We start from the raw sequence: 115,343 nt of genomic DNA, 5'->3' as shown, positions 1-115,343 counted from the left end.
CAGTTTTTTCTAAATCATGGAACAAATCTTTAGCTTCTTGAACGTCAACATCAGCATTTTCTGCTAATAACGCTTCAAGTACTGAGCTACGGATTTCTTTAATTTTCTCGTAACGAACAGCTTTTTCAGTAATTTGGTATGCTTCGTTAACTTGTGCTTCACTAAGTTCAGCAATTTTAGCTAATAATTCAGCATTTTTAACAGGAGCAACCCAATCCCATGAAGGAGTGTTAACTTCTGCTTTAAATTCTTTGATTGCTGAAACAGCTACTTGCATTTGCTCATGGCCATATACAACAGCACCAAGCATTACTTCTTCAGACAATACGTCAGCTTCAGATTCAACCATTAATACCGCTGAATCAGTACCTGATACAACTAGGTCTAATTGACTTGTTGGTAATTCAGATTGAAGCGGGTTAAGAATGTATTGACCGTCAGTATAACCAACGCGTGCTGCGCCAACAGGACCACTAAATGGAAGACCTGAAATAGCTAATGCTGCAGAAGTACCAATTAAAGAAATAATATCAGGTGCAATTTCAGGGTTAACTGAAACAACAGTGATAATAACTTGTACTTCGTTAGTGAAACCTTCTGGGAATAATGGACGAATTGGACGGTCAATTAGACGTGCAATAAGTGTTTCTTCTTCTGAAGGACGGCCTTCACGTTTAAAGAAACTTCCAGGAATTTTACCAGCAGCGTAAGCACGCTCTTGGTAGTTCACTGTTAATGGGAAGAAATCTTGTCCTGGTTTCGCTTCTTTTTTACCTACAACTGAAACAAGTACACAGGTATCGTCCATGCTTGCCATAACTGCAGCTGATGCTTGACGTGCAATTGCACCTGTTTCAAGTGTTACTGTATGTTTACCAAGTTGAAATTTTTTAGTAATTGGATTTAACATCTAATTAATTTCCTTAAATTTGTCTTTATTAATAATATTTACCAATCTGTACAATTATTTATTCACTGAGTATCTTGGTCAAAGCTACGAATAGCATGCCCAACTAAGTGGAACAAAAAATTATACAGTTTGGATTGGTTTGTGTTTGAAAAGATATACATACCGTTTTTAATTTATTCAAAAATCAGTAAATGTAAATTTTCACGGTCATTATACTAACTGAGCGTGTGAATGCTAGCTTCTAAGGGCAATTATTACTTTAAAGCACAAATTTATGCACCCTTTTAGTAACTATTCGTAAAAGTGTAAACCGCAGAAAACAAAAAAGGAGCCAATGGGCTCCTTTTAGTCGTTTAAGTTACAGTCGTTAGCAAATTGCTATTAACGACGTAGACCTAATTTACCGATTAACGCGCCGTAACGGTCAACGTTTTTACCTTTTAAGTAATCAAGTAATTTACGACGTTGTGCAACCATGCGTAATAAACCACGACGTGAATGGTGATCATGGATGTGCGCTTTAAAGTGACCTTGTAAGTGGTTGATTTGTGTAGTTAACAAAGCAACTTGAACTTCTGGAGAACCAGTATCACCTTCTGATTGAGCATATTCTGCAACGATTGCAGCTTTTTCTGTAGCATTTAAAGACATTATAAAATCCTTAGTGTGTTAACCCTACCCTCAATATTAATTGAGTTAAGAGTGATTGAAATACGCATCAAGCCAAACACTAATTTAGCCTTGATGACGAAAGAGCGCGTATTCTAGCAGCCAATAACTAAAAAGCAAGTGATTAGTTCAATCCAGAGCTTTATTAATTCACCTGCCCCCTAATAACCGTTCCAACTGAATTCTGGATCTTCAGTTACGATGGCGATATAACAATCTAACTCGCTAGTACTGTTCTAGAACAACGATACGTTTAGGTGCAACTAAACCATCATCATTGATAAAACCTACGCCAATAAATTCAGCGTCAGCATCATTTTCATCTTCGCCAAGGTACACTTGAACACTGCCTGCTTCAGGCTGGTTATAAGCTTGTACTGGGTTACCGTGACGTAGGAAATTGGCTGACATATCATCAACATAGACACAATGCATACCATCGACAGCACTATTCATAGGCAACAACAATGGGTCAAGAACATCCGAGGGCGTTATTTCATCCGCATTAGCTTGTTCAAGTAAGGCTTCAAGCTCAGGCAGTGTTATCATTTTTTCTACCGGATAATTACCTACAGCAGAACGTCTAAGGTGAGCCACATGAGCACCACAACCTAATAATTCCCCTAAATCATCAACGATAGTTCGGATATAAGTCCCTTTAGAAACATGAATATTTAGTTCAACTTCATCATGTTCAAAACGTAATAACTCAAGATTAAATACCGTGATATCACGTGCTTCGCGCGGTACTTCAATACCTTCTCTAGCATATTTATATAAAGGCTGACCTTGATGTTTTAGTGCAGAATACATAGACGGAACTTGTTTAGTTGTACCACGAAAACTGTCTAAAGCTTTCGCTAACTGCTCACTTGAAACGTCAACTGTTTTTTCACTGACAACTTCACCACCAGCATCACTTGTCGTAGTACGAATACCCAGCTTGGCGGTTACTTGATAGGTTTTATCTGTATCAAGTAAGTACTGTGAGAACTTAGTTCCCTCACCTAGACAAATTGGTAACATACCCGTTGCTAATGGGTCTAATGCACCCGTATGACCTGCTTTCTGGGCAAAGTAAATTCGCTTAACTGTTTGTAAAGCATGGTTTGATGACAGTCCATGGGGCTTATCTAATAACAAAACACCATTGACCTGACGGCCTTTTCTACGTTTTGCCATTACTTATTCGCCTTTCTCACTATCAACACTTGGTTCATCGTCAACCTGAGTATCATCAACTTCTGCGTCGCCATTTTTATCACTAGCGACAGCTTGGTCAACTAAGGCGCTCATGCGAACACCTTCACTCATTGAACTATCATAAACAAAGCGAAGATGCGGCATAATACGAGCACGTAGACGTTTACCTAACAATGAACGAATATAACCTTCAGCTTCAGCTAATACTTCTAACGAGGCTTTTATTTCATCTTGATTATCATTAAAAAAAGTAACAAATATTTTAGCGTAAGCTAAATCACGAGTAACTTCGACAGCTGAAACAGTCGTCATACTTAAACGAGGATCTTTAATTTCGCGCATTAAAATAGTCGCGATTTCTTTTTGGATTTGCTGACCAACACGGTCAGTACGGGCATATTCTCTAGCCATCGTATACTCCTATGAAACTGTTATTACTAACAGCTTTCAATTATCAATAATTAACACAAAAGGGGCATAAGCCCCTTTTGAAAAATAGTTTACTATTAGCTCGAAGCTAGTTGGTTCAAATATAAGGCGGAAGCACGAAGTTGACGCATGTCAATAAGTACTTCCAACGCAATAATTGTGCCTACTAGCAATGAGATACTAGTTATAACGAACGCTTAATTTCGATGGTTTCAAAGACTTCAATTTGATCACCAACACGTACATCATTGTAGTTCTTAACACCGATACCACACTCAGTACCGTTACGAACTTCTTGTACGTCATCTTTAAAGCGACGTAATGATTCAAGTTCACCTTCGTATATAACAACGTTTTCACGTAATACACGAATTGGAGCGCTACGTTTAATAACACCTTCAGTAACCATACAACCGGCAATAGCACCGATTTTAGGCGATTTAAACACGTCACGTACTTGTGCTAGACCAATGATTTCTTGCTTGAACTCTGGCGCTAACATGCCGCTCATCGCTTGCTTAACTTCTTCGATTAATGCGTAGATAACACTGTAGTAACGTAAATCGATGTTTTCTGATTCAATCACTTTACGCGCAGAAGCATCGGCACGAACGTTGAAACCAACAACAATAGCATTAGATGCAGCAGCTAATGTAGCATCTGTTTCAGTGATAGCACCTACGCCAGAACCGATGATTTTAACTTTAACTTCGTCAGTAGATAACTTAAGAAGTGAATCACTGATTGCTTCAAGTGAACCTTGAACATCTGACTTAATGACAACATTAACTTCTGAAATATCGCCTTCAGCCATACTAGCAAACATATTTTCAAGTTTAGCTTTCTGTTGACGAGCAAGTTTCACATCGCGGAATTTACCTTGACGGAACAAAGCAACTTCGCGCGCTTTCTTTTCATCTTTTACAACAGTCGCTTCATCACCTGAAATTGGAACACCACTTAATCCGATAATTTCAACTGGGATAGATGGACCTGCTGATTGAATAGTTTTGCCATTTTCATCGCGCATTGCACGAACACGGCCATATTCTAAACCACAAAGTACAATATCACCTTGCTTCAATGTACCTTCTTGTACCAATACAGTTGCTACTGGGCCACGGCCTTTATCTAATTTAGATTCAACCACAACACCATTTGCCATTTTATCTACAACAGCAGTTAGCTCTAATACTTCAGATTGTAACAATATAGAATCAAGTAATTCGTCAATACCTAGACCAGTCTTAGCTGATACATGACAGAATTGAACCTCACCGCCCCACTCTTCTGAAAGAACGCCGTGTTGTGATAATTCACTTTTAACACGATCTGGATCAGCAGACTCTTTATCCATTTTGTTAACGGCAATGATAATAGGCGCTTCAGAGGCTTGAGCATGTTGAATTGCTTCAATTGTCTGTGGCATAACACCATCATCTGCAGCAACAACAATCACTACGATATCTGTCGCTTTTGCACCACGAGAACGCATAGCAGTAAAGGCAGCATGACCTGGAGTATCCAAGAAAGTGATCATACCATGACCAGTTTCTACGTGATAAGCACCAATATGCTGAGTAATACCACCCGCTTCGCCGTCAGCTACTTTTGCTTCACGAATGTGATCAAGTAGTGATGTTTTACCATGATCAACATGACCCATAATAGTAACAACAGGTGCACGAGTAATCTCTTCACCAGTATCATTACGGTCAGCAAGTACTGCTTCTTCTAAAGCATTTTCTTTAACAAGTACAACTTCAAAACCCATATCTTCAGCAACAAGTGCTGCAGTTTCTTGGTCAATTACTTGGTTAATGGTTGCCATAGCACCCAATTTAAACATTGCTTTAACAACTTCAGCGCCTTTCTTAGACATTTTATTTGCTAATTCAGCAACAGAAATTGTTTCACCGATACGAATATCTTGTAATTTAGTTTCAACAGGTTTTGTAAAACCATGTTTTAAACTTTGTGGTGAAGACAAAGTTTTACCTTTACCACGGCCACTATTACGACCACGAGCATTACGATCTGGCGCTTTTTTCTTCTTACGTCGACGGCCACTTTCATCAGCAGAGTCACTTTTATCTTCCGCTTCTTGTGCGTAGACAGAAGACGTTAAATGTACAACTTCTTTTTCTTTTGCTTTACGTTCAGCTTCTTGTTCTTTCCAACGACCTTCATTTTCTTCAGCAAGCTTTTTAGCTGCTTCGGCCGCTGCTGCCGCTTCTGCTTCAACTTTCGCTAGCGTTTCTTTTTCTTGTGCTAAACGAAGTTTTTTAGCTTCTTCTGTCTCAGCTACCTTTTCTGGTGCTTGTTCAACATTTTTAGCTTTTTCTACAGCCGCAATTTTTGCTTTAGCTGCCGCTTCAATTTTAGCTTCAGCTTTACGCTCAGCTTCAACTTCAGCTTTAGCTGCTGCAACGCCTTTCTCATTTTCGGCTTCTTTCGCTGCTGCTTCTGCTTTCGCTTTGGCATCTGCTTCAGCTAAAATGGCTGCTTCAGCTTCAGCTTTCGCTGCTTCTTCAGCTAATTTTTCATCTTCAACTTCACTACGCTTCACGTAAGTACGTTTTTTGCGAACTTCAACATTAACCGACTTAGCTTTACTTCCGTGACCCATGGTCAAAGTAGACTTAGTTTTACGGTTTAAAGTGAGTTTGTTCGGTTTTGCTTCCGACTCATCACCATGTTGTTTTTTAAGGTGGCCTAATAAGGCTTCTTTTTCATCTTGCGAAATAGCATCGGTAGCCGATTTATTCACGCCTGAGTCAGCTAATTGAGTGACTAAGCGATCCACCGGTGTTCCGATTTCTTTGGCAAGTTCTGCTACAGTTATATCTGCCATCTATATTATTCTCCGGTGTTATTATTCTTCGTTAAACCAACAAATGTTACGCGCAGCCATGATTAGCTCACCCGCTTTGGTTTCATCTAATTCTTCAATATCGCTTATTTCATCGATACCCTGTTCAGCTAAGTCTTCGAGTGTGCGAACACCACGACTTGCTAAAACAAATGCTAAATGACGCTCTAAACCGTCAAGGTCAAGTAAGTCTTGAGCTGGCTCAGACCCCTCTAAAGTTTCTTCGCTAGCTAACGCTTGTGTCGTTAATGCTTCTTTAGCACGTTCACGAAGCGCTTCAATGATCTCTTCATCAAGACCATCAATATCTAGCATTTCAGCGGTAGGAACATAAGCAATCTCTTCTAATGAAGTGAAGCCTTCTTCTGCTAGTAATGTGGCAAAATCTTCATCAAGATCTAACTTATCAATAAACAAGTTTAATACTTTATCGTTTTCTGCCTGATGCTTCTCTTTCATGTCAGCAACAGTCATTACATTGAGTTCCCAACCAGTTAACTGGCTAGCTAAACGAATGTTTTGACCACTACGGCCAATCGCCATAGCTAAATTAGCTTCTTCAACGGCAATATCCATAGTGCCTTTGTCTTCATCAACAATAATTGAAGCGACTTCAGCAGGTGACATAGCGTTAATTACATATTGAGCAACGTTGTCATCATATAATACGATATCAACACGCTCTCCACCTAACTCGCCAGAAACAGCTTGTACACGTGAACCACGCATACCAACGCAAGCACCAACAGGGTCTATACGCTTATCATTACTTTTAACGGCAATTTTAGCGCGAGAACCAGGGTCACGAGCTGCGCCCTTAATTTCTAACATCTCTTCGCCAATTTCAGGCACTTCAACACGGAAAAGCTCAATGAGCATTTCAGGTTTAGTACGGCTTAAAAATAATTGCGCGCCACGTGCTTCTGGTTTGATTTCATACAACAAACCACGTACACGGTCACCCGGACGAAATGTTTCGCGTGGTAACATGTCATCACGGTAAATAACGGCTTCAGCATTATTACCTAAATCAACAATAACACTCTCACGACTTGCTTTTTTAACAACACCGGTAACAATCTCACCTAAGTGCTCTTGATAAGCTTCAGTCACTAAAGCACGTTCAGCTTCACGTATCTTTTGAACGATAACTTGTTTAGCTGTTTGCGTAGTTACACGGTCAAATTTAACTGACTCAATTTGATCTTCAGAATAATCGCCTACGTTCAATTCAGGAGCATCATATTGCGCTGCTGCTAAACCAATTTCTGCGTATGGGTTTTCCATCGGTTCGCCATCTTCAATGATCAACCAACGACGAAAAGTATCAAATTCACCACTTATACGGTCAATGCTGACACGTACAATGATGTCTCCTTCGTATTTTTTCTTGGTAGCTGTTTCTAAAGCAGTTTCCATTGCTTCAAAAATGCTTTCTCGTGGTAATGCTTTTTCATTAGAAACCGCATCAACAACCAGTAATATTTCCTTACTCATGCTACTTAGCCTTTAATTTATGTTAACTGTTTTTGATCTATTCAAGGTTTAAAACTTTGCGACAAGATTCGCTTTATCTATGTTGCTGATAGCTAATTCGTAATCGATGCTATCAACTTCTACTATTAAGGTATCGTTTTCAATGGCAACTAATGGCCCTTTGAACTTTCGACGACCATTTAAAGGCATCGAAATTTTTACATTAATAGTTTCACCAATGACTTCTTGAAAATGTGCTAATTCAAATAATGGTCGATCAACACCTGGTGATGAAACTTCTAAGCTGTATTCACTACTAATAGGATCTTCTACATCTAATATTGCACCAACTTGACGGCTTACTTCCGCACAATCGTCAACATTAATGCCATTTTCATGGTCAATAAACAAACGTAAAACTGAGTTGTTGCCTGCACTGATATATTCAATGCCATGCAAAGTTTTGCCAGTTTCTTCAACTGCAGGTCTTAATAAGTCAGTTAGTTTTTGCTCAAATTTAGCCAAGCGTTTTCTCCTGTTACTCTGCTCTCATGATAAATACATAAGCAGCATAGTATAAATTTTAGATATAAAAAAAGGGCACATAGCCCAACGAGATTTTTACTGTATTTGTCTATAATTACGTAATTTATCCGCGTAAAAAAACAAAAAAACCCCAAATCAGGGGCTTATTTCACTGTTTTCCCCCTAGATTAAACAAAAAACGATTTAATCTGGTTATTAATAGCTAAACTACTAATAATATTAATAAGAATATAAACAACATAAAACATGTTAATTTATTCAGTGACATCTTATTAAGCTCTATTGCGGCAAATTATATAGTGGCTCGACAACAAGCGCAAGAGGGATTAAGCATTATCCACTAGAAAAGTAGATTATTGTGCAAAATCTGTCTTATCAATATCGAGGAAATATTTGCTAAAATTAATTTATATTTTACAATATGTTAGTATTGCCCTTATAATGCAGCTATAAATATGACTATCATTTCATATAAAAAAATAGCACTGATTTCTACAGTATATCTATTACCCTCGATAGATTTCTAACGGAGCATTTAATTTCATTATGTATAAGTTTTCTAAGTTATTTATCAAAAATATATTGTTTGCGTTAGTTTTCATAGTCGCTTTAGGTGGCATTGCATTTTTCTTGCTTTCCACTTATGTGAATCAGCAAACGCTATCGCAACAAAAAACCATTCAAACTATTAGTCAACAATTTGTTGCCGATGATATTCCTGCACAAGAGATCGCTACTACGTTGTCGGCTGTTTTAAAGGCCAGTGACGATTACCAAACCTTAATTATTAAACGTGATTCTCTAATACTCGTTAATTATCAAAATAATTATATTCATCCTCTCGATTCTTTTTTAGCACAACGTAAAACAGTCTCGGTAAGTGAGCTTAATTTACAAGTTCAATACCAATTAGATTTTATCGGAATAATTAATTTTTTAACGCAACTGTTTATCGGTGTTATTGCGTTATCAATTATATTTGTTTTTATTTCAGCAAGATTGAATTATAAATTACAATTAACTATTTTTAGTGTGATCAGCAAGCAAATTGGTAATGAACTAGCAAAAATTAATAATGCCGATTTCATTACCAAGGAACAGGATAATCAACAACTACTTGAGATTCCTGCTTTAGAAGAAGGTATTGCCGAAATCAAGACAATGATGACAGAGCAATTTAATAATACAACCAATCTAGAAATAGAAGCCCATGTAGACAGCTTAACGGGCATTGAAAATCGAAATCGATTTGTCCAATTTTATGAAAACGAAATTGTAAATGACAGCCCGGTTAATTTTGGTGTTCTTCTAATTACTCGTTGCTCTGAGTTACAGACCATTAATCAAATCCACGGTTATAGCTCAGGTGACAATTATATTGTAAGAGTGGCCGAGATAATAAAAACGGCTTTGATTTCAAGACCTACGGGGAAGATTTTTCGTCTCAACAGTTCCGATTTTGCCACTATATTACCTAACGTGAAGCTAAAGCTAGCTGAAGACTATGCCAGTGAGTTAACAATTAAGTTTAATGACTATCAGCAAGTCAATGAATTAGATTCTGTAGCCTTCACAGGCTTAGTCTATTTTGATAAATCCAAGCCATTAGGTGAATTATTAGCGCTAGCCGATACCGGAGTCAGTGTTGCTCAAACACAAAAAGTAAATTCATGGTATTCGCAAAAAGATATTGATATTTTAAATGATAGCAGCGCAAACTATGGCAATCAAAACTGGCGACAAGAGATAGATAGTGTATTAGGTGCTGGTCGCATCAGCTTATTATTACAGCCAATCCAACCAAGTGGTCGTAATACTCGCGTTTATGGAGAAATATTAGCGCGTTTCCTTAACGCTAACAATAACATGTTACCTACAGCAACATTTATTGCTATGGCAGAAAAACTAGACAAGATAACCGATGTAGACCGACTTATCATAGACACGGCCATTAAAGAGATAACCAGCAAAAATATGCTCGACAGTAGCTATGGTATTAATATTAGTCCTCGGAGTATTAACAATGAGCACTTTATGATCTGGCTAGAGCGTAAGTTATTGCGCGAACCAAGTGCAGCCTCTCGATTAGTGTTTGAAATATCAGAACTAGGTCTTCAACAAAATATTAAAACGGCTAAACGCCTAGTTGACATGCTACACCGTGTAGGCTCAAGAGTGACTGTAGAGCGATTTGGTGTAGGCTTGACTTCATTTAAGTTCTTCAGAGATTTAACACCTGACTACATTAAAATGGATAGTTCTTATACTCGTGATATTGACGATGATAAGAACAATCAATACTTCTTACGCTTAATGGTAGATTTAGCTCACAGACTTGGCATTAGCGTATTAGCTGAAAGTGTCGAAAGCCAAGAAGAAAAGCACACATTAGAAAAACTCTTTATCGATGGTTGTCAGGGCTATTATGTTGGAAAACCTGCACAATTATAATTAGTCTTACCCCTTTGTATTGCTTGAAGCCGAATGTATCATAAGCATTCGGCTTTTTTACAGAAGTAACATTTGTTATTTCAAAGCAAAGAAAATGAATAAAAGCGTAATACCCTTACTGCCGGTGTGTTGTTATATAAACTAAAAACACGGATAATAGCGGCATAATTATCGTAAATAACCTAATGACCTTTAAAGTAAATGACTGATTATCTGTTACTTCTCGTTGGCACTGTACTCGTAAACAACTTTGTTTTAGTACAATTTCTTGGCCTATGCCCTTTTATGGGTGTTTCGTCACGTACTGAAACAGCTATAGGCATGTCATTCGCCACTGTTTTCGTCATGACTTTAGCCTCTCTACTGAGTTATTTAGTTACCACATATCTGCTTGTACCACTAAACCTTGAATACCTAACCACCATGAGTTTTATATTGGTGATAGCCGTCGTCGTACAATTTACTGAAATGGTTGTTCATAAAACCAGTGCTAGCCTTTATCGCTTATTAGGTATTTTCTTACCCTTGATCACCACAAACTGTGCGGTCTTGGGTGTTGCCTTGCTGAATTTAAGGTTACAACACGGCTTTTTTGAATCAATTATTTATGGCTTTGGTGCTGCGCTAGGTTTTTCATTGGTATTAATTATGTTTTCTGCCATGCGTGAAAAGTTAGCCAATGCCGATGTACCTGCACCTTTTAAAGGTACTGCTATTGCAATGATAACCGCAGGTTTAATGTCATTAGCATTCCTTGGTTTTACCGGTTTGGTGAAAATTTAACATGAACATCCTTATTGCCATCCTTGTTTTAGGTAGTATTGCTGCCGTTTTTGGTGCCCTATTAGGTTTTGCCTCCGTACGTTTTAAAGTTGATGCCGACCCCATAGTTGATCAGCTTGATGCACTACTTCCTCAAACTCAATGTGGCCAATGTGGCTACCCTGGTTGTAAGCCATACGCGCAAGCCGTTGCTGATGGTGAGGCTATTAATAAATGTGCACCTGGTGGTGAAGACACTATCAAGAAAATAGCAGACTTAATGGGCGTTGAAGTTCAACCTATTGATGATAGTCATGTTAGCGGTGATGCTCCAAAAAGTAACCGACCTAAAGTTGCTTTTGTTATTGAAGAAGATTGTATCGGTTGCACTAAGTGTATACAGGCTTGTCCGGTTGACGCCATTATAGGCGCAGCAAAACAAATGCATACCATTATCATAGATGAGTGTACCGGTTGTGACTTATGTGTTGCTCCCTGCCCTGTAGATTGTATTGAAATGCGTGAATTGCCAGATACTATTCATAATTGGCAATGGGATTTAACCAGTATTCCAGTAAAGCAACTGGATTAGGAGAATATGGTGGAATCAGTAATAGAGCGTATCACGCGTGGAAATTTTTGGGATTTTCATGGTGGTATTCATCCCCCTGAACAAAAGTTTCTAACGTCGAATAAGCCAATCAAGCATCTTGCTTTACCAAAACAGTTAATTATTCCACTGCAACAGCATATCGGCCGAGAAGGTGATTTACTCGTTAGCATCGGTGAACATGTACTAAAAGGGCAAGCGCTAACGTTAAGTACTAATCCTATGGTAGTGCCAATTCACGCACCTACCAGTGGGACAATCAGTGCAATCAAAATGTCGGTAATAGCTCACCCATCTGGCTTAAGTCAATTGTGCGTATTTCTTGACGTAGATGGCGAAGACACTTGGCGTAAAAGAAACGTTTGTGAAGATTTAGAACAGCTATCTAACCATGAAATAGTTAAAAAAATTGCTAATGCTGGTATTGCTGGCATGGGTGGTGCTGGTTTTCCTACCCATATAAAAGTAAGCAGCAAGCCCGATATTAAATTTCTTATCATTAACGGCGCAGAATGTGAGCCCTACATCACCGCTGATGATTTATTAATGATGGAACAAAGTAACGCCATTGTAGACGGCATAAAAATTCTTGATAGACTGTTGACCCCTACCGTTATTTTAATTGGCATAGAAGCCAACAAACCCAAGGCTATTAAAGCGCTACAAAAAGCCACCGCTGCTATTGAGAAAATCAAAGTTTGCATCGTGCCTACAAAGTACCCTACGGGTGGTGAAAAGCAACTGGTTCAAATTCTAACAGGTCAAGAGGTCAAATCAGGTCGACTGCCCATACATGATGGCATTGTGATGCAAAACATTGCTACGTGTTTTGCTATTAATGAAGCGGTTAGGCATGACACTCCCCTTATTCGTCGTGTTGTTACGGTAACTGGGCAAGCATTAAATAAACCGCAAAATGTTTGGGCATTACTTGGTACTCCAATTAATTTCTTGCTTGAGCAATGTAGTGTTGAAGGTATTGAGAATCAAAAGCAACCAGTGATCATGGGCGGTCCTATGATGGGCTTTAGTGTATCAAGTGAGCTTGTCCCTATTGTTAAAACCAGTAACTGTATTTTAGTACCCAGCAAAAAAGAAATGCCGAGTGCTTTTGAAAAGGAAAGTAACGAGGTTGAATGTATTCGTTGTGGTCAATGTAGCGATGTATGTCCAAGCCAATTACTTCCGCAAGAGTTGCAATGGAGCGCAAAAGCTAAAGATTATTCACAATTAGAGAAACTTAATTTACGTGATTGTATCGATTGTGGTGCCTGCGCCTATGTTTGTCCAAGTCAAATTCCTCTGGTGCATTACTATCGTATTGCTAAAGCTGAAATACGTGAGCAGCAACAATTAGACTTAAAAGCAGAAAAAGCTAAGATTCGTTTTGAAGCACGTAAATTACGCTTAGAAAAAGAAAAAGTAGCTCGACAAGAAAAACATAAAAAAGCAGCCGCTGCACGTAAAGCAGCTATGAACAAAGCAACACCAGAAGCCACCGGAGCTAAATCTGCGGTTGCTGCAGCACTAGCGCGTGTGAAAGCGAAGAAAGCCTCAAAAGATCAAAGCCAAGTAAGCACATCTAACTCACAAAAGGATTTGCCTGCAGATTCCGCTGATGATCAAAAATCTCAAGTCGCCGCTGCTATTGCCAGAGCTAAAGCTAAGAAGAAGCTTAAAGAAGAAGCCACTCAGAAACAGTCAGGTAGTGATAGTATTGTAGATAGTGCAGTAGAAGAAAAGCCTGCTTCAACTGAGCAAGTTGGCACTGATGATAAAAAATCAAAAATAGCTGCCGCTATTGCTAAGGCCAAGGCTAAGAAGCTCAATAAATCTGCTGATGCTTCTGACTCAGAAAAAATGACTGAAGATACTTCACCTGAAAAGACAGTAAGCACTGATGATAAAAAAACAAAAATAGCTGCCGCCATTGCTAAGGCCAAGGCAAAAAAACTCAGTAAAGCTGCTGAGGTTACTGACTTAGAAAAAGATACCAAAAATAGTCCACCTGAACAGACAGCAGGTTCGGATGATAAAAAAGCTAAAATAGCTGCCGCCATTGCTAAGGCAAAAAATAAAGCGATAGCAAAAGCTAACGTAGAGACTATTATCGAAAAGAAAGTAGAAGTTAACGAAACAAGCGTTCTTACTTCTACGGACAACTCAATAAAAACAGATAGTAAGCCCTCAAAGCCAGAAAAAATTGAACAAGAGAATACTGCTGAAAGTGAAAGTAAACCTGTTGCCGCAATCGATAAAAAAGCAAAAATTGCAGCTGCCATTGCTAAAGCTAAAGCGAAGAAAAAACTAAAAGAAGCCAGTACAGTTGAAGAAAATGACCAAGATGGTGTATAAGGCATGAGTAAAGACAAACAAACTCGAATTGAAATTTATCAGCGAAACAACCCGACGAGTCGACATAATTAATGGCATTTTGGATAGCAAGTTCACCACATAACCATAACCACACGAAAACACCTAACTTAATGCGTTTGGTGATATACGCGACCCTACCTGGCGTTTTAGCCCAGTGGTACTTTTTTGGTTGGGGAAATTTAATTCACATTGGCTTAGCTATGACAACCGCGATTATTTGTGAATTTACCGTACTGTCATTGCGTAAAAAGCCTATTTCCCATGAATTATTTGATGGTAGTGCACTCTTAACAGCTTTGTTACTCGGCATCTGTTTACCGGCATTAGCGCCGTGGTGGATCACCGTTATTGGAACAATGTTTGCTATTGTCATTGTTAAGCAGCTTTACGGCGGACTTGGCCATAACCCATTTAACCCTGCCATGGCTGGGTATGTCATGTTATTAGTATCTTTCCCTTTACAAATGACACTCTGGCAACCGCCACTTACATTAGTAGCTGTGGATCTAAACTTTACTAATACATTAACAACAATATTAACGGGGTTTACCGTTGAAGGTTATTCAGTAGAACAAGTACGCACCAGCATTGACGGTATTACGATGGCAACACCGCTTGATACGTTAAAAACTAACACAGGTCTAGGCTTAACTGTCCTTGAAAGCATTAAAAATCCGATTTTTGGTGAAAACCTTGCCCTAGGTTGGGAGTGGGTAAATGCTGGATTTCTGTTAGGTGGACTATTTCTTATTTCAAGAAAAGCTATTGCTTGGCAGACCCCGATAAGCTTTTTATTAAGCTTATTTATCTGCTCTTTTATCGGCTATAGCATCAGCCCAGACAGCAGCGCTTCTACTATGTTCCACTGGTTTTCTGGTGCAACCATGCTAGGTGCATTTTTTATTCTGACAGACCCTGTTACCGGTGCTACCAGTAATAAAGGACGTATCATTGTAGGTCTACTTGCTGGCTTATTGGTTTATTTAATCCGCACTTCAGGTGGTTATCCTGATGGTGTTGCTTTTGCTATTTTACTTTGTAATATGTCTGCCCCCTTGATAGATCAGTACACTCGTCCTCGCACCTATGGTCATTTGAAGGGAGATAAGTGATGTCTGATAAAACTGACTCGTCACAAGGGAAATCTGAGCCTGAAAGTTCAGAAAATAATAATGATAAAACTAGCGTAGATAATTCGGTAAAGTCACCACTGACTATTGCCATCTCTAAAAACACCAAAATTCTTGCGCTCTTTGCTATTGCTTGTACTTTAGCTGTTAGTTTAGTCAGTGAACTGACTAAAGATCGCATTAAAGTTCAGGAACAACAACAGCTATTAAGAACATTGCATAGCATTATTGAACCAAGTCGTTATGACAACGACATCGCCAATGATTGCATTATGATGAGTGCGCCTGAACTCGGCTCAAATAAAGTTAAAACCGCCTATATTGCGAGAAAAGCAGGACAAGTTGTTGCCGTTGCTATAACCAGTACCGCGCCACAAGGCTATAATGGTAATATTGATTTTATTATGGCTATTAACAATGACGGCTCAGTCAGTGGTGTTCGAGTGCTCAAGCACCAAGAAACCCCAGGTTTAGGTGATAAAATAGAAATTAGAAAAAGTGATTGGATCAAGAGCTTTACCGGCAAACGAATACTTTCAGAAGATGATAGTCGCTGGGCAGTTACTAAAGATAACGGCATGTTTGATCAATTTACTGGGGCGACCATTACGCCGCGTGCAGTAGTAAAAGGCGTTAAAAGCACGCTAAATTACTTTAACCAACACAAAGGCAGTTTAATACCTCGTCCAAATGCCTGTGGCGAAGCCTTATCAACAACTAAATCAATATCACCAATTAGCGAGGCTGCTAATGAGCAATGAAATAGCACCACCAAATAGTAATGACGCTGATATTACTGACAACACTGATGAGCAAGAAGCTGCGGCAGTACTTAAAGCTGAACGTAAGGCAGAGTATAAAGAACTAGCCATACAAGGTTTATGGAAGAACAACCCTGGCTTAGTGCAACTGCTTGGTTTATGTCCTCTACTGGCCGTAACATCAACCGTGACCAATGCATTAGGTCTTGGCCTTGCCACCATGTTAGTACTCATCTGTTCCAATATTACCGTGTCAGCAATACGTCACTGGGTACCTAAAGAAATTCGTATACCCATTTTTGTTTTGATTATTGCTGCCTTTGTAACTTGCGTACAATTGCTAATGAATGCCTTTACTTACGGCATCTATCAATCATTAGGGATATTTCTCCCGTTAATCGTGACTAACTGCGCCATTATTGGTCGAGCTGAAGCCTACGCATCAAAAAACCCAATCAAACAATCAGCCTTTGATGGGTTAATGATGGGATCAGGCTTTGCCATTATCTTAATTTTACTCGGTGTAATAAGAGAAATCCTTGGGCAAGGAACACTTTTTGATGGTGCAAATTTATTACTTGGCGACTGGGCTAGTGTCCTTCGAATTGAAGTAATGCAACTCGATAGTCAATTTTTATTAGCTATTTTACCCCCCGGCGCCTTTATCGCCATGGGGATTTTAATTGCACTTAAAAATGCTATTGATAGCCATATAAAATCCAAAAAAGTAGTTGATACTGAACAAGTAATAGAGAGAGTTCGAGTAAATTTTGACTCTTAATCTTAAACATTATTAAAGATTAATAACGATATATACGTTAACAATAAAATAACTCTAAAGTTTAAGCTTCGATATGGCTCACATATTAGACCTTATATCTAGAGCTTTGCATATAAGATAAAATAAAAGAGTCAGGCCATGAATAAAGAAAAACGCATAGAAATGTTAACTCGGCTGCGAGACGAGAATCCAGAGCCAACCACAGAACTAAACTTTTCTAGCCCGTTTGAATTGCTCATTGCCGTTCTACTCTCAGCCCAATCAACTGATGTTGGGGTTAATAAAGCGACTGCCAAACTTTACCCTGTTGCCAATACGCCTCAAGCCATTTTAGATCTTGGCCTCGATGGGTTAAAAAGCTACATAAAGACTATTGGTTTATTTAATACCAAGGCACAAAACACCATTAAAACGTGTCAAATGTTGGTCGATTTACATGGTGGTGAAGTACCAGAAAATAGAGCTGCACTAGAAGCACTGCCCGGCGTTGGACGTAAAACGGCTAATGTGGTTTTGAACACTGCTTTTGGCTGGCTAAAAGATAATGAAGGTAACTACTTTTTAGCGGTAGATACTCATATATACAGGCTTGCTAACCGAACTAAATATGCCCCAGGTAAAACCGTAGATCAGGTTGAAGCAAATATCATAAAACTAACACCAAAAAAAACAGAGTTTATGTTTAACTTACACCATTGGTTCATATTGCATGGACGTTACACCTGCACAGCCAAAAAACCAAAGTGTGGCTCTTGTATCATTGAAGATTTATGTGAGTTTAAAGATAAAGTCGGTGATTAATTTTACCTATTGGTTGCGTTAAAACCTAGCATCTAAAATTCAATAAAAAAGCGCCAACTCATGTTATAAGATTGGCGCGACAAGTCTCTTGGAATAATATTAATTCGATCTGTTTTATATAGACCATTTAGATTACAGGTATCATTTCTCTTCCCACTTTAGAGCCCCATAAAACTCTAATATTCTCTCTATCTTCATCACTTTCTTCTTGGGCTTCCTTATTTTTAAAAACTTCATCAACGACAGCTTCCCATTCTGCTTCTTTTCTATCAAAGGTTGCCCAGTTTGGATATTCCGTTAATAACATTAAATTCCAATCGTCGGGGTTGTTACGATTGAAGCTGATTGCTTTGTATGATGTTATCCAGCCCTTCTTCTTGAATTCTTCATAAATCGGGTAATAACCACTGTTAAGGTTTTTTAAGTAATCTTCAAGTTTACCGTCATTAACTTTTATATAGGAGACCTCCCAGACAGTCCCCAGAGTATAAGGTTTGTCTTCGGCATAAACGTTAAAGCTAATCATCACAATAATAATTGTTAAAAATATACTTTTCATTTTTATTTCCTCAAATTAAATTTCAAAAAGAAAACAAGGAAAACATACAACCCAAGACTTAATTTCTTTCATGAGGGGTTAATTATTGTACAAGAGTACTGATTACGCAAAAAAGTAGTCGCTTATTTAATGTTAAAGACAGATAAACGCTAATAAGCACGCTAGGTTGACGTAACCAATTCAAAAGCTTAAGGTCTGTTAAAAGCTCAATGTGGCGTTTGTATTACTGAATATTTATTAGTTTTACACATAAACTAGCGAATACAATGTATGAATAAACTCCAACCTGATCGCAATGTAGTTCAGCCTATTTTATCCCCCTTAACCATAAACAAAGAAAAAGAGAGCCTTATGAAGTTTTTACATACCATGGTACGTGTACGTGATTTGGACCAATCGCTTGATTTCTACATCAATAAACTTGGCTTAATTGAAACAAAACGTATTGAAGTACCTGCAGGTAAATTTACCTTGGTTTATTTAGCTACCGAGATTGGCGGCCCGGAAGTTGAGTTGACTTACAACTGGGGTTCTACTGAAGATTATACTGCAGGGCGTAGCTTCGGTCATTTAGCCTTTGAAGTTGATAACATTTATCAAACGTGTCAAACATTACAAGACGGCGGCATAACAATTAACAGACCGCCTCGCTGTGGTCACATGGCTTTTGTTAACTCACCTGATGGCATCTCGATAGAGTTATTACAAAAAGATGGTTCCCTAGAGCCACAAGAGCCATGGTTAAGTATGGAAAATAGCGGTAGCTGGTAAAGTTAGTTAACAATGCAGCACTTATGTATTAATAATACATAATGATTGAACGACTAATATTAACTAAAAAAGCCCTGTACCGATAAAATCAGTACAGGGCTTTCTCATTTTACTGCTTTGATTAGCGTTGTTTATTTTAACTTATCTCTTTCAACTCAACTTAATCACTAAAGCTACTATTATCACTATTGCTTTAAAGCTTCTTTTAACGCTGCTAAGCATAAGGTGACATTTTCATTGCGTGCAGCATAGCCCATTAAACCTATACGCCATGCTTTACCAGCAAAAGCACCTAAACCCGCGCCAATCTCTAGGTTATATTCATTCAGTAAAAAATTTCTTACTTTAGCGTCATCAATACCCTCTGGAATATAGACTGCATTTAACTGTGGTAATCGTTCATCTGCTGGCACAATAAAGTCTAAACCTAACTCAGCTAACCCTGTACTTAATTTATCGTGCATGGTTTTATGTCGAGCCCAGCTATTTTCTAGACCTTCATTTTGTAGCATTACTAACGATTCATGTAATGCATATAAAGAATTAACAGGAGCAGTATGATGATAACTGCGCTTTCCTTCTCCCGACCAATACCCCATAACAAGTGATTGATCAAGAAACCAACTTTGGACCGCTATGCCACGATTTTGAATCACCTCTGCAGCTCTATCACTAAAACTTACTGGTGATAAACCAGGGACACAAGATAAACATTTTTGACTGCCTGAATACACTGCATCAATTTGCCACTCATCAACACGTAACTCAACACCACCTAAAGACGTCACGGCATCAACAATAGTTAAACAATCATGATTTTTAGCGATAGCACACAATGTTTTGGCATCAGATAATGCTCCTGTAGACGTTTCAGCATGAACAAACGCAACAAAATTTGCTTGTGGGTTTTCTTTCAGTGAAGCCTCTAATGCTTGCGGGTCAACTGCTCTGCCCCATTCACCTTCAACAACCACTAATTTAGCACCAATACGATTAACATTTTCAATCATACGCATGCCAAATACACCATTAACACAAACAACTACGGTATCATCAGGGGTAATTAAATTTACAAAACAAGCTTCCATACCCGCAGAGCCAGGAGCCGATACGGCCATAGTAAACTTGTTTGTCGTTTGAAATGCATATTGAAGTAATTCTTTTACTTCATCCATCATGGCAACAAAACAAGGGTCAAGATGCCCAATGGTAGGTCTTGCTAAGGCAGATAAAACACGTGGGCTAACATCTGATGGACCCGGTCCCATCAAAGTGCGCTGTGGCGGAAAAAAAGATTGAATTGTCATGTGAGCCTCTTAAAGAATAAATGATTAAAAAGTATACCTATTACCATCACAGCGGCTTGAATTGTAATTACCCAAGCACTCAGAAACATGCATCTTGGTTGATAACGGCTATATAATTATTTCTGTGACTTTATCATGCTTTAAATCTCACCATAAGTAGAATTAATTAACATTATCCTAGTTATTCATTTGATAAATACTGCCTGTTTTACGTTCATCGTAAACCCAAACGGATTACTTTATCTTGGCAAGTTTTTGCAAGTTAGCTCCATACTGTTATGATACCGCCATTATTTATTACCTCAAAGCACACATGGCCCTTAAAGCAACTATATACAAAGCTAATATCGAACTCGCCGATATGGATCGTAATTATTACGACAGCTTGCAACTTACCCTTGCTCAACACCCTTCAGAAACACCACAACGATTAATGGTGCGTCTAATTGCCTACATCCTCAATGCCCACGAAGATTTACAGTTTGGTAAAGGCGTTAGTGATGAAACCGAGGCTGCCCTTTGGCAAATAAATTACAGTGATGAAATTAACCTGTGGATTGAACTTGGACAGCTAGATGAAAAGCGCCTTAAAAAAGCCTGTAACCAAGCAAAAGCAGTAAAATTATACTGTTATGGCAGCAGCGTAAATACCTGGTGGTCACAAGCTGAGCAAAACCTGAATAAATTTGAGCGTTTAGCCATAGAGCAGTTCGAGCCAAGTACCTGCGAAGCATTAGTAAAGCTTCTCAGCCGTAATATGGAATTTCAATGCAGCATTCAAGATGGTCAATTATGGTTAACTTCAGGTGAAGAAACCCTATTGATTGAAACAATAAAACTCAAGTAAGAGACGGCCCTTTATGACATTAACAACAACTAAAAATATGACTAACAAACGTTTAAAGCCAGTAGTCTTAGCTACTTCTATAACACTGCTGTCACTAGCCAGTTTATCATTAACCGGTTGTAGTAATATGCATTTAGGGTTTGATGAAAAAACGGAGGAAAGTGCCTCTGTCACTGTAGATGACACCATTACTTTAGAGCAAATTACTAAAGATGTTAGTTACTTAGCTAGTAATAATCTTCAAGGTAGAAATAACTTTACGCCTAATATCCGTCAAGCCGCCGACTTTATTGCTAAGCGTTTTAACGAAGTAGGTCTTACGCCAGCACCAAGCGATCTAAATTTTAAACAGCAATACTTAGTGCAGCGAATCACGCCAAATATGCTTACGGTTGAAATTAATGGCCAAGCCTTTGATAGCGAATCATTATCGATGGCCACAACAGCAACAGATTTTGATTGGAACAGTAACGTTGTAAAAAATAATCTTCCCGTAAATATTGTAATGGTTGGTGAAGACGACAACATGCGAAAATCACTAAGTGAGTTAAATAAACAAGGTGGTCAGCATCTGGTATTACTTCACCCAAAACATGAAGAGAGCTTTAAACGCTATCAAAGTTACTTTGCTCAAGGGTTAACTAAACTCGTTGATGAAAGCGCCACTGAGCAAGGTGGTGTTATCGTTATTGCGTTAACCGATATTAGTAAAGTGATACAATTTAACGTCAAAGGCAATGCCAAGGTTAGCACTAGCGCTTTAAGTAATGTCGTCGGTATTTTACCTGGTAAAAGCAAAGCTAACGAAATTGTACTTTACTCAGCTCATTATGATCACTTAGGCGTTAAACCTAGTATTGATGGCGCACCTAACAGTAATGCACAACAAAGTAGTGATATTTTTAATGGTGCCGATGATGATGCTTCTGGTGTGTCTGCCATTATCAATTTAGCGAATCACTTTGCTAAATTGGGCAATAACGAAAGAACCTTAATGTTTGCCGCGTTTAGCGCCGAAGAGATTGGAGGTTTTGGCTCAAAACACTTTTCTACAAACCTAGAACCAACGACAATAACAGCCATGATTAACATTGAAATGGTCGGTAAACCGGCTGTATTTGGAGATGGCACCGTTTGGATGACAGGTATGGATCGCTCAAACCTAGGTGAACAACTAAACCAAGCATTAGCACCACAAAACCTGAAAGTTTATGCTGACCCTTACCCTAAGCAAAACTTATTCTATCGTTCAGATAATGCAACATTAGCTAGGTTAGGAGTCCCTGCCCATAGCTTTAGTAGTACGCAGCTTGATAAAGACCAACATTATCATCAAGTCACAGATGATATTAATAGCTTGAATTTACCCTCAATGTTACAAGTGGTTAAAATGTTGGCAATAGCAACAACGCCTTTGGTTGATGGATCTATTACGCCATCACGTATTGACCCGAATAAAGTAAAACGTAGCGGACTTATTTACTAGGTACAGTTCTAGGTAAGTTTACTTACTAAATTCGATGATAATGATTGTCGCTATTCGCTTGACTCAACAAGCTATGCGGCAATCACTTCTAATGGGCAACGTAATAGAAATTCTAAACGGGTTTTCTTCTCAACTTGAAAACCATGACGCAAGTACAAACCCCGAGCTGGATTTTTCAATAAAACATTTAAGGTGATCGGTAAGCACAATTGTAACGCACGCTTTTTCACCACCGTAAGTACCTTACTGCCAATGCCCTTGCCCTGATACTTTGGCATAATTTGTATCTGTCTAATATGCAAACTTTTACCGGTATTATTAAGCGATAACACGCCCATTTTCACCAGCCCTATAGGTTTACGGTCTGCTAAAATAATATGGCTTTCATAAAAGTGCTCTTTTATTCGAACCAAATGTTGCTCATCCGTCATACGAATACCTGCCGCTAACAAATGTTGGGTCATCGTTTTTCTACGTAACTCCAACAAAAAATCTATGTCTTCATGCTTAACTTTTCTAAAGCCAACGGTAAATTTCATTTACGGGGTTTCCATGTACATAATGTTACTGCTAAGTTTACTTCTTTTGTTCGGTTGGCAACACCTGTTGGTCTTAATTTTATAGCATTCTGTCGAGCTTTCATTGAATTAGCCACATGCATTAAGGCACACTAATGATAATGCATATCATATAAGTGAGATAAGAATAGAATGACATTTAAAAAATCCCTGTTAGTTATCGCTGTTGCCACAGCTTTACTCAGTGCTTGTTCAGAAGACAAAGTTTCTCCTCAAAATAACGAACAAACAGCTGCCCCTGTTAAGGTAAACACAGTTAAAGCATCATCAGCCTCAGAACAGGCCAATGCGTTATTTGACACTATTTTTAAAGAAGGGGTTAACCGCGACCCCGTGAGACAAACCTCTTTAGGCATTAAAACAGATTACGATAAATGGAACGACCTTTCAGAATCAAACGCAGCAAATGAGTTAGCAATCGCTAAAGCAAACCTTGTACGAGTTCAAGCTATTGACGTTACCACGCTTGATATACAAACTAAAATAAGCCTAAACTTATTCATTCAAAATCTAGAAAACCAGATCGCAGATTATAAATGGCGCTTTCATAGTTACCCTGTTAATCAAATGCATGGCACCCATTCACAAATACCTGCTTTTTTAATTAACCAGCACTCAATCATTAACGTTAAAGAAGCACAAGATTATATCGCTCGTGTTCGTGGTGCTCAAAAATTGCTAGAGCAGCTTGTTGAACAGCTTAAATTGCGTGAAGCAAAAGGTATTATTGCCCCAAAATTTGTCTTCCCACATGTTATTAGAGACTCAAAAAACATTCTTGTTGGCGCCCCGTTTGATGACGAAGCTAACAGCACAATATTTGCCGATTTCACTCGAAAGATTAATAAACTAAACATTAGTGATGACGAGAAAGCAACCTTAATTACTGACGTAAAAATAGCATTAATTGATAACTTAAAACCAGGTTACGAACAACTAATTACTTACTTAGCAACGCTTGAGAAAAAAGCCGACACCCGTGACGGTGCTTGGAAATTTCCTGACGGTGAAGCCTTTTACAAGAATGCTTTAAAGCGCACTACCACAACTGACTTAACTTCAGAGCAAATTCATACTATTGGTTTAAGTGAAGTATCACGTATTCATAATGAAATGCGTGTGATTATGAAGCAAGTTGGCTTTGATGGCAGTCTGAACGAGTTTTTCGATTTCATGCGTACCGACCAGCAGTTTTACTATCCAGCTAGCGACGAAGGAAAACAGCGTTATATAGCAGAAGCAGTCGCTCTTATTGACGATATGCAAAGCCGCTTAGATAGCTTATTTTTAACCAAACCCAAAGCAGCGTTAAAAGTTAAAGCCGTTGAAGGGTTTAGAGAAAAATCTGCTGGTAAAGCGTTTTATGAACGCCCTGCTCCGGATGGATCCCGTCCAGGGATTTATTACGCCAATCTTTACGACATGGAAGCTATGCCGACTTATCAAATGGCTGCGTTAGCATATCATGAAGGTATTCCGGGCCATCATATGCAATTAGCAATCAAACAAGAATTAACAGGCATTCCAATGTTCCGTAAATTTGGTGGCTATACAGCTCATACAGAAGGCTGGGGACTTTATTCAGAAATGATCCCAAAAGAAATAGGTTTATACCAAGACCCTTATTCTGACTTTGGTCGTTTAGCCATGGAATTATGGCGAGCATGTCGCTTAGTGGTTGATACGGGTATTCACACTAAACAATGGACACGTGAACAAGGTATAGAGTACTACGCTACAAACACGCCTAATGCCCTATCTGATGCCGTTAAAATGGTCGAACGCCATGTAGTTATGCCATCACAAGCGACAGCTTACAAAATTGGTATGAATAAAATCATTGAATTACGTGAAAATGCTCGAGTTCAATTAGGTGATAAATTTGATATTCGTGAATTTCATGACGTAGTTTTAAAAAATGGTCCAGTACCGCTTAACGTCTTAACTGACCTAGTTAATGACTATATAAAAACTAAGAAAGCCTAGAGAATAAGAGCGTCAAACGCTCTGCATAATAATTAATAATCCGCACTTCAATTTGTACTTTGAAGTGCGGATTTTTTATTATCAAATAACCTATTTTAGAGTAAATTTGATAACGGACTTCGCACGCCGTTCGCCCCATATTATGAACAGAAGTATTTTCATCTCATAATAAACTGTTAGCTGTCATGCATATCGTGGTTCAAGGAGAGATAAATGGATTTATTTTTATCGTTAGGTCTGCCTATAATTATCATTGTTGGATTTATTCGGTTATTTAAGGTCAAGTGGCCCTTTGCACTATCAATTATTATTGGCTTATCCGCATTTTCTACTTTTATAGTTGACTTCACTTACTGTGAAATCCTAAAAACACAATGTGAGCCTGATGCTTTAAATATTGTAGGCTATTTTTTTCATTGGCTATTAGTATCTGCGATTGCATCAGTTTTAGATTTTTCATTCTATAAATTACTTACTAAAAAGTAGAGCATGTAGGGCGATAGCAATAACTTCAAACGGAAAAATACAGTTGACTGTTTTTACTCAGATTTTGTTCCACTTTGGTGGACAGTTATTTAATGCAATACGTAATTTTATCATTAATATCAATACTATTTTGTAGTGATTTACACGCGAACACTGGAGATATGACATTTGATTCACTCGTTGATAGATTTGAATTAGTGGCTAAACATGGAAAAACGTGTGCGCGTATACAACAAAAAAATAGTGTTGAGTGCAGAGAGTTTATGTCTTATTTAAAGGCTGACTTTAAAAAAGATTCAATAGAATTTAACAGTAAATTTAGCGAGTTCATTACATTGGATCTTGAAAAAGCATTACGTGGTTCTAATGCTATAGTCGAAATAAGCGATGTCTTTTTTTCAACCGCTATAAAAAATCATAACAATAAAATTAATTAGGACAAATAACAGTTGATTGTTTTTCCGAATATGAAAGCGTTATTTAGCAGGAAGGATCCTTAGGTATGAGTAAACAAAAAGCATTTTGGGCAGTATGGATATTTTTTGCATTATTTGAAATTACATTTTTCTATCTCATAGGGGAGCTGAAACAAGTTGATTTCGGTAAATCTATTATTTTAACTATTATTTCTTTACTCGCTGCATATCCAATATATCGCTGGGTAAAAAGTAATGATGAATTTCACTAAGCAACGACATGACAACTAAATAAACAAGGGTAAGTAACAATTGGCCGTGTTCTACTTCGTTTCACATTTTAGCAAACTATTATAAGCCCCTTAAATCAGGGTTAACCCTACTTGGAGATGTTTCAGTGTGTATTAATATTCGACTAGAAAAAACTCGCGATATTCAAAGTATTCATGCAATTACTATTGCTGCATTCCTTGATGCACCACATACAGACCACACGGAGCAATTTATTGTAGATGCATTGAGAGATTCCGGAGCGTTATCAGTTTCACTTATTGCTGAAGACTCATCTAAAATAATTGGCCATGTTGCTTTGTCGCCAGTTACTATCTCGGATGGTTCAAAAGATTGGTATGGTTTGGGACCAATTTCTGTTGTTCCAACTGACCAAAATAAGGGAATAGGCTCTAAGCTAATGCATGCAGCTCTTAGAGAATTGAATAATCTCAACGCTAATGGTTGTGTACTACTTGGTGATCCCAATTACTATCGTCGATTTGGTTTTGAGCCCATAGGTGGCTTAGTGCTCCCTGATGTTCCACCCGAATATTTTCAAGCAACATTACTTAAAGGTTCTTACCCGACAGGCGTTGTTACATATCATGAGTCCTTTTCAGCGCAGAGCTAACATGCTCATCGCACTGAAAAATACAGTTGGTTGTTTTTACTCTAATAGTGTACAAAATTTTAGCCTCTCAATAATGTGTCATTTTTAAGGATAGATTTGTGCTTAAATTCATCGTTATAATATTATTTTTATTATTGTGCTCTTGCTCATCTGTTCGTTTTGCTAATGATTCTGGGGCAGTCACAATCGAAAAAGAAAAACCGTTTTGCGACATTAAAAAGGTTGATCCTAATTGTAAAATTGAAAGGAAGATAAATTAATCGCTTTGGTGATTTATACATAATATGTAAAATGAACTAATACTAAAAATAGATATTCAAAGAGTATGAAAGAGCGTAAAAATTGCTAAGAATTAACGATGTAGTAAAGATATAACTAGAGCATTAAACGAAAAATCACAGTTAACTGTTGCTCATGCGTCAATCGTTTTAGTCAATAATGTTATTGAGCTAGATTAGGGTTTACAGAGTAATATAAATTTTTATGATAGGCATAGCATGATTAATAAACTTGATAATTTGAATGAAGAGGTTGCAAACCAAATTTTCACTGTATTTCAGAATTCTTATAAAATTGAAGCTCAACTTATAGGTACTCTCAATTTTCCTCCTCTATTGAGAAGTGCTAAAGATATAGAAAATTCAAAAACATTATTCTATGGCTTTAGTGAGAATGAATGTCTCGCTGCAGTTATAGAGATTGTTCTAGAAAACAAACAGTTAGATATTAATAGTTTAACTGTTGACCCTAATTATTTTAGGAAAGGTATCGCAAACAAATTAATAACCTATATTCTAGATAAATTTTATTTTTCAGAAGCCATTGTTGAAACGGCCGTTGTAAATACTCCAGCAATCAATTTATACAAGAAACATGGCTTCGTTGAATTCAAAAGATGGATTCCATCTCATGGCATTGAAAAACTAGCAATGTCAGTTAAAGCAACGTTATGAAAAACAATTCAAACGGGACAAAAAAAGTTCGCAGTTTACACCGTGATCTTATGCCACTTTAGTGGACAATTATTTGCCCTTTAGCGGGCATTCTATGAAATGGAGTTTCTATGAAAATTTTCGGTTTAGTTCTCGGTTTATTTATATCAGCCTGTACTTATTCTCCTGGAGGTAGCGGCGTTAATAGCCAAGACTGCTCTCAGGTTCAAAGAGAATGTGTTCGTGGCGTGTATAGTGAATGGTTCCAAAAAAATGGCGATTTAGCTTGTACTTGTTCTGGTACTTAATTTTCATATGACAAGATAATAAAACGGGACTGCCGGCTCTTAGTAGGACGTTAGTTTTAAAATAAAACAGTCGTTCAACTTTACACAAAGGAATTATTATCGGTGAGTCCTCTAAAAGTGGATGATTATTATAGGATATTAATACTTTCTATTAAGAATACTCTTTATTTTATAGTGCCATTAACGGTGTTAATGTTTTTTATTGAAATTGGATTTGAACTTAATGAAGGTGGTTCTATAACGTTATTTTTTACGCCAGAATTCATTATTAATTTTATATTCCATGAGTTAATGCTCAGTTTATATTTTGTTGTATTTCTATTAAATTTTGCATTTCATTTAATATTACTTAAGACTCGAAAATAGCAACATAACAAATAATTCAACCTGACGCGAAACAGGTTTCTTAGTATTGCATACTACACATTTGACCTGTTGTTTTTTATTCGGTTATCAAGGTATTAGCAATATGGCAGGCATCTGTCGTTAAATTGACGTAAACATGTCGTATACAAAAAAGGAATTTCTTAACAAGATATCGTTTCAATATATTCTTGAGAGAAAGTAAAATGGAAATGAAGATAAAGGCTGATAAAATTATACATGAGCGAAAAATAAGAGCTTGGAGTCAACAACATTTAGCTGATGCGAGTGCAGTTAGTTTGAGGACAATACAAAGAGTTGAAAATAACGGTTCGGGTTCTTTAGAAACAATAAAATCATTAGCATCTTGCTTTGAATTAGATGTAAGTAAGCTTTTTGAAACTGAAGTATCGCTAATTAAAAACCAATCGAACAAATCCCCTAACGAAACAACAAAAATAGTGGTCATTATTTCTTTCGTAGTAGCTATATTGAGTAGTGTTTTTTTCCTAACACCATCATCCATAGCCTCAGAAGTAATAATTAAATCACAAAAAATGCAAGTATCCGCTAATAAGGACTCTCAAGTTTACAGTAGTAATGTTGAAATATTTTTGCCGAACAAGGTGATTTTTGAAGTCTTAATTGATTCCAAATGGGAAACAAAAACACCGTCAATTGCTAGCGGGAGTGTCAAGATTTACTTAGAGCATTCAGTTGTTTTTATTGATAAGGCAATAATTACCAGAGTGGAAAGTGGAACGAAAATCACGACTGATTATGCGAAATTTACCAAATTATAATGACTTACTCCCTATAACGCTTTAAACGAAACCAAATACAATTGCTTGTTTTCGTTCTTTGCAAATCACAGCCAACGCTTACAATGCAATAATTTTATGGATAAACTAATGAATCTTAGCTTTAAAAATACCACCGTAACCCTAGGTTTATTCTTTATATTTATAGGCATTGTCTTTCTAACTGTAGAAAACACGTTTTATCAATACCTTGACGAAAATCTTGTTCTTCATGAAAGTTTATTTTTGCCTCTGGGTGTTTTAACAATAATTATAGGTACATTATTACTTGTTTATTCCGTCCTTAAAAAAATGTTCAAATCATTGAATAAAAGAAGTTAATTCACATAACCAGTAGTTCAACACAACAGGAAATTGTTGGCTACATTCTATTTCACTACACAGTTTTACTCACTCTATTATTTACCTCTTAGTAAAATGTTATTTGCCTTAAGTGCTCTGTGCACGCCTTATTGTTCCTATTCTGAAGCAGTTACGGGTACTGTTGATGCAATGAGTAGCGCATTCTGCTGGGAAATACCGTATTCTAAGGCTTAAGTCTTGAAGTTAAGTTAAGTTAAGTTAGGAGAATACTAGTGGCTAAGCAAAATTACTCTTTCGAAAAACGCCAGAAAGAAATAGCTAAAAAGAAAAAGAAAGAAGAGAAACGCTTGAAAAAAGCAGGTGTGGACAATGAACAACCGCAGGAATCTCAGCCTACTGAGGGTGCCGACAGCGCATAACCTGTTGTTCAACCGAGATAGAATACAGTTGGCTGCTTTAGATCCGTTTAATATTTAGCCAACTGTTATCACTACCTTAAATGGGCGTTACATATCCATGGAGCTTCGATTGTATAGAGCACTAATAATTATAGGCGTTTTTCTTCTTAGTAGCTGCTTAGGCATGCCTAAATTGGTCAAGCCAGTATCAGACTTTGAATTAAATAATTATTTGGGTAAATGGTATGAAATCGCTCGGCTTGACCATTCTTTTGAAAGAGGATTGAGTCAAGTTACCGCTGAATATAGCTTAAAAAATGATGGTGGTGTTTCAGTTCTCAACAGTGGGTTTTCCGCGTCGGATAATGAGTGGCAAGAAGCCGAAGGAAAGGCTTATTTTATCAATGAAAACACCGAGGGATATTTAAAAGTATCATTTTTTGGGCCCTTTTACGGCTCTTATGTTATTTTTGAGTTAGATCATGAACACTATCAATATGCTTTTATTTCAGGACCAAACTCTGATTATCTCTGGCTTTTATCAAGAACGCCTACTGTTGAAGCTGAGGTGCTTGATAAATTTATCACTATGTCAAAAGAACGTGGCTTTAAAGTAGAAGATATAATCTACGTAGAGCAGGACGACTAGTTAACAAGGCTATTTAGTTGGATTCGTAGCAGATTTCTCGGCTCCACTTTGTTTCACCATTTTATCAAACAATTAAATACCGCATACTGCGGCGTTGGTATGACTCCCCACGTCAAGTTAAATACACTGATCCTTGCTCATTAATATAAGAGCCTTTTCTATTCACTTTTAAAATAAGTGAGTTAACGCATAGAATGAAGCAAGTAATTTCGTCGGTTATCATGCTGATATTCGTGGGTTACTAACGATTAGTTAGCAGCGCCTACCTTACTCATTTCGTCGTGGCACCTGTCTTCAGTCTATCTTCGCGGTTCAATAGCCGTTAGGCTATTACCATCCTAACGCCGTCGGTGGTTGTGCCACACCCGATGCTTGATCCCATGCGCTAACTCGAAACTTTTTTTCACGCAGGCATTCTCGCCATGCGTAATTTTACATCGACAACGGGTAATACTATTTCTCTGGATATTGCCCAAATATAAGCAATCATTTCTCTAGCAATTGCTGTCACAACCACATTACGATGTTTACCTTTATGCATAAGGCGACTGTACCGTCGACATAACCTTAATTGTGCTTGCCATGCCATATCGATGATCTCTTTGCTTAATCCTTCTTGCCTTAGTTGCATTTCTTTTGAAATATTGGCGTTGTGTTTATACGAGTGTGCACCTTCGACCAGTAGTCGTCTTGCACGGCTGTTACCACATTTGGTAATAGCACCTAGTCGGCGTTTACCGCCACTTGAATGTTCACTTGGCACAAGACCAAGGTAACTCATTAGTTTTCTGGGATGATCGAATCGTGATAAATCACCCAGCTCTGCGATAACACCTGTTGCCACGAGTAACCTCACACCACGCATAGCTTGTATCGCTTTGACTACAGGATAATATCGCCAACTTTTTACTTGATGGGTTAATTCATTATCAAGCCTTTTTAGACGCTTTAATCGTTCGGTGATAGTTGAAACGGCTTCTTGTAAAACAATTTGCTGACAAGGATGAGGTAATACTAATTCAGCAAGCCAACGTAAATGTTGTAATGACCAGTTATCTTTCACTTTGCTGTTAATGTTGTTACGCAGCAATAAGGCTTTAAGTTGGTATTTAGCATCTTTCAAATCTTTCATGCCCGTCTCACGCGAGCGGGATAAATCTCGCACGGCTTCATCTTCTGGCTCAGGCACATAGATAGTAGTTAGATCTTCTGATTTAAGTAATTTAGCGAGTTTGAGCGCATCACGTTTATCGGTTTTAATACGCTCTCCTGTTTTTTTTGGAATAAGAGAAGGGGCAATAACATAACAGCAATGATGAAGGCTGGTCAGTAAACGGTAAATCCAATAGCCGCAAGGGCCTGCTTCGTAAACAAAATGAAGCGTAGCGTCGGGGTATTTTGATTGTAACTGTCGAGCGAGCTTTTTAAATGCGGCTTTATTACTGAGGATTTTACCTAAGTGAATTGATTTAGCGCCACGTTGGCCTTCAATGTAGGCAACTTCAGTAAATGTTTTGTGGGTATCTAAGCCAATGAAAAGTATGTTATGTTTTATCATGCTAGCCTCTGCTTTATATTGTTGACACATATATTATGGCTCTGGTTTGTAAAACTAACCCACGTTCAGAGGCTAGCACCTCGTGGGGAGTCATTGTGTCTATGTTTACATTAAATTATGGAGAATTATCATGACTAAACCAGTACGAGCATCTAACACGCCCTTTGCAGTAGAAGTTGAAGAAGGTAAAAAATATTCTTGGTGTTCTTGTGGTAAGAGTGAGAAACAACCATTTTGTGATGGTTCTCATAAAGGCTCTGAATTCTCGCCGGTAAGATTTACCGCAACAGAGTCTAAAAAATTATTTTTTTGTGGTTGTAAGCTCACGGCATCACAACCATTGTGTGATGGTAGTCATAAATAAACCTTACAAAAGATAAGTAAAAATACGTAGCTGTTGGTTACGTTCCACTTAGTTTACATTGTAGCCAACTATTATAAGCCCTCTCTTGGGCATTATATTTATCGAGGGAATTCTTATGATTTCGTGGCCATGCACACTAAAGTTAGATGGCGATGACGAGTTGATTTACTTGGGTTCTGAGCAAGATTTCATTTCTGAATGCCGTGAATTACTGCTTTGTGATGACGATTATGTTATTGACTCTTTTGGCAATAGCTATGTCATCGAATTAACGTCAGGCAAGTTAGAGTTAATCAAAACAAAGCGGATATTAGTTGCAAACGAAGTGACGAATTTAATACGCGCTCATGAGTTTAAAAAGGCTAGTCTTTGCCTCACTAAAATTCATTTTCTGACAGTCTCTGATGCGATTAAGTCATTGACCTATTAATAGTAAAAATAACAAATCACTTACGTAACGACAAACTAATAAACTAGCACAAAATACCGTTGGCTTTTTCCTTCGTCACTTACTCTAGCCAATTAAACTTTGTCCATAAGCTAGATCGCTACGCTTTATAAGTACAGGAGGCTTCATGAATTTTTATGATAACCCAGTAAATGTCAAACAGTACATTAAAATGTGTAACGGTTATGATGGAACTAATATCTATAAACTTCTGAGCAAGTCATTGCCAGTTGGCTCGACATTACTTGAGTTAGGCTCAGGTGGTGGGTTGGATATTGAGTATTTGAAGAGAGTCTATTCAATTACAGGATCTGATTTATCAGATGCCTTCTTGAACATTTGTAAAGAAAAACATCCTGAAGTACCTTTTTCAAAGCTCAATGCGAAAAACCTTGAATTGAATGAACTATATGATTGTATTTATTCAAATAAAGTACTTCATCATTTGACCAAAGAAGAACTAAAAGAGTCTCTTTTACAACAAACAAAATGTTTATCTACTAATGGTCTTATAGCCCATTCATTTTGGCTCGGCGACGAAGATGAAGAAATGAATGGTTTGTTATTTACTTACTATCATCGAGACGAACTAATCAGTATTATTTCAAAATCATATGACATACTTTCTACGCTGAGTTATCAAGAATTTAAAGAAGATGATTCGCTCTTTGTGGTGGCGAGAATCAAATAAGTCAAAGAGTACAGACTCATAACAACCACACTCAATTTAAAGGCAATGTCAGCTTCTATTAGACTAGATATAGAACTATAATTGTCAGGAACTGCACAAAAGAATCAGGTATTAATGAACAATAATAAAGAGATAGTCGACCGTCTGCGTGAGCGTATTCCGACATTTAAATGTACGCCCGGCTGTCACGATTGTTGCGGACCGGTAACAACGTCTTCAGAAGAAATGTCTCGCCTGCCAGTGAAAACTGACGCTGAACATGAAGCCGCATTAGATCAGTATAATTGCGTTCACTTGGGCCCTAATGGTTGTAAGGTTTATGATGAACGTCCGTTGATCTGTCGAGTGTTTGGCACAACACCGAATATGCCCTGCCCCAATGGTTGTCGACCAGAAGAGATGATTGACACTAAAATTGAGCGTCATATTCATCACTACATCAAGAACACACGACAAGTATTAGTGTAAGTGAACAATAAGGTATTTTGACTTTAGTAAATTGTGTCCTAGCTCAACAAGCCCATTAAACGGGTATTATGCTTCGAATCAAAAGGTGAAGAAGATGGATAAAGCACTTCAAACAATGATTAATAATATGCCTGAGAAAACAGGCAGGAAGTTAGACGAATGGCTTAAAATCTTGCATAAAAAAAACATCGAAAAACATTCAATGGCGGTGAGTTTTTTGAAAACTGAATTCGGATTAACACATGGGTTTGCCAACACAATAGTCACTTTATCAAAGGATAAAAATGAATCTTCTGAAGATTTATTAGTAAATCAGTATATTGGCAAAGAGTCACTGACACCAATTTATGAACTGCTGATTTCTACCATCGTAAAACTTGGTAGCGATGTTATAATTACACCCAAAAAAGGCAGTGTGAGTTTAATTAGAAAAAAACAATTTGCCTTAATAAAACCAGCAACCAAGACAAGAATAGACTTAGGCTTAAAACTAAAAGATGTCGATGTCCAAGGGCGTCTTGAAAATTCTGGCCCCTTTGGCACTATGTGCACTCATAGAATACAACTACAAACTATTGCTGATATTGATGCTGAAGTCATTAAATGGCTTTCGATGGCTTATGATAAATCTGTCTAGTTAACACATAACAGCTTGGTTAGTCGGTATAGATATCAGTGCATCAGGTAAACTCAGCTTCCACTTAGCTTCTCGAGAATTTTCCATCATTATGTCGGTATTCCAAAAGGAATATATGCAATATGCGTGAGACTTATTTAATTGAAATATAAAAACTTTAGGAATATTAATGAATATTGAAAAATCATTAGCCCTCATACCTGAACTCAAAGAACAAGTCGATCTGTTCAAAACAACGTTTACACAAGAAAATCACCTCTCTGAGGAGAATATAAAAATAGTCGCATGGGCAACAGCTATTGCTAGTCAATCTAAAGACCTAACAAATTTTATTAAATCTGAAGTTGGTGAGCTATCCGATTCAGATAAAAAGGTTGTTCTTAGTGCAAGTAGTCGAATGGCGGTGACAAACCCTTACTTCATGAGTAGAAATGCTCACCCATTGAAAGCAGGGGGAACTCTAGATTCACTCAAGATGAGACCCTTTCAAGATCTTAATATTGAAAACTCACAAGGTTACCATTATGCCTGTATCGCCATATCACTAATCAATAATGGTTTTGTCTGCTTCAACAGCCATATAAGCAGCCTTAAGGCTGATTCACAAAAAGATGCAGCAATTGATCAAGCGATGAGATTAGTAGCCTCTATTTGTGCGATAAAACAACTGCTCTTTAATGAACACATTTTTCAATAACCAATAGCAACTTATTTCACATAGAATAGAAAGTAAATCTATTAAACCGTTTTTAGTGTGACTATAAGTTATCTTAGCGCTTCACATTTTAGCTCACTATTACTTAGCCCCTTATTTGGGCATTATACACATCAGGAACTTTAATTATGGAATCCATTTTAGCCTTTTTAGTCTTGTTTTATTTGATTGCTTTTGCTTATGACAAAACAATTGATAATGAGATTAAAGGTAATCAAGCATTAGCGAATAAGTTAACCGAATTTAAATACTTTCATTCATTTCAATCACGTCCAAAAGCGCTATCTTGCGTGTTGAGTTTCAAATTTTTTGGTATCTCAACTGCGTTAAATATTGTTGGTAGTGTCTTTTCATTAATGATGTATTTCGGTTTAGTGGTTGGACTATATTTACTGGTTCAATAGATCTCAACAGTCAGTGTCAACTGCCCAAAAAAAACAATTATTACCTTGCCTAAAATCGGTGCTAATACAAGCTGAACTTTGCATTTTAGGTAACAGTGGTAGTTATAGTTTTGTATGGCTTTTATACCCAAACCACTTGAAGATGCGTGTTTCAGGACGCTTGAGCGATTCATGATCAAGGCGCCTCTTTTTATTAAGGGTTATTCGGGAGAATATGCTCCTGCATTCTCTAATAAGCTACATCCATGTAGCGTCCTTAAAAAAGGAGGCAGCGAAGAACATGGTTTGCTCATACGTCCCCGCAGGGCTGGTTTAGAAACGCTTTATGCTGCGTTATTGATTTCGACAATAGAATAACTATTCTCTTCAATCAATGACTTGCTTAAAGGCATTTCTAATTCCAGCTGAAACCTGCATCTTCAGGTAGTTTGGGTATATATAACTTTTAAATGAAAAAATGGGTAATCGATGAATTTTGATATTTCAGAACTAGGCGTTCAAGAAAAGTACCGCCTTTTAAATGGCGGTGTGACCCCAAGACCTATTGCTTGGATAAGTACGCGTTCAAAGGACGGGATTGATAACCTTGCACCCTACTCTTTTTTTACTGTGGCAAGCTGCAATCCTCCGGTACTTCTTTATACACAGGTGACTCAACGAAGCGGCATTGATAAAGACACTTTGCAAAATTTAAAAGAAACCAGTGAATGTGTGGTTAACATTGTTAATTCTCATTTATTGGAAAAAATGAATGCAACCAGTGCCGGCATTGCCATTGATGAAAGTGAGTTTGACTTAGCACAGGTTAAAAAAACCAGCAGCTGTAATGTCGGTGCTTTTTCGGTTGCTGAATCACCCATTCGATACGAATGTACTTTACGAGAAATTATTTCTGTTGGTGATTTACCTGCAGGAGGCACCATTGTACTTTTAGATGTGAAGTCTGTGTACGTAAGGGATGATCTCTACACTGATGAAGGCATTAACCAAGCGTTAATTGACTCAGTTGGTAAAATGGGTGGCGATGGTTACAGCCCTACTTCACACTATGTAACGCTTAATCGCCCATAGAAAAAATAATCAAATCATGTATTGGCGTTTTATTCGATAGTTTAGTTATTAAAATCATCTGTTTTTGTTAGCTGTCTTCGTATAGAATCCGCCCTATAATTTTTACTAAGTAAAAATTCTCCAAATCAGAGAAATACCAAACGGGGAAGTTCCAACAGTAACAGTTCATGAACGCCCCTTCTTATCCTTTTCTAAAATGACAAAAAAAATGACTGATAAAGTAATAGCAACTCACAATGGTAATTTTCATGCAGATGATGTTTTCAGTATCGCTGCACTTAAGAATATTTTTCCTTCTTTTAAGCTCATACGTACGCGTGATTTAGAGGTTATTGGTAAGGCAGATATTGTGATAGATGTAGGTGGTGAATATGATGCCGATGCTGGCCGTTTTGATCATCATCAACGAGGCGGTGCTGGCGAGCGCGAAAATGGTATTCCTTATTCCTCATTTGGTTTAATTTGGCAGAAATATGGCCTAGCAATATGCCAAGGTAACCAAGAAGTAGCTAATAGTGTGGATGCTGGTCTAGTATCAACGATTGATGCTATTGACTGTGGTCATGTTGAAGGTGTTGCTCAAGGTATCAGCCTTAGCCAAACTATTTCAATGTTTAACCCAACGTGGCAAGAAGATAGCCACTTTGATACTTGTTTTGATGAAGCCGTTGATTTTGCATCACGCGTATTAACACGATTCATAGCTTCTGCTAGTGGCGGCATTAATGCTAAAGACATTGTCGCTAAAGCTATTGATAATGCAGAAGACTCAAGAGTCATAGTGTTAGAAAAGTATACTCCGTGGAAAAGAACAGTTCATGCATTATCTGAAGAGGCGTTATATATGGTTTACCCATCACCTTCTGGCCAATGGCGAATTCAAACCGTACCTGTTGAACCTGGTTCATTCGAAGACAGAAAACCACTACCTAAACAATGGGCTGGTTTGTCTGATGATGCGCTTAAAGAAGTTACTGGCATTGATGACGCTATGTTTTGCCATAATGGTTTATTTATTGCGGGTGCAGAGTCATTTGAAAGCACAATGAAAATGGCATCTATCGCACTTCAAGCATAATAAAGGTGCTCCATAGTTGCTGAACCTTTGTTGCTATTTTTCTTCGTTTCACTCACTGAAACGAAGAAAATAGTAAATCTTCTATTTCAGATGAGCAGTACTTTTACTGACAGGATATTTTAGCAAAAATGTAATGGTTATAAGCCCTACGTCATACTATGTAGGGCTTAACAAGGCTTAAAGTAAACCTTAAAATAAATTAATAAAGTTCATGGTTTAACTGTTATAAATCTTTCCATTCTTTCAATTTTTTTGCTACTTCAACAACTTTTGGTACTTCTGGTACTTCTACAACTTCAGCGACTCCACCTAACTCTTCTAATAAGGCTTCGATTTCTGCTTTTAAATCTTTATCAGCAATTTTATTACTGTTGATTTTAGCATTCTTTAGATGTTCAATAGCGCTTGTTTTATCACCTAACTCTACTTGCAATGACGCAATGGCAAAAGCGATTGATGAGAGAAAATCTTTGGAATTAATCGCTTCAGCTTTTAGTAGTGCTTTGTCATAAATCGAAATAGCTAATTCAAGATCATCAGTAAAATCAGCAAGTGTTTCCCACTGCACCGGATGGTCTTTATCGGTACTTTCATTATCTTCACATACTTTTTTTAATTCAACGTAACATTCATCGAAGCGAATTTGATTTTTTCTATGAACCGCTTGCATTAAGTCTTTAGCTAACGAGTGCACGTGCTTGTATATTTTTGTATTCATGATTTACCTTACTTTATATTGTTCATAAAAATCTTACGGGGATTATAACGTAAAACTAATCAAGCTGTTTGATCAAAATATTGAATCACAACGTAAACTCGGTTAGTGTCATGAAATAGACATAATAAAACCTGCAGATAATGGATTATATAACCCGATAAAATTGAGAATTTAATGAACAATATAATTCTAGAGTCAGTTATTACTTGTCCTGAATGTGGTTTTAATAAAAAAGAAATCATGCTTACCAATGCGTGTCAGTATTTTTATAAATGCACTTCATGTCACATTATTATTAAACCTCTCCCCGGAGATTGTTGTGTTTATTGTTCATTTGGAACCATTAAATGCCCTCCAATTCAAGAAAAAAGGGCGTGTTGTAATTAATTCATATAAAATATCATTAAACAAATACAAAACAGTTGGCTACCTTCATTTAACATGTTTTTTAGCCGCCATTATTTTGCCTCTAATTGAGGTGTTATATTTTTCTGAGAGCCTATTATGAATTTAGATAAATCGACAAAACGTATAGCAAAGAGAGTTAAAAAGGGATTTCAGGGGTATCCTCAAATTTCACTCGCTTATTTTGGTGAATCAGTGAACTGCGCAACCCAAGTTGTTGTAGGTTTTATCCAAGAAGAAGGCGCATCGGCCCAAGAGCAAACATTTTCCAGTAAAGACGATGCAAGAAAAGACGAAACGATTCAAACAACCTTATTAAAAATTATTGAGCGAGCAGACGCAAAAACAGTGTTAGAAGTTGCAGGTGTTGCGCCTATTAAGTAGATATTTCGCTAATTAAGTTATAGCAAAATAGATGGTAACGGTGAAACTCGGGGCACTTATTATTGGTAACCCCCGCCTAGTGTTAATTTTAGCAAACAATTACTCATTCCCTTATTACAGATTTATATAGCCGTTTTACTTCAAGAGTAAAGTTCAGGAGCACAGAGAGTTAGATGAAAAGTTTACTTAAAAGTATTCAGTATGACATGTTAGATTTTATTGAGGGCGAAGATGAAGGTGACGCTGATTATACCTCAGAGGATGTGAAGCTTTGTATAACAGGCCTATTAGAATTCATGTCTTCTATGGCGTCTGAAGCACAGACCTTAGAAAGCTCAAAAGAACATGTTAAAACAGTAGTTCTGTCTCTAAACTCATTAAATCATCAATGTGGTGACTGTTTAATAGAAACAGATCAGCGTGAGGATATCTGTGAGTTCATTAAAAAAGTAATGTCTGCCGCAAATGTAGTGTTTTCAGGGGATATCACAGAAGAATGGAGAGAATGGTAAAAGAGTAATGTTTTAACTAATTATGGAGTGAATTGCTAACGCGGAAATTCTAACCGTGGCAGAATTCCGCATTACATTTGAGTTATACCACTCGTATTAACCGTATTCACTCCGGTTTTTCGCTACTGGGCTCACTCTTGCCCAGTGAAATAAGTACATAATAATAAGTTTTGTTATAGCGCTAACAGTAGCTAAAACGATTAACGGCCAACCTTGAGCAAGGCCCATTGTCATTGCAAAAGCAATGGTAGAAATATCCATCATTAAAATGAATTGGCTCATACGAATATCAATAGCTCCAGTTTTACCTGAACTAATGATTAATTTAATTTGGTGAGTGTATCCTTGGGCAAGTAACAAGGTAATGATCATAATAAGAATTGTCGACACTTGTTTACTGTGATCAGCAAAGCTCTCATTAAGAGCTAAACCTATTATTCCTAAAGTAAAACTCACACTCACCAATACTAGGCTGGTAACCGAGGCCTTAGACTTTCTGTCTTTCCACATTTCAACCAATATCAATATCACCAAAATTGAAGCAATCAGCCTTGGCCAAACAATATAATGATTAAATATATCAATACTATAACCATATACAAAGAATGAAAAATAAGCCAAAAAACTCATGGTGAATTGGTTTTGTGATAATACATCAGTCACCTTTTCCTTACCGTTTTCTTTTCTTAACCACAGTTTACTTAGCTGTAAATAGACACCGTATAAGCTCACAAAAATAAACAGCGTATTTATTGTACCAAAAATGTTATACCACATACTAATCTCCAGAATACAAATTGTCGACAATAATACATCAACATACTTTTTAATCAAGTTATTAATATAATATTACGTTAGATTGTCGACAATACAGCGCAGTTGGCATATGATGAGTAAAGTAGATGGTATAGCAATTATTTAGCTGGAATTGTTAACAAGTACACTTTTAAAGGACACGGAATGATCAAACCAAAAGTAGCAATTATTACCGGTGCTGGGCGAGGCATTGGCGCCGCAACAGCAAAGCTTTTTTCAAGTCACGGTTATGCCGTTTGTATTAACTACAAATCTGATGAAAACTCAGCGAATAAACTGGCTAAGTCAATTAGGGCTGAAGGAGGTCTCTGCATTACCGTACAAGCGGATGTGTCCTGTGAGAGTGATGTAGAGCGCTTATTTTCCACCGTAGACAAAGCGTTAGGCACAGTCACTGTTTTAGTAAATAATGCAGGCATTTTGAAAAAACAATCTCGATTAGAGGATATGACAGCTGAACGTATTAATTCGATACTAACCAATAATGTCACGAGCTATTTTTTGTGTTGTCGCGAAGCGGTTAAACGTATGTCAACTCGCCACGACGGTTTAGGTGGTGTTATTGTCAATGTATCTTCTGGCGCAGCTCGCTCTGGCTCACCCAACGAGTACATCGATTATGCTGCTTCAAAAGGAGCCATAGATACCTTAACTAAAGGTTTATCACTTGAGGTTGCTGCAGAAGGCATACGTGTAAACTGTGTACGCCCAGGACTAATTTATACCGATATGCATGCCGACGGCGGAGAGCCTGAGCGCATTGAGCGGTTAAAAGAAATTATTCCATTACAAAGAGGTGGACAGCCTGAAGAAGTGGCTGAGGCTATTTACTGGTTGGCGAGCGAGAAATCTTCTTTTTCTACCGGTAATTATTTAGACTTGGCTGGTGGTTTGTAAATTTAATTGAGCTACTACTATTCTTTAGTGGCTCATCTTGAATTTATCATGAACTCGACCTTGCAACTTAACCAGCAGTTAAGGGAGCAAGAATTTCATCGGGAATAGGTTGCAAGCGCTTTTGTTTATCCAAGCAAACCATTTCAATATCGCCAATCACCGCAGGTTTGCTCGCATTGGGACGCCATAACTCTTGTCGCCATAACGTTTTATACTTCCCTTCAAATTGGTAACTGGTACGTACGTCACAAATTTCAGCAAATTCAACACCATCTTGAAAAGTTAAGTTGGCTTTATATACGGCAAAACCTAAGCCTTTTTCTTGCCATAATGTTGCCAATTTATCACTATCAATCACATGTTCACGCGCACGTTCAAAATACTTGAGGAAATTAGGGTGATATACCACGCCAGAATGGTCGGTATCTTCATAATATATTTGTACGGGGTGATGGTAAATTTTACTCATTTTAATTCCATATGTTTTCTTCAAAGTAGCTCGAAAATAGCTAACGCCTCTTTAGCTACTGACTACTAATGATAGTTTAAGTTGTTTCATGCCTTCTTCTATTGATATCAGCGGTGTGTAGCCTAAATCTTTTTTGGCAGCACTTATATCAAAGTAATGACTAGTCGAAAGTTGTCTGGCAACAAAGCGTGTCATTACTGGCTCTTTTTTTATATTCAATATTTTATAAAACCACTCCAACGTCGCACCAACAATATACGCGACGGTACTGGGTACTCTTTTTGTTACGGGTGGTAAATCAACACAATCAAGAATGTTATTAAGCATGGCAGCCATAGTAATTGGCTGATCATTGCTAATAAAATAGGCCTTACCAATACAAGTCGCATTAGCTTTGTTTAACGCGACTGCCGCTAATATATGCGCATAAGCAGCATTATCAACAAAGATGGTATCGACGAGTTTATCTTCTTTTCCAACAAGTTTTAACTTGCCTGCTCGGGCACGTTCTAATACTCGAGGTACAAGATGGGGATCGTTTGGTCCCCAAATTAAGTGGGGACGTAACGCTACTGTTTTTAAGACATTCTTTTGATATGAGTTTTGATTGTCGCCTTGGAGAGTAGCTTGTGTAGTGCTTTGATTGCCACTTTTCTTCAAGTCTTGTGAGGCATTTAATACTAGTTGCTCTGCTAACGCTTTAGACTCACCATAAAAATTTAAAAAGTTATCAGCATAGGGCTGAGATTCATCAATACCAGCCTCATCAACACCAGCAAAAGTGACACTCGGGGTGCTGGTATAAACCAAGCGAGTAATGGCAAGTTCTTGACAGGCTTGGATAATATTCTTAGCACCTTGTACATTCGGTTTAAAGTAATCGTCTTTACTGCCCCAAACGCCTGCTTTGGCTGCTACATGAAATACCAAATCGCATGAATGCATTGTCTCTTTGAGAAGAGCAAAGTCAGTTATATCGCCTTGCACCATATTAACGCCCATTTGGCTAAGTTCAGGATAATGTCCCCGAGCAAAACCCGTCACTTTAATATTAGCTAAGCGCAGTAATCGACAGATAGCTGTACCCAAAAAACCGCCAGCTCCGGTAACAAATACATGGTTAGTTTGCCCTGCTAGCTCGCTAAGTGGTTGTTGCACAGCCTCGTTAAAACGGGAGGTAACATCGATGCTATTATCGCTATTACTTTTGCCTTTGGAATGACTAGTAGCGTTGTTTTGGGAATGTTCAATCATGGGGAGCTCTATTTATACGCTAAATTAGTTAAATTCATCTTGTGCCCACACGGCAAGCTTTTCACGAAATATTTTAGCATTATGACGAATATCCACCGGGAATTTTTCATGGATTAAAAAGTGTGATATCGCAGATGTTTGTTTATGAGCAAGTGCAGCTACTTTTAACGCAGAGAAGAGGATTGCCTCATTAAAATCTTTCTTGTTTTTAGCTTCATCCGTTAACTCAACACACAGTAACGGCACACTTTTATGGTTAATTTTCACCCCCACTAAAGCGGTGCGTTTTACTGAATGATGGGTATTAAATATTCGCTCACAAGGGATAGAAAATAAAACCTTTTTATCGGTCTCAACACGATGCGCTTTACGTCCACACATCCATAACGCCCCTGCATCATCAAGATAACCCAAATCCCCCATACGATGTCGTACTACATCACGCTTTGAACATGTAGCGTTAGGATCAGCATCAAGAATTTTCGCCTGCTCAGTTGCCGATGCCCGATTATAATATTGATGGCTAACCATATCGCCTTTAACGACGATCTCACCAATGGTATTGGCAGGCAAGACTAAGTCGTCATGCCATATTTCAATGGGCTTCTCAGTGATCTCGATAATACTAATTTCAACGCCATTTACGGCGGTACCGACACAAATACCGCCACCATTGTCGGTTATATGGCTCGTTGCAAGTAAATCTACGCTGGCTATTTTAGTCAGTGGTAGCGATTCGGTAGCACCATATGACGTTAACACAGGCACATTGTCGCTTAGTAGTTGGGTAAACCGCTCTATAGAGGTCAGGGTCGCTGGTGCGCCCGCAGAAATCACTCTTTTTAAGCTATTTAATTTAATAATAGGTTTATTAACTGACTCAGTGTCTGCTTTAGCAGCTGAAACATTGGTTGTTCCCGCCTGCCCTAATACTTCTATCAGTGCAGGATTAGCAAATAAGTTAGTGCATTGATATTTTTCAATGGCTGCAAAGATAAAAGCAGGGTTTGCCTTTATCGGTTTACTCGCATCCATATCAGGCACAATGGAGGCCATACCTAATGCTGGGCCAAATAATGAGAACAATGGAAAGGTTGCTAAATCACGCTCGCCTGGTTTGATGGCATAATCTTCTTTTAGCGCGGTAATTTGTGCTTCAAACATTTTATGGCTGTAGACCACGCCTTTAGGTGTACCCGTACTACCACTGGTAAAAAGAATAGCCGACATAGCATCATCGCTAAGTTTTACCATGTCAAATGAACTATTTTCTTTTGGTAAATCTTTGTTTTGTATTGGATAACGAGTGAGTAATTTGGTTAAACTCATGCCACCGATAAGGGAAGCGAATACATTTGCGCCAACGCCAGAATTAACATCAGTAACTGTTAATAGTTTTTTAACGCTAGCTTTCCCCCAGCCAAATAATACTCTGGCGATGTGGGCTTTCGGGATGCCAATAAAAGCATCAGGTGCAGATTCAACAAAACATTGTTTTAGGTTCTTAATGCCCATGCCTGGGTCAACTAAAATAGGAACAATACCTGCTTTAAATAACGCAAACGTTAAGGCAAAAAAATCAATACTTGGGGTCACCATCAACACCGCTTTCATGCCTGACTTTAGACCATAAGCATTTAACGCATACGCAATTTCATCACTGCGTTGGTGTAAAGAGACAAAATCAATTTCTTGATAAGTAAGCTTGCCTCGTTGGTTTTTTTGTACGGCAACAGCTAACGCGTTGGGCGTTGCTATTGCTGCATGTGCGAGATGGCGACATAAATTAGCTTGATTGGACTTATCCATGGTCTCTGTCATTTACACTTTACCTATTAAATAAGTCCTGTTAATTCTAAGCTAATTTGGTTTCGCTTGTTTTTAAGAAGTTCTCTATTAACGGAACCACTTCATCGCTGGCATCTTCTAGGATGTAATGACCACAATCATCAAAAGCATGTACTTGTGCATCTGGAAAACGGTGTTGCCATTCATCTAAAAAGTGTCTATCAAAAACGAAGTCTTTTAGGCCCCAACAAATTAGCATAGGTATTTTCTTAAACTGCGCTAAATTGTCGCTAATGTCAGAAACTAACTGATAATTCCTATCGCCTATTTTTAACGGAATATCTTGAATAAAGCGTAACGTTGAAATACGATTTGTCCATGAATTAAAAGGTGCTACGTAAGCTTCTCTTACTTCTTTAGACATTGGCTTTCGTTTTACACCAATATAGGAAGCAACACTTGAAAAGGCATTAAACCCTCTCACTAATGCAGCGCCCACAAAAGTATTTCGGCCTAACCACAAAGCAGGCGGCAGTTTTTTTGCTTTAGGTAAATGAAAAGCGCCAGTGTTTAAGATTACCAGACGTTTGATTCGTTCAGGGTGACGCGCAGCATAACCCATACCAATCATTCCGCCCCAATCATGTACCACTAGGGTAATATTTTCTTTTACATCTAAATGTTCAAGTAATGCTTCTAGGTCATCTATGCGATTCGCTAGGGTGTAATCATAACCGTCATCGTCGGGTTTATCAGACAAACCACAACCAATATGATCTGGCACAATACATTGATGACTCTTGCTTAATTGGCTGACTAAATTACGGTAATAAAAAGACCAACTTGGATTGCCATGAACCATAACAACCGGAGAGCCCTGCCCTTCATTAACATAATGGTATTGATGGCCATTACGATTAATAAAATTGCGGGTAAAGGGGAATAGTTTTGTTAACTTATTTTCTAACATACTTTTTGACATAGTATCTGACATAGTTACCACTTAAGCCCCAACATCATACAATTCAAGCCACTGCCTATTCCTAAAAAGCTGACATTATCACCTTTTTGCAAGAAGCCTTGATCATGAGCCATCGCTGCCGTTACCGGCAAAGAAACCGTACCCATATTGCCGAGTAGCTTAAACGTTGGAAATTCTTTTTCAGGGTTAATGCATAAAGCGGTCAACACTTGTTTTTGATTAGCTGCGCCCACTTGATGACAAATAACTTTATCAACTTGTCCTTCAACCCATTGACGTTGTTCTAAAAAATGTTCCCAAGTATCTTTTGCTAAAGAAACACCTTCTTTAAGTAAACTTACTGCGTCAGTGCGCATAAATTCACGGAAAAGTTGTGGACCCACTTCTTTTAAGCCCCATTGACATAAATTATTATGTTCGGGTGCTGATAAGTGACTTGCGCCTAATAATTGATGATTACGGTCAGTATCAAGGTTTAAACTACCATCGGTAAGTAACACCGCAACAGCACCTGAACCACCCGTTAGCGTTGCTAAAGAGCGAGCATAATTTTGCATTGTTGGATCGGCAAGCATGTCATCAATAGTTACATCAACAATATGGCGTGCTGATTCACACGAAACAACAAGACCCGCTTTAATTTGTCCAAGTTCAATGCGATTAGCAATATCTAAAATACCCGATAAAACGCCTAAACAGGCATTACTGATATCGTAAATTGCCGTGTCTTTTAACACACCAAGCTTAGCGGCTATTCGACAAGCAGTAGCCGGCTCATGTTGATCACGACATACACCAGTATAAACAACTGCGCCTATATCCGCTGCTGCTATGCCTGTTTCGTTCATAGCTTTTTGGGCCGCAACAATAGCGCCATCTGAAAGCATATGATCTGTCGGCCACCAACGACGTTCCTCGATTCCAGTTAACGCAGTGAGTTGCCCCTTTGGAATACGAAACTTTTGATATAACGGGGTCAAACGAGATTCAAGCTCTGCACTGGTTACCACTTCAGGGGCCAGTTCATAAGCTAAGCTATTAATAAAGACGCGGGAATATTTCATTTATGTGACTGTTGCTTATTATGTCTAGGTTATCTGTTGTAATACACTTTTAATTCCATCGATGTAATGAGGAAAGATGCGAACTAAGTAACCAATGTTAATTATTTATGACTCTGGGGCGCCATTTGAGCAAGAATATGCCAAGGATTCAACCAAAAACATGATTTATCGATAATCTACCCTAAATTAGGGTGAATTAACTCAAGTTATCGTAAGTTAACCATAGTTAGCCTATATCACAAATTAAAAAGGCCCTCATAATGAGAGCATATACTCGTTACCAATCAAGATGCATGTTTCAGAGTGCTTGGGCAATTTCAATACAAGGTGCGCCTTTGTAGTAATGGTTATTCCCTTACAAAAAGGTGCTACGCCGTAGTGATGCTGTTCAAGCGCTTCTTTGATGGGGCTAAAAGCGATTTAAGCGGTGCTATTCATTCGAACAAGGGATGTACCATTGTTCAAATGAAAACCTTGCTTAAAGTACTTTTATCTCCCACTGAAATCACGTACTTTGAATGGCAACGGGTATAAATAATTCAAGATAAGCATTGCTGCTTAGTTCGCGTTTTAATTTTCTTATAACTATTCTTTAGCTAAATATTCTGAGCGCATTAATCGAGATAAAACTACTAAAAATAGTGCGAACAAAGCGAAAAACGACAAACTACCACTGCTTGATTTTTCAGGGGGAACGTCAACTGCTATACCGCCAGGATCATCAATGACCCCGTTAGCAATGCCATCTGCATCATTTGCGCCACCATCTTCAATATATAACTTTAAACAGGTATCACCCACATTGAGGCCCGCTCGATAAAGCTCACTGTGCGGTGGCGGACAAACGCCATTAACTGCCGCACTGGTGGAAAGTACATTGTTACTATCTTCAGCAAAATCTGCCCATTGATTTTCTGAATTTACCTTACGATAAACAGAGTATTCAACGATAGCAGTAGACAAAGGCAACACAATGGCAACAGAGCGACCAAAAGGGGTAATATTGTGTATTTCAAAATCAAAATAACCTAAAGAGTTCTTTAAACTGTCTTCTTCAATCAACCCTGTAGCCAAGATTTCTTGTTGCGAAAGCGCTATACCATCAGACGTTTGTAACAGCGCAAACTTACCTAGCTTTAAGTGTAACCCAGGTTCAGTTTCAGCTAATTTTACTAAAGCCGCATTAATATGTAGTGGCTGTAAATAAGGGATGGTTGAATTATCCATGTAAGCAGGCAAACCGTCTGAGTCGTCATCACTAAAACCTTCAACCAAATCACTTAAGCCGTCTCTATCGCTATCTAGGCCACGTAATGTTTGTTGAGTCGCCAATAAAACTAAAGAAATCTGCTTAGTTTGTGACAACTCTTCAGTACCACTATTGGTACTATTACCGCTGTCAGTTACCGTGACGCTAAGATGAATCAGGCCCTTGTTTTCTTTCGGTAGGCTCAAACTTTCAACTGGAAAGACAAATTGTAATTTATCTGTTGAAAGCACAGCATTCAAGTAGTCGGGAATTTGCCAGTCAATTTGATGAGTATCTTGAACATTAGAGTCTTTAATACTCAAAACGACCGTCACTGCACCATCATTACTAGCAACGCTAGGTACTTGTATGCCTTTTTGCCAAATTGCTAGATTAATAGTTGGCGCAACATTACCTTCGGTAACTGTGATGATATGTTCAGCATGAACACCGGCATTTACGCCTTGTTCAAAGCTAAGAATGAGTTGTTCATCACCCTCTACTTGAAAATCATTATTCACATTGATATCGATAAAACCTGCAGTACCCTGTGCGATTACTATTTTGTTATCGGCAATATTGTAGTCCGCATTATCGACAGTACCTGTGATTGTCAGGGGTAATGTCACTGGATAAGCAGGTGCTTCACCGGATAACACAACTTCTACCCTAGCAATCCCACCTTCAGCAACAATTTGTGCAGAAGAAAAGTTCACTAACGGATGAACATTAAGTACTTGATTTGTTGTCGCACTATTACCTGCATTGTCAACAGCTCGCCATTTTATCGGGTATAAACCAGAGGTGATATTTTTAGCACCGGTTTCAAAGCCTAAGGCTGTTAAATTACAACAATTAATACCATCTTTTCCATCAGTAACTGAAACTTTGGTCATTTGAATTAACTTACTTAATTCCAATTTAGTAAACGTATGATCGGCATATATATGTACAGCCTGTGGCGGCGTAATAATAGGCGCATAGTCGTCTAGTAATGGATTATTTCCAGCTAAGGCTTCTGCTGCGTTGGTAACACCATCAGAGTCAGTATCGTATAGTCCATCTTCATCATTAAGCGGGTCAAAATTATGCAATAGTTCGAATTCATCACTCATACCATCGCCATCATCATCTAAATCAGCATTATTACCAATTGAATCACCATCGGTATCGATATGCTCAGTGGCATCTAGTGGTAGCTGATCTTCAAAATCTAAAAAGTCATCACCATCATCGTTGCTATCAAAAACATTACCTAAACCATCACCGTCGGTATCAGTACTTTCAACAGGGTTATTAGGAAATGCATCTTCAATATCTCTGACGCCATCATTGTCATCATCACTATCGCTGTTATCACCTAAGCCGTCATTATCAGCATCAAGCCATTCAGTTTTATCAAGAGGAAATAAATCAATACTATCTGAGCGTCCATCATCATCATCATCGGTATCGGCATTATTACCCGTACCATCTCGGTCAGTATCAAACCATTCTAGAGGGTTTAGAGGGAGGGCATCTATCGCATCAGTAAAACCATCGTTATCATCATCACTGTCAGCATTATCGCCAACGCCATCACCATCGTTATCATATTGCTCATTAGCATTTAGCGGGTAAGCATCACAAAGTAAACCATTTCCTGTGCAATCTAAAACGCCATCACCATCATCATCGGTGTCAGCATTGTTACCGATTGAATCACTATTGGTTGGGTGGCTAGCATCAGTATTTAAATATTCAGAGGCATCTAGAGGGAAATCATCTTCGTTATCAGAAATGCCATCATTATCATCATCACTATCAGCATTATTGCCAAGGCCATCCCCATCAGAATCTAACCACTCAGTAGGATCTAATGGAAAAGCATCTGTTGCATCAGGTAGGCCGCCGATATCAACATCCCCATCATCATCATCATCAGGCGTATCGCCACCTTCGTTAGGAAGACGATCACCATCGGTATCGGTTGTTGCTAACATTATAAATGGGAAAGCATCATTTCCGCTATAAACAGGATCTGAAAGGTCACTATAATTACCAGAAGAAAAATTCCCATTCGTCACCCCGTCACCATCAATATCTGGATCGCCTTTATCACCAATGCCATCGCCATCAAGATCTTTTTGTTCTGTATTATCTAAAGGAAATACATCATCTGTATCTAAAACACCATCACCGTCATCATCGAGATCAGCCGTATTACCTACGCCATTACCATCCGTATCAATATACTCTGAAGCCGTAAACGGAAAAAAATCATTACCAGTAAAAACTGTGTCTGATGGGTCATTGTAATTACCTGAGGTGAATGGGCCATTGGTTACGCCATCACCATCAATATCATTATCACTTTTATCCCCTAAACCATCTCCGTCAGTATCTTTTTGCTCGCTAGCAAGAAAAGGAAAAGCATCGTTGGTATTTAGTTCACCATCGCCATCAATATCAGGATCGCTATTATCTCCAATACCATCAGTATCTAAATCAAGATGTTCCGCGCTATCTAATGGAAAAATATCAATACTGTCTTGAACACCATCACCATCGTCATCATCATCGGCATTATTGCCTATGCCATCATTATCGGTATCTAGTATTTCTAATGGGTCAAGAGGCATGTCGTCAAGGGTATCTAATACGCCATCGTTATCATCATCGGTATCCTTATTATTACCTATCATGTCCCCATCGGTGTCATACCATTCACTATAATCATAACGGAAAACATCAAGAGTATTTACAATACCATCACCATCGATATCAGGGTCTTGTGCATTGCCAATTCCATCTGCATCTAAATCAGCATTAACATTAAAATCTAAAGGGAAAGCATCGCTGCCATCATTGACACCATCACCGTCATCATCTATATCAGCATTATTACCAATACCATCAAGGTCGGTATCTACAGTTTCGAGTGGATCTAAAGGGAATTGATCATAAACATCAAGTACGCCATCACCATCATCATCAGCATCAGCATTATTGCCTACGCCATCAAGATCAGAATCCAAGCTTTCTTGTAAATTAAGTGGAAATACATCAAGAAGATCTGGTACACCATCGTTATCATCATCGGTGTCAGTGTTGTTGCCTAGACCGTCGTTATCAGTATCAAGCCATTCACTAGGGTCTTTAGGTAAAGGGTCATAAAGGTTAATGGCTAAATCGCCATCATCATTGTTATCGTTACCGAAAGGTGAACTATCACCATTAAGTAAACCATCGCCATCAATATCGGGGTCACTATTATTACCTGTGCCATCAAGATCGGTGTCAATCCATTCAAGTGGATCGGTAGGGAATAAATCGACGGCATCATCATAGCCATCACCGTCTGTATCTACGGCAAAAGCACTGCTACTAATGACAAGGGTAAGTATGCTTAAAAATTTAAAGCACCATATTTTATACTTCAACACACGTTTCTCCACGGAGAGTATTATCTGGAATTAAAACCAGATATTTATGTCTTATAACTTCAGTAAAGTTATAAGACATAAAGGGATAGAATAAGTTTAACTGCAACAATCCGTTTACAGGTCTTCTTTATAACGGCCAATGTACATCTAACTTGAATAATTAAAGTGTTACTAACACGTAACGTTAGTAACCAACTTGGCGACCAAAGCGATAATTAAAGCCGATAAATACAGTGCTAATACTGCCAAAATCAGAATAGCTAGGATAATGTTTGAAACCTATATGCATAGCTGAGTTTTTGGTGAAGCTTTTTTGAAGGGAAATGGACATAACAGGATTGATATCCCCTTGCTCTGCAAAGTAAATATCATCTACATTAAGATCAGGATTAGGAATTAGTTTATTTTCGCTGAGGTTAATGGATGCGCCCAATTGAAATTCAAGCATAAGGCTACTGATAAATTTATCATAAGATTGAGGGTAATAACGATAACCTAAAGATAAGTCTACTGTTTGAATGGTGAAGTCAAAACCTGCTTTATCCCACTCTTTACTTATTTCATCCAAATCGCTAATCGCTACGTTTTCAAGGCGATTATAACTGACCTGCCAATTAAACGCTTTTTGATTAAAGAACTCATCACCTATTGAAAGGCTATACCCATAGCTTTTATCTTGATCAACTTTATGAAGTTGCACTGAGCTTTCTAATGCGTGGCTTTTACTTGCCAACATAACAATAAAAACACATAACACTTGAGCGATGTACGGAAGTTTGTTCGAGCTCACTATTTTACACTCCTGCCAACATTTTGTCGGTTTTTAGTCGGTATTAGCGGGACTACTAATAAATAGAGTTAAGCAATTATCACACCAAAATAAATGGATAATTATTTTGCAAATATGTTTATGCAGAATTGGTGTATATCAGAGAGAGTAAATTGGAGTTGGAATAGATAATGGCGATTAATTGACGAGTAATACCAATCAGATTAATTAATGGTTCAACTTCAGTGCAACATAAGCAACGAGGATAAATTTTCAAGATCAAGGCGATTGATTGGGTAATAGCTGGCTATTGGGATTGCAAACAACGATGTTATTGGAATGTGCATACTTAGCCTACACAAATAAACTCACTCTACTTGATGATGCCTTTTAGGCTTTCAAGTAGAGTGAGTTTATAAGAATTTAACGCCCTAGCGCTAATCCTTCTCGACGTGGATCAGCTCCGCCAACAAGCCCACTATTAGTGACTTCAATTGCATGTAAACCACTATTTAAGGCTCGAATTTTCACCGTATGTCCTCTCGCTTCAAGCGCAGGTTTTAGTTTAGCAACATCAGTATCTAACTCCAACGTAGTGACGTAATTTCGGTTGGTTACTTTGGGCAAATTAACAGCTTGTTGTACATTCAGTTGCCAATCGAGTACACCGATAATAGTTTGCGCTACATAATTAATAATACGACTACCCCCGGGCGCACCAAGTATCAAACGTAATGAATTATCTTCATTAAAAACCATCATCGGTGCCATGGAGCTACGGGGCCTTTTTAATGGTTCTACACGATTGGCTACCCATTTCCCATCACGCTTTGGCGCCAATGAAAAATCAGTTAATTGATTATTTAAAATAAAGCCTTGCACCATTAGAGCTGAGCCAAAACCATTTTCAATACTACTGGTCATTGATATGGCATTACCTTGTTTATCAACAACCACCAAATGAGTGGTTGATGGTCTTTCAATTGCGTTATCATTCGCTAACACTAAACTGTTTTGTGGATTGCCTGCGATTGCCTGACCCATATCTCTTTTTTCATCAATTAAAGCCGCACGTTTAGCGATGTAATCTTCAGCTAATAATCCTTTAACGGGTACGCTGACAAAATCACTATCGGCAATGTATTTATTTCTATCTGCAAAGGCTAATCGTGAACTTTGTGTTAATAGGTGTATCGCATGTAAAGAATTTGGCGGGTATTGGGCAAGTTCAAATGATTGTAGTTGCGCTAAAATCTGAATAACGCTGATACCGCCCGAGCTTGGCGGTGCCATGCCACATATCTTATATTGATGGTAAGGACCACAAACAGAAGCGCGTTCTATTGCTTGATAATTTTTCATATCATCCAGACTTAATAACCCAGGTGAAACAACTGAATTTTTCACCTTTGCAACTATTTTCTTGGCTATCCAACCTTGGTAGAACACCTCAACCCCTTCGTTAGCAATACTATGAAGCGCTTTAGCCAACTTGGGGTTTTTTAGGGTATCACCCGCTTTTATACCAATACCATTAGGTGAAAAATAGTTCTTAATCTCAGGTAAAATATGAATGCCTGGATTGAAATTCATACCTAGTAATTGTTCTAAACGCGGCGATACAATAAAGCCATTTTCAGCTAACTCAATCGCTGGCTGAAATAATGCTTTCCATGGCAACACACCAAATTGTTGATGTGCTTTATTAAGCGCCGCAAGTAATCCTGGGACACCAACAGACTTACCACCTACAACGGCATCAGACCACTTAAGTGGCTTGCCATTTTTATCTAAAAACAATTCACTTGTCGCGTTTTGTGGCGCAGTTTCTCTGCCATCAAAAGTCGTTAGTTTTTGGTTTTTATTGTGCCAATGCAGCATAAAGGTACCACCACCAAGACCCGAGGATTGCGGTTCAACTAAGCTAAGTACAAGTTGAGCGGCAATAGCCGCATCAACAGCACTACCGCCTTTATCAAGCATTGCTAATCCTGCTTTACTTGCATAAGGATTGGCAGCAACCACCATATATTGCTTAGCAAAAACAGCTTTCTTTTGATTAAAGCCCGTTGCAGCTTCGGGTTCACGGATTTCACGTTTCGCCAGCGCTGTCTGACTTATTAAAAGGTGAGTAACAACAAATGCAAGTGTAGAAAATCGTAATAAAAATGAATGATGAATCATCAAGTTTCCTTAAGGGCTTTGTTCGCAGGTCTAAAAGATAATTGGAATTGGTTAAATTGTTTAAATTTTTCAAGTAACGGTTGGTATTTACCTGCATGTTCGGGCGTAATCGGCTCAGCATCATAATCTTGCGCTGCTGAGTCATAAACCTGTTCTGTACTCTGCTCCAAAAGGGCTAAAGCATAACAGCTTGCTTCTAAACTAGATAAGGCATTTTTTTTCGCTACTTTTCGAATAAGGTATTGACCCGCATTAGCTAAATAATCGGGTAGGCATACTTGCGGTAATTGTTGTAATTTTGTTGATAGCATAAACATGCGATAGGCTTTTTTCCAGGTACCATCAAGAATAATTAAACCAAGAGGTTTGGCATCAAGTTTGGTTTTGAATTGAGTCGCGTCTTCTATATTTTCATTACTTTTATCGAGATGAGTCAATTGCGCGACAAAGTTTTGATTAAGAGTTTGTGCTTTTTCACCTGGATAAAGTAAAACGAGCTGATATTGCTCCATTAATTTTAAGAAGCAAGCTTCCTCATCAAAATTCTCACCGACGATAACTTGGCAAGATTGTAATGATTTTGCTAATAAGGCAACAGTGCCTTTTGTTTGTGATACTTCACTAGGATGTTGTAGTACAACGACATGAATATCATTCGGTATATCTGCGATAAAAGTACAGATACAAGCTTTTTGGGGCCGCTGACAACCAAGGCAAAGTGTTCTAGACATATAGGAGTAAAATAAAGCGCAATTAATAAAGCAGTCATTGTATACTTTATTAGTGATATATAAATACTTTATAAATCACTAACTGATAACTTTTAACGACTGACATTCAATGACTAGTATTTAAGCGCATGACATTAACATTTAAAAATCTTCCTCTAAAAAAACAACACAGCATGCTCGTTACGATCATCGCTATCCTCGCTATTCTCGCCTATTTTTTTAATGATGCGGTTAGTGAGCTTTTCGTTTATCAATATCAATTAATTAGCCAAGGTGAGTTATGGCGTACATTCACTGGACACTTTTTTCACACCAATGGGTTTCATCTATTATTAAATTTAGCCGCATTAGCCCTTCTGTGGGCATTGCATGGTCATTTTTATAATGTAAAAAGCTACAGTTTACTCTTTATCACATCAGCCTTGACCTGCAGTGCCGGTATGTATTTTTTCTCTCCTGAAATTCGTCAATATGTTGGTCTTTCAGGCGTTTTACACGGAATTTTCGTTTTTGGCGCCATCATGGACATTCGTCATAAAGATAAAACTGGTTACTTATTATTTGTCGGAGTATGGCTAAAAATAGCACATGAACAATTTTACGGAGCAAGCGAGCAAGTATCGTCGCTAATTGATGCCAATGTAGCAGTCGATGCACATTTATGGGGAGCTGTAGGTGGATTGCTCTTTAGCAGTTGTTATGTGTTGATGACTAAAAAGACAATTTCATCATATAATAATGAGCGCTAAAAATGGAAAAAAAGACTAAAGGTGTAAACCATTAGTCTTTTTTATGTATTAGGTAATACGCTTAGTACTAGTTTCTTTTAAAAACCATTCGGGTTTTCAGACTGCCAACGCCAAGTATCTTGGATCATGGCAGTTAAATCGAGCTTAGCTTGCCAATCTAATAGTTCATTTGCTAAAGAAGCATCAGCATACACAGTCGCTAAATCTCCAGCTCTGCGTGGCACTACTTGATAAGGAATATCTTGCTTACTGATGTCTTTAAAAGTATTAACTATCTCTAGTACCGACGTACCATTACCGGTACCTAAGTTAATTGCCTGACAACCTTTAACTGTGCCTTTAGCATGACCGAGACTTTCTAATGCTTTTACATGGCCTTGTGCTAAGTCAACCACATGAATATAGTCGCGTACACCGGTGCCATCTTGCGTATCATAATCATCGCCAAAAATTTGCAACTGCTCTAAGCGCCCTACTGCGACTTGTGCTACATAAGGTAATAAATTATTAGGAATGCCATTAGGGTTTTCGCCAATTAGTCCTGATTGGTGCGCGCCAATAGGATTAAAGTAACGTAAACAAGCAATGGACCAAGATGCATCACTTTTGGCTAAATCAAATAGAACATGTTCAACCATCAGCTTGGTTTGACCGTAAGGATTAGTTGCTGAAGTAGCCATGGTTTCGTTTAATGGTGATACGTTATTCCCATAAACAGTGGCTGAAGAACTAAAAACTAAATTCTTAACCTGATATTTTGCCATGACTCGCAATAACGTAATCGTACCTGAAACATTATTTTGATAATACGCTAATGGGATTTCATTCGACTCGCCAACCGCTTTTAATCCAGCAAAATGAATTACCGCTTCTATCTTATGTTCATTAAAAACCTGTTCTAGCGCGTTTTCATCACAAACATCCGCTTTAATAAAGGTGACGGTTTTATTCGTGATTTGTTTAATCCGTTCCAGTACTTTAGTTGACGAATTAGATAAATTATCAACAATAACAATCTCTTGTTCTTTGGTACTTTGCAATAATTCAACAACGGTGTGGCTACCAATATAACCAGTACCGCCTGTGATTAATAAACTCATATATCCTTACTCTTTTCGATTACTAACTGAAATCGTCTATTGAACTAGATCGTTAAAATAGACTAAAACAATTCAACGTGATACCAACTATTTTAGCGCTTAGTTTTTGACTTTGATACTAATTTCTATTTTTGTTAGTGGGCTCTACTGTTAATTTTTTATACTAGCCTCGATAATAGCTTTCAACGTGCTTTATAAATTCATCTACTCTACTCTTAGGTAAAGCATTAACGCCTGCCGCAGCTGCTCTACCACCGCCGGTTGGAAACTGAGCACAGATATCACCAGCGCCCTGTTTATTATTTAGCGGAGCGCGCAAACTTAAAGTATAACTTTGTTCCTTTTGACCTTCATTTTTCGATTGAAGATCAATGTCAATTGGATTAAGCGTGATAACAATATGCGCTTTATCTGGTGCTTGGTTTGCTAATTCATTACCAAAAACACCGCTTACTCTGCGAGACCAAGGTGCATCTTCGAGCACTATCGTTTTAACTACGTCACTATCACTCAAGACATCTGCAGCACACGCTTTCGCCATATCGGCTAAATATGCAGTCTTCAGCTGATTAAAAATAGAATCTTCTTGATTAATTAATACGAAAGGGTCGGGATATTCTAGTAATGCCTGATATAGCGCTGCAGGATGAAAGTGTAAGTCACTTAATTCCTGTCCATAGCCATTATAATTAATATATGTACCTAACTCATTAAGCTGATTCTGCTGATGTTTAGATAAACCAACTTTCTGTGCTAAATCGCTGGCACTAGCATGCATATTATCGCCAAAAGCTGCGGCAACTGCCCAATAGCTATATTGGCCCTTCAAAAAATCATTTACCAACAAACTAGTGCAAGTATTCGCATCGGTATTAAGTAATGTTATTAATTTATTCGATTTTGGAATGTCACCTGTTCTATGGTGGTCAATATAAAACACGTCAATTTGGCTATCGAGTAGCCCTTGTAACGCTTGATTATTCTTTTCCAAAGAAATATCTAACACGGTTACTGAAGTCGCTTTGGTGATATCAACTTGTTTAAGTAGGCTAATATCGCGCTTAACCCCTGTAATAAGCACTGATTCTTTAGGTGCGGCTAAGCGTAATTGTAGTAAAGCAATAATGCCGTCGGCATCGCCGTTAAATACATCATAATGCATAGTGGAAATATTCCTGACTTTTATAATTGATAGTTATACCAAGTCCATTAAGTTATTTCCCACTCAGCGAGAATTAAAAGGCTTAGAGGCAAGGCATTGATTGAAGAGAATGGTTGTTCCCTTGTCAAAATCAATAACACAGTATGTAAGCCTTTTAAACTCGCCCTAGGGAGCTTGTCAGAAAAGCAATAACTGCGAAAATTTGTTAGATATAGAATGACTATATCTGCACAAAATTTGATTGTTATAGCTCCTCTGACATAGCTCTGAGATGGGAATAAATTTAATGGAATTGGTATTAGTTGAACGTTAACTGGCTCTTAGCTTAGCGTCATTTCACTGATAAAGCCCTGCTCAATTAAATGACTTACAATTTGCTCTGCACATTGCTCAACAGATTGCTCTGCCGTTTTAACATGAATTTGCGGCGCAGTGGGTACATCATAAGTTGAGTCAATACCGGTAAAGTCTTTTATCTCACCTGCTCTTGCTTTTTTGTATAACCCTTTAGGATCACGCTGTTCACACACACTGATTGGGGTATCGATAAAGACTTCAATAAATTCGCCGTCTTCAAGCTTAGCTTTGGCTAACGCTCTATCACTAGCAAAAGGAGAAATAAAGGCCGTTGACACGATTAGGCCGGCATCAAGGAATAATTTAGCAACTTCTGAAATACGACGAATATTTTCAATTCGCGCTTCATCACTAAAACCTAAGTCACCATTAAGACCATGACGTACATTATCACCATCAAGTAAATAACTATGACAACCTAGCTTAAACAACAGCGCATCCACCGCATTGGCTACGGTAGATTTACCCGAGCCACTTAAACCGGTATACCAAAGTAACGCTGGTTTTTGCTGTTTTAGCGTAGCGCGTTGTTCTTTGCTGATTTGTTGGTTATGCCACACAGTATTTTCTGTTTTCATGTTTGTTGTTGTCATGCTAGATAAGCTCTTTATTGAAGTGTAATCAAGGTCACTAATTGGGTTACATAAATCAGATTATGCAAATTACTTAACGACCAAGTTAACAGGAAAATTAAAACGGATAAACAATGGGAATAACCAAAATTACCGTTGCGCTATAAATCAGTGAAATAGGTAAACCAAAACGGACAAAGTCCTTTAACTGGTAATTACCCGCGTTATACACCATCACATTGGTTTGGTAACCATAAGGACTGATAAAGCTGCCGCTTGCAGCAAAAGCAACCGCCATCACAAAAGGCGTAGGGTCTACGCCAAGGCCTAAGGCAATATTATAAGCAATAGGAAAGGCTAAGGCTGCCGCAGCGCTATTGGTGATCAGCTCAGTCATTATCAGCGTTAAAAGAAAGATACTAACAAAAGCGATATAGATACTTTGACCGTGTAAGAAACCTTCAATATTTTGCGCCAACATAACAGCAATGCCGGTATTTTCAATGGCTGAAGCCAATGTTAAGGCACCTAATACGATCATCCAAATTTCTAAAGGAAAGCGGCGTTTTATTTCATTAACTGATAGTGAATCACTGAAAATTAAAAATGCCAAATAGATAAATAAGCAGCTCAGTAAAGGCAGTGGCGTAAAAACGGACACTAAAATACTGGCGATAAAGCCCCAAACAGTGGTGTAATCACGCCAACCATTGAGCATATTCTCAGCCTGATGGCCTGATAAGATGTAAAAGTTTTTTGACAAGTTAGGTCTAGTGGCAAAGTCTTGCCCTACCGCTAACACCAGAAAATCTCCAGGCTGTAGTACGATATCGCCTAATTTTCCTGATAGTGCGCCACCTTCTCGGCGAACCGCCACAACAGCAGCATCAAAACGCGCACGAAACCCGGCTTTTTTTAAGGTTTTTCCTGCAATAGTTGAATCCGCTTTTACCAGCACTTCCGTTAAATTATCACGTAATAAATCATCTTGCTCTGCATACAAATTCAAACCATCAAACTGTTGTAATGTTAGCACTTTGGAGATATCACCACTAAAAATAAGCTTATCTTGTGCTTGGAGGCATTCTTCAGGGCAAACTGGTGAAATTAATCTACCTTGACGTACTATTTCAACAAGAAATAAAGAGTTCAAATTTCTCAAGCCATTTTCTTCAATACTTTTACCAATTAAGGTAGAAGCTGTAGCTACTTCGGCTTCGAGCAAATACTCATTGGTCGCTAAATCATCGTCATCTAAGTCTGGTAAGGTACGACTGCGCACTAAAATAACAAATAAACATAAAACAAAAGCCGATAAACCAATTAAGGTGAAATCAAAAAAGCCAAAACCATCATGACCTTGCTTAATCAATAAGCTGTTTACAATAAGATTGGTAGAGGTACCCACTAACGTCAATGTTCCCCCTAAAATAGCGGCAAATGACAGCGGTAATAAAAGCTTACCGGGATTAATGAGTTTGTTTTTTTTCACGGTATTGATGAGTGTTGCGACCACCGCAGTGTTGCTCATAAGCGCTGAGGCTAAAGCAGTACCAAGTAATAATCGTAAGGTCGACTTTACTTTTGAGCCATTAAAAACACCGGCTGATAAGCGCCTTAAAATACTGGTTCGTTCAAAAGCGAAAGAACACAGCACAAGTAAAACAAGGGTGACAAGACCTGGGTTAACGGCATTCGTTAAAATGTCATCAACACTGACAAACGACAGTGCCAAACACAACAATATCGTCACAGAGAAAACCCGCTCTGGTACGTGGCTGTATTTAACTAAGCTGATAAAAGTGGCAACAAACACACCTATCATCAACCACTGCTCTATTGCCATTTAGTTTTGCGTCCTAAGGGAGTATGTACGTCATTTCCGAGGTATTTAATCGGACGTGACAGGATGTTACTTATTAGACAATGCAGGATGCATATTGTCCTGGGTTCATATCAATTAAGAGCATGGTTCATCAATTGATGAAACTAATCATTCACCTTTAAACTGAAGTGTTCAAGTTAAAGAAAAAAGCACGGAGTTGACGTTAGTCAATGAGTACTTTTGACGCATAAATTGGACGCTACAGCAACAAGGAGAATGGTTAGTAACTATTAAATAGCTATTTAGTAATGTCGCGCGCACCCCAGTGTGGAAACTGCTTGCGAACTAAGGCATTCAACTCTAATTCAAACGCTGAATACTCCTGTGCTTTTTCATCGATAGCATGGTTTATCATGCCCGCACCAACCGTAACATTACTTAATCTATCAATAATAATGAAAGCACCAGTGCCTTGATTATCTTCGTAAGCATCGAAATGTAAGGTTTCGCCAGCAACAAAATTAACAATACCGATGTCATTAATCGCTAGTTGTGAGCTAGATAAACTTTCCATAGTGTTAACGTCATACTTGCTAACAATGTTTTGTGCATGACCTGTAGTCATTTTGCTGCCGTGCTTGATAAAATACTCACGACCAGGCTCAAGTTCATTTTCATGCATCCAAACTACCGTTGCACTGAATTCTTTAGCTGATATCGGTAAGCTACCCTTTTTAACAATAATTTCGCCGCGGCTAATATCAATTTCATCTTCAAGGGTTAGCGTTACGGCCATACCTTTATCAGCGCGCTCTAAATTACCATCGTAAGTGACGATTTCTTTTACTACACTCTCTTTACCTGATGGCAATGCAACAATAGTATCGCCAACGAGTACGTGACCTGAAGCAAGTGTGCCGGCAAAACCACGGAAATCTAGATTAGGTCGGTTAACATATTGCACTTGAAAACGCAGTTGGGTGAATTGCTCTTGCGTCTTCACATCAATAGTATTAAGTAGCTTCATTAACGTAGCGCCTGGATACCAAGGCATGTTTACGCTTTCGTCTACCACGTTATCGCCATTAAGTGCTGACAGTGGCACAAAACGCACATCAGAGAACTCTAATGATTCAGTGAATTCACGGTACTCTTTTTTGATTTCTTGGTAGCGTTCCTGAGAATAGTCAACCAAATCCATTTTGTTTACCGCAACAACAATGTGCTTGATACCCAACAACGAACAAATAAATGAATGACGACGGGTTTGTGTTTGTACGCCATAGCGCGCATCAATTAATATAATCGCAATATCACAGGTTGAAGCACCTGTAGCCATGTTACGGGTATACTGTTCATGGCCTGGGGTGTCAGCGATAATAAACTTACGCTTGTCGGTTGAGAAATAACGATAAGCAACATCAATAGTGATGCCTTGCTCACGTTCAGACTGTAAGCCATCAACTAACAGTGCTAAATCTATTGCTTCGCCGGTAGTACCTGATTTTTTAGAGTCTTTTTCTATAGCAGCAAGTTGATCTTCAAAAATCATTTTTGAGTCATGCAATAAACGCCCAATTAAGGTACTTTTTCCATCATCTACGCTACCGCACGTTAAGAAACGTACTAATTCTTTGTTTTCATGTTGCTTTAAATAAGCTTGAATATCTTCTTCAATTAAGTCTGATTGGTGACTCATAAGTTTTTCCTTCCAAAATTGTTCATCAATAAAAGTGCTATAAAGTAAATGCGGCTTAGAAATAGCCTTCCATTTTTTTCTTTTCCATTGAACCAGCGCTATCGTGATCTATCACGCGCCCTTGACGTTCAGAGGTTTTCGTTAATAGCATTTCTTGAATAATTTCAGGTAAGGTATTAGCCGTTGACTCAACTGCGCCTGTTAATGGGTAACAGCCTAATGTTCTAAAACGAACACTCTTCATTTGAACTTCTTCATCTTCACCAATTGGCATACGGTCGTCATCAACCATGATTAAGGTACCATCACGCTCAACAACAGGACGCTTCTCAGCTAAATAAAGCGGCACAATTGGAATACTTTCTAAGTAGATGTACTGCCAGATATCAAGTTCAGTCCAGTTAGATAATGGGAAAACACGGATGCTTTCGCCTTTATTTACTTTACCGTTGTAGATATTCCATAATTCTGGACGTTGGCTTTTCGGATCCCAACGATGATTTTCATCACGGAATGAATACACACGCTCTTTCGCTCGTGATTTTTCTTCATCACGACGTGCGCCACCAAAAGCAGCATCAAAACCGTACTTGTTAAGCGCTTGTTTTAAGCCCTGAGTTTTCATCACATCAGTATGCGTCGCACTACCGTGGGTAAATGGGCCCATGCCCATTTCAATACCTTCTGGATTTTTGTGCACTAGCAACTCAAAATCATAGTCTTTCGCCATTTGATCACGAAAGGCAATCATCTCTTTAAATTTCCAATTAGTATCAACATGTAATAACGGGAAAGGAATTTTACCTGGCGCAAAGGCTTTTCGAGCTAAATGTAGTAATACTGCCGAGTCTTTACCGACAGAATACAGCATCACGGGATTATCAAATTCAGCCGCTACCTCACGAAAAATATGGATAGATTCAGCTTCAAGTGTTTTTAAATGGGTTAAATTCATTGCTAATACAAACTTTATGAAAAATTAATATCCTTATAATGCCATAAATAGATATATTTTCCATATAAGAAACGTATTCAATATAACCAAAAGTAATATAGGGGGCTGGAGTTAATCTAATTATTAGGATATTTCGGCTACATTTTATGAATGGTCATGCTCGAAAATGCAAAATTAAAAAAAAAGTCAGCATTGCGCTGACTTTTTAAATAATGGATCTGAGCTTATACCAAGCCTAAATACTTAACCTCGCCTTATTATCACTCACAATCTTTTCACCAATACCACTAACCTTAGTTAGCTCATTGACCGATTTGAAGGCACCAACTTGTTGACGATAAACAATAATGGCTTGAGCTTTAGTATTCCCGACGCCCTTTAATGTCACCAACTGTTCAAAGGTTGATTTATTCAAGTTAACAACTTGTGATTTTACTGATTGTGCACTTTGTCCTTGTGCAGCCTGAGTAACATTAGTTTCTTTAGCAAGACCTAATGAAGAGTTAACAAGTAAAATAATACCTAAAGTTAAGACTGAAAGGGTTTTGTTGAGGTGTTTTGGCTGAATATTCATCTTTAATTCCTTGTAAAGTTATACCAATTACACTAATTAATTGCCCACCTTCAAATGATCTAACTCTACAATTTCTGCGTTGCGCTCCATCCCAATAGCCAGCTATTGCTCAATCACGCGCCTTGAACTTGAAGAAGTATCCTCATTGAATGTTGTTCACTAACTTAATGTAAATGGTATTATCCATTAAAAAAGCAACTGAATAGTGTCTAATAAAAAACCTAGTAGCAACTGGACAGTCATTACTAGGTTTAGATCGATAACTCACTTTTGTCAAAATACACCTTAAGCATTCAAATTATTAATGGCTTGCTCGTTATAAGCTAACAATGATTTATATTATGTCTAAGTTTTGCCAAATGATTCTATTGCCAAACAATTTTTGCAAGTTGTTGTTCACCTTCGGCTAAGTTCATTTTGATAATTTTGTTATTTTCACCTATGGTGATCAAACGTGGAATACCACCCGACGCAAAACGTCTGTATATACTACGGTCATTATCAACCGCTAATGCGACCTTAATACCACGCTTATCACGCCAAGCAGTAACTGTCTCGAGATCTTCTTCTCGAGCAATAGCAACTATTTCAATACCTTCCATTTCAAGTAAAGGGGAACTGTTTAATGCTTTAAGTAAACGATTAGAATCATGACACCAAGTGGCAAATAAAATAACTAATTTACGTTTTCCTAATTGCTGTAAGTCCAGTTCTTCACCGTCAATAGTGGTAATAGCTTCAATGGGTAACAAGTCACCTGAGCTCACATATTCATCATGTACTATCGCTTGCGATTGGTTTAGTGGTAAAGCTTGGCAAGCAGACAAAACAACCGCTAAACTGACGGTAAAAAATAAGCGTTTTAATTTACTCTCAGTGGTTTTAACCATGAAAAATATCCCTAAATAAATTGAATTTTGTTAACAAACCTGAACTTTGTTTAAACTTTTAACTGCTCATCAAACAACGTTGAGGTTAACTATCTAGTATTTAACCCTAAATTCAACTATTTTCCAACAAACAAAACAAAAATACGTATCTACTAGCGCTTTGGTCATAGCTTAATTAGAATAGCTGTCATTATTTTATCGTCTATTAATTACTGTAAGGAAATCATGAGCAAAGCAAGCAGCCTGTTAACCCCGGTATTGGCCAAGCGCCGAGGTAAAAATCCCGATAAGAAGAGTTGGCATAATTTACATGGCAGCAGCAGTAGCTTTGCTCTTTATCAAGCAGCAAAAACAGCGCAAACGCCTATATTATTGATAACAAGTAATACTCCTCAAGCGCTTAAAATTGAGCAAGAGTTACTAAGTTTAGCTAAGAGCGATAGCCAAAATAAGGCTAATATCTGCTTATTTCCTGACTGGGAAACACTACCGTACGATAATTTTTCACCTCACCAAGATATTATCTCTCAGCGTCTTGCTACCTTGTACCAATTATCACGTATGGAGTCTGGCATAATTATTGTGCCGGTAACCACTCTAGTACAAAAGCTTGCTCCTAAACAATATATTGAAGCGAACAGCTTAATAATAAAACAAGGCGATAAGAGAGATTTACATCAAATGCGACAAGCCCTGGAAGCAAGTGGCTATCGTAATGTTGATCAAGTATTAGAGCATGGAGAGTTTTCTGCTCGAGGCGCTATTTTAGATCTTTTCCCTATGGGAAGTAATAAGCCATTTCGTTTAGATTTCTTTGATGATGAAATTGATGAAATTAGACTCTTTGATCCAGAAAGTCAGCGTTCAAAAGAGAAGATTGATGAAATTAATTTATTGCCCGCGCACGAGTTCCCCATCGATGAAGCGGGTATCAGCTTATTTCGTAGTCAATTTCGTGAACAATTTCAGGGCAATATTCATAAAGAGTCTGTTTATCACAAAGTCAGTAATGGCATTTTGCCGCCTGGCATCGAGTATTACCTACCACTGTTTTTTGATAATAAACAGGACACTGAAAAAGAAGGTGCAACCTTAAGTAATACTCTTTGTGATTATTTAACTGATAATACTCTGGTCGTTATTAGCGGAGATATTGAGCACTCTTTAACGCAATACTGGCTCGATATAGAGTACCGTTATGAAAATAGACGTTACGACCCTACTCGGCCTTTATTACCGCCAGAACAGCTATTTTTAACCGCTGATACGCTTTATAGCGCGTTAAAACCTTTTGATCGCATCACCATTGCTAAGCAAACGAAAATAGAGACGATTAAAACTCAACGTAGTGACAATCAGGCTAGCGAAGACCTTGTTACTGCTGAAGTCGATGCTGAGACAAGTGCTGAAGTAAAAAGCAAAAGTAGCGAAATATGTTTTGATGTTAAACCGCTGCCTGATTTAACGATTAATCATAAACTGAAGCAGCCGTTCGAATTAATCAACCAATTCATCGCCAGTAAAGAGACGCCCAACAAAGTGCTTTTTGTTGCGCAAAGCCAAGGTCGCCGAGAAAGTGTGCTTGAGTTACTTGAGCGTGACAATATTAGACCTGCTCAGTTTGATAACATTGACGACTTTATTAACGCAACGGATACCCTTGGTATTACCGTTAATAGTTTAACTCAGGGTTTTGCCTTCCAAGCGAAAGGTAATAGTCAGAAAAATGCGATTGCCCTAGTTACTGAAGCCGAGTTATTAGGCGATCATGTATCTCAAGCTAGAAGACGTACCAAAGCGCAAGATTTACAAGCTGATGCGTTATTTAAAAACCTTGCTGAGTTAACCATTGGCCAACCTGTGGTCCATATTGAACATGGCATTGGCCGATATTTAGGTCTACAGACCATTGAAAATGGCGGCATAGTTACCGAATTTCTGGTGCTTAGTTATGCTAACGAAGCCAAACTTTATGTCCCTGTTAGCTCTTTACACTTAATTGGTAGATATTCAGGTGCTGATAGTGACCATGCGCCACTGCATAAGCTAGGTAATGATACTTGGAGTAAAGCTAAGCAGAAAGCAGCAGAGAAAGTCCGTGACGTTGCCGCCGAATTACTCGATATTTACGCAAAACGTGCCAGCAACCATGGTTATAGTTTTAAACGTGATAAACAAGACTACCAAGCTTTTAGTGACAGTTTTGGTTTTGAAGAAACCTTCGACCAAAAACAAGCCATTAATGCCGTAGTAAGCGATATGTTGTCGCCAAAAACCATGGACAGGCTTGTGTGTGGTGATGTTGGTTTTGGTAAAACAGAAGTCGCTATGCGTGCAGCCTTTGTGGCAGTTAATGATGGTAAACAAGTCGCAATACTTGTCCCCACCACATTACTCGCTCAACAACATTATGAAAACTTTAGAGATAGATTTGCTAATTGGCCGGTAGTCACTGAAGTATTATCACGGTTTAAAACACCTAAAGAACAAAAAGAAGTGATTGCGAGAGTTGAGTCTGGTCAAGTCGACATTCTAATCGGTACCCATAAATTACTTCAAAACAGCATTAAATATAAAGATTTAGGGTTACTGGTAGTCGATGAAGAACATCGATTTGGTGTTAAACAAAAAGAAAAAATCAAACAGCTACGCAGTAACGTTGATATTTTAACACTAACGGCAACCCCTATTCCTCGTACCTTAAATATGGCCATGGGTGGAATGCGTGACTTGTCTATTATTGCCACGCCACCCGCTAAACGTTTAGCGGTAAAAACCTTTGTACGAGAACACGATGAAGCATTAATTCGGGAAGCTGTATTACGTGAAACCTCACGCGGTGGTCAGGTGTATTATCTGCATAACCATGTTGATACTATTGATAAAACTGCAGCAGACATCCAAAAATTAGTGCCTGAGGCTCGTGTCGTCACGGCCCATGGACAAATGCGTGAGCGTGAGCTTGAACGCATCATGAGTGATTTTTATCATCAACGCTTTAACGTCATTGTTTGTACCACAATTATTGAAACGGGTATCGATGTACCCAGTGCCAATACCATCATTATGGACAGAGCAGATCATCTTGGTTTAGCACAATTACACCAACTGCGTGGCCGTGTAGGTCGCTCGCATCATCAAGCTTATGCCTATCTGTTAACGCCGCATGAAAAACGCATTACTAAAGATGCTAAAAAACGCTTAGAGGCTATCGCCTCTCTGGAAGATTTAGGCGCAGGTTTTACTTTAGCAACTCACGATTTAGAAATTCGTGGCGCGGGTGAGTTATTAGGTGAAGACCAGAGTGGCTCAATGTGCCAAGTTGGCTTTAGTTTGTATATGGAAATGCTCGATCAAGCCGTTGCAGCACTTAAAGAAGGTAAACAACTATCATTAGACCAAGTAATGTCTACGCAGACTGAGATTGAGTTACGTGTACCAGCGCTGCTACCTGATGATTACATTTTTGACGTTAGCTTACGTTTAAGTTTATATAAACGTATTGCTAGCTGTAAAAACAAAAATGAGCTAGATGATATTCAAGTTGAGCTCATTGACCGTTTTGGTTTATTGCCTCAACCAAGTAAAAATTTAGTCCAAATTGCCAAGCTACGCCTTAAAGCGCAGACTATTGGTATTTCGCGAATTGAGGCGAGTGCCACAGGTGGCTCGATTGAATTTAGTAATGATACCAGCGTTGACCCTATGCTAATTATTGGTTTAATTCAAAAAAATCCAGCAGTGTATAGCATGGCTGGAGCAAGCAAATTGAAGTTTGTAAAAGCCAACGATGATACTCAAAAACGCTTTACCTTAATTTCTAATATCTTAAATGACTTAGCTAAATAATGACTCAGATTTTCACTACCAAACAAGGTACATGTTTTTAGAGTGCTTTTAATGGGAACGGGTATAATGGTAAACTTGGGCAAGTAACGTTTTCGCTAAACTTACTTTGCTCAAGCCTCTAAGCAATACCTATTAGATTGATTAATAGTTCAAATTTTAATTAGAATAAATTTTCAAGAACAAGGCGTTTGATTGAGCAATAGCTGGCTATTGGGATTGAAAGCAACACTGTTATGGGATATTTAGACCATTTAAATAGATCACTTAGTTAATTTGATTGGTATATATGAACGTAAAAATAAAATAAAATTAAGTTAGCTCAACTGATACACTTTTGTCTTAACATACGGATTTTTAATGAAATACCATTCAATTCTTACCCCTGCATTAACCTCATTATGCTTATTAACAAGTTGTAATGCTTTGGCTACCAACAGCGCTAAAGTCTCGGCAGTTGAAGAAGCACGTTGGTTTGAAATTGAAGTTATTATTTTTAAACAAGTTACAGATAACTCAAAAAATACCGAAAAGTTTTCCCCGAATGATCTCACGAGTAAAAAAAGAAATGCTATTGACTTAATAGCACCTTATTTACAACCGAATATAGCCTCATTAAAAAAATTACTGCCCATTTGTGAACAACAACAAACAAAATTACCGTATGACATAGCTATTACGCCATACAACCTTTGGCCTGAAAGTATTGATACTGAAGCTGCAGCTCTTCTATCAGAAAGCAAAAATGGTCAAGATATCAATAAGGCTCAGCTTGATGCGAATGAAGGTGTAATGCCTTCAGCTAAGATGTCGGTAACTGTGCTTCCTGAAGTCACTAATGACACCTCTGGAGTTTTAGCCAAAGATGATTTAACGGAGCAAGGCGAGCAACCACAGTATGTCGCGGTTGATGTACCGGTTTATAACCAATATCCGATTAATCGCCAAATGCCGTTATGTGTGATCCCTGCTGAATTTTTCCAACAGCACTTAACTTCAGAGCAATTTGAAAGCTTTAGCATCGATGGTTTCCCCGTAGATAAACTAACAAACACCATCAATGGGCTTGAACAATGGCGCGATGATGAAAATGGTGAAATCACCTGGGCAAGTGATACTCCTTACTTAATTGGCCAGGATTCTCTTCGTTTGAAATCTATTGCTAACCGTATCAAACGATCACGTAATTACGCGCCATTATTGCATCTCGGCTGGCGACAAATGGGTGAAAGTAAAAGAAAATCAAAAGCGATGAAGTTATATGCTGGTGAGCATTTAGATTTACGCTACCAACAAGCAGTAGCTCAACAAGTGTCTGAGCAACAGGCACTTGAAATACAGGTAATTTTAGAACAAAGAAAACAAGCTGAAGAGCTGATTCGTAGTCAAATTAATTTAGCTGGCAATGAAGCTGCACAAGCAACTACAAACGCTACCTCGTCCATGACACCTGATAATGTTACAAACAATGTGATAGAGAATTCAGCAGCGTTCAGTGAGTTAACGATAGCAGAAGAATTACGCCAACAAGCAAGACAGCAACAGCTTGACACTCTATTTCAGCAACTTTCGTTAGTAGACAATCAAAAAAGTAACTTTGCCAGCACAAATGTCGATAACAGCAATGAGTCCGTTAATAACGAAGAGAATATCAAAAATATGGTTGCTGAGCTGTCATCTGATATTATGGAAGAAACAGTACCATTAAGTGTAAATAGTACCACAGAAAATCAAAAGCAAACCACACCACCTATTCAGCCTTGGTCAATAGATGGGCTTTTCAATGTGCACTTAGATCATTACCTGTATATCGATACCGAGTTAAATATTATTGACTCATCTAATAACTCATCGATATTAACGGCGAAGCAAAAATTAGCAAATAAACAAAATACAACATCAAGTCGTAATAAGGTAATTTCCTTTAAACAAGATCGCCGTGTGATCACCGGAGAGATTCATTATTTTGACCACCCACACATAGGCATGATAGTGCAAATTAGACGTTTTGATCCGACAAAACCTGCTGATGAAGCGGTTAGTCAGTCGAAAAAATAAAGTATCAAAGCTTAAGATAAAAAAAGATAAAGTATTATCAACAAACAATCACAGTAAAGGTTAACAAAATGGATAAAGAAATAGAAATTCAAGCAGCAGTTTTTCGTCGTTTACTGGCACACTTAGACTCACGCAAAGACGTACAAAATATAGAATTAATGAATTTAGCTGGTTTTTGCCGTAATTGTTTTAGTAAATGGACAGTGAGTGAAGCAGAAAAGTTAGGTGTTGACGTTGATATAGATGCTGCCCGTGAACAGGTTTACGGTATGCCTTACAGTGAATGGAAAGAAAAACATCAATTGCCAGCAACTGATGAACAGATGGCTAAATTTAATGAGTTAAATAAAAAGTAGACCTGTCGCTACCAGTGATTTTGTAGCTGATACGCCAGTATTTTATCAAATACTGGCGATATGACTGTATGAACTGCTCTAATTCGAAAGTAGTCCAGCAAAGCTATGAAAATTGAGTTATTTCATCTTCAGTTAATTCACGCCACTCACCTGGGGCTAAATCACCCAAGGTTATTTTTCCTATCTGTTCTCTATGTAAGCCCACTACCCTATTACCTACCGCTGCAAACATACGTTTAACTTGATGATATTTCCCTTCGGTGATAGTAAGTAGAACTTCACTTCGATAAGACGCTTCATCAACCAAATTATCTATTTCTACCCGCGTTAATATTGCAGGTCGAGTAAGTGAGTCTTCTCCTTGTAGCTGAAGTCCACTGTCAAACCTAGCGACTAATGCAGATAACTTATCATCGTCAATTTCGCTGCGTAGCCATACACGGTATGTTTTCTGGCACTGCTTTTTCGGCGAAATAACGTTATGCGACCAGCGACCATCATCGGTGATCAAGACCAAACCTGTGGTATCAGCATCTAATCGGCCAGCAATATGCAAATCGAAGGCTTTATCTACCTCAAGAGAATGTAATACCGACGGGTAGATTTCATCAACATTTGAACAAATGGTGTCTACTATCTTATGTAAAATATAATAGCGAGAGCCACGCGCGCTAAGTTGTTGACCATCAATAGTAATAAGATTGTTTTCATGTACTTGCATTGCCGCATTTTTAGCGACTTCATTATTAACACGTACCTCACCGCTTTTAAGCACTTTTTTAGCTTCGGTTCGGGTGAGTTCAGTACTTTTACAAATAAATTTATCTAAGCGCATATTGGCAAGCAAGGCCTTACTGTCAATGAAAATAAGCCGCTATTATCCGCATTGCTTATCAACAAGCAATAACTAATAACATTTAGTTGTAAAAATGTAAAATAAACAGCTCATATTAAATATAAAAAAAAATTGAAAATAAGTTAAGCTGTTATTATCAAATATAATTTTGTTGAAGGGACTTAGCATATTGAAATTTTTGCCAAAGCTATCACAGCACACTATTCGATTTACCGTAGTAAGTATTTTCATTTTAGCTACGGTTGTTACTGCCGTTATTGCCATCAGTTTGCAATATCACTTCAGTAAAAATATGGCTACTGAATCCGCTAGCCAACTATTTTCTTTATCGAGTCAAAAAACACAAGAGCATTTACAATCACTCGATAAAAGAGCTCAAAATATTACTCGCATGTTCGCCAAATTTGGAGACCTTGTTGAGGGTAATAAGGTAAGTAATTCTGTCGGGCCTGTTTTTTCAGAAGTGCTCAAGTCTAGTAGTGACTTTTATGCAGTATATATAGGTTTTGGAAATGGTGATCTCTACGAGTTAATCAATTTAGACGCGAGTCCAGCAATTCGTGCACAAGTCGATGCTTCAATTTCAGATCGCTGGCTTACCATTGAAGTTACTGGCGAAGCGAGCAAAAGAAAACGCGTTTTTAGTTATCTTAATGCAGACTTTACTGTACGGATAATCCGTGAAGAAAACACCGATTATGACGCTAGTGTTCGGCTATGGTATTTAAACGCTAAAATGGGAGAAGTTCATAAAACTGATCCCTATATGTTCCAAAATTTGCAAGCCCCAGGGCAAACCTATTCAGCTAAAATCCCTGGCTCTGATGCTGTCCTTGCGGTGGATATTGCATTATCTTCTATTGATCAATACCTAACCAACCAAGGTTCGGCACATAACGGTAATGTAGAAAAAGAAGTCTATTTATTTCAAAAATCAGGGGAGATAATCTCAAGTAACCAAGGTAATGCACCTAAGATTGCTAAGATAAAAGTCAATAAAATCGCACTGTCCAATAAACAAAAGCAACTAATCGCAAACACTCCACCGCTAAAAGTATCTAATGAAACTGACTGGGCCCCTATTGATTTTTCAATATCAGGGCAACCAAAAGGTTATAGCATCGAAATACTGTCTTTAGTTTCTCAGATGACAGGCTTAACGTTTGAATATACCAATGGTTTAACATGGTTTGAGTTAGTTAAAGAATTTGAAAGCAACAGCATCGATATACTCCAACCAGTATTTAAAACAGAAGAAAATAATCAGAGAGGAATATTTTCAGAAAAATTTATTAACTTGCCCTTTACTATCATCACTCAGAAAAATGTAACTAAAATAAGTAATCTAGGTCAATTACAAGGCAAAGAGTTAGCAATCACTCAAGGCTGGTCAAACACCAAGCTCCTTAAACAACACTTTCCAAGTATTAATATTATTGAATACCCTTCGAGTAAAGCGATGTTAAAAGCGGTGGCACAGGGCGAGATCTTTGCTGGTTTTGACAACGAAGTTATTTTTCGTTATATCCAACAGCAATTTTTTATTAAAAACATTCAATATCACTCCGAGGTAAGTTTTGCTCCAGCAGACCTAAACGACTCTTTACATTTTATGCTACATGATTCACAAACCGAGTTAATGACCATTATTAATCTAGCTATAGATAATATTTCGGAAAAACAAAAAAGTGCACTTAAAGCAAAGTGGTTTACTCAAAGTAAGGCACAAAGCAAACAAGGAGTAGTCCCTTATGCGGAATTAATATCGTTAGCCGATAATACCCTTCGTCATGGGCAACTGGTGCCATCAGTGATAAATAATATCGAGAGTTTTATCTACTTAACTCCTACTAATTTTAACGAAACAGAGTTTTTAGCCATAATAGTACCGCGTGAAACTATTTTGGCTCCCAGTGCTGCAAAGGTAAAATTATCAATCATCATCACAACAATTTGTTTATTACTGGTGCTGCCTGTGAGTTGGATTTTTCCAGCCCAATAGTAAAACCTATTAAGTTACTTGCATTAGAGAATGAGAAAATTAAAAACAGAAAATATGAAGAAGTCAATTTAGTTAAAAGTAATATTAAAGAAATTGATGAGCTTGCCTATTCATTAGTCGAAATGTCTGTTGCGATTAAAGACCATGAGCTAAAACAGCAAGAATTGATGGACTCTTTCATACAACTTATCGCACAAACTATCGATGATAAATCGGCATATACCGGTGGTCACTGCAATAGAGTTCCTGAATTAGGCCTAATGTTAGTGAATGAAGTTGTTAAAGATAATAGTACCTTTAAAGATTTTTCGTTTAAGTCCAATGATGAATACCGTGAGTTCAAAATTTCTGCTTGGTTACACGATTGCGGAAAAATTATTACCCCTGAACATATCGTTGATAAAGGCAGTAAACTTGAAAGCATATATAACCGTATTCATGAAGTAAGAATGCGCTTTGAAGTGCTATGGCGAGATGCTGAAGTGAATTATTATCAGGCTTTAATAGAAAAACCTGAACAACAAAAACAACTACATCAGTTACTGATAGAGCAACAAAGGCAATTAACACAAGACTTTGCTTTTGTAGCCAATGCGAATGTAGGGAGTGAGTTTATGGCTGAGGATAAAATTGAGCAATTACACCTCATTGCTCAACAAACTTGGCAACGTCACTTTGATGATACTTTAGGTTTATCGCCAGTAGAAGAGTTACATTTAGCAAAACAAAACCAACAGCAAGGTCTCCACCAACCGACAGATGCGCAATCACAGAGATTTCCCGTAACTGAACAGTTATTGACCGACAAAGCAGAACATATTTTTAGACGAACTAATCCAGTAGAATTCGATGAAAAACTCGCTATAAAAATGTCTGCACCTGAACATATTGCTAATTTAGGTGAGTTATATAACTTATCTGTTTCTCGTGGCACATTAACAGCAGAAGACCGATATATTATCAATGAGCACATTATAGGTACGATCAAAATGTTAGAACAACTGCCTTTTCCTCCTGAGCTTGCTAATGTTCCACGATTTGCTTCAACACATCATGAAACCCTTATTGGCACGGGTTATCCAAGACAGTTAACGGCTGACCAATTAACTATCCCTGAACGAGTATTAGTGATTGCTGATATTTTTGAGGCATTAACGGCTGCTGATAGGCCCTATAAAAAAGCAAAACCCTTAAGTGTATCAGTTAATATTTTGCATAAATTCGCCATTGATCAACATATTGACATTGATTTATTCGAGCTATTTTTAACCTCTGGCACTTATTTAACTTATGCCAATAAGTACATGAACAGCGAACAAATTGATGAGGTTGATATCACTAGATATCTGCGAGTGTCATCAGTGAATAATGAAACCGCTTGAAAGTAGAGTAATACTCTTTAAAATTTTACATTAAGCTAAGGTCAGTTAATTATTATTGTTAACTAACTATTCTGTGTCAGCTAAATAACAATAACCCTGGTTAGTTAGCTCTGTCGATAAGACGATTGATAGTTGTAAAAAAGGCTTCTGAGTTCATTCAAAAGCCTTTGATCAATTAGATAAACAACACCACTATATTAGTCAATAATAGTTATCTCACAACCTTAGTAAGTTCGTTAGTAAAGCACTGCTCAGTACGACAAATACTATTATCGTGCAAGGCTTGCTTGTAATCGTCATCACCTTGATGGGCAGTACCAAAGCTTCGCACAATAATAGGTTGAGTTGTTTCTATTATTGAAGAGAAAAACACTTTCATATCGTCATGTGTTAACTTTTCAACTTCAGCAACAATTATTTCTTTGCTATTAAAATCAAACATTTTTTCATTGATTTCTGACCAGTAATACCGTGTGCGCTCATTTAAGTTCTTATCTTTAGCTTGTAAATCTTTAATGAGCCCTTGCTTGTATTCATTAAATTTTTCAGCGGTCATCTCATTTAATGTCCCTTTAAAATCAGTCATGAATTGATCGATCCGACGTTTTAATTCTACCGGTCCTGCTTTGGGCGATTGAATTAAAAATGACAATCCAGGTAAATTTTCTAACTTGGTATTTCGGCCACTAACAATATAGCCAAGTTGTTGATCGGTACGGATAGATTTAAAGAAAGGAGCGTTTATCATGCTACCAAATAAGCCATATTTAGCTCGATTAGCGAATGAATCATCATTACTAATGTAACTTTCAACAATGGTCGAATCGTTATGATCTACCACTAATTCTTGAACTAACGCATGACTCGTGTTGTTTAACTTAACAACTTTATTAGCACGTTCTTTAGCTATAGAGTCGGTCATATTTAGCGCATAAAGGCTTTTGCCCAATTGTACCGACTCTGCTTTAAGCATATTACCGTGTACCAATACTTCGACTTCAATCGCCTTATGAAAATCGTTAATATATTGCGCTAACTGTTTTGTTGTTACTGTTGAAAGTGCACTGGCTAATGCTTTTGCTGAATAGCTTTTAGTACTTTGCATTTGGCTCAATGCTGAACGTGCTTGGCTATATGGACGGTCAAATTTAGCATTGTTCCATTTACGTACTAAGCGCTCTTTGTGTAAATTAAAAGCCGCTTCATCTATATCCAAATGTCGAACGCGTTTATTGATTGTACTTAACAGCATGGCTTGTTTTTCATCATAGCCATTTACGCCAAAGCCTATTCCTGCACTGGTAGACCAAACGTTATAGTATAATTCAGCTTCTTTGGCGGGATAACCAAACTCATTTAAACTGTCTTTTAATAACGCACTGTAAAGATAGTTTTGAGCGCGTGATAACGCACTTTTTCCTGCTTGGTCAGAGTAAATTTGTACATTAACAGATGCTTTAGGCACTCTAAACTCAGTGTCTTGCTTGTGCCATAAAGTAAAGCCTGATTTCTCAAAAGCAACGACTGGCTTGCTCGCATCTGACTCTAATTTTTTCATTGTTAGGTTCGTAGCAATAAATGGGTTAGGTGCTGGCAACGAAAATGCATCAATGGTTTTAGGTGATTGATAACGACTCATCTCTTCTGCATTGATTTTAGTCATTGCATAAGGCGTATTGTATTCAGGTTGCACTTGATCTGTTGTTAAACCTTTAGCAATTAACACTAATCGCATTTTTTCAGGTGTTATCTGCGCCAAGTATTCAGTGATCAATTGGTGAGAATAATCACTATACAAATAGCCTTCATTGAGAATGTTTTTTGGTGAAAAATACTGTAACTGTCTTGAAAGGTTGCTAGCGGTATCTGCTGCCCCCTGTTTTTCTAAAAAATCAAAACTATTTTTTGAGATAGCCGCTTGTTCTGTAAAGTACTGCTGGTTGTATTGCTTATTTGACAACAATTGTAAATATGCAAATACCGCTTCAGTGACTTGTTGATAATCAGCTAAACCTTTAGGTGTCAGTGTAATTCTTACAGTAAAACGCTCAAAATCATCTGGACCATAAGCGCTAGTACCTAAAGATTCTATTAATCCCTGGTTTTTTAGATGGCTATATAAGCTGCCTTTGCCTTCTTGACCTAATAAAGATGAGATAATAATAAGTGGTTTTTCTTCAAAATACTGAGTTGACTTGTTAACAGGAAATGCCAACGTTAGCTTTCTTATATCTTTCATTGGCTCTATATTGATTTTTACGCCTAACTGCTCAGGTAAATAGGGCTTAACCTTAACAGGAGTAGATTTTGAACCATTATTTGGAATGGCTGTGAATTTTTCACGTGCCCATTTCTCTAAGGTGTCTAGGTCTTCACGACCTACCAATGACAGTGACATACGGCTAGCACTATAATTCTCTTTATAAAGTGCTTTTAAGTCATCAATAAGCACATCATTTTCGCGGTCCGCTAATGTATCTAAATTACCGACCGAAAATTGGCTTGATGGATGCTCAGGGTTTCGTGTGTCTTTCAATACTTCTCTAATACGGCGGGCATCATCTTTAATTTTCATGCTGTATTCAGAGTTAACCGCATTTTTTTCGCGGTCTACGTATTGTAAATCTAAACTAGGTGAAATAAAAAATTGCGCAAAACGATCAGTCGCTTCTTCTAATGAGTCTTGATTTACTTGAAAAAAATAATTGGTGTGTTCTTGACCTGTGCCAGCATTTGACCAACCGCCGTTCGCTTTTAAATATTCATTGTATTCACCCACTTTAGGGTATTTATCAGTCCCTAAAAACAACATATGTTCTAAGAAATGGGCAAGACCTTCACGGTCTTTAGGATCGGCCATATGACCTATATGTACATCCATTGAAGCAGCAGATTTATCAGCGCTACTGTCAGAAACGAGTATCACTTTTAAACCATTATCAAGTTCGACATAACGGTATTGGCGTTGATCATTTTGACTTTTAACCACGGTTTCTTGATTCACTAATACCGATTGAGTGTTAGCAGTAGACTCCATAGTGTTACAACCACTAAGAGTACTAACGCCTAATGTTGCGGCAACTAACGCTGCAATTAAAGTATAATTATTCTTTCTCATTGTTATCCTTGTGCTAGTGACTTTATAGCCACCAATATCCTATTGTTCGTAGTAATATACACACTAAAATAGGGTTAGTGAATGTATTAAATACGAAGCAATTAACATTTAATTTACCTAAAACTAACTTTAATTACCTTTTTTTTGTAAGAAGTGCACTAAAAAGTTCTATTTCACTCGCCAGACTCTGTTTGGGACATTCATTTTTTACTTGAGCTTGATTTCCTGATTGGACAGATGTGAATACTAAATTTTTCATGTTATAGCGAGAAATAAAGACATAAGTATGGAGTTTTCTGGTTAGCGCTGCCGTGGGATCCGATGAGCTAAAACTGCAGGTTAAATTTTGTCAGTTATCGATACTTGACGAATGCTTTTCCTTGCTCAATCTCAGTTCAATTAATGTCAATCCGCGTTTATGGGATATTTGTGACCTGTAGATGATGTAGCTATATTAATTTAGTCTTAATGTTTGCGGTGAACTTAGCAAACTATAAGTTTTATACTGGTCACTTTTTTGGGGAGGTATCACTACAAGTTTAGTGTAGAAGCGCTTTATATTGCGTTATTGTTCAACAATAACGCAATATCGCTTTAGTTGATTAGCGTAAGTTTTTACATACTATTCTGAATAACTATTATCTTTAATCAATTCCTTAAATAAAGGCGTTCCTAAATGCCGGTTGAACCCTGTATATTTAAAAATAACATAGCTATAACATAAACAGATAAGTGCCATTTTCAGAAGGAAAATTGACTAAAGCCAAGTTAGCTACTCTGCTTCAGCTAAATACCAATAACCTTGGTTCAGTAACTCTGTCGTTAACTCAACAAAAGCAGCATTATGGCTCCAGTCACTAAGATCGTCAGGTAACAACATCACTTTGTCACAAAGTAGTTTCACACCATTAGCAATTTCTGCTGAAAAAGCCAATTCACTACCATTGATATAACACAAACCCTGTTCAATAGTATCTTCGAAGTAAAAAGCACGTAAGCCGCCTAGACGTTTGATAGCATGACTGTTAAGCAAGTTACTCACTTCAGTAAGCTCAAACGGTTCATCCGGTATTAAAATATCTAGATCATGTTTCGCGGTAGTTAAAAACTGCCCCGTGAATTTTTTAAAGTTAATGTCATCATCAAGTAGATTCTGAACTTGCAACTTAATACTCGCGTAATCGTTGTTGCTTACCTCGCCACTATTACTAGTAACCAGCCTATTAGGATCGGTTAATAACTGGCTACCTTTTTCATTATCAATTAAATGATCAGCAAAAGCACTAAGTACACTTACCGCTGAATTACCTCGAAAACCGACAGAAAAGCTCATTGAGGTGTCAAGGGATATACCTTCATGGGGGAATCCAGGTGGAATATACAAGATATCTCCAGCGTCGAGTTCTACATCGATGATAGCCTCAAATGCCTCGACATGTAATAACGCTTCGTGGGCTGCAAATTCTACGTGCTCACCGCTATCTCCAACTCGCCAATGACGTTTACCTGAGCCTTGGCAAATGAAAGTATCGTAGTTATCTATGTGTGGACCAACACTGCCACCGGGCATAGCAAAACTTGCCATTAAGTCATCTAAACGCCAGTGAGGAATAAATCGGAATGCTTCAATAATTCCTGCCGACTCTTCAGAGAAGTTATCAAGGGCTTGTACTACAAGAGACCAGTTCTCAGTGCCTAAATGTTCATAACTTTCAAATGGGCCAAAAGCAGCTTGCCATTGTCCATCTTGTTTATGAACCAAACGAGACTCTATTTGCTCCTCCATCGCTAGACCTGCCAATTCGTCAGGAGCAATAGGGTCAACAAAGTCTTTAAATCCCTGCCGTATTACTACAGGTTTCTTTTGCCAGTATTCGTCTAAGAATTCTTGCTGAGTCATTTGGTTCAAGTTTAAGGTATACATAGTGTTCTCATTATTCTCATTTAATTATTGCAGCTAATTTAACTCTCGCTAATTTTAAGCTACGGACATGCCTGCAATCTTATGCCAAAAACCATTACATTCTGTGACACCGTCGAGTTCTTTTCTCGTTGGGTTAACAAGTTGCTCTCTAAAGTTATCAAGTTGGGTAAAAGCTTCTGTGCTATCTGCACTAATGCGGGCAATATCAACCCCCATTGCATCAAGGGCTGGCATTTCATTGATGAGATTATACTGGTAACCAGACAAAGTTTGAATACCATTTAGCACAAATACTCGTTCTCCTTCGCGACTATTCATTCGGCGACCTTCCGGGTACTTAATGCAACAATACTCACAATCATCTTTTGCTTTATCTTCAGAGCGAGCGGTAAAGCAACGGGCAGAATAGGCTAACGGTAGGTAACCCCATGAAAAGACTTCACATTCGAACTGCTGTCGAATACCTGCCTCTGTCGCTTGTTCTAATAGTATTTTTAACCAATCACCACTGAGTTCAACAGGCATTAACCAGCGCGTCATACCTTGTTTTAACAAGACTTTAAGGGTTGATAAGTTATAACAATTAATCGCAGGCCCTGCGACAAACGGCATTTTAAGCTCATGCATAATTTGCACTGCGCTTAAATCATTGGCTTCTACCAGAAATTCACCGTTATCACACAAGCGCTTTAACACTTGTATTTCAGCAGGTGACTCAAGCAAAGTCATTGTTGAAACAACCACCTGTTTATTAGTATCTTGGGCAACGTCTTGCGCTAAGCCAAGCCAATCTTTAGCGCGAAGTTCACGCCTTTTTGAACAAACCGTTTCGCCCAAATAAATGACATCAGCACTCGATTCTTTCGCTTGTTGGTAGAAGTCTACCACCTCATTTTTCGGCCAAAAGAATAGGCTAGGTCCTAAAGAGAATTTCATGATTTTTCCTAAATTTTATCGCTATCGCTAATTTTATAGTTTTTAAGTTTTAAGATGAGTGACAATTATTGCCACTTTCTGTGATATGCACCTAACGTGGTTTGTGAACCTTCAGACAAATTAGCTAGGGTATTCATCCAAGCACCTTCAACAGTAAAGTTCTCTGGGTTCTGCTGATATCTGTCTAACGCCATTCGCCACGTTTTAGCTACTTGCTCGACATAAGCGGGGCTACGTTGTCTGCCTTCAATTTTTACCGAGACTATGCCCATGGCAATTAGGTCAGGAATAAGCTCTAACGTATTCAGGCTGGTAGGCTCTTCTAAGGCATGATAAACATTATTATCAACTTCAAAGCGACCTTTACATAGTGTCGGATAACCTGCATTTTCGTCTTCTTGGTAACGGTCTATAAGGACACCATTTAAGCGAGATTCTAAGCCTTTATCTGTTTCTTGCCATCTAACATATTTCGCCGGTGAGCACGCGCCTACCGTATTAGGAGACTCTCCCGTCATATAAGAAGATAAGTAACAGCGCCCTTCCGCCATGATACATAGACTACCAAAAGCAAAGACTTCTAATGGTACCGGACTACTTTTAGCTAACTGTCTAACTTGTTGCACAGACAATACGCGCGGCAGCACAACTCGCTGAACATCAAAGTTGTTTTTAAAAAACTTTATCGCTTCAAGATTTGTGGTTGAGGCTTGTACTGATACATGACGTTCAACATCAGGGTATTTTGTTGCGGCGTAATCTAGCACACCTAAATCGGCGATAATTAAAGCATCTGTGCCTATGGCAACCGCATTATCAACGGCTTTTTGCCAACGTTCTTCACCGCCGGCATGGGCGAAGGTATTGATGGCTACATGCAGCTTTTTACCTCGCTGATGTACATAATCAGCAGCTTTGGCTAATTTACCATCATTAAAGTTAAGACCAGCAAAGTGGCGGGCATTGGTATCATCTTTTAACCCGATATAAACCGCATCGGCGCCATTATCTATTGCTGTTTTTAGCGCGGGTAAATTACCAGCAGGACAAAGTAACTCCACATCAACTCCCAATTGTCATCATTATTAGACATAAAAATTTTCAGCAGTGTATGTTGTTCATCATTCTGATTTATTGATGTGTATTAAAGAAAACTTGATCTGCAATATTAATTTATTTTTTAGCCTTGCTAGAATGCTTGCTAGTCAATAAGCAGCATCAGAGTAAATAAAAGTGCTAAAAATCCCTTCATTATTACCCTTTACACAATCGATAACGGCCAGTATTATTCCCTCTTTATCGTTAGTTGAGAAACAAATACCGTTACGATTAAAGGAGAAATTGATCAAGGTAATGCCAAAAATATTGCAGCCAAGTTTACGTTTTGTACCGTTTAGCGCGCAAAAGTCTGTACTTATTCCAGCACTACATTCTATTTTTAGTGAAGCTATTACCGACGGTGACTTTGAGTTTTTACAAGACAAATGGCTAAAGATTTCCATCCTGGATTTACAACTAAATTGGTGGTTAAGTTTTGATCAAGACCAATTAATCATGGCCTCGCCTAAAGATAATATTGCTGAAGATGTCAGTTTTAGTGCTAACGGTGATGACTTGGTGCTCATTGCAGGGCGTAAACAAGACCCTGATACCTTATTTTTTCAACGTCGTTTAAAAATTGAAGGTGATACTGAACTGGGATTAGAAGTAAAAAACTTAATTGATGCCATTGATATTGAGCAACTACCGAGCTCTATTCATGATTTAGTAGATTTTAGTGCCTGTTTTTTACAAAACACTCATGATGAACTTGCTGTAGCAAATGGCTAAACATTCAAAGTTTAATCATATCAATAAAAGTAAACCTGTCAGACAGTATTGCCTCACAGGTTTATTTTTACTACTAAGAAGTAGACAGAATATGAAACTACACTAAGCTAGTCGCGTATGCTCTTGCTTTGGCTAAATCTTCTGGAGTATCAACACCTTCAACAGGTACGTGGCTATTTGCGACCGCGACGTGAATTCTCTCTCCTTGATATAAAACTCTTAGCTGCTCTAGCGCTTCAACTTGTTCTAATTCACTTGTGGGCCAATTGACATAATCTTTAATGAAGCCAGCGCGATAAGCATAAATGCCGACGTGTCTTAAGTAAAAATCACCTATTGCGCGAATATTTTCTTCTGTAGTAGCATCTGAATTTAAAAAACGCTCTCTATCATAAGGAATAGTTGCTCTAGAGAAATATAAGGCATAACCATCTTTATCAAGTATTACTTTAACGGCATTAGGATTAAACGCTTCATCTACAGAGTCAATATTAATAGCCAAGGTCGACATGCGTGCTACATGACTACTTTGTTGCTGGTTAGCTAGATTATTCGCTACTTGTGCGATATTGTCTGGCGGAATAAAAGGTTCATCACCTTGTACATTAACAATGATTTCATCGTCACTGAATTGATATTTTTCCATGACTTCTGCAAGACGTTCAGTGCCCGATTGATGATCCGCACGTGTTTTACACACTTCAGCGCCAAAACTGTTTACTACTGCAGCAACTTCATCATTGTCTGTCGCAACAATGACTTGGCGAGCACCACTTAATTGCGCCTTTTCAACAACCCATTGGATCATCGGTTTGCCATCGATGTCGGCTAACACCTTACCTGGCAAACGAGATGATTGATATCTAGCAGGGATAACAACAACAAAGCTGGTATCACCAGTAGCTGGTTTACTCAATACTGAAGGGTCACTAGCAGTCATGATTAACCATCCTGCTCAGTAGACTGGTTAGCATTAATTTCACGCGCTTCATTTTCTAGTAATACGGGAATGTCTTTTTCTATGCTATAAGCTAAACGGTCAAAGTGGCAAATAAGCTCTTGCGCTGCTTTATCATAATCTAACTTACCTTTACATACTGGGCAGGCAAGGATTTCCATTAATTTTGTATCAAAAGCCATGTTAACTTCTCTCTGGTTAATATTTAATCGATGAGCAATATTTTCATTTACCGAATGTATTAGTGAATGTATTGCCACTTATATTGTTTACTGTATAACTGATTGTACTGCGATTTGAGTTCTATCGATGATTAACTGTCTATCTGCGTCACTAAAAGTGGCATCCACGGGTAAATACCACCAGTTTTCTTTACAAAAATCATGGCACTTAACGGCATCTTTTTCAGTCATTAATAATGGTATATTATCATCAAATTCGTTGAAGTCAGCAAGGACAAAAGCATGATGATCAACAAAACTTTGCTGATTAATGACCTTAAATTGATGCTCTTTTAGTGTATCGAAAAATCGCTGTGGCGCGCCAATGCCTGCAATGGCATTAACCGAATCATTTAATCTAATAAAATCCGTTAAATAGATGCGCTCACCGGTAAGTAGGTTACACAGCTCTGTTGCTGCCAATGTCATGTGCATACACGGATAATTCTTTTCCTGGTAATCCTGATCATTTTTACCATTATAAATAACTAAATCACTTTTAGGTAAACGCCACAGCCCTTCTCTCAATGGGCCCGCAGGTAATAATAAACCATTACCAAATAAACGTTTGCCATCGACAACCACTAGCTCTAAATCACGGGCTAAACGATAATGTTGTAACCCATCATCACTAATAATAATATCGCAGCCTTGAGCAATAAGTAACTTCGCACTCGCTATACGATCACTACCGACAGCAATAGGAACCTGACAACGTTGCTGAATAAGTATAGGCTCATCACCGGCTTCTATAGAGGTAGACTTTTCATCAAGCAAATAAGGATAGTGAGGCGCTTTACCGCCATAACCTCGAGAAATGACGCCTGGCGTTAAACCGAGTAAACGAGTCAGTTCAACCAAATATAAAACTATCGGCGTTTTACCATTGCCGCCAACACCGATGTTACCCACAACAATAACAGGCTTACTTAACTGACATGATCTTGATAAGCCAATTTTATAGCTGAGACGTCTTAATGTACTGATCAGCCAAAATAACGCAGATAAAGGCAGTAACATTGGTACTAACAGCCATTTAGCCGGATGGTCATTAAACCAAACTTTCTCAATTAAGCGCATACCACCTCTTCCTTATTCAAATTGGAAACTATGCAACTGGGCATAAGCACCTTGTTTGGCAAGTAAACTTTGGTGGTTACCTTGCTCGACAATTTTACCTTGCTCCATAACTATTATTTTGTCTGCATTTTCAATAGTCGATAATCGATGGGCAATAACAATTGAAGTACGATTTTGCTGTAATGTTTGTAGCGCATCTTGAATATGACGTTCCGACTCTGTATCTAACGCACTGGTTGCTTCATCTAAAATTAAGAATGGCGTATCACACAATAAAGCGCGCGCAATAGCGACACGTTGACGTTGACCGCCTGAAAGTAAAGCACCGTTTTCACCAATATTAGTTTCAAGCCCTTGCTCCATGTGTTCTGCAAACTCCATCACATGCGCACTTTTAGCTGCTTCGATAATTTCAGCTTCAGTCGCTTCAGGTTTACCATAAGCAATATTATTGGCTAAAGTATCATTAAACAATACGACTTGTTGAGATACATAAGAAAACTGTTTACGTAAATCTTTTAACTGAAATTGTTCGATATTAGTATCATCAATTAATATCTCACCGCGTGTGGCATCATAAAAGCGTAATAATAATGAACTGGCCGTTGATTTACCGCTGCCTGAACGTCCAACTAACGCTAAGGTTTCACCAGGCGCTAAGTCAAAAGTAATATCGTTTAACGCAAGTTTAGTGTCTTGTTCTTTATCGCTTGTTGTCATGGTGTTGGTGTTTTTATAAGAAAAATCAACATGTTTGAAGGACAAAGTTCCTGAAGCTCTTTCAAGTTGTTTGTCACCATTATCTTTTTCTTTTTCATGATCGAGTATCGAAAAGATACTGGTGCAAGCCGCCATGCCTTGTTGAAATTCACTATTGACATTAGTTAGCATTTTCAGAGGTCTTAGCAACATGGTCATATACGTGATAATACTGACAAAAGTACCTGGAGAGATACTGTCGCGTAAACTATCTGAAGTAATGGCATAGAAAACAAAAGCTAAAGCAAATGAGGCTATTACTTGAATAATGGGTACGCTGGCTGATTTTGTTGCCCGCATTTTCATGCGCTGCTGACGGTTATGTTTATTTATTTTGGCAAAACGTGAGAACTCTCGTTGTTGACCACCAAACGTTAATACCACTTTGTGGCCATTAAAGGTTTGTTCTGCCGCTGTGGTAACCTCTCCCATCGCCCCTTGAATATTTTTACTCACTTTTCTAAAGCGCTTTGATACCACACTGACAATCACAGCAATAATAGGCGTGATCAATAGAAAGATTAATGATAACTGCCAGCTGTAATAAAACATCAACCCAAGTAAACCAATAATAAAGGCGCTTTGCTGCACTATGGTTAAAATAGATTTACTCACCGAATTTAATACTTGCTCGGTATCAAAGGTTATTTTTGAAATAAGTGAACCGGTAGATGTTTGATCATGAAAAGCCACGGGCATTGACATGATATGTTCAAAAAGTTTTTGTCTTAAATCAGCAACGACATTATTGCCGACCCAAGCTAGGCAATAATTAGCAATAAAGTGAGCTATACCGCGAACAGTAAAGGCCACAATAATAAACAATGGCGCCCACTTCATAAAGTTAGCATTAGCCCCAGAGAGACCTTCATCAACAAGCGGTTTTAACTGTGATAGAAAATATACATCGATAGCTGCATAACCAAGCATACCAATGATTGCGGCGACAAAGCCGAGCTTATAAGGTTTCGCATAACTAACCAGTCGTTTAAAGTTTTGCCATGTGGTTGCATTGGCTGAGTCGGAAGAAGATAAGGCGTTCGTTTTTGGAGATGATGCCATTAGTTAAGATTACTCAAGTATTTTAATTGCCTAAACGAAACGTTGATAAAACATTAACAATACTTACGTTAATCATAGTTACTTTTATCATGCTTACATTATCGAAATTGCATTTTACCGTGAATTAGCGATACAACCAACAAAAACTATAATTATACCCGTTACCATTCAAAGTGCAGGTTTTCAGTGGGAATTAAAATGACTTTAGGCAAGGCAAATAATGTAAACATAGTCATTCTATGGTTTGATTATTTAACGCGGTATAACGTCATTTTAAACCCATCGAAGAAGCGCTTGAACAACATCACCTCATCGTTGCTGTGATTTATAAGGACGCTACATGGATGTAGCCTATTAGAGAATGCAGGAGCATATTCTCCTGAATAACTATTATTTCATCACAGCGCCTTGAATTGAAATTGCTCAAGCACTCTGAAACATGCATCTTGATTGATAACGGGTATAGAATAAGTTCAACAGCAAGAACAATGAATAATTTAGTGCTGATATCGTTAGATAATCTGAATTTTCTTTACTACGAACAAATTCCAAAGATCTAAAATTGAAAAATTTTCATCGACAAATTTTCCCCTAAAGAAAAGGTCTGAGTGCTATTAATGACTAAACCAGAACGGGCGTAAATCTTCAGTAAAGCTTTGTGTGCTCATTCCCTCTTCATCAACGGTTATGATGATTTGCCCCAGCTCCGCACTATTTAACAATTGAATTTTACTATCATGGTAACGCTGACGAACAATAGCGACGGGCATATGCCAACGATTTAAATAACCTGCACTAACTAACGCAACGTCAGGTGATAATTGACTAAGAAATGCCTGACTTGATGATGTTTTAGAACCGTGATGAGGTACTTGTAAAATATCAGCATTAAGCTGGGGATAAAATTTTAGTAACTTCTGCTCTACTTTCGAGGAAATGTCTCCGGTTAAAAGCAGTGTAGTTCCCAATTGATCACTAATTAAGATAACACAAGAGTCATCATTTTTTTGCTTGCCCCTATTAACACTTTCATTGGAAGGATCCCAAGCTAAAGGCCATAAGATGTCAAACCTTAACCCTTGCCAAGAAAAACTATTACGTGGCTGACAGTCAGTAAGTCGCCTATTACTAGGGCCTAAATTCGTAGTAGTTGAGAGAGCATTAAGTGATAAGGCCTTAGAATTAAAGAGTGTTTTATCATTACTGATTATTTCATCAATCGATATATGCTCTATCAGGGTCCTAAGGCCGCCAACATGGTCATTATCACTGTGACTTAATATTACTTTATCTAGCTTCTCAATGGCTGAGTATTGTAAAAATGGCAGTATCACCGCATCACTCATAGTAAAACCACTGGGGTAAGCTGCTCCGGTATCATATAAAATGGCCTGGTCATCTCGTTTAATTAACACCGATGTTCCCTGACCAACATCAAAAAAAATCACTTCCCATGAGCTAAAGCCAGACTCAGCTTGGAAATTAATGGCATCCTTAGGCGTTTTTACCTCTTTTGACCAAGCGTAAGTATTTAAAGAGGACATAATTGGCTCATGATAACTAAACACAATCGCGCTGAGGGCTAGCAAAACAAAAGTGATTTGTTTACCCCCCCTAGTCCAGAGGCATGGCGACAGGTAAAGTATTGAAAAAGCAGCATTACCCACTAACAGTACAATCATTTGTTGAACGAATGAAAGTGAAATAATTGCATTAGGTAGCTCACTAAGTAAATCAAGGTAAAACCACAACCAGGTTAACGATTGCAGAGATAACATCATAAACCATTGCGCTAATGACTCACTTATCGGTATCAAGACCACTGACATGAGTGCTGTAGGTATGCTAAAAGCACTCATCCAAGGCACAGCAATGATATTAGCAAATAAACTAACTAAGGATATCTTTTGGAAAAATAATGCAGTTATCGGCATTAACATCACGGTAAGTGCTACTTGAATAATAAATAGCGTTTTGAAGAAACGCCAAAGATATGGACCCTTATTCATCCATGCTTTAAATCGCCATAGTGATACAAAGATAATAGCCACAGCATAAACAGATAACCAAAAGCTAGCGGTTAATAAGCTAAAAGGAGTGATAATCAACAAAATAAAGATTGTCACTAAAATTAAACGTTTCGCAGAGAATTTTATGCCAACAACGCGACTTAACCAGTACAAGTTTAACATCACCAAAGCACGTTGGGTTGGAAGAGAGAAACCCGCTAAATATGCATACGCAGTTGCAAGTAACAAACTCACAGCAATAGCAATATAACGGCTGTTAATGTGCTGCCAGCAAGGATTTCTCAATGGGATATATTGAAAAAAAAACATCACAATAAAAAACGCACTACCAGCAAGTAACCCTATATGTAAACCCGAAATAGCAATAAGGTGACTAGTACCTGTCACTTGTAGTGTCTGCCAAAGCTCGGTATTAAGTGAACTACGCTCCCCAAAGGCTAATGCCAATAAAATGGGGGTAAGCTTATGATTTGGAGTAAGGCTTTGATAGTGCTCAAATAGTGCTTGCCTCATTGTGATATTTGCCATTAGCAATTTATTCGCTTTTAAGCTTTTTAAGTCTTCCGCTTCTTGATAATTTGAATTTTTCTTCTTTCTCGGATTAACCACATAGCCTGTTGCGACGATGTTATGTGCTTTGAGCCAACTTAAATAATTAAACGTGCCTATATTTGCTAATCCATGGGCTGGCTTTACTTTAACGTTAAGAGAGAGCCTTTGACCTTGAGCAAGGTCAATAGTCGACTTTTGCCAACTTAGCCTAATAGTAATTGGGGATTCAAGTAGCTGTTGATTTATCTTATTAACGAGAAAATTAAAGCGTTTAGTGGAATTAGCTTTCTGTTGAACAGCGCTTTCCTTTATATGTTCGCTCAACATGATCGGTGGCTTAACTTGGATACTAAGTACCTCACCTTCAATAAAAAATGCTTGTTTATTTTCCATTAGTTCAATAAGAGGTGGCGGTAACAGGTTATGATAGAGGTAAGCTTGAGCTAAAATCCATAAAGCGCCAAACCATAATCCTGAGCTATAACGTAGTTTTTTATGGGAATAAAAGCCAATAGCGAGACAAAGAAGTAAAAATAGCTGAAAAAGCGCTGGCACTTCCTGCAAAAATAGGGACAATATAGCACCAAGAAAAAATGTCAGTAACCACCAATCCATAGTGATATAAATCCTTTTATGTTTAGTGGTTAAATTATCGAACGAACGCCTTATTGGCATTTACGATTGCTTTACTTAGCAACATATATATTTACTTAATATATATGTTGCTAAGTAAATTATTCATCACACTAATTTTTAGCTAAGGCACCTGTAGAAGTATATGCCCAAAAAAACCATAAAACGTATGATGCCAGATCATCAAACGATAAAAGAAAACAAATATCTGAAAGTTTTTGGCGATTTACTACACAATCCCAACCTTTGGCACTTAAATCGTCACTCTGTCGCTAAAGCTTTTGCTGTTGGTTTATTTTTTGCTTTTATTCCGGTGCCATTTCAAATGGTTTTGTCGGCCGGTATTGCCATTATAGTACATGCAAACCTACCGCTATCAATTGCATTGGTTTGGATAACAAATCCGCTGACCATGCCTTTCATATTTTACGCCTGTTATTTGGTTGGCACATGGGTATTAGCAGTCCCTGAAGAAGATTTTGCCTTTCAAGCAAGTTGGCAATGGGTACTCGATAGCTTATCAACCATAGGTCCTGCATTTTTAGTTGGCTGCGGTGTACTTGCTGTTATTTTTTCTATCTTAGGTTACTTCGTTATACATTCGTTTTGGCGTTACCAAACTATAAAAGCATGGAAAAGTCGTCCGCATCGTTAAGTCTTTCGATGAACTGACCGGTCAGCCAAAATAAAGAGTTAAGAGTTCACACTATAGTTAATACTAATAAATAAGACATTAAGACAATAAGACATGTATCACAGGGGTAACTCTATGGTTGCTATGCAACCACTGACACCTAGTCTATTTGTTAAGGTTATCTTGCCGCCATGTGCTTCAATAATTTGTCGGCATAAGACTAAACCTATGCCTGAGCCTTTACTTTTTGTGCTATAAAAAGGCACAAACAAATTCTCTAGATTGCTTACACCTGTGCCATCGTCCGCTAATGACAAACTAAATACCTTTCCATTAACTTGCCCGCTAATTGCAACCTTACCTGCTTCACCAGCACTTTTTACCGCTTCTACGGCATTTTTAACCAAGTTAATAAGCACTTGTTCAAATTGCACTGCATCAAGAACTAAAGTGATGTCGTCTATGTTTTGTACTTCAATGCATTCATCCGGGTATAAGGCTACCGTCTTATTAACTAATTCCAGTACCGAACTTGGCTGTTTTTTTGGCTCAGGTAAACTGGCTATTTGCTTATAACTATTAACAAACTCAGTTAAGCTATTACTGCGTTGTGAAATGATAGATAAGCCTTCAACCAGATATTCTTTATGGTTTTCAAGTTTCTCTTGTCGGGCAAGTAAGCGCCTTAAGCTTTGGCTTATTGAAGCGATAGGAGATAAAGAGTTGTTTATTTCATGACTAATAACCCGCACTAACGCTTGCCATGCATTTCGCTCTTCACTACGAAGCATAGTGCTAACATCAGTAATAAACACTAACTTTTGTGGTTTGCCATTTTCGCGATATTCTTCAAGGTGAACATTAAACTTACCTTGCTGATTAGCAAAATAAAGCGACATTACTTGGCTATTACCACTGTTCATTGCTGCGATTTGACTAAATTGTGAGAATGATTCAATTAAGTCAAATTCTTGCTGCTCGGCAGGTATTTGCAATAATTTTTTTGCGGCGGGGTTAGTCAAGACCAATTCATTATTCTCATTTAAAGCGAGAATAGCGACATCAATATGGTTAATTACAGTAGTTAGTAACAATTGACTTTCTGTCGTCTCAATTCTTTGCTTATTAAGGCGTAAACTAAGGCTATTTATCGAATCAACTAATTCATTTAATGCTTCATCACCATCACTAATACGGGCTCTCAGACTATAATCGCCTTGTACCATAGCATCGAGTAAATTACTTAAACTTCGAAATTGATAAGCTGACTTTTGGTGAAGTTTACTGTGACTATAAACAATCACTAAACTACTAATAAGCATGGTTAATAAAATCAAATATAGCGATATATTCGCATATATCATCACCCCAATTAGCAAGAAAAATAGCGGCAAAGAGGTAAATAAGAATAGCTGAGTTAGCTGTACTTCAAATGATTTCTTATTTTGTTGATTCTGTTTCATATTGTCTTTGTTACACTCGACTACTTTGCCTGCTACTGACTTTTATAGCAGCTGATTTAAATTTTATCTAATCGTCGATAAAGAGCACTACGGCTTAAGCCCAGTGATTTAGCTGCTTTAAGTACATTACCATCAAAGTGCTTCAATCTTTGATCAATTATGGTTAATTCTAAATCAGCTAAACTATCTAGGGTTTGCTTTTCTGTAAACTCTCCCTGCTTAACATCTACCTTAGCGGTATCAGTTTGCGTAGTATTAACTGATAAGCCCAAGTCATTTACATTGATAAAAACACCTTGGCATAATATCTGTGCTCGTTCGAGCACATGGTTTAACTCCCTGATATTCCCTGGCCAATCATAACTAACTAAGGCATTTTTCGCCTGTTCATCTAAAACCAACTTATTTCTGCCGTACTTATTTGCCCATTGAGTTAAGAAAGCATCAGCAAGCAAAACAATATCTTCCTTTCGGTGTCTTAATGCTGGAATTTCAATGGCAATAGTATTAATACGATATAATAAATCTTTACGAAACTCTCCCGCTGCTACCATTTGATTCAAGTTAGCGTTAGTCGCACAAATTAAACGCACATCGACCGACTGGGTTTTACTCGCTCCCACTTTCTCAAACTGCTGATCTTCTAAAACACGTAATAATTTAGCTTGTTGTGAATAGGGAGTATTGGCTATCTCATCTAAAAATAAGCTGCCACCATCAGCCAATTCAAAGCGACCAATGCGTGTCGATTTAGCGTCAGTAAATGCCCCTTTTACGTGGCCAAACATCTCACTTTCAAATAAGGTTTCACTCACTGCCCCCATATTGACCGAAATTTGGTTTGCGTCTTTTCGATTTGAGTGTTGATGGATATAACGGGCAAACATACTTTTGCCGGTACCATTTTCCCCTGTCAGCAAAATACAGGCATGACTTTGTGCTACTTGCTCAATCAAAACTAATGCTTTTTGCATAACTGGTGACTGGCTTATGATTTCACCTTTAAATTCACTATCAAGGCGTTGCTGCAATAGTTGATTTTGTTGAGTGAGTCTTTGCGAGTTCTTTTCGCTACTCGCTAATTTCAATTGATTATTGATAATACTGATAAGACGTTCAATATCCCAAGGCTTTTGAACAAAGTCATTTGCACCATTTTGCATAGTACTTACTGCTACCTCAACTGTTGCCCAGCCAGTCATAACCACTATAGGTAAGTCGTCTTCAAGTTTTCTAATGTCCGCAATGAGTGTCAGTCCCTCTTCCCCAGAGGTGGTATCAAGAGAGTAATTTAAGTCCATTAATACTAAATCAAATTGCGTTTTTTTAATCGCAGCTAAAGCTGAGCTTGGTGTTTGACAAAGGTTCACGCCATAACCTTCCGGTACCAGTAAAATCTTTAAGGCTGACAGAATATCTAGGTCGTCATCGACTAATAGAATGTTTTTATTCATCGTTTCTTTCTTTTAAATCCCATGGTCTTACATAAATAACAACACTAAAAAAATATAATTAAGCAGTTAATATATACTCTTAGCTGCTTAATTTTCAAAGTAGGTGCTATCTACCATTATTCATAGTGTAATGCTTGGCTTGGCTCTAACCTTAACGCATTTTTTGTTGGTAAGTAAGTCGCTATCAGCACAGTAGCAACCACTATGCTCACCATAATAATTACTATTAATACTAGTGACGAATATGAAGTACCAAACATTTGCGCCATAGCAAAGCCCATAAAACCTCCGGCTACAATACCGGGTATACCACCCCAAAGTAATAATTTCACACCAGCAAAGACAAACTCTCTGCTGATTCTTTGCTCATCAGCACCTAACGCACGTTTAATGCCTATTTCCTGCGTTCGTTGGCTTATCATATTTGCCATAACACCATAAATACCACTTGCTGCTAGCACCACACCTGCGATAGCAAATATTGCCGTTAAACTACTGATAAAAACTACCGGCGCTGTAATTCTATCGTTACTTGCTTGATAAGTTTCAATACGGTATGAAGCTAGTTCACTATCAATACCTTGTAAAGTCTTACGCAAATGCTGTACCGCAAGGCTTCCTTTTGAACTTAATTGCATTGCAATAGTAAGCTGATTTCGTGGTGCTTGAGTTAACGGTCTATAGATTGCAGGCATACTTGCTGCATCGCCGTCTCTGTTACCTTGAATCGTATGCTCAACTATGCCGACAATAGTCACCCATTCAATGTTGTCTTGCGTTGTCTTCGCTAAACGAAACCTTTTCCCCAAAGCACCCTGCTCAGGAAAATGGCGCTTGGCAAAGCTTTCTGAAACCAAAGCTGTCGCTTTAGCCAAACCATCATCACTATTGTTAAAATAACGCCCTTGGCGTAATTCAACGCCCAGCTTTGCCAAAGAGCCTGGCATAGTGGCAATGTCATTAGCACTCGGATAACTATTGTTACTATCCTTGCTATATTCTTTACCTTCTATAATGACTTTCGAGATTGAACTATAGTGCCCTGGTAACGACGTTGCTAACATTACCGCTTCAATTGAAGCACTGTTTTCTAAACGTGATTGCAACGTTTTGGCAAAGTGTGCCTTTTTAGCATCCGTATCATAATTCGCTGCAGGTAATAAAACACTTGCCACTAAACTATTTTCGGTATCAGCCCCCATATCACTATTGGTTTGCTCATAAGCAGATTGCACCATAACGGCAGAGGATATTAATACCGTCATAGAAATAAATATTTCACTAATAACCAGAAAACGATTCAGGCGACCTGCCTTCTTCCCTTGTGCGCCTCGAGTACCATCTCGTAGTACGGCATTAAAGTCACCCCCTGTACTTCTCCAAGCAGGCAAAAATCCGGTGACAAAAATAGTGCTAATAAGGATGGTTAAAAACAGTGTTACCGTATAAGTATCAATGCCAAAGTCCCACCAAAATGCTAATGGGTCTGCAAAAAAAGTAGCTACAATTGGCTCTGTAATCTCCAAGCCCCAGGCCATAACTAAAAAACCTATCATTCCGCCAAGCGTGCAAATTATGGTACTTTCCCATAACATCTGAATAATTAATCGTGACCTAGGTGCGCCTAACGCGACTCTAATTGCTGTTTCTTTCCCACGCTCTAATGCGCGCGATAATAATAAATTTCCAACATTTATCGACGCCAACAGCAAAATTAACAAGGCAACAGTATGCATGGTATAAATGACCGGAGCACCATCAGCGCCACCAACACCCGGAATTGATGTGACATGAGCACTAATACCAGTATTTGTTTGTGGGTGTTGATTCTCAATTCGTTTCATAACAACGCTTAGTTCACGATTTACCTCAGCCATAGTCACGCCATCTTCTAAGTGTGCTAAACCATGTAATGTTGTGCTATTTTCTCGGACTAATTGTTTAGGATCAATTTGTAAAGGTAACCATATCTGGGCATTTCGAGGGAACAAATATCCTTGTGGCATCACACCCACCACGTTGTGTTTTTCACCATTAATGCGCATGTTTTGTTTGAGTACATCATTTTCGCCGCTGAACTGGTTTTGCCAAAGATCATAACCAATAACAACAACCTTTTCAGAGCCAGATTTTTCATCTTCAGCCCTAAATTCTCGTCCTAAAATAGGCTTTGTGCGAGTCAGTTGAAATATATTCGCTTGTGCCATTATCGCCGGAAATCTTATCGCCCCTTCAGTTGCTGAAACAACAACATTAGCGTTGTTATAACCACCGTACTCTTTTAAACCCTTTACGCTACTTTTGATTTCAGCATAATCTAAGGCATTAATTCTATAAGCATCTTCTTTGCCATTTATAGAGCCACTGACCATGACGAGAGAGGCCCCATCTTGAAAGTCTAAGTCTTTAAACAAAATAGTGTGAAAAAACGAGAACATATAAACACTCAAACCTATGCCTGTTGCCATCACTAAAGTAGTAAGCGCAGTAAAGCCAGGCTTTTTTGATAACAACCTGATCGCATATTTAAAATCTTGCCATATCATAATCATTCTCCCTAAGCTGCTACAGTGTCATTTGATTTATTTTCTTTGGTTAACGAGTTATCACTAATCACCTGTCCATCTAAAATATCAATATTACGAGAAGCTCGCTGCGCTGAGCGAGGATCATGTGTCACCATACAGATAGTGGCACCTTCTGCATGTAATAAGTCTAAAAGTTCCATTACTGCTTCAGCATTTTTCGAATCTAAATTTCCGGTAGGTTCATCAGCAAGGATAATTGAAGGTTTCCCAACGATGGCGCGTGCTACCGCGATACGTTGCTGTTGGCCACCAGAAAGTTGCGAAGGAAAATGCTTAGATCTGTGCGACATATTCACTTTTTCTAATGCTTCCTTAACCATTGCCTTACGCTGGTCTTTGCTTAGATCTTTACGATAAGTAAGTGGCAATTCAACATTCTCTTCAACATCAAGGTCACTGATCAAGTTGAAAGATTGAAATATAAAGCCAATTTCCATATTACGAATTCGGGCACGCTCTTTTTTAGATATATTAGAAACATCATGTTCAGCCAACTGGTACAAGCCTTCAGTGCTAGCATCTAATAAGCCTAATAACGAAAGCAAAGTAGATTTTCCACAACCAGAAGGTCCTGAAATTGAGACATATTCACCTTTATTAATAGTTAACGTTATGTCTGCTAACGCATGGGTTTCTACTTCATCGGTAAAAAATACTTTTTGAATGTTTTCTAATTTAATTAATGTATTACTCATAATCTGTCCTTATGATCTGTTATTTATCATATATACCCGCTCCACTTGAAGATGCTCGTTTCAGGAAGTCTGAGCGATTCATAATCAAGGCACATTTTTTTATTAAGGGTTATTCCCTTAAAAAGAAAAGTAACGCTGAGTATGATTTGCTCAGCCTTCCCCCAAGGGGCTGGTTTATAAACGCTTTATGCTACGTTATTGATTTTGACAAGGAAACAACCATTCTCTTCAATCAATACCTTGCCTAAAGGCGTTTATAATTCCAGCTGAATCATGCATCTTCAAGTGGAACGGGTATATTGTTCGGTAAGTGTTTTTATAGCTTAGTATTAGTTAATTCTAACTTTTTTATATTTTTGCCAACTACTTGAATCTGAAATGATCACTCTGTCTCCAACAGCTAACCCTTCAATTACTTGTATTTGGTTTATAGAGCCTTTACCTAATTTAACCTGTGTACGCTGTGCTAAGTTGCCATCTTGATTTAACTTGTAAATGGTTGTGTTAGATTGCCTTTGCGAAAAGATAGGACGACTCACATACAAGGTATCGGCAATATCTGTGATCATGATTTCACCATCGACACTCAAATCGGGTCTTGCGTCACTGGGTAATGCTTCTGTGAAGGTTACATCTACTTGTACATTGCCATTAACAACGGCGGGGTCTACGCGAGCAACAATGCCACTTACTGTGTTATTACGTGTATCAATAGTGACTAGCTGGCCGATACTGACTTCGCCAATTAATAGTTCTGCAACTTGTAATTCGGCAATAAGTGAGTCTTGTTGAGCAAGTTTAGCTAAATTGCTGCCCATATTTACGCGCTGCCCTGGTTCAACAGAGACATCTTGAACAACACTATCTAGACTGGCATAAATCATCAGGTCTTTAACCTGTTGTTCAGCTCGCTCAAGTGTTTTGCGCATTTTATTGATACGTGAATTATGGGCATTGTCTTGAACAACAATATTGTCGGTCATGCTAACCAGCACTTCTTCTTGAATTTTCCAGCGTTGATTAAACTGTTGGGTTTCTAACTTAGTTTTTTCATAATCAATTTTTGAAACCGCGCCGGTTTTATTGTTAAATAACTCGCGTTGGGCATCGAGCTTTAACTTACTACTCTGATAGTTTAGCTTGGCATCAAGCATGCGTGCTTTTTGAAAAAGTAATCCCGACTTTTGCTCAGCCTGACTCGCTTTGCTTTCTGCAATAATAGCTTCAAGCTCCCACTTAGTTTCTTCCTGCAATTGTTTTAATCTTGGATTACTAAGCTCAATAATTAGCTCTCCTTTTTTCACCGATTTCCCTGGTTTTACAACAACACGTTCAACATGGCCGTCAACACTTGCTGCTAACCATTTAATTTTATCTGGCACCAGTAAACCAGCACCTCGAACTGAAATAGAGAACGGTCCCTGCTTAACTTCGCCATATACCAAGGTATCATCATCAATAACGTAGTCTGCTTGTAGCAAAAAGGCACTATAGTTTAAGGCTATAGCGAGAATGGCTATGACTAGAGCCAACGGCCACACTCTTTTAAGTAAGGTTTTCTTTTGTTTTTTAACGGCGATATCCAAGGGTAATTCTCCAACAAATCTTCTTACTAAGACTTACTGCAGCCTCTATACCACAATTAATAACCACTTGATAAGTATCACTTAAATTTACATGTTAAAGGTTTTATACAAACTAATGTTCCATGAATGGGAAAATACAGCTTTTTTGCTTTCCCATTCATGGGAAAGTTCTTCTTATTAAGGGAAGTTTGTTAATGAGAAAGCGGTTACGGAGTTTTGAAGGGGAGTCGAAGTAGTCTCCGCCAGCATAGACACTGACGGATAAAATAACAACTTATAAGGAAGAGCAAAAACTATGGGGCTTAGTCTTTAGTTTGATCTTTAGTGATACCAAAATGTTGGTAAGCTCTATCTGTTGCTATTCTGCCACGCGGAGTACGTTGCAAAAAGCCTTGTTGGATTAAAAAAGGCTCTATTACATCTTCTATAGTTTCTCGTTCTTCACCAATGGCTGCAGCAACATTGTCCAAGCCAACAGGTCCACCCATAAATTTATCAATAATGGCATGTAATAGCTTCCTGTCCATAATATCAAAGCCTTCACTGTCAACTTCTAACATGTCTAACGCAGCAGCGGCAGTTTGTTGATTAACCACCCCGTGCGATTTTATATCGGCATAATCACGTACTCGGCGTAATAAACGATTAGCAATACGTGGCGTGCCGCGAGAGCGGCGTGCAACTTCAAATGCCCCCTCCTCATCTATTGTTAAGTTCAAAAAATGTGCCGAACGGCTGACAATAGTTGATAAGTCTGCAACATTATAAAACTCTAACCGTTGAACAATACCAAATCGGTCACGTAAGGGTGACGTTAATGCACCTGCTCGTGTGGTAGCGCCAATAAGTGTAAATGGGGGTAAGTCTAACTTGATTGAACGCGCTGCCGGTCCTTCACCAATCATAATATCTAATTGATAATCTTCCATTGCAGGATAAAGTATTTCTTCAACCACAGCACTTAAACGATGTATCTCATCAATAAAAAGAATATCGTTTTCTTCTAAATTAGTTAGCAGCGCCGCTAAATCGCCGGCTTTCTCTAATACCGGTCCTGAAGTAGTGCGAATATTTACGCCCATTTCATTGGCAACAATATTAGCTAAAGTGGTTTTACCAAGACCTGGAGGGCCAAAAATGAGTAAGTGATCTAAAGGTTCGCCACGATTTTTTGCGGCTGGAATAAATATTTCCATTTGCGCTTTAACATGCTGTTGCCCCGTATAATCTTGTAGCATTTTAGGACGAATAGCACGATCTACCCTTTCATCTTCTACTGAAGCAATTGGTTCAATTAAGCGATCTGCTTCTATCATAGGTTACCTAAGTTCAAAATGTGATTAATCCGTTGGCTATATCATTGATTTTAATGCATCGCGAATAATGTTTTCGCTAGACATACCGCGATTATATACGGATTTAACCGCTTTATCTGCCTGTACTTGTTTATAGCCAAGTGAAAGTAAAGCGTTAATAGCATCGCCTTTATTATCATTAACAAAAGTAGTTTCTTGGCTCAATTCAGCAGAGAGTTGTTCTGGTATCACGCCATCATCACTAACTAAGTGTATTTGTTGTGCTTGCCAATCTTTCAAACGATCACGCATTTCAATAAGCAAACGCTCTGCTGTCTTTTTACCAACACCCGGGATTTTTACAATGGCGCTAATATCATCGTGACGAACACAACTAACAAATTGATCAGCAGACATGTTTGATAAAATAGCTAACGCTAATTTAGGACCTACACCATTAACTTTAATTAATAACCGGAATAACTTACGTTCTACTTTATTGGCGAAGCCATAAAGCAATTGAGCATCTTCACGTACAACAAAGTGAGTATAAATAGTTGCCTGCTGTTCAAGCTCAGGTAAGGCATAAATACTCGTCATTGGCATGGTGACTTCATAGCCCACGCCAGCACATTCAATTAATATTTCAGGAGAGTTTTTTTCCACAAGCATGCCACGTAAACGACCAATCACAACAAGTACCAAAGGCTATTATTAATGAATCAGATACTACCACTATATATTTATACAGTAAAGTGACCTAGTTGAATTTTGCTGACGTTGCCTAATATTTAAAACGAAATAACTCACAACGAAGAACACAGAGGCTTAGCTTCACAGACAAAAACACGACTGAGAACTAATCTTTCTGGATTCCCGATCAGAAACTTCGGGAATGACGGCTATGCTGATGGGGATTTATAGAAAAGCGGGTTAGCGTAAACGCCCTCTAACGATTTTTGTAGCTTGACCGGCTAATATGGCGGCACTGGTATGACTATGACCATGACATAGTGCTACCGCTAAGGCATCGGCAGCATCTGCCTGAGGAGTACCTGGTAACTTTAAAATACTTTTTACCATATGCTGTACTTGGTTTTTATCTGCTGCGCCTGTACCTACAACAGCTTGCTTAATTTGTCTTGCTGAATACTCTGCGATGGTTAACCCTGAATTGGTTGCCGCAACAATAGCTGCACCCCGTGCTTGGCCCAGTTTCAAAGCTCCGCCAGGATTCACCCCCATGAAAACTTGTTCAATGGCAAACATATCTGGCTTGAATTGAATAATTAACTCAGATACGCCAGCAAAAATTGTTTGCAAACGTGAAGCTAAATCTTCACCTTGACTCATCGCTTTAATGCAACCACTACCAAGGTAGGTAAAACGTTGCTTTTCTTGTTTGATAACGCCGTAACCAGTAAAGCGTGAACCAGGATCAATTCCTAATATTATTGTCAACAGCGAGCCTTTTGATTGATATCTTATTCTTCAATAGAGGTAAGTTATATTAATGCCATAAAAAATGCAGCTAAAACATACGTTATAGCTGCATTAACATTACTGATATACAGTAATCATAACAAACAGTAGTTATCATTTATCTATTGATAAACGGTTACCTAATTATGCTTGTTCTTCGTCTTTGTTCTCTTCAGCTTTCTTTACTTCAAGAACAGCAACGCCTAATTCTCTTAACTGTTCAGGGTTAGCTTTACCCGGTGCGTTAGTTAATGGACAAGCCGCTGTATTGGTTTTTGGGAAAGCCATTACGTCACGGATTGAACTTGCACCTGTCATTAACATCACTAATCTGTCTAGGCCAAAGGCTAAACCAGCATGTGGCGGCGCACCATATTGTAGCGCTTCAAGTAAGAAGCCAAATTTCTCTTCTGCTTCTTCATCACTAATGCCTAAAATTCTAAATACTGCTGCTTGCATATCTTGATTGTGAATACGTACAGAGCCACCACCAAGTTCACAGCCATTTAAGACCATGTCATAAGCATCTGATAAAGCGCCAACAGGATTTGCTTCTAACTGCTCAGCGGTTAAATTAGTCGGTGCAGTAAACGGATGATGAATAGCATGCATATGGCCATCTACTTCTTCAAACATTGGGAAATCAACTACCCAAAGAGGTTTCCATTCACCTTGAAGTAAATCAAGTTCTTCACCTAATTTAAGGCGAAGTGCACCTAAAGATTCAGTTACAACATTATATTGGTCTGCACCAAAGAAAATAATATCGCCTGTTTTCGCATTTGTACGTTTTAATAAAGCGATAGCTTCATCACTTGATAAGAATTTTAAGATGGGTGACTGCAAACCTTCAACACCTGTTGAAAGAGCCGCATCAATATCATTCACTTTTAACCAAGGCATACCTTTAGCGCCGTAAATGCCAACAAATTTGGTTAATTCATCAAGGCCCTTACGTGAGAATTTAGCTGCACCTTGAGGCAAACAAATTACTGCAACACGGCCATTTTCATCGTTCGCTGGTCCTGAAAATACTTTAAATTCAACATCTTTTAAAATATCATCAACATCAATTAACTCTAATGGGTTACGTAAGTCTGGCTTATCACTACCAAAACGTGTCATTGCCTCAGAGTAAGGCATACGCGGGAACTCACCTAAGTCAACATCAAGCAACTCTTGGAATAATTCACGGATCATTTTTTCCGTTACTTCCATTACCTGATCACTACTCATGAACGAGGTCTCAATATCTATTTGTGTGAATTCAGGCTGTCTATCAGCACGTAAATCTTCATCACGGAAACATTTAACTATTTGATAGTAACGTTCCATACCCGACATCATCAATAATTGTTTAAACAATTGTGGTGATTGTGGCAAAGCGAAAAATTGACCTTTATGAGTACGACTAGGAACTAAATAGTCACGTGCACCTTCAGGAGTAGCCGCTGTTAGTATCGGTGTTTCAATATCTAAAAAACCTTGAGACTCAAGTGAACTACGCACTGCAGAAGTTACTTTAGCGCGGAAACGTAAACGTTCAGTCATTTCAACACGGCGTAAATCTAAATAACGGTATTTAAGGCGAAGTTCTTCTGAGTTGACTTGATTAGAGTCTAAAGGCAATGGCGCTGACTTATTTAGAATGGTAAGTTCTAGACCAAGTACTTCAATACCACCCGTTTTCATGCCTTTATTTACTTGGCCTTCAGGACGAGCGCGAACTTTACCTTTAATTTGTACACAAAATTCATTACGTAAGGTGTTGGCTTTTTTAATCACCTCAGGTAAATCAGGATCATAAACAACTTGAACAAGACCTTCACGGTCACGTAAATCTAAAAAGATCACGGCGCCTAAATCACGACGTTTGTTAACCCAACCACATAAAGTTATTTCTTGTCCAATGTGAGATTCGTTCACCTCACCACAATAAAGACTACGCATGTATTTTTGCCTTATACCAATTCTATTAAACTTATTAACAAACGCTACTTTACGTTTGTTACGATAATTTTGGGCATATTATAAAGCAAAGATTATTAATGTCACCCCAGAACAAGCGGATGGGTAAATTAAAGCACTACAAGTGGGTTTTAGTTAAAAATATAATGATTTTTACCGGCAGCTTTTACCTTGTACATCATGGTATCAGCAATTTTAAGTAAGTCGGTGTCGTTATCACCATCATTTGGATACATAGCTATACCAATACTACAGCCAATAAAGGCATTGGTTTTCGATAGTTCAAACTCTTTTTGCATCATCCTTAATACTTTTTCGGCGACATAGGCCGCTTCATTAGGACTATTTAGACCGGTAAGTAGTAAAACAAACTCATCACCGCCAAAACGTACTACCGTATCTGAACTTCTTACACACCCCTGTAAACGAAGAGCTACTTGTTGCAACAATTCATCTCCGACACCATGCCCATGAGTATCGTTGATATTTTTAAAACCATCTAAATCAATGAATAATACTGCCATTTTAAGGGATTGTCGTTGATGGAACGCTATCGCTGTACTTAATCTATCTTTTAACAATACCCGGTTAGCAAGCCCGGTTAGTTCATCATGTGTTGCCATATGTTTCATAATTTTTTCAAGCTGCTCTCGGTGTTTTATTTCAACTTGTAATCGTCTATTCCACATGACAATAACACCGAGCACCAATAAAATGATGACACCAATTTGAGCCCCAACCTGTAAGACCACATTTTTATCAAGCCCAGTATTTATTGCTAAGGAAAACCAATTATCGTAAATGGCTTGTTTCTCTTTTTCAGTGATCGATAACAGCCCCTTATTAATTATTCCTTTTAATAGCGGCAACTGCTTGTTTATTCCAAAATGACTTTTCTCTAAGCTGACATCTTCCATCATTGATATCATCAAAGTGACGATGTTTTCCTGCTTCAATAATTGTGTCGCCGAGGCCATAGTCGTGATGAAACCATCAACTCGTTCCTGTTGTAGCGCAACAAGTGCTTGCTCTCGGTTATCCACTAATTTAAAAGTGATTAAGGGGTGTATTTTTCTTAGCTTGGCAATTAAATAATAGCCTTTGACGATAGCGACTTGTTTACCATAAAAATCTTCAAGTTTGGATTTTCTACCATAATATTGTGGATGTACCATTACCCATGGCATTTGCCAATAACTATCAGTGAATATCAGCAGTTTTTCACGCTCTACTGTTGGCGTAATACTGCCAAGCATATCTATTTTATTATCTAATAATGCTTTATATAACTGTTGCCAACTATCAAAAGGCAGGTAGTTGAACTTAATACCAGTGCTATCACTAATTAAATGCGTAATATCACGATTAATACCTGAAAATTTACCTTGCTCGTCAATAAACTCAATCGGCGATAAATTCTTAATGATACCTAAGTTAATTTTTCCGTGGGATGCTAAGAAGGCTTTATCGGCATCACTTAACATAATTTTTTGTGCTTGTTTTTTATAATAGTGTTCTCCCGCGTTACCGTTCAACCACCTATCTTCAATTTTAATAAGGCTATTAATATCTAACTCGTTAAATCCTCTATTAACGATTTCCACAAGTTTATTATTTTTATGATGAATAACAGGCGATAGTTTTAAAGTAATGACAGGACTATCTAAGCGATAAAAAAGTGTTTGCAAGTTACTTTGCACTAACCTTGCACTAATTAAATCAACTAATCCGACGATGCCTGATATTTCATCTCGCTCAGCAGCATCCAACATCGTAATCAAGCTACTAAAATAGCGAACATTCAACTGTGGGTATTGTGCTAACAATTGGTCTTTAAAAGTAGAGTCTTGCCAAATACCAATGACACCGCCGTTGAACTGTTGATTAAATTGCTCTAATGACTCAAATGGCTTACCTTTAACGTCTTTAATTCTATTATTGAGAAAAACTTCCACTGTAGAAGAGTAAATTGGATTGGCAAAAGCTATATCATTAGATGTTTTAACATGATCAGGGTAAGCCAAGAGTATGTCGGCTTTTTGCTCTGTTATAAGATCTAACCCTTCAGTCATATCACGGGGAACAAACTCAACATTAATCCCTACTTTTTTAGACCATAAGCGCCAGACCTCAATCAATAATCCTTGCGGTTCACCTGAAGGGCTAACCCCCATATAAGGAGGGTAATGTGATGAAAAGGCGACCAATAAACTGTCTTTTTGCTTAGTCAAACCTAGCCATTTTCGCTCAATGGCTGCTCGCTCTTCTCTTGATACTTGTGCAAACCCTTGTTCAATTAAATTAAGTAGCGAATTATTCCCCTTAGCCACCGCTACCCCATAATCACCTTGCTGATATCGTAAAACCTTATGAGGAGGGAAACGCTGCCTTAAAGTATCGTAATCAGGAAAATTATCAGATAGTTTTTCTAAACCTGTAAACACTAAAATTTCGTTATTTAGGGCTCCTCTGTATAGGTCATGCCGATTATCATACGTTTTCAAAGCAAACTCAGGATGATACTTTTGCAGGTTCTCAATATGAGCTGAGCCTTTCACTACCCCAATGCTGTAGGGTTTTAAATCTGCTAGGTTGTTAACATTACTGAGTTGTTGATTTACGTAAAGGTGGGTATAAATAGAAAAGAGTGGTTGGGAAAACTGTAGCGTTTCTCGCCTGGAATCAACAATTGATAAGCCACCATGAATATCAATATTTCCTTTAGCTACTTCACTTAGTGTCTCTAGCCAAGGTAGCACAATAAACTGTACTTCAATTTGTTGCTTTTTAGCCCATAAACGCCACATATCTGCCATTAAACCAATAGCATTACCTTGCTCGTCAATAGAGTGATATGGGAAAGAAGTTTCATTAATAGCAATGGTTAATGGTTGCTTAACTGTTATGTCAGCCTTTTCTGCAAACACTGTTTGGCTGAAAATAACTACAAACAAAGTAATTAAAATAATGTAACTGGTCAGTTTATAAAAAAAATTCAAAAAAACACCCTATAAATATAGCGTTGCTAATAAGATCGGTTAAAATAAGCCATTATATATCCTAACTTAACATAATAGTGAATAGAACAAAGAAAATGCATGATTCTGATACCGATTTAATTTACTCACAAGCGCATAATCAAGTAAAAAACTTTACCTTTGATGCACAAGTCGTTGAAGTTTTCCCCGACATGATATCTCGCTCTGTGCCCGGCTATAAAACTATTATCGACACTATAGGTCGTCTTAGTGAACGCTTTACTCAAGATGATAGCAACATCTATGATCTAGGTTGCTCTTTAGGTGCCGCAACGCTTGCTATGCGAAAAGGAATTACCGCTAACAATTGTAAAATCATCGGTGTGGATAATTCTATCGATATGGTAAAGCGTTGTAAAATGCATGTGGATGCGTTCAAAGGAGATACGCCCGTGACGATTATTGAAGGTAACATTCAAGATATCGACATAGAAAATGCCTCTATGGTAGTACTAAATTTCACTTTGCAATTTATTGAAAAATCACAGCGTCAAGCATTACTGAGTAAAATAGCCCAAGGTTTAAAGCCCGGTGGTTTATTGGTTTTGTCTGAAAAAATATCCAGTGATGATAACGTGATTGATGATGTATTAATTAACTTACACCATAACTTCAAACGTGATAATGGCTACAGTGAATTGGAAGTTGCTCAAAAGCGTAGCGCATTGGAAAAAGTCATGTTGACCGATTCACTTGATGTACATAAAGAACGGTTAACACAAGCTGGTTTTCAACATGTTTCATTATGGTTTCAGTGTTTTAACTTCACCTCACTTATTGCAATAAAGTAAAACTATCAAAAAATGTATTTAAACATATGCCTTAAAATTGAGTGTGATTAAGTAGTTACCCTCAATTAATACCATTTGTATTAAATAAGGTTACAGAATTCAGTGAGGATAAATTTTCAAGAACAAGGCGCTTGATTGAGCAATAGCTGGCTATTGGGATTGAAAGTAACGCTATTATTGGATATTTAAACCACCTGAAAATGATCACTTATTTAGTGCAATTGGTATAATTACTAACAAAATATAAAGTACGCCCATTAAAACGACTAATTAGAATCCTATGAAACAGTTCAACGAATTTTACCAAAAAATTGCTACCAATCGTTTAGGCCATTGGCTAAACACCTTACCTGCACAATTGAGCCATTGGCACGAAAGTGAGCTACATGGTGAATTCAAGCATTGGCAGAAAACACTTGATGCATTACCGGTAGTAGATGCTAATTCAGCGATTGATATAACAAATACCGTTAAAGTGGGCGAATCAGGTGATTTAGATCAGGGACAATTTAAGCGCCTTGAAAATTTAATGAAAAAGTTTAAACCTTGGCGTAAAGGTCCCTATCATATTCATGGTTTACACATTGATACTGAGTGGCGGAGTGACTTTAAATGGGATCGTTTAGCTGAGCATATTAGTGATTTATCGGGTAAGTATGTTTTAGATATCGGCTGCGGAAGCGGTTATCATTTATGGCGAATGCGCGGCGCAGGAGCTAAATTTGTTGTTGGTATAGACCCAACTCAGCTATTTTTAATGCAGTTTAATGCCATAAAACACTTTATTGACGATAGCCCCGTGCATTTACTTCCCCTAGGTGTTGAACAACTACCTGAGCTAAAAGCGTTTGATACAGTATTCGCTATGGGTGTGCTTTATCACCGTAGATCGCCAATCGACTTTCTTTATCAATTAAAAGCACAATTAGTTAAAGGTGGTGAATTAGTTTTAGAAACACTCATTGTCGATGGCGATGAGAATACAGTATTAGTGCCAGGTGAACGTTACGCAAAAATGCGCAACGTTTGGTTTTTACCCAGTGAAAAAGCCATGTGTGCTTGGTTAGAACGATGCGGCTTTAATAATGTTCGCGTGGTAAATACTGATATTACGGCATTAGATGAGCAACGAAAAACCGAGTGGATTGATACCGAGTCGTTGCAAGACTTTCTTGATCCAAATGATAGCAGCAAGACCATTGAAGGTTACCCTGCCCCTAAACGTGCCATATTTATTGCTAATGCTTAACTACTAATACCTAACTACCAATAGCTAACTAATTGGTGTAACTTATAAAACTAGTGCTAGTGTAAAAACTAGTACGAATACTAAAGCCAAGGTAAAGGCTAAGCAGTTAAATTAAGATAAGGAACGCTATGAGTGATGTTTGGTTAGCAAGACGACTTAAAAAAGTGACAAACAGGCAGCAAGATCACCGTGACCCTTTCCAGCGAGATCGTGCTCGAGTAATGCACTCTGCCTCTTTTCGTCGCTTGCAGTCTAAAACCCAAGTGATGGGTAGCGGACAAAGTGATTTTTACCGTACTCGCTTAACCCATTCATTAGAAGCAGCACAAATAGGCTCCGGCATTACCGCACAACTGCGCTATAAATTTCCCGAACTCTGTAATGCCCTTTTTCCTACTAGCGATAGCTTAATAGAAACCATTTGCTTAGCCCATGATATCGGTCATCCTCCGTTTGGCCATGGTGGGGAAATAGCATTAAATTATATGATGCGAGATCATGGTGGTTTTGAGGGTAACGGCCAAACACTTCGGATTGTGGCGCGCTTAGAGACATTTAGTGAACACTTTGGTATGAATTTAACCCGAAGGACACTCCTTGGTTTAATGAAGTACCCGCAATTACTAGAAACGCTTAGCAAAGAGATAAAGCCAACCCGTGTTGGAAACTTTCGACAACTTAAAGCCAATGAGTGGCATCCCGCTAAAGGCTTATATAGGGACGATCAAGATATTATTGACTGGATACTTGAACCCTTATCACAAGCTGATAGGACTTTATTTCAAAGCATGAGTTGCCACAGTATAGGCAGCCAAAACTTACGCTTGCAAGACAAAAACACCCATCATAAAACCCGCTTCAAGTCACTCGACTGCTCTATCATGGAGTTAGCCGATGATATTGCCTATGGTATTCATGATCTCGAAGACGCCATAGTCACCAAAGTGGTTAACCGTGATGATTTTGACCGAGAAGTAATAAAAAAGTTACAACAAATAGACGATGTTTGGTTGCAAGAATACAGCATGACCTTAACAGATAAACTATTCAGTGATCACCATCACTTGCAAAAAGACGCTATTGGCGGCTTAGTTAACTACTTAATTACTGCGATTAAATTAACTGATTTAAATGAGCAAGATGATATAAATTTTTCAGAGCCACTACTCCGTTATAATGCAACCTTATCTGCATCCACAGCAGAAGCACTGAAGATATTTAAAGATTTCGTTTACTTTTATGTCATTAAATTGACCAGTCTTCAGCGGTTGGAATATAGAGGACAACAAATAGTGATGGAGCTTTTTGAAGCCTTATCATCCGATCCTAACCGTTTACTCCCCAGTAATAGCGCTAAACGCTGGCAACAAGCAATAGATAACAAAACAAACTCACAACGAATAATAGCCGATTATATTGCTGGCATGACCGATGATTACGCCACAAGACTTTATCAATCTCTGTTTAATGCACATGGCGCGTCAGATTACCAATTAAACTAAACATACCAATAAATACTACTATTTAAACATGAGATTAATGCAGTCATGCTAGAGATATACGCAGGGAAAAACGCTTTAAAAACTATCCAAGAGCAAGGCTTTAAACAAGAGCTATTTACTAACTTTCTTGGCGCGAGTGGCGGGCCAAAATGGTTTATCTTATTTGGTCTAGATAAATACCTCTTTGGGGATTTTTTCAAAAATAGAAGTGCAGAGCTTAATTTAATCGGTTCAAGTGCTGGCGCCTTTCGCGCTGCAGCATTAACACAAAATGATCCAGTACAAGCTATTGAACGCTTAGCTTATACCTATGCAAATACGGTTTACTCAGCCAAACCGAGTCCACAAGAGATATCTAAGCAAGCTGTTTTTATTGTTGACCAACTATTTGCTGAAAATGGCACTAATGAGATCATCAACAATAATGTGTTCAAGGCTCATTTTCTAGTCGCTAAATGTAATGGCTTAACTTCCTTTGATAATAAAATTATGCAGGGTGCTGGTTTAATTAATAGCATGCTGCTGAATAAAATTGATAGAAGGCTGCTCGGCAAGCAATATCAACGCTATATTTTTCAACACCCAAACAGTAATTTGATCATCAAGGATCCGTATAATTTCAGCAACGTGTACGAAACGCTAACTCCTGACAATATTAAAAGTGCCTTACTGGCTTCAGGTTCAATTCCTATGGTGATGTCAGGTATAAAGGATATTAAGGGTTCAAAAAATGGTACCTACCGAGATGGCGGTATAATTGATTATCATTTTGACTTTTCATTAAGCAGCAACAGATCTGACAAACAAAGAACCAGTAAACGCAGCCCAGAAAATGGCACTACAGAATCAAGGCACGAACTTACGCTTTATCCACATTTTAGCTCCGAGCCTAAAGCAGGATGGTTTGATAAAAGTTCAAGCAGAAAAGTATTAGCCAGTAGTTATGAAAACACAGTTTTATTAGCGCCCTCAGAGAAGTTTATACAATCTCTACCTTATGGGAAAATCCCCGATAGAACCGACTTTACCAAACTTGATGCACCAACAAGGATTAAGTATTGGTTAAAAGTTTTAGAGGAAACAGATAAATTAGCTGAATGTTTTAATGAGTTTGTGATCAAGCAGGATATAACGAAAATAAAGGCATTCCAGCCTTAGTTCTCAACGTCGTCATTCCAAATGATAATCCGTCATTCCCGAAGTATCTGATCGGGAATCCATGATATTCGCCTCTAATTACTACTGAGTTTATACTACACCGAAGGAGTAACGTTTGAACGAGCTCTAAATCGGGCAATTAAACTCTGGCTAGAAGCAGAGAGTAAATCATCTTCAGCCCCATCTATAGCAGATAAGATTCGGGTTCCTAACTGCTTTCCTAATTCAACGCCCCATTGGTCAAAGGAATTCACTTGCCATAAAACCCCTTGAACAAATATTTTATGTTCGTATAGCGCGAGCAGAGAACCGATGGTTTCAGGAGTTAATAAGTCCATAACCAGCGTATTACTTGGAGTATTACCTTTCATGGTTTTATGCGGAGCAATGAGTGATATTTCAGCGGTAGATAAAGCACTCATCTCTAGCTCACTTTCTACTTGTGTTAATGTTTTTCCCTGCATTAAGGCTTCACTTTGCGCAAAACAATTGGCAACAAGTACTTTATGATTTTCGGTATATTGGCTTCGACCTTTTAAGGCAACAATAAAATCTGTTGGAATGATGTCATCACTTTGATGCATTAACTGCATGAAAGCATGCTGGCCGTTAGTGCCCTCTTGACCAAAAACAACAGGCGCCGTTAACCAAGAAAGTTTATCTCCTGATTTTGATACCGACTTACCATTACTTTCCATGTCTGTTTGTTGTAAATAGCCAGGTAAAGCTCTTAACGAATGGGCATAAGGTAAAATGGCTAAAGTCGGGTACTCAAGTGCATTACGATTCCAAATGCCAAGCAATGCCATAATAACCGGCATATTGTTTTTAAAGTCAGTTGATTTAAAGTGCACATCCATCTCGTATGCACCTTGTTTCAATTTATTAAAGTTATCATTACCAATGGCAAGAGCAAGGGGTAACCCTACCGTTGACCAAATGGAAAAGCGTCCTCCCACCCAATCCCACATCGGCAGAATATGTTTTATATTAATTCCAAATTCTTTCGCTGCTTCAATATTACTACTCACTGCAAACCATTGTTTCTCAATGATTAAAGGTACATTATTAAGCTCTAGATCTTTTACAGACGCACAAGATAACATCCATTGCTTGACAGCTTTTGCATTTAGCATGGTTTCTTGCGTGGTAAAGGTTTTCGAAATCACGACAACGAGGGTTGTTTCAAAATTTAATGTTTTAAGTTTTTCTTCAAGTGCTCCGCCATCAACATTTGCTATTACATGAACAGATAAAGCTAAATCACGGTAATGCTCTAAGGCTGATAAACTTACTTTCACGCCATAATATGAGCCACCAATACCAATAGCTAAAACATCGGTAAAGCGCTGCCCCGTATGACTAGTAAGAATACCTTTTTGTACATCATTAACTACTTTGGCCATTTGCAGTTCAGCTGCTTCAACCTCATTAGCAAGTGTATCACCGAGTATCTGTTGCTTAATTACCTGTGGAGCTCTTAATATTGTATGCAATACAGAACGCCCTTCTGTATTATTAATCTTATCGCCATTAAATTGCCCGGTAATACTTTCTGATAGACCAACATCTTCAGCTATTTCAATTAATTGCTCTAGTTCAACATCAGTGATATTTTGCTTGGAGTAATCTAAATATAAATGAGATGTTGATAAAGAAAAGTCATTGGCACGTTCTTTTTGATCGAACAATGAAACAATTGAACGCGTTTTAGCGCAATGGGCAAGAGAGCTTAATTTTTTAATATCCATATTATTTGAAGTATTCTTTTGTTAGCTTGATGTTTACTAGGATTGTCTCTGAACTTATATCGAAAAGTAGACTACACCCTATTATTAAATAGTAATAATAAAGTGTTAGTAAGTTAACTCAAGTTATTTATAAGATATATATTAATTGCAGTAACGAGCCTGTAACAAATACTAGCTGCACTCGGTAGTCGTCATTCCCGAAGTATCTGATCGGGAATCCATAGCCTTATCTCATCACTTAAATTCTACTGTCTTCTCGATACAGCCAGACCTCTTCCTCCTCGGTGATAAAAGGACATAACCCTATACTCATTCCGGCAGTTACTGAAGTCGGAATCAAAAGCTCTTTAACTATTAACAATTTCCTGCAAATACGCTTTAAAATCATCAGCCAACTCGGGATGACGTAAACCGTACTCAACATTAGCTTTCATATAACCCAACTTAGAACCGCAATCATGTGACTTACCTGTCATATGAAAAGCCTCAACTGTTTCAATTTTCATTAAACTAGCAATTGCATCTGTAAGCTGGATTTCGTCTCCTGCACCAGGAGGCGTAAATTCAAGCATATCCCAAATTTTCTCTGATAGCACATAACGGCCAACCACAGCTAAATTGGAAGGTGCTTCATCAACTGGAGGTTTCTCAACAACTGCAGTCATAGCTTTAGACTCACCCGCTACAAGTTCATGACCTTTACAATCGGCCACACCATAATTACTAACCATATTTATAGGAACAGGCTCAACCATAATTTGACTGTGCCCAACCTCATAATAACGAGTAAGCATCGCTGCTAAATTTTCAGTTTTTAAATCGCTACTAGCATCATCTAAAATCACGTCAGGTAAAACTACAACAAATGGTGACTCACCAATAATCGGACGTGCTTTTAAAACAGCATGACCTAAGCCCTTAGCTTCACCTTGGCGTACATGCATGATAGTAACGCCTTTAGGGCAAATAGCTTGTATTTCATCTAATATTTGGCGTTTGACACGTTTTTCAAGCGTTGTTTCAAGCTCAAATGACTTATCAAAGTGATTCTCAATGGCATTTTTTGAAGAATGCGTTACTAAGACTATCTCTTTAATACCTGCGGCCACACATTCATCTACTATGTATTGGATCATAGGTTTATCGACGATCGGTAACATTTCTTTAGGGATAGCTTTTGTGGCTGGTAACATACGTGTACCTAAACCTGCTACGGGGATAACTGCTTTTG

General features: G+C 38.1%; 97 protein-coding genes and 1 pseudogene (2 of these 98 only partly in view). 46 read left to right on the top strand and 52 right to left on the bottom strand.

What is annotated here, in order from left to right:
- The 7 genes from pnp to rimP all read right to left on the bottom strand — a co-directional run.
- On the bottom strand, positions 1 to 910 hold the beginning of the coding sequence (pnp, locus tag CPS_RS09835) for a polyribonucleotide nucleotidyltransferase (RefSeq protein WP_011043026.1). It extends 1,208 nt beyond the left edge of the window; 910 of the gene's 2,118 nt are visible here — the first part of the coding sequence; it begins with the start codon at positions 908 to 910; its stop codon lies off the left edge, out of view.
- A 381-nt stretch (positions 911 to 1,291) separates the two neighbouring features.
- The gene (rpsO, locus tag CPS_RS09830) at positions 1,292 to 1,561 is read right to left on the bottom strand and encodes a 30S ribosomal protein S15 (RefSeq protein WP_011043025.1); all 270 of its coding nucleotides are present in this window, start codon (positions 1,559 to 1,561) and stop codon (positions 1,292 to 1,294) included.
- A gap of 243 nt (positions 1,562 to 1,804) precedes the next feature.
- Positions 1,805 to 2,761, bottom strand: a complete 957-nt coding sequence (truB, locus tag CPS_RS09825) for a tRNA pseudouridine(55) synthase TruB (RefSeq protein ID WP_011043024.1) — start codon at positions 2,759 to 2,761, stop codon at positions 1,805 to 1,807.
- A gap of 3 nt (positions 2,762 to 2,764) precedes the next feature.
- On the bottom strand, positions 2,765 to 3,193 hold the full coding sequence (rbfA, locus tag CPS_RS09820; RefSeq protein WP_011043023.1) for a 30S ribosome-binding factor RbfA: 429 nt from the start codon (positions 3,191 to 3,193) through the stop codon (positions 2,765 to 2,767).
- Between the two features lie 202 nt (positions 3,194 to 3,395).
- Entirely contained in the window at positions 3,396 to 6,065 is a 2,670-nt protein-coding gene (infB, locus tag CPS_RS09815; RefSeq protein WP_011043022.1) for a translation initiation factor IF-2, read from the bottom strand.
- Between the two features lie 21 nt (positions 6,066 to 6,086).
- On the bottom strand, positions 6,087 to 7,580 hold the full coding sequence (gene nusA / locus CPS_RS09810) for a transcription termination factor NusA (protein ID WP_011043021.1): 1,494 nt from the start codon (positions 7,578 to 7,580) through the stop codon (positions 6,087 to 6,089).
- 48 nt (positions 7,581 to 7,628) lie between these two features.
- Positions 7,629 to 8,084: a ribosome maturation factor RimP gene (rimP, locus tag CPS_RS09805; protein WP_011043020.1), complete on the bottom strand. Its 456-nt coding sequence runs from the start codon at positions 8,082 to 8,084 to the stop codon at positions 7,629 to 7,631.
- A 567-nt stretch (positions 8,085 to 8,651) separates the two neighbouring features.
- On the opposite strand from rimP, the gene CPS_RS09800 reads away from it, so the two are divergent.
- From CPS_RS09800 to nth, 8 genes are all read left to right on the top strand, one after another.
- Positions 8,652 to 10,556, top strand: coding sequence for an EAL domain-containing protein (locus tag CPS_RS09800; protein WP_011043019.1), 1,905 nt, complete (start codon positions 8,652 to 8,654; stop codon positions 10,554 to 10,556).
- Between the two features lie 201 nt (positions 10,557 to 10,757).
- The gene (rsxA, locus tag CPS_RS09795; protein WP_011043018.1) at positions 10,758 to 11,339 is read left to right on the top strand and encodes an electron transport complex subunit RsxA; all 582 of its coding nucleotides are present in this window, start codon (positions 10,758 to 10,760) and stop codon (positions 11,337 to 11,339) included.
- Between the two features lies 1 nt (position 11,340).
- Complete coding sequence (gene rsxB, locus CPS_RS09790) at positions 11,341 to 11,910, top strand: electron transport complex subunit RsxB (RefSeq protein ID WP_011043017.1); 570 nt, start codon at positions 11,341 to 11,343, stop codon at positions 11,908 to 11,910.
- 6 nt (positions 11,911 to 11,916) lie between these two features.
- Positions 11,917 to 14,283, top strand: a complete 2,367-nt coding sequence (gene rsxC, locus CPS_RS09785; protein ID WP_011043016.1) for an electron transport complex subunit RsxC — start codon at positions 11,917 to 11,919, stop codon at positions 14,281 to 14,283.
- A 71-nt stretch (positions 14,284 to 14,354) separates the two neighbouring features.
- Positions 14,355 to 15,416: an electron transport complex subunit RsxD gene (gene rsxD / locus CPS_RS09780; RefSeq protein ID WP_011043015.1), complete on the top strand. Its 1,062-nt coding sequence runs from the start codon at positions 14,355 to 14,357 to the stop codon at positions 15,414 to 15,416.
- A complete protein-coding gene (gene rsxG / locus CPS_RS09775; RefSeq protein WP_011043014.1) occupies positions 15,416 to 16,195 on the top strand; it encodes an electron transport complex subunit RsxG in 780 nt (259 codons plus the stop codon). The genes rsxD and rsxG overlap by 1 nt, the downstream gene beginning before the upstream one ends.
- Positions 16,185 to 16,976, top strand: a complete 792-nt coding sequence (locus tag CPS_RS09770) for an electron transport complex subunit E (RefSeq protein WP_011043013.1) — start codon at positions 16,185 to 16,187, stop codon at positions 16,974 to 16,976. Before rsxG ends, CPS_RS09770 begins: the two co-directional genes overlap by 11 nt.
- Positions 16,977 to 17,114: 138 nt before the next feature.
- Entirely contained in the window at positions 17,115 to 17,777 is a 663-nt protein-coding gene (gene nth / locus CPS_RS09765; protein ID WP_011043012.1) for an endonuclease III, read from the top strand.
- 127 nt (positions 17,778 to 17,904) lie between these two features.
- On the opposite strand, the gene CPS_RS09760 is transcribed toward nth, so the two are convergent.
- Positions 17,905 to 18,336 (bottom strand): hypothetical protein, encoded by a 432-nt coding sequence (locus CPS_RS09760; RefSeq protein ID WP_011043011.1) that lies wholly within the window; start codon positions 18,334 to 18,336, stop codon positions 17,905 to 17,907.
- A gap of 351 nt (positions 18,337 to 18,687) precedes the next feature.
- Between CPS_RS09760 and CPS_RS09755 the strand changes: the two genes are divergently transcribed.
- A complete protein-coding gene (locus tag CPS_RS09755) occupies positions 18,688 to 19,107 on the top strand; it encodes a VOC family protein (RefSeq protein WP_011043010.1) in 420 nt (139 codons plus the stop codon).
- Between the two features lie 185 nt (positions 19,108 to 19,292).
- On the opposite strand, the gene CPS_RS09750 is transcribed toward CPS_RS09755, so the two are convergent.
- The gene (locus CPS_RS09750) at positions 19,293 to 20,414 is read right to left on the bottom strand and encodes a pyridoxal-phosphate-dependent aminotransferase family protein (protein WP_011043009.1); all 1,122 of its coding nucleotides are present in this window, start codon (positions 20,412 to 20,414) and stop codon (positions 19,293 to 19,295) included.
- 313 nt (positions 20,415 to 20,727) lie between these two features.
- Here CPS_RS09750 and CPS_RS09745 point away from each other — a divergent pair, with 313 nt between their 5' ends.
- Both CPS_RS09745 and CPS_RS09740 read left to right on the top strand, forming a co-directional pair.
- Entirely contained in the window at positions 20,728 to 21,261 is a 534-nt protein-coding gene (locus CPS_RS09745) for a YaeQ family protein (protein ID WP_011043008.1), read from the top strand.
- Positions 21,262 to 21,274: 13 nt separating this feature from the next.
- Positions 21,275 to 22,747 carry a M28 family peptidase gene (locus CPS_RS09740; protein ID WP_011043007.1) on the top strand — a complete coding sequence of 491 codons (1,473 nt, stop codon included), beginning with the start codon at positions 21,275 to 21,277 and terminating at the stop codon, positions 22,745 to 22,747.
- A gap of 71 nt (positions 22,748 to 22,818) precedes the next feature.
- Here the strand turns inward: CPS_RS09740 and CPS_RS09735 are convergent, their stop codons facing one another.
- On the bottom strand, positions 22,819 to 23,286 hold the full coding sequence (locus CPS_RS09735) for a GNAT family N-acetyltransferase (protein ID WP_011043006.1): 468 nt from the start codon (positions 23,284 to 23,286) through the stop codon (positions 22,819 to 22,821).
- A 171-nt stretch (positions 23,287 to 23,457) separates the two neighbouring features.
- On the opposite strand from CPS_RS09735, the gene CPS_RS09730 reads away from it, so the two are divergent.
- The 10 genes from CPS_RS09730 (at position 23,458) to CPS_RS09685 (ending at position 30,891) form a co-directional block, all read left to right on the top strand.
- Positions 23,458 to 25,311 carry a DUF885 domain-containing protein gene (locus CPS_RS09730; protein WP_011043004.1) on the top strand — a complete coding sequence of 618 codons (1,854 nt, stop codon included), beginning with the start codon at positions 23,458 to 23,460 and terminating at the stop codon, positions 25,309 to 25,311.
- A 213-nt stretch (positions 25,312 to 25,524) separates the two neighbouring features.
- A complete protein-coding gene (locus tag CPS_RS09725) occupies positions 25,525 to 25,797 on the top strand; it encodes a hypothetical protein (RefSeq protein WP_011043003.1) in 273 nt (90 codons plus the stop codon).
- Positions 25,798 to 25,958: 161 nt separating this feature from the next.
- Positions 25,959 to 26,234 carry a hypothetical protein gene (locus CPS_RS09720; protein WP_138140266.1) on the top strand — a complete coding sequence of 92 codons (276 nt, stop codon included), beginning with the start codon at positions 25,959 to 25,961 and terminating at the stop codon, positions 26,232 to 26,234.
- A gap of 65 nt (positions 26,235 to 26,299) precedes the next feature.
- Positions 26,300 to 26,485: a hypothetical protein gene (locus CPS_RS09715; protein WP_041736885.1), complete on the top strand. Its 186-nt coding sequence runs from the start codon at positions 26,300 to 26,302 to the stop codon at positions 26,483 to 26,485.
- A 125-nt stretch (positions 26,486 to 26,610) separates the two neighbouring features.
- Entirely contained in the window at positions 26,611 to 27,117 is a 507-nt protein-coding gene (locus CPS_RS09710; protein WP_011043000.1) for a GNAT family N-acetyltransferase, read from the top strand.
- Positions 27,118 to 27,614: 497 nt separating this feature from the next.
- Entirely contained in the window at positions 27,615 to 28,070 is a 456-nt protein-coding gene (locus CPS_RS09705) for a GNAT family N-acetyltransferase (protein WP_011042998.1), read from the top strand.
- A 110-nt stretch (positions 28,071 to 28,180) separates the two neighbouring features.
- Complete coding sequence (locus CPS_RS23885) at positions 28,181 to 28,357, top strand: hypothetical protein (protein ID WP_011042997.1); 177 nt, start codon at positions 28,181 to 28,183, stop codon at positions 28,355 to 28,357.
- A gap of 569 nt (positions 28,358 to 28,926) precedes the next feature.
- Positions 28,927 to 29,523 (top strand): helix-turn-helix transcriptional regulator, encoded by a 597-nt coding sequence (locus CPS_RS09695; RefSeq protein ID WP_011042995.1) that lies wholly within the window; start codon positions 28,927 to 28,929, stop codon positions 29,521 to 29,523.
- 593 nt (positions 29,524 to 30,116) lie between these two features.
- Positions 30,117 to 30,263 (top strand): hypothetical protein, encoded by a 147-nt coding sequence (locus tag CPS_RS23880; protein WP_011042993.1) that lies wholly within the window; start codon positions 30,117 to 30,119, stop codon positions 30,261 to 30,263.
- Positions 30,264 to 30,360: 97 nt separating this feature from the next.
- Positions 30,361 to 30,891 (top strand): lipocalin family protein, encoded by a 531-nt coding sequence (locus tag CPS_RS09685; protein WP_011042992.1) that lies wholly within the window; start codon positions 30,361 to 30,363, stop codon positions 30,889 to 30,891.
- A 403-nt stretch (positions 30,892 to 31,294) separates the two neighbouring features.
- On the opposite strand, the gene CPS_RS09680 is transcribed toward CPS_RS09685, so the two are convergent.
- A complete protein-coding gene (locus CPS_RS09680; protein ID WP_011042991.1) occupies positions 31,295 to 32,449 on the bottom strand; it encodes an IS110-like element ISCps8 family transposase in 1,155 nt (384 codons plus the stop codon).
- 130 nt (positions 32,450 to 32,579) lie between these two features.
- On the opposite strand from CPS_RS09680, the gene CPS_RS09675 reads away from it, so the two are divergent.
- From CPS_RS09675 to CPS_RS09630, 9 genes are all read left to right on the top strand, one after another.
- Positions 32,580 to 32,813 (top strand): CDGSH iron-sulfur domain-containing protein, encoded by a 234-nt coding sequence (locus CPS_RS09675; protein WP_041736882.1) that lies wholly within the window; start codon positions 32,580 to 32,582, stop codon positions 32,811 to 32,813.
- Positions 32,814 to 32,928: 115 nt separating this feature from the next.
- Entirely contained in the window at positions 32,929 to 33,243 is a 315-nt protein-coding gene (locus CPS_RS09670; protein WP_011042989.1) for a DUF4144 domain-containing protein, read from the top strand.
- A 145-nt stretch (positions 33,244 to 33,388) separates the two neighbouring features.
- Complete coding sequence (locus tag CPS_RS09665) at positions 33,389 to 33,952, top strand: class I SAM-dependent methyltransferase (protein WP_011042988.1); 564 nt, start codon at positions 33,389 to 33,391, stop codon at positions 33,950 to 33,952.
- Positions 33,953 to 34,066: 114 nt separating this feature from the next.
- Positions 34,067 to 34,420 carry a YkgJ family cysteine cluster protein gene (locus CPS_RS09660; protein ID WP_011042987.1) on the top strand — a complete coding sequence of 118 codons (354 nt, stop codon included), beginning with the start codon at positions 34,067 to 34,069 and terminating at the stop codon, positions 34,418 to 34,420.
- Positions 34,421 to 34,514: 94 nt separating this feature from the next.
- The gene (locus CPS_RS09655) at positions 34,515 to 35,057 is read left to right on the top strand and encodes a DUF4287 domain-containing protein (RefSeq protein ID WP_011042986.1); all 543 of its coding nucleotides are present in this window, start codon (positions 34,515 to 34,517) and stop codon (positions 35,055 to 35,057) included.
- Positions 35,058 to 35,226: 169 nt separating this feature from the next.
- Positions 35,227 to 35,754, top strand: a complete 528-nt coding sequence (locus tag CPS_RS09650) for a hypothetical protein (RefSeq protein ID WP_011042985.1) — start codon at positions 35,227 to 35,229, stop codon at positions 35,752 to 35,754.
- Positions 35,755 to 35,900: 146 nt separating this feature from the next.
- Positions 35,901 to 36,176: a hypothetical protein gene (locus CPS_RS09645; protein WP_011042984.1), complete on the top strand. Its 276-nt coding sequence runs from the start codon at positions 35,901 to 35,903 to the stop codon at positions 36,174 to 36,176.
- A 468-nt stretch (positions 36,177 to 36,644) separates the two neighbouring features.
- Positions 36,645 to 37,247, top strand: a complete 603-nt coding sequence (locus CPS_RS09635) for a flavin reductase family protein (protein ID WP_011042983.1) — start codon at positions 36,645 to 36,647, stop codon at positions 37,245 to 37,247.
- Between the two features lie 208 nt (positions 37,248 to 37,455).
- Positions 37,456 to 38,325 (top strand): MYG1 family protein, encoded by an 870-nt coding sequence (locus tag CPS_RS09630; protein WP_011042982.1) that lies wholly within the window; start codon positions 37,456 to 37,458, stop codon positions 38,323 to 38,325.
- A gap of 310 nt (positions 38,326 to 38,635) precedes the next feature.
- Here the strand turns inward: CPS_RS09630 and CPS_RS09625 are convergent.
- Positions 38,636 to 39,043, bottom strand: a pseudogene (locus CPS_RS09625) (tetratricopeptide repeat protein); the annotation flags it as partial.
- A gap of 174 nt (positions 39,044 to 39,217) precedes the next feature.
- Here CPS_RS09625 and CPS_RS24080 point away from each other — a divergent pair.
- The 3 genes from CPS_RS24080 (at position 39,218) to CPS_RS09610 (ending at position 40,344) form a co-directional block, all read left to right on the top strand.
- Entirely contained in the window at positions 39,218 to 39,430 is a 213-nt protein-coding gene (locus tag CPS_RS24080; RefSeq protein WP_081428713.1) for a GDCCVxC domain-containing (seleno)protein, read from the top strand.
- 117 nt (positions 39,431 to 39,547) lie between these two features.
- Positions 39,548 to 39,832: a hypothetical protein gene (locus CPS_RS09615; protein ID WP_011042980.1), complete on the top strand. Its 285-nt coding sequence runs from the start codon at positions 39,548 to 39,550 to the stop codon at positions 39,830 to 39,832.
- Positions 39,833 to 40,005: 173 nt separating this feature from the next.
- Positions 40,006 to 40,344, top strand: a complete 339-nt coding sequence (locus CPS_RS09610; RefSeq protein WP_011042979.1) for a hypothetical protein — start codon at positions 40,006 to 40,008, stop codon at positions 40,342 to 40,344.
- A gap of 96 nt (positions 40,345 to 40,440) precedes the next feature.
- On the opposite strand, the gene CPS_RS09605 is transcribed toward CPS_RS09610, so the two are convergent.
- Positions 40,441 to 41,121 carry a hypothetical protein gene (locus CPS_RS09605; protein ID WP_011042978.1) on the bottom strand — a complete coding sequence of 227 codons (681 nt, stop codon included), beginning with the start codon at positions 41,119 to 41,121 and terminating at the stop codon, positions 40,441 to 40,443.
- A 183-nt stretch (positions 41,122 to 41,304) separates the two neighbouring features.
- Between CPS_RS09605 and CPS_RS09600 the strand changes: the two genes are divergently transcribed.
- Entirely contained in the window at positions 41,305 to 42,057 is a 753-nt protein-coding gene (locus tag CPS_RS09600; RefSeq protein WP_011042977.1) for an SDR family oxidoreductase, read from the top strand.
- 67 nt (positions 42,058 to 42,124) lie between these two features.
- Here the strand turns inward: CPS_RS09600 and CPS_RS09595 are convergent, their stop codons facing one another.
- The 9 genes from CPS_RS09595 to CPS_RS09555 form a co-directional block, all read right to left on the bottom strand.
- Complete coding sequence (locus CPS_RS09595; RefSeq protein WP_011042976.1) at positions 42,125 to 42,526, bottom strand: acyl-CoA thioesterase; 402 nt, start codon at positions 42,524 to 42,526, stop codon at positions 42,125 to 42,127.
- A 51-nt stretch (positions 42,527 to 42,577) separates the two neighbouring features.
- Positions 42,578 to 43,780, bottom strand: coding sequence for a 2-alkyl-3-oxoalkanoate reductase (gene oleD / locus CPS_RS09590; protein ID WP_011042975.1), 1,203 nt, complete (start codon positions 43,778 to 43,780; stop codon positions 42,578 to 42,580).
- A 24-nt stretch (positions 43,781 to 43,804) separates the two neighbouring features.
- Complete coding sequence (oleC, locus tag CPS_RS09585) at positions 43,805 to 45,601, bottom strand: olefin beta-lactone synthetase (protein ID WP_011042974.1); 1,797 nt, start codon at positions 45,599 to 45,601, stop codon at positions 43,805 to 43,807.
- Between the two features lie 34 nt (positions 45,602 to 45,635).
- Positions 45,636 to 46,562: an alpha/beta fold hydrolase gene (locus tag CPS_RS09580; protein WP_011042973.1), complete on the bottom strand. Its 927-nt coding sequence runs from the start codon at positions 46,560 to 46,562 to the stop codon at positions 45,636 to 45,638.
- Between the two features lie 2 nt (positions 46,563 to 46,564).
- The gene (locus tag CPS_RS09575; protein ID WP_011042972.1) at positions 46,565 to 47,614 is read right to left on the bottom strand and encodes a 3-oxoacyl-ACP synthase III; all 1,050 of its coding nucleotides are present in this window, start codon (positions 47,612 to 47,614) and stop codon (positions 46,565 to 46,567) included.
- Between the two features lie 585 nt (positions 47,615 to 48,199).
- Positions 48,200 to 52,288, bottom strand: coding sequence for a choice-of-anchor U domain-containing protein (locus CPS_RS09570; RefSeq protein WP_011042971.1), 4,089 nt, complete (start codon positions 52,286 to 52,288; stop codon positions 48,200 to 48,202).
- Between the two features lie 184 nt (positions 52,289 to 52,472).
- On the bottom strand, positions 52,473 to 53,078 hold the full coding sequence (locus CPS_RS09565) for a hypothetical protein (RefSeq protein WP_011042970.1): 606 nt from the start codon (positions 53,076 to 53,078) through the stop codon (positions 52,473 to 52,475).
- Between the two features lie 402 nt (positions 53,079 to 53,480).
- Positions 53,481 to 55,241: a gamma-glutamyltransferase gene (gene ggt, locus CPS_RS09560; protein ID WP_011042969.1), complete on the bottom strand. Its 1,761-nt coding sequence runs from the start codon at positions 55,239 to 55,241 to the stop codon at positions 53,481 to 53,483.
- Positions 55,241 to 55,972 carry a tRNA-uridine aminocarboxypropyltransferase gene (locus tag CPS_RS09555; RefSeq protein WP_011042968.1) on the bottom strand — a complete coding sequence of 244 codons (732 nt, stop codon included), beginning with the start codon at positions 55,970 to 55,972 and terminating at the stop codon, positions 55,241 to 55,243. Before CPS_RS09555 ends, ggt begins: the two co-directional genes overlap by 1 nt.
- 128 nt (positions 55,973 to 56,100) lie before the next feature.
- On the opposite strand from CPS_RS09555, the gene rrtA reads away from it, so the two are divergent.
- The gene (gene rrtA / locus CPS_RS09550; RefSeq protein WP_011042967.1) at positions 56,101 to 56,721 is read left to right on the top strand and encodes a rhombosortase; all 621 of its coding nucleotides are present in this window, start codon (positions 56,101 to 56,103) and stop codon (positions 56,719 to 56,721) included.
- Between the two features lie 77 nt (positions 56,722 to 56,798).
- Here rrtA and galE read toward each other — a convergent pair whose 3' ends face one another.
- The 8 genes from galE to CPS_RS09510 form a co-directional block, all read right to left on the bottom strand.
- The gene (gene galE, locus CPS_RS09545; RefSeq protein WP_011042966.1) at positions 56,799 to 57,821 is read right to left on the bottom strand and encodes a UDP-glucose 4-epimerase GalE; all 1,023 of its coding nucleotides are present in this window, start codon (positions 57,819 to 57,821) and stop codon (positions 56,799 to 56,801) included.
- A gap of 163 nt (positions 57,822 to 57,984) precedes the next feature.
- Positions 57,985 to 58,983, bottom strand: coding sequence for a DHH family phosphoesterase (locus CPS_RS09540; RefSeq protein ID WP_011042965.1), 999 nt, complete (start codon positions 58,981 to 58,983; stop codon positions 57,985 to 57,987).
- 320 nt (positions 58,984 to 59,303) lie between these two features.
- Positions 59,304 to 59,933: an adenylyl-sulfate kinase gene (cysC, locus tag CPS_RS09535; RefSeq protein ID WP_011042964.1), complete on the bottom strand. Its 630-nt coding sequence runs from the start codon at positions 59,931 to 59,933 to the stop codon at positions 59,304 to 59,306.
- Between the two features lie 97 nt (positions 59,934 to 60,030).
- The gene (locus CPS_RS09530; RefSeq protein ID WP_011042963.1) at positions 60,031 to 61,758 is read right to left on the bottom strand and encodes an SLC13 family permease; all 1,728 of its coding nucleotides are present in this window, start codon (positions 61,756 to 61,758) and stop codon (positions 60,031 to 60,033) included.
- Between the two features lie 277 nt (positions 61,759 to 62,035).
- A complete protein-coding gene (gene cysN, locus CPS_RS09525) occupies positions 62,036 to 63,436 on the bottom strand; it encodes a sulfate adenylyltransferase subunit CysN (protein ID WP_011042962.1) in 1,401 nt (466 codons plus the stop codon).
- Positions 63,437 to 63,491: 55 nt separating this feature from the next.
- Positions 63,492 to 64,391 carry a sulfate adenylyltransferase subunit CysD gene (gene cysD / locus CPS_RS09520; protein WP_011042961.1) on the bottom strand — a complete coding sequence of 300 codons (900 nt, stop codon included), beginning with the start codon at positions 64,389 to 64,391 and terminating at the stop codon, positions 63,492 to 63,494.
- Positions 64,392 to 64,626: 235 nt separating this feature from the next.
- A complete protein-coding gene (locus CPS_RS09515) occupies positions 64,627 to 64,965 on the bottom strand; it encodes a ComEA family DNA-binding protein (protein WP_011042960.1) in 339 nt (112 codons plus the stop codon).
- 365 nt (positions 64,966 to 65,330) lie between these two features.
- The gene (locus tag CPS_RS09510) at positions 65,331 to 65,855 is read right to left on the bottom strand and encodes a TlpA family protein disulfide reductase (protein ID WP_011042959.1); all 525 of its coding nucleotides are present in this window, start codon (positions 65,853 to 65,855) and stop codon (positions 65,331 to 65,333) included.
- Positions 65,856 to 66,080: 225 nt separating this feature from the next.
- On the opposite strand from CPS_RS09510, the gene mfd reads away from it, so the two are divergent.
- The 3 genes from mfd to CPS_RS09495 all read left to right on the top strand — a co-directional run bounded on the left by mfd (position 66,081) and on the right by CPS_RS09495 (position 72,115).
- On the top strand, positions 66,081 to 69,704 hold the full coding sequence (mfd, locus tag CPS_RS09505) for a transcription-repair coupling factor (protein ID WP_011042958.1): 3,624 nt from the start codon (positions 66,081 to 66,083) through the stop codon (positions 69,702 to 69,704).
- A gap of 357 nt (positions 69,705 to 70,061) precedes the next feature.
- Positions 70,062 to 71,759 carry a CsiV family protein gene (locus tag CPS_RS09500; RefSeq protein ID WP_011042957.1) on the top strand — a complete coding sequence of 566 codons (1,698 nt, stop codon included), beginning with the start codon at positions 70,062 to 70,064 and terminating at the stop codon, positions 71,757 to 71,759.
- A 68-nt stretch (positions 71,760 to 71,827) separates the two neighbouring features.
- Positions 71,828 to 72,115 carry a DUF1244 domain-containing protein gene (locus CPS_RS09495; RefSeq protein WP_011042956.1) on the top strand — a complete coding sequence of 96 codons (288 nt, stop codon included), beginning with the start codon at positions 71,828 to 71,830 and terminating at the stop codon, positions 72,113 to 72,115.
- Between the two features lie 103 nt (positions 72,116 to 72,218).
- Here CPS_RS09495 and CPS_RS09490 read toward each other — a convergent pair whose 3' ends face one another.
- Positions 72,219 to 72,950, bottom strand: coding sequence for a pseudouridine synthase (locus CPS_RS09490; RefSeq protein ID WP_011042955.1), 732 nt, complete (start codon positions 72,948 to 72,950; stop codon positions 72,219 to 72,221).
- A gap of 190 nt (positions 72,951 to 73,140) precedes the next feature.
- Between CPS_RS09490 and CPS_RS24310 the strand changes: the two genes are divergently transcribed.
- Together CPS_RS24310 and CPS_RS24305 are read left to right on the top strand one after the other, a co-directional pair.
- Complete coding sequence (locus CPS_RS24310; protein ID WP_337998955.1) at positions 73,141 to 74,973, top strand: transporter substrate-binding domain-containing protein; 1,833 nt, start codon at positions 73,141 to 73,143, stop codon at positions 74,971 to 74,973.
- The gene (locus CPS_RS24305) at positions 74,952 to 76,355 is read left to right on the top strand and encodes an HD-GYP domain-containing protein (protein ID WP_337998954.1); all 1,404 of its coding nucleotides are present in this window, start codon (positions 74,952 to 74,954) and stop codon (positions 76,353 to 76,355) included. The genes CPS_RS24310 and CPS_RS24305 overlap by 22 nt, the downstream gene beginning before the upstream one ends.
- A gap of 211 nt (positions 76,356 to 76,566) precedes the next feature.
- On the opposite strand, the gene CPS_RS09480 is transcribed toward CPS_RS24305, so the two are convergent.
- From CPS_RS09480 to ubiU, 4 genes are all read right to left on the bottom strand, one after another.
- On the bottom strand, positions 76,567 to 79,473 hold the full coding sequence (locus CPS_RS09480) for an insulinase family protein (RefSeq protein ID WP_011042954.1): 2,907 nt from the start codon (positions 79,471 to 79,473) through the stop codon (positions 76,567 to 76,569).
- Between the two features lie 772 nt (positions 79,474 to 80,245).
- Positions 80,246 to 81,397 (bottom strand): cupin domain-containing protein, encoded by a 1,152-nt coding sequence (locus CPS_RS09475; RefSeq protein ID WP_011042953.1) that lies wholly within the window; start codon positions 81,395 to 81,397, stop codon positions 80,246 to 80,248.
- Positions 81,398 to 81,451: 54 nt separating this feature from the next.
- Entirely contained in the window at positions 81,452 to 82,333 is an 882-nt protein-coding gene (locus tag CPS_RS09470) for a U32 family peptidase (protein ID WP_011042952.1), read from the bottom strand.
- Positions 82,334 to 82,398: 65 nt separating this feature from the next.
- On the bottom strand, positions 82,399 to 83,394 hold the full coding sequence (gene ubiU, locus CPS_RS09465; RefSeq protein WP_011042951.1) for a ubiquinone anaerobic biosynthesis protein UbiU: 996 nt from the start codon (positions 83,392 to 83,394) through the stop codon (positions 82,399 to 82,401).
- Between the two features lie 172 nt (positions 83,395 to 83,566).
- Between ubiU and ubiT the strand changes: the two genes are divergently transcribed.
- Entirely contained in the window at positions 83,567 to 84,163 is a 597-nt protein-coding gene (ubiT, locus tag CPS_RS09460) for a ubiquinone anaerobic biosynthesis accessory factor UbiT (protein WP_238383602.1), read from the top strand.
- A gap of 97 nt (positions 84,164 to 84,260) precedes the next feature.
- On the opposite strand, the gene kdsB is transcribed toward ubiT, so the two are convergent.
- The 5 genes from kdsB to CPS_RS09435 all read right to left on the bottom strand — a co-directional run bounded on the left by kdsB (position 84,261) and on the right by CPS_RS09435 (position 91,440).
- A complete protein-coding gene (gene kdsB, locus CPS_RS09455) occupies positions 84,261 to 85,103 on the bottom strand; it encodes a 3-deoxy-manno-octulosonate cytidylyltransferase (RefSeq protein WP_011042948.1) in 843 nt (280 codons plus the stop codon).
- A gap of 2 nt (positions 85,104 to 85,105) precedes the next feature.
- Positions 85,106 to 85,303, bottom strand: a complete 198-nt coding sequence (locus CPS_RS09450) for a Trm112 family protein (protein ID WP_011042947.1) — start codon at positions 85,301 to 85,303, stop codon at positions 85,106 to 85,108.
- Positions 85,304 to 85,390: 87 nt separating this feature from the next.
- A complete protein-coding gene (gene lpxK, locus CPS_RS09445) occupies positions 85,391 to 86,422 on the bottom strand; it encodes a tetraacyldisaccharide 4'-kinase (protein WP_011042946.1) in 1,032 nt (343 codons plus the stop codon).
- A 12-nt stretch (positions 86,423 to 86,434) separates the two neighbouring features.
- Positions 86,435 to 88,243 (bottom strand): lipid A export permease/ATP-binding protein MsbA, encoded by a 1,809-nt coding sequence (gene msbA, locus CPS_RS09440; RefSeq protein WP_011042945.1) that lies wholly within the window; start codon positions 88,241 to 88,243, stop codon positions 86,435 to 86,437.
- Positions 88,244 to 88,857: 614 nt separating this feature from the next.
- The gene (locus tag CPS_RS09435) at positions 88,858 to 91,440 is read right to left on the bottom strand and encodes a DNA internalization-related competence protein ComEC/Rec2 (protein ID WP_011042944.1); all 2,583 of its coding nucleotides are present in this window, start codon (positions 91,438 to 91,440) and stop codon (positions 88,858 to 88,860) included.
- A gap of 163 nt (positions 91,441 to 91,603) precedes the next feature.
- Here CPS_RS09435 and CPS_RS09430 point away from each other — a divergent pair, with 163 nt between their 5' ends.
- Complete coding sequence (locus tag CPS_RS09430; protein ID WP_011042943.1) at positions 91,604 to 92,113, top strand: DUF2062 domain-containing protein; 510 nt, start codon at positions 91,604 to 91,606, stop codon at positions 92,111 to 92,113.
- A 98-nt stretch (positions 92,114 to 92,211) separates the two neighbouring features.
- Here CPS_RS09430 and CPS_RS09425 read toward each other — a convergent pair whose 3' ends face one another.
- From CPS_RS09425 to CPS_RS09380, 10 genes are all read right to left on the bottom strand, one after another.
- On the bottom strand, positions 92,212 to 93,555 hold the full coding sequence (locus tag CPS_RS09425; protein WP_011042942.1) for a sensor histidine kinase: 1,344 nt from the start codon (positions 93,553 to 93,555) through the stop codon (positions 92,212 to 92,214).
- 56 nt (positions 93,556 to 93,611) lie between these two features.
- Positions 93,612 to 95,009 (bottom strand): sigma-54-dependent transcriptional regulator, encoded by a 1,398-nt coding sequence (locus CPS_RS09420; protein ID WP_011042941.1) that lies wholly within the window; start codon positions 95,007 to 95,009, stop codon positions 93,612 to 93,614.
- A gap of 116 nt (positions 95,010 to 95,125) precedes the next feature.
- Positions 95,126 to 97,555 (bottom strand): ABC transporter permease, encoded by a 2,430-nt coding sequence (locus CPS_RS09415; RefSeq protein ID WP_011042940.1) that lies wholly within the window; start codon positions 97,553 to 97,555, stop codon positions 95,126 to 95,128.
- Positions 97,556 to 97,566: 11 nt separating this feature from the next.
- Entirely contained in the window at positions 97,567 to 98,292 is a 726-nt protein-coding gene (locus CPS_RS09410; protein ID WP_011042939.1) for an ABC transporter ATP-binding protein, read from the bottom strand.
- 329 nt (positions 98,293 to 98,621) lie between these two features.
- On the bottom strand, positions 98,622 to 99,878 hold the full coding sequence (locus CPS_RS09405) for an efflux RND transporter periplasmic adaptor subunit (RefSeq protein ID WP_011042938.1): 1,257 nt from the start codon (positions 99,876 to 99,878) through the stop codon (positions 98,622 to 98,624).
- A 302-nt stretch (positions 99,879 to 100,180) separates the two neighbouring features.
- Entirely contained in the window at positions 100,181 to 101,194 is a 1,014-nt protein-coding gene (gene ruvB / locus CPS_RS09400) for a Holliday junction branch migration DNA helicase RuvB (protein ID WP_011042937.1), read from the bottom strand.
- A 36-nt stretch (positions 101,195 to 101,230) separates the two neighbouring features.
- On the bottom strand, positions 101,231 to 101,866 hold the full coding sequence (gene ruvA, locus CPS_RS09395; RefSeq protein WP_011042936.1) for a Holliday junction branch migration protein RuvA: 636 nt from the start codon (positions 101,864 to 101,866) through the stop codon (positions 101,231 to 101,233).
- Between the two features lie 240 nt (positions 101,867 to 102,106).
- A complete protein-coding gene (gene ruvC, locus CPS_RS09390) occupies positions 102,107 to 102,634 on the bottom strand; it encodes a crossover junction endodeoxyribonuclease RuvC (RefSeq protein ID WP_011042935.1) in 528 nt (175 codons plus the stop codon).
- Positions 102,635 to 102,799: 165 nt separating this feature from the next.
- Entirely contained in the window at positions 102,800 to 104,605 is a 1,806-nt protein-coding gene (gene aspS, locus CPS_RS09385; protein ID WP_011042934.1) for an aspartate--tRNA ligase, read from the bottom strand.
- A gap of 149 nt (positions 104,606 to 104,754) precedes the next feature.
- Positions 104,755 to 107,622, bottom strand: a complete 2,868-nt coding sequence (locus CPS_RS09380; RefSeq protein WP_011042933.1) for a transporter substrate-binding domain-containing protein — start codon at positions 107,620 to 107,622, stop codon at positions 104,755 to 104,757.
- Positions 107,623 to 107,717: 95 nt separating this feature from the next.
- Between CPS_RS09380 and cmoA the strand changes: the two genes are divergently transcribed.
- The 4 genes from cmoA to CPS_RS09360 all read left to right on the top strand — a co-directional run bounded on the left by cmoA (position 107,718) and on the right by CPS_RS09360 (position 112,361).
- The gene (gene cmoA, locus CPS_RS09375; protein ID WP_011042932.1) at positions 107,718 to 108,452 is read left to right on the top strand and encodes a carboxy-S-adenosyl-L-methionine synthase CmoA; all 735 of its coding nucleotides are present in this window, start codon (positions 107,718 to 107,720) and stop codon (positions 108,450 to 108,452) included.
- Positions 108,453 to 108,732: 280 nt separating this feature from the next.
- The gene (gene cmoB / locus CPS_RS09370; RefSeq protein WP_011042931.1) at positions 108,733 to 109,701 is read left to right on the top strand and encodes a tRNA 5-methoxyuridine(34)/uridine 5-oxyacetic acid(34) synthase CmoB; all 969 of its coding nucleotides are present in this window, start codon (positions 108,733 to 108,735) and stop codon (positions 109,699 to 109,701) included.
- 128 nt (positions 109,702 to 109,829) lie between these two features.
- Positions 109,830 to 111,203, top strand: a complete 1,374-nt coding sequence (locus CPS_RS09365) for an anti-phage deoxyguanosine triphosphatase (protein WP_011042930.1) — start codon at positions 109,830 to 109,832, stop codon at positions 111,201 to 111,203.
- A 45-nt stretch (positions 111,204 to 111,248) separates the two neighbouring features.
- Positions 111,249 to 112,361: a patatin-like phospholipase family protein gene (locus tag CPS_RS09360; protein ID WP_011042929.1), complete on the top strand. Its 1,113-nt coding sequence runs from the start codon at positions 111,249 to 111,251 to the stop codon at positions 112,359 to 112,361.
- Positions 112,362 to 112,456: 95 nt separating this feature from the next.
- On the opposite strand, the gene pgi is transcribed toward CPS_RS09360, so the two are convergent.
- On the bottom strand, positions 112,457 to 114,112 hold the full coding sequence (gene pgi, locus CPS_RS09355) for a glucose-6-phosphate isomerase (protein WP_011042928.1): 1,656 nt from the start codon (positions 114,110 to 114,112) through the stop codon (positions 112,457 to 112,459).
- Positions 114,113 to 114,459: 347 nt separating this feature from the next.
- Positions 114,460 to 115,343: the 3' portion of a UTP--glucose-1-phosphate uridylyltransferase GalU gene (gene galU / locus CPS_RS09350; RefSeq protein WP_011042927.1), read on the bottom strand. The gene runs 16 nt beyond the window's last position; 884 of the gene's 900 nt are visible here — the last part of the coding sequence; its start codon lies beyond the right edge, outside the window — the gene reads right to left on this strand; its stop codon occupies positions 114,460 to 114,462.

This window comes from Colwellia psychrerythraea 34H (assembly GCF_000012325.1).
Taxonomy (GTDB): Bacteria; Pseudomonadota; Gammaproteobacteria; order Enterobacterales; family Alteromonadaceae; genus Colwellia; species Colwellia psychrerythraea_A.
The sequence above is the reverse complement of the archived record's forward strand: the minus strand, read 5'-3'. Positions and strand labels throughout refer to the sequence as shown.

Excerpts from the sequence above, each read along its gene's own strand:
- CPS_RS09750 (WP_011043009.1), bottom strand. The coding sequence starts at position 20,414 with ATGACAATTCAATCTTTTTTTCCGCCACAGCGCACTTTGATGGGACCG.
- nusA (WP_011043021.1), bottom strand. The coding sequence starts at position 7,580 with ATGAGTAAGGAAATATTACTGGTTGTTGATGCGGTTTCTAATGAAAAA.
- CPS_RS09530 (WP_011042963.1), bottom strand. The coding sequence starts at position 61,758 with ATGGCAATAGAGCAGTGGTTGATGATAGGTGTGTTTGTTGCCACTTTT.
- CPS_RS09475 (WP_011042953.1), bottom strand. The coding sequence starts at position 81,397 with ATGTATACCTTAAACTTGAACCAAATGACTCAGCAAGAATTCTTAGAC.
- CPS_RS09770 (WP_011043013.1), top strand. The coding sequence starts at position 16,185 with ATGAGCAATGAAATAGCACCACCAAATAGTAATGACGCTGATATTACT.
- CPS_RS09645 (WP_011042984.1), top strand. The coding sequence starts at position 35,901 with ATGGAATCCATTTTAGCCTTTTTAGTCTTGTTTTATTTGATTGCTTTT.
- rsxG (WP_011043014.1), top strand. The coding sequence starts at position 15,416 with ATGTCTGATAAAACTGACTCGTCACAAGGGAAATCTGAGCCTGAAAGT.
- oleD (WP_011042975.1), bottom strand. The coding sequence starts at position 43,780 with ATGATTGAACATTCCCAAAACAACGCTACTAGTCATTCCAAAGGCAAA.
- CPS_RS09760 (WP_011043011.1), bottom strand. The coding sequence starts at position 18,336 with ATGAAAAGTATATTTTTAACAATTATTATTGTGATGATTAGCTTTAAC.
- rsxC (WP_011043016.1), top strand. The coding sequence starts at position 11,917 with ATGGTGGAATCAGTAATAGAGCGTATCACGCGTGGAAATTTTTGGGAT.
- mfd (WP_011042958.1), top strand. The coding sequence starts at position 66,081 with ATGAGCAAAGCAAGCAGCCTGTTAACCCCGGTATTGGCCAAGCGCCGA.
- CPS_RS09635 (WP_011042983.1), top strand. The coding sequence starts at position 36,645 with ATGAATTTTGATATTTCAGAACTAGGCGTTCAAGAAAAGTACCGCCTT.
- CPS_RS09600 (WP_011042977.1), top strand. The coding sequence starts at position 41,305 with ATGATCAAACCAAAAGTAGCAATTATTACCGGTGCTGGGCGAGGCATT.
- CPS_RS09450 (WP_011042947.1), bottom strand. The coding sequence starts at position 85,303 with ATGGCTTTTGATACAAAATTAATGGAAATCCTTGCCTGCCCAGTATGT.
- CPS_RS09695 (WP_011042995.1), top strand. The coding sequence starts at position 28,927 with ATGGAAATGAAGATAAAGGCTGATAAAATTATACATGAGCGAAAAATA.
- CPS_RS09715 (WP_041736885.1), top strand. The coding sequence starts at position 26,300 with ATGAGTAAACAAAAAGCATTTTGGGCAGTATGGATATTTTTTGCATTA.
- CPS_RS09430 (WP_011042943.1), top strand. The coding sequence starts at position 91,604 with ATGCCCAAAAAAACCATAAAACGTATGATGCCAGATCATCAAACGATA.
- cmoB (WP_011042931.1), top strand. The coding sequence starts at position 108,733 with ATGAAACAGTTCAACGAATTTTACCAAAAAATTGCTACCAATCGTTTA.
- truB (WP_011043024.1), bottom strand. The coding sequence starts at position 2,761 with ATGGCAAAACGTAGAAAAGGCCGTCAGGTCAATGGTGTTTTGTTATTA.
- CPS_RS09755 (WP_011043010.1), top strand. The coding sequence starts at position 18,688 with ATGAAGTTTTTACATACCATGGTACGTGTACGTGATTTGGACCAATCG.
- kdsB (WP_011042948.1), bottom strand. The coding sequence starts at position 85,103 with ATGACTGCTAGTGACCCTTCAGTATTGAGTAAACCAGCTACTGGTGAT.
- CPS_RS09665 (WP_011042988.1), top strand. The coding sequence starts at position 33,389 with ATGAATTTTTATGATAACCCAGTAAATGTCAAACAGTACATTAAAATG.
- cmoA (WP_011042932.1), top strand. The coding sequence starts at position 107,718 with ATGCATGATTCTGATACCGATTTAATTTACTCACAAGCGCATAATCAA.
- CPS_RS24080 (WP_081428713.1), top strand. The coding sequence starts at position 39,218 with ATGAACAATATAATTCTAGAGTCAGTTATTACTTGTCCTGAATGTGGT.
- oleC (WP_011042974.1), bottom strand. The coding sequence starts at position 45,601 with ATGACAGAGACCATGGATAAGTCCAATCAAGCTAATTTATGTCGCCAT.
- CPS_RS09580 (WP_011042973.1), bottom strand. The coding sequence starts at position 46,562 with ATGTCAGATACTATGTCAAAAAGTATGTTAGAAAATAAGTTAACAAAA.
- cysC (WP_011042964.1), bottom strand. The coding sequence starts at position 59,933 with ATGACAACAACAAACATGAAAACAGAAAATACTGTGTGGCATAACCAA.
- CPS_RS09425 (WP_011042942.1), bottom strand. The coding sequence starts at position 93,555 with ATGAAACAGAATCAACAAAATAAGAAATCATTTGAAGTACAGCTAACT.
- cysN (WP_011042962.1), bottom strand. The coding sequence starts at position 63,436 with ATGAGTCACCAATCAGACTTAATTGAAGAAGATATTCAAGCTTATTTA.
- CPS_RS09660 (WP_011042987.1), top strand. The coding sequence starts at position 34,067 with ATGAACAATAATAAAGAGATAGTCGACCGTCTGCGTGAGCGTATTCCG.
- lpxK (WP_011042946.1), bottom strand. The coding sequence starts at position 86,422 with ATGCGCTTAATTGAGAAAGTTTGGTTTAATGACCATCCGGCTAAATGG.
- CPS_RS09725 (WP_011043003.1), top strand. The coding sequence starts at position 25,525 with ATGGATTTATTTTTATCGTTAGGTCTGCCTATAATTATCATTGTTGGA.
- CPS_RS09705 (WP_011042998.1), top strand. The coding sequence starts at position 27,615 with ATGATTAATAAACTTGATAATTTGAATGAAGAGGTTGCAAACCAAATT.
- CPS_RS09610 (WP_011042979.1), top strand. The coding sequence starts at position 40,006 with ATGAAAAGTTTACTTAAAAGTATTCAGTATGACATGTTAGATTTTATT.
- aspS (WP_011042934.1), bottom strand. The coding sequence starts at position 104,605 with ATGCGTAGTCTTTATTGTGGTGAGGTGAACGAATCTCACATTGGACAA.
- CPS_RS09735 (WP_011043006.1), bottom strand. The coding sequence starts at position 23,286 with ATGAAATTTACCGTTGGCTTTAGAAAAGTTAAGCATGAAGACATAGAT.
- CPS_RS09730 (WP_011043004.1), top strand. The coding sequence starts at position 23,458 with ATGACATTTAAAAAATCCCTGTTAGTTATCGCTGTTGCCACAGCTTTA.
- CPS_RS09675 (WP_041736882.1), top strand. The coding sequence starts at position 32,580 with ATGACTAAACCAGTACGAGCATCTAACACGCCCTTTGCAGTAGAAGTT.
- rsxB (WP_011043017.1), top strand. The coding sequence starts at position 11,341 with ATGAACATCCTTATTGCCATCCTTGTTTTAGGTAGTATTGCTGCCGTT.
- pgi (WP_011042928.1), bottom strand. The coding sequence starts at position 114,112 with ATGGATATTAAAAAATTAAGCTCTCTTGCCCATTGCGCTAAAACGCGT.
- rrtA (WP_011042967.1), top strand. The coding sequence starts at position 56,101 with ATGACATTAACATTTAAAAATCTTCCTCTAAAAAAACAACACAGCATG.
- CPS_RS09740 (WP_011043007.1), top strand. The coding sequence starts at position 21,275 with ATGACATTAACAACAACTAAAAATATGACTAACAAACGTTTAAAGCCA.
- CPS_RS09495 (WP_011042956.1), top strand. The coding sequence starts at position 71,828 with ATGGATAAAGAAATAGAAATTCAAGCAGCAGTTTTTCGTCGTTTACTG.
- CPS_RS09360 (WP_011042929.1), top strand. The coding sequence starts at position 111,249 with ATGCTAGAGATATACGCAGGGAAAAACGCTTTAAAAACTATCCAAGAG.
- CPS_RS09685 (WP_011042992.1), top strand. The coding sequence starts at position 30,361 with ATGGAGCTTCGATTGTATAGAGCACTAATAATTATAGGCGTTTTTCTT.
- CPS_RS09500 (WP_011042957.1), top strand. The coding sequence starts at position 70,062 with ATGAAATACCATTCAATTCTTACCCCTGCATTAACCTCATTATGCTTA.
- CPS_RS09490 (WP_011042955.1), bottom strand. The coding sequence starts at position 72,950 with ATGCGCTTAGATAAATTTATTTGTAAAAGTACTGAACTCACCCGAACC.
- galE (WP_011042966.1), bottom strand. The coding sequence starts at position 57,821 with ATGAGTTTATTAATCACAGGCGGTACTGGTTATATTGGTAGCCACACC.
- CPS_RS09680 (WP_011042991.1), bottom strand. The coding sequence starts at position 32,449 with ATGATAAAACATAACATACTTTTCATTGGCTTAGATACCCACAAAACA.
- ruvB (WP_011042937.1), bottom strand. The coding sequence starts at position 101,194 with ATGATAGAAGCAGATCGCTTAATTGAACCAATTGCTTCAGTAGAAGAT.
- CPS_RS09510 (WP_011042959.1), bottom strand. The coding sequence starts at position 65,855 with ATGGTTAAAACCACTGAGAGTAAATTAAAACGCTTATTTTTTACCGTC.
- CPS_RS09720 (WP_138140266.1), top strand. The coding sequence starts at position 25,959 with ATGACATTTGATTCACTCGTTGATAGATTTGAATTAGTGGCTAAACAT.
- nth (WP_011043012.1), top strand. The coding sequence starts at position 17,115 with ATGAATAAAGAAAAACGCATAGAAATGTTAACTCGGCTGCGAGACGAG.
- rsxA (WP_011043018.1), top strand. The coding sequence starts at position 10,758 with ATGACTGATTATCTGTTACTTCTCGTTGGCACTGTACTCGTAAACAAC.
- ggt (WP_011042969.1), bottom strand. The coding sequence starts at position 55,241 with ATGATTCATCATTCATTTTTATTACGATTTTCTACACTTGCATTTGTT.
- CPS_RS09410 (WP_011042939.1), bottom strand. The coding sequence starts at position 98,292 with ATGAGTAATACATTAATTAAATTAGAAAACATTCAAAAAGTATTTTTT.
- CPS_RS09415 (WP_011042940.1), bottom strand. The coding sequence starts at position 97,555 with ATGATATGGCAAGATTTTAAATATGCGATCAGGTTGTTATCAAAAAAG.
- CPS_RS09515 (WP_011042960.1), bottom strand. The coding sequence starts at position 64,965 with ATGAATATTCAGCCAAAACACCTCAACAAAACCCTTTCAGTCTTAACT.
- CPS_RS09745 (WP_011043008.1), top strand. The coding sequence starts at position 20,728 with ATGGCCCTTAAAGCAACTATATACAAAGCTAATATCGAACTCGCCGAT.
- CPS_RS09630 (WP_011042982.1), top strand. The coding sequence starts at position 37,456 with ATGACTGATAAAGTAATAGCAACTCACAATGGTAATTTTCATGCAGAT.
- CPS_RS09365 (WP_011042930.1), top strand. The coding sequence starts at position 109,830 with ATGAGTGATGTTTGGTTAGCAAGACGACTTAAAAAAGTGACAAACAGG.
- CPS_RS09615 (WP_011042980.1), top strand. The coding sequence starts at position 39,548 with ATGAATTTAGATAAATCGACAAAACGTATAGCAAAGAGAGTTAAAAAG.
- CPS_RS09480 (WP_011042954.1), bottom strand. The coding sequence starts at position 79,473 with ATGAGAAAGAATAATTATACTTTAATTGCAGCGTTAGTTGCCGCAACA.
- CPS_RS23885 (WP_011042997.1), top strand. The coding sequence starts at position 28,181 with ATGAAAATTTTCGGTTTAGTTCTCGGTTTATTTATATCAGCCTGTACT.
- infB (WP_011043022.1), bottom strand. The coding sequence starts at position 6,065 with ATGGCAGATATAACTGTAGCAGAACTTGCCAAAGAAATCGGAACACCG.
- CPS_RS09655 (WP_011042986.1), top strand. The coding sequence starts at position 34,515 with ATGGATAAAGCACTTCAAACAATGATTAATAATATGCCTGAGAAAACA.
- rsxD (WP_011043015.1), top strand. The coding sequence starts at position 14,355 with ATGGCATTTTGGATAGCAAGTTCACCACATAACCATAACCACACGAAA.
- CPS_RS09435 (WP_011042944.1), bottom strand. The coding sequence starts at position 91,440 with ATGGATTGGTGGTTACTGACATTTTTTCTTGGTGCTATATTGTCCCTA.
- CPS_RS09540 (WP_011042965.1), bottom strand. The coding sequence starts at position 58,983 with ATGCATTATGATGTATTTAACGGCGATGCCGACGGCATTATTGCTTTA.
- CPS_RS09595 (WP_011042976.1), bottom strand. The coding sequence starts at position 42,526 with ATGAGTAAAATTTACCATCACCCCGTACAAATATATTATGAAGATACC.
- rbfA (WP_011043023.1), bottom strand. The coding sequence starts at position 3,193 with ATGGCTAGAGAATATGCCCGTACTGACCGTGTTGGTCAGCAAATCCAA.
- CPS_RS09670 (WP_011042989.1), top strand. The coding sequence starts at position 32,929 with ATGATTTCGTGGCCATGCACACTAAAGTTAGATGGCGATGACGAGTTG.
- msbA (WP_011042945.1), bottom strand. The coding sequence starts at position 88,243 with ATGGCATCATCTCCAAAAACGAACGCCTTATCTTCTTCCGACTCAGCC.
- CPS_RS09605 (WP_011042978.1), bottom strand. The coding sequence starts at position 41,121 with ATGTGGTATAACATTTTTGGTACAATAAATACGCTGTTTATTTTTGTG.
- CPS_RS09555 (WP_011042968.1), bottom strand. The coding sequence starts at position 55,972 with ATGTCTAGAACACTTTGCCTTGGTTGTCAGCGGCCCCAAAAAGCTTGT.
- CPS_RS09800 (WP_011043019.1), top strand. The coding sequence starts at position 8,652 with ATGTATAAGTTTTCTAAGTTATTTATCAAAAATATATTGTTTGCGTTA.
- CPS_RS09650 (WP_011042985.1), top strand. The coding sequence starts at position 35,227 with ATGAATATTGAAAAATCATTAGCCCTCATACCTGAACTCAAAGAACAA.
- CPS_RS09575 (WP_011042972.1), bottom strand. The coding sequence starts at position 47,614 with ATGAAATATTCCCGCGTCTTTATTAATAGCTTAGCTTATGAACTGGCC.
- CPS_RS09420 (WP_011042941.1), bottom strand. The coding sequence starts at position 95,009 with ATGAATAAAAACATTCTATTAGTCGATGACGACCTAGATATTCTGTCA.
- CPS_RS09470 (WP_011042952.1), bottom strand. The coding sequence starts at position 82,333 with ATGAAATTCTCTTTAGGACCTAGCCTATTCTTTTGGCCGAAAAATGAG.
- rpsO (WP_011043025.1), bottom strand. The coding sequence starts at position 1,561 with ATGTCTTTAAATGCTACAGAAAAAGCTGCAATCGTTGCAGAATATGCT.
- cysD (WP_011042961.1), bottom strand. The coding sequence starts at position 64,391 with ATGAATTTAACCCATTTAAAAACACTTGAAGCTGAATCTATCCATATT.